Annotated in this window: 94 protein-coding genes and 2 pseudogenes (2 of these 96 cut by a window edge); 43 read left to right on the top strand and 53 right to left on the bottom strand. The window is 69.2% G+C overall.

Annotated elements, in window-relative coordinates:
- A protein-coding gene (locus tag AC16DP_RS14110) for a hypothetical protein (protein WP_483956721.1) crosses the window boundary here: on the bottom strand, positions 1–3581 show its 5' portion. 61 nt of this gene lie to the left of the window's left edge; only the first 3581 of its 3642 coding nucleotides appear in the window; it begins with the start codon at positions 3579–3581; its stop codon lies beyond the left edge, outside the window.
- Between the two features lie 268 nt (positions 3582–3849).
- On the opposite strand from AC16DP_RS14110, the gene AC16DP_RS14105 reads away from it, so the two are divergent.
- Positions 3850–4947: a hypothetical protein gene (locus tag AC16DP_RS14105; protein WP_329733719.1), complete on the top strand. Its 1098-nt coding sequence runs from the start codon at positions 3850–3852 to the stop codon at positions 4945–4947.
- A 9-nt stretch (positions 4948–4956) separates the two neighbouring features.
- Here AC16DP_RS14105 and AC16DP_RS14100 read toward each other — a convergent pair whose 3' ends face one another.
- From AC16DP_RS14100 to AC16DP_RS14075, 6 genes are all read right to left on the bottom strand, one after another.
- A complete protein-coding gene (locus AC16DP_RS14100; RefSeq protein ID WP_329733718.1) occupies positions 4957–5412 on the bottom strand; it encodes a YaiI/YqxD family protein in 456 nt (151 codons plus the stop codon).
- Positions 5413–5871: a group II truncated hemoglobin gene (locus AC16DP_RS14095; RefSeq protein WP_329733717.1), complete on the bottom strand. Its 459-nt coding sequence runs from the start codon at positions 5869–5871 to the stop codon at positions 5413–5415.
- Between the two features lie 63 nt (positions 5872–5934).
- A complete protein-coding gene (locus tag AC16DP_RS14090) occupies positions 5935–6822 on the bottom strand; it encodes a 5'-3' exonuclease (protein WP_329733716.1) in 888 nt (295 codons plus the stop codon).
- Between the two features lie 26 nt (positions 6823–6848).
- Positions 6849–7592, bottom strand: coding sequence for a SitI6 family double-CXXCG motif immunity protein (sitI6, locus tag AC16DP_RS14085; protein WP_329733715.1), 744 nt, complete (start codon positions 7590–7592; stop codon positions 6849–6851).
- Positions 7593–7599: 7 nt separating this feature from the next.
- On the bottom strand, positions 7600–8322 hold the full coding sequence (sitA6, locus tag AC16DP_RS14080; RefSeq protein WP_329733714.1) for a SitA6 family polymorphic toxin lipoprotein: 723 nt from the start codon (positions 8320–8322) through the stop codon (positions 7600–7602).
- 36 nt (positions 8323–8358) lie between these two features.
- The gene (locus AC16DP_RS14075; protein WP_329733713.1) at positions 8359–8826 is read right to left on the bottom strand and encodes a macro domain-containing protein; all 468 of its coding nucleotides are present in this window, start codon (positions 8824–8826) and stop codon (positions 8359–8361) included.
- 110 nt (positions 8827–8936) lie between these two features.
- On the opposite strand from AC16DP_RS14075, the gene AC16DP_RS14070 reads away from it, so the two are divergent.
- Positions 8937–9521: a GNAT family N-acetyltransferase gene (locus AC16DP_RS14070; protein ID WP_329733712.1), complete on the top strand. Its 585-nt coding sequence runs from the start codon at positions 8937–8939 to the stop codon at positions 9519–9521.
- On the opposite strand, the gene AC16DP_RS14065 is transcribed toward AC16DP_RS14070, so the two are convergent.
- The 8 genes from AC16DP_RS14065 to bioA all read right to left on the bottom strand — a co-directional run bounded on the left by AC16DP_RS14065 (position 9484) and on the right by bioA (position 20353).
- Complete coding sequence (locus AC16DP_RS14065) at positions 9484–13077, bottom strand: PAS domain S-box protein (protein WP_329733711.1); 3594 nt, start codon at positions 13075–13077, stop codon at positions 9484–9486. The two genes, AC16DP_RS14070 and AC16DP_RS14065, sit on opposite strands and share 38 nt — an antisense overlap.
- 159 nt (positions 13078–13236) lie before the next feature.
- Positions 13237–13986 (bottom strand): DUF1338 domain-containing protein, encoded by a 750-nt coding sequence (locus AC16DP_RS14060; protein WP_329733710.1) that lies wholly within the window; start codon positions 13984–13986, stop codon positions 13237–13239.
- A 46-nt stretch (positions 13987–14032) separates the two neighbouring features.
- Positions 14033–14842, bottom strand: coding sequence for an HNH endonuclease family protein (locus tag AC16DP_RS14055; protein ID WP_329733709.1), 810 nt, complete (start codon positions 14840–14842; stop codon positions 14033–14035).
- 8 nt (positions 14843–14850) lie between these two features.
- Positions 14851–16152 (bottom strand): AAA family ATPase, encoded by a 1302-nt coding sequence (locus tag AC16DP_RS14050; protein WP_329733708.1) that lies wholly within the window; start codon positions 16150–16152, stop codon positions 14851–14853.
- A 156-nt stretch (positions 16153–16308) separates the two neighbouring features.
- A complete protein-coding gene (locus tag AC16DP_RS14045; protein WP_329733707.1) occupies positions 16309–17052 on the bottom strand; it encodes a carboxylesterase family protein in 744 nt (247 codons plus the stop codon).
- A gap of 437 nt (positions 17053–17489) precedes the next feature.
- Positions 17490–17738, bottom strand: a complete 249-nt coding sequence (locus AC16DP_RS14040; RefSeq protein WP_329733706.1) for a GlsB/YeaQ/YmgE family stress response membrane protein — start codon at positions 17736–17738, stop codon at positions 17490–17492.
- Positions 17739–17816: 78 nt separating this feature from the next.
- A complete protein-coding gene (locus AC16DP_RS14035; protein WP_329733705.1) occupies positions 17817–18956 on the bottom strand; it encodes an NIF family HAD-type phosphatase in 1140 nt (379 codons plus the stop codon).
- A 59-nt stretch (positions 18957–19015) separates the two neighbouring features.
- Complete coding sequence (bioA, locus tag AC16DP_RS14030) at positions 19016–20353, bottom strand: adenosylmethionine--8-amino-7-oxononanoate transaminase (RefSeq protein ID WP_329733704.1); 1338 nt, start codon at positions 20351–20353, stop codon at positions 19016–19018.
- A gap of 122 nt (positions 20354–20475) precedes the next feature.
- Here bioA and AC16DP_RS14025 point away from each other — a divergent pair, with 122 nt between their 5' ends.
- Entirely contained in the window at positions 20476–20946 is a 471-nt protein-coding gene (locus AC16DP_RS14025; protein WP_329733703.1) for a c-type cytochrome, read from the top strand.
- On the top strand, positions 20943–21314 hold the full coding sequence (locus tag AC16DP_RS14020; protein WP_329733702.1) for a DUF3565 domain-containing protein: 372 nt from the start codon (positions 20943–20945) through the stop codon (positions 21312–21314). The genes AC16DP_RS14025 and AC16DP_RS14020 overlap by 4 nt, the downstream gene beginning before the upstream one ends.
- 74 nt (positions 21315–21388) lie before the next feature.
- Here the strand turns inward: AC16DP_RS14020 and AC16DP_RS14015 are convergent, their stop codons facing one another.
- Both AC16DP_RS14015 and AC16DP_RS14010 read right to left on the bottom strand, forming a co-directional pair.
- Entirely contained in the window at positions 21389–22654 is a 1266-nt protein-coding gene (locus AC16DP_RS14015; RefSeq protein ID WP_329733701.1) for a M20/M25/M40 family metallo-hydrolase, read from the bottom strand.
- A gap of 189 nt (positions 22655–22843) precedes the next feature.
- A complete protein-coding gene (locus tag AC16DP_RS14010) occupies positions 22844–28255 on the bottom strand; it encodes a trifunctional serine/threonine-protein kinase/ATP-binding protein/sensor histidine kinase (protein ID WP_329733700.1) in 5412 nt (1803 codons plus the stop codon).
- Between the two features lie 121 nt (positions 28256–28376).
- Here AC16DP_RS14010 and AC16DP_RS14005 point away from each other — a divergent pair, with 121 nt between their 5' ends.
- Positions 28377–29543: a GNAT family N-acetyltransferase gene (locus tag AC16DP_RS14005; protein ID WP_329733699.1), complete on the top strand. Its 1167-nt coding sequence runs from the start codon at positions 28377–28379 to the stop codon at positions 29541–29543.
- 53 nt (positions 29544–29596) lie between these two features.
- Here the strand turns inward: AC16DP_RS14005 and AC16DP_RS14000 are convergent, their stop codons facing one another.
- Both AC16DP_RS14000 and AC16DP_RS13995 read right to left on the bottom strand, forming a co-directional pair.
- Entirely contained in the window at positions 29597–30133 is a 537-nt protein-coding gene (locus AC16DP_RS14000) for a hypothetical protein (protein ID WP_329733698.1), read from the bottom strand.
- Between the two features lie 38 nt (positions 30134–30171).
- Positions 30172–31155, bottom strand: a complete 984-nt coding sequence (locus AC16DP_RS13995) for a hypothetical protein (protein WP_329733697.1) — start codon at positions 31153–31155, stop codon at positions 30172–30174.
- Positions 31156–31421: 266 nt separating this feature from the next.
- Here AC16DP_RS13995 and AC16DP_RS13990 point away from each other — a divergent pair, with 266 nt between their 5' ends.
- Positions 31422–32108: a suppressor of fused domain protein gene (locus AC16DP_RS13990; RefSeq protein WP_329733696.1), complete on the top strand. Its 687-nt coding sequence runs from the start codon at positions 31422–31424 to the stop codon at positions 32106–32108.
- Between the two features lie 81 nt (positions 32109–32189).
- Here the strand turns inward: AC16DP_RS13990 and AC16DP_RS13985 are convergent, their stop codons facing one another.
- Both AC16DP_RS13985 and AC16DP_RS13980 read right to left on the bottom strand, forming a co-directional pair.
- A complete protein-coding gene (locus tag AC16DP_RS13985) occupies positions 32190–33113 on the bottom strand; it encodes a WD40/YVTN/BNR-like repeat-containing protein (protein WP_329733695.1) in 924 nt (307 codons plus the stop codon).
- 50 nt (positions 33114–33163) lie between these two features.
- Positions 33164–33907, bottom strand: coding sequence for a hypothetical protein (locus AC16DP_RS13980; protein ID WP_329733694.1), 744 nt, complete (start codon positions 33905–33907; stop codon positions 33164–33166).
- Between the two features lie 220 nt (positions 33908–34127).
- On the opposite strand from AC16DP_RS13980, the gene AC16DP_RS13975 reads away from it, so the two are divergent.
- Positions 34128–34595, top strand: a complete 468-nt coding sequence (locus AC16DP_RS13975) for a ferritin-like domain-containing protein (protein ID WP_329733693.1) — start codon at positions 34128–34130, stop codon at positions 34593–34595.
- A gap of 154 nt (positions 34596–34749) precedes the next feature.
- A complete protein-coding gene (amrS, locus tag AC16DP_RS13970; RefSeq protein WP_329733692.1) occupies positions 34750–35823 on the top strand; it encodes an AmmeMemoRadiSam system radical SAM enzyme in 1074 nt (357 codons plus the stop codon).
- Positions 35824–35922: 99 nt separating this feature from the next.
- On the opposite strand, the gene AC16DP_RS13965 is transcribed toward amrS, so the two are convergent.
- Entirely contained in the window at positions 35923–37206 is a 1284-nt protein-coding gene (locus tag AC16DP_RS13965; RefSeq protein ID WP_329733691.1) for a sugar-binding protein, read from the bottom strand.
- Between the two features lie 8 nt (positions 37207–37214).
- Positions 37215–41264, bottom strand: coding sequence for a glycoside hydrolase family 19 protein (locus AC16DP_RS13960; RefSeq protein WP_329733690.1), 4050 nt, complete (start codon positions 41262–41264; stop codon positions 37215–37217).
- Positions 41265–41482: 218 nt separating this feature from the next.
- Between AC16DP_RS13960 and AC16DP_RS13955 the strand changes: the two genes are divergently transcribed.
- Positions 41483–41878 (top strand): hypothetical protein, encoded by a 396-nt coding sequence (locus AC16DP_RS13955; RefSeq protein WP_329733689.1) that lies wholly within the window; start codon positions 41483–41485, stop codon positions 41876–41878.
- Between the two features lie 19 nt (positions 41879–41897).
- Here the strand turns inward: AC16DP_RS13955 and AC16DP_RS13950 are convergent, their stop codons facing one another.
- Positions 41898–42035 (bottom strand): hypothetical protein, encoded by a 138-nt coding sequence (locus tag AC16DP_RS13950; RefSeq protein ID WP_329733688.1) that lies wholly within the window; start codon positions 42033–42035, stop codon positions 41898–41900.
- Positions 42036–42594: 559 nt separating this feature from the next.
- A pseudogene (locus AC16DP_RS13945) lies at positions 42595–42699 on the bottom strand (hypothetical protein); the annotation flags it as partial.
- A 20-nt stretch (positions 42700–42719) separates the two neighbouring features.
- On the opposite strand from AC16DP_RS13945, the gene AC16DP_RS13940 reads away from it, so the two are divergent.
- Entirely contained in the window at positions 42720–42878 is a 159-nt protein-coding gene (locus AC16DP_RS13940; RefSeq protein WP_329733687.1) for a hypothetical protein, read from the top strand.
- A gap of 24 nt (positions 42879–42902) precedes the next feature.
- Here AC16DP_RS13940 and AC16DP_RS13935 read toward each other — a convergent pair whose 3' ends face one another.
- Positions 42903–43916, bottom strand: coding sequence for a hypothetical protein (locus AC16DP_RS13935; protein WP_329733686.1), 1014 nt, complete (start codon positions 43914–43916; stop codon positions 42903–42905).
- A gap of 69 nt (positions 43917–43985) precedes the next feature.
- On the opposite strand from AC16DP_RS13935, the gene AC16DP_RS13930 reads away from it, so the two are divergent.
- From AC16DP_RS13930 to ligD, 3 genes are all read left to right on the top strand, one after another.
- Positions 43986–45023, top strand: coding sequence for a ferritin-like domain-containing protein (locus AC16DP_RS13930; protein WP_329733685.1), 1038 nt, complete (start codon positions 43986–43988; stop codon positions 45021–45023).
- Positions 45023–46816, top strand: a complete 1794-nt coding sequence (locus AC16DP_RS13925) for a hypothetical protein (RefSeq protein ID WP_329733684.1) — start codon at positions 45023–45025, stop codon at positions 46814–46816. The genes AC16DP_RS13930 and AC16DP_RS13925 overlap by 1 nt, the downstream gene beginning before the upstream one ends.
- A 205-nt stretch (positions 46817–47021) precedes the next feature.
- A complete protein-coding gene (gene ligD, locus AC16DP_RS13920; RefSeq protein WP_329733683.1) occupies positions 47022–48086 on the top strand; it encodes a non-homologous end-joining DNA ligase in 1065 nt (354 codons plus the stop codon).
- A 17-nt stretch (positions 48087–48103) separates the two neighbouring features.
- Here the strand turns inward: ligD and AC16DP_RS13915 are convergent, their stop codons facing one another.
- From AC16DP_RS13915 to AC16DP_RS13890, 6 genes and pseudogenes are all read right to left on the bottom strand, one after another.
- Positions 48104–49195 (bottom strand): ATP-dependent DNA ligase, encoded by a 1092-nt coding sequence (locus tag AC16DP_RS13915; RefSeq protein ID WP_329733682.1) that lies wholly within the window; start codon positions 49193–49195, stop codon positions 48104–48106.
- A gap of 195 nt (positions 49196–49390) precedes the next feature.
- The gene (locus tag AC16DP_RS13910; RefSeq protein WP_329733681.1) at positions 49391–50053 is read right to left on the bottom strand and encodes a hypothetical protein; all 663 of its coding nucleotides are present in this window, start codon (positions 50051–50053) and stop codon (positions 49391–49393) included.
- A gap of 8 nt (positions 50054–50061) precedes the next feature.
- Positions 50062–50997, bottom strand: coding sequence for a carbohydrate kinase family protein (locus AC16DP_RS13905; RefSeq protein WP_329733680.1), 936 nt, complete (start codon positions 50995–50997; stop codon positions 50062–50064).
- Positions 50985–51286, bottom strand: a pseudogene (locus AC16DP_RS13900) (hypothetical protein); the annotation flags it as partial. The gene AC16DP_RS13905 and the pseudogene AC16DP_RS13900, both read right to left, overlap by 13 nt.
- 123 nt (positions 51287–51409) lie before the next feature.
- Positions 51410–51904: a PaaI family thioesterase gene (locus tag AC16DP_RS13895; RefSeq protein ID WP_329733679.1), complete on the bottom strand. Its 495-nt coding sequence runs from the start codon at positions 51902–51904 to the stop codon at positions 51410–51412.
- Between the two features lie 9 nt (positions 51905–51913).
- On the bottom strand, positions 51914–52453 hold the full coding sequence (locus tag AC16DP_RS13890; protein WP_329733678.1) for a GNAT family N-acetyltransferase: 540 nt from the start codon (positions 52451–52453) through the stop codon (positions 51914–51916).
- Between the two features lie 101 nt (positions 52454–52554).
- On the opposite strand from AC16DP_RS13890, the gene AC16DP_RS13885 reads away from it, so the two are divergent.
- The gene (locus AC16DP_RS13885) at positions 52555–53184 is read left to right on the top strand and encodes a histidine phosphatase family protein (protein WP_329733677.1); all 630 of its coding nucleotides are present in this window, start codon (positions 52555–52557) and stop codon (positions 53182–53184) included.
- Between the two features lie 68 nt (positions 53185–53252).
- On the opposite strand, the gene AC16DP_RS13880 is transcribed toward AC16DP_RS13885, so the two are convergent.
- The 3 genes from AC16DP_RS13880 to AC16DP_RS13870 all read right to left on the bottom strand — a co-directional run bounded on the left by AC16DP_RS13880 (position 53253) and on the right by AC16DP_RS13870 (position 56329).
- Positions 53253–53396, bottom strand: a complete 144-nt coding sequence (locus AC16DP_RS13880; protein ID WP_329733676.1) for a hypothetical protein — start codon at positions 53394–53396, stop codon at positions 53253–53255.
- A 473-nt stretch (positions 53397–53869) separates the two neighbouring features.
- Positions 53870–55234 (bottom strand): hypothetical protein, encoded by a 1365-nt coding sequence (locus AC16DP_RS13875; protein ID WP_329733675.1) that lies wholly within the window; start codon positions 55232–55234, stop codon positions 53870–53872.
- A 63-nt stretch (positions 55235–55297) separates the two neighbouring features.
- Positions 55298–56329 carry an alpha/beta fold hydrolase gene (locus tag AC16DP_RS13870; protein WP_329733674.1) on the bottom strand — a complete coding sequence of 344 codons (1032 nt, stop codon included), beginning with the start codon at positions 56327–56329 and terminating at the stop codon, positions 55298–55300.
- 179 nt (positions 56330–56508) lie between these two features.
- Here AC16DP_RS13870 and AC16DP_RS13865 point away from each other — a divergent pair, with 179 nt between their 5' ends.
- The 3 genes from AC16DP_RS13865 to AC16DP_RS13855 are packed head-to-tail and all read left to right on the top strand — an operon-like array spanning position 56509 to position 64201.
- Entirely contained in the window at positions 56509–60201 is a 3693-nt protein-coding gene (locus tag AC16DP_RS13865) for a hypothetical protein (protein ID WP_329733673.1), read from the top strand.
- Complete coding sequence (locus AC16DP_RS13860; RefSeq protein ID WP_329733672.1) at positions 60198–60737, top strand: DUF1318 domain-containing protein; 540 nt, start codon at positions 60198–60200, stop codon at positions 60735–60737. The genes AC16DP_RS13865 and AC16DP_RS13860 overlap by 4 nt, the downstream gene beginning before the upstream one ends.
- The gene (locus AC16DP_RS13855; protein ID WP_329733671.1) at positions 60731–64201 is read left to right on the top strand and encodes a hypothetical protein; all 3471 of its coding nucleotides are present in this window, start codon (positions 60731–60733) and stop codon (positions 64199–64201) included. Before AC16DP_RS13860 ends, AC16DP_RS13855 begins: the two co-directional genes overlap by 7 nt.
- Before the next feature lie 51 nt (positions 64202–64252).
- On the opposite strand, the gene AC16DP_RS13850 is transcribed toward AC16DP_RS13855, so the two are convergent.
- Together AC16DP_RS13850 and AC16DP_RS13845 are read right to left on the bottom strand one after the other, a co-directional pair.
- Complete coding sequence (locus AC16DP_RS13850; protein ID WP_329733670.1) at positions 64253–66754, bottom strand: jacalin-like lectin; 2502 nt, start codon at positions 66752–66754, stop codon at positions 64253–64255.
- 18 nt (positions 66755–66772) lie between these two features.
- Complete coding sequence (locus AC16DP_RS13845) at positions 66773–68233, bottom strand: hypothetical protein (RefSeq protein ID WP_329733669.1); 1461 nt, start codon at positions 68231–68233, stop codon at positions 66773–66775.
- Between the two features lie 274 nt (positions 68234–68507).
- On the opposite strand from AC16DP_RS13845, the gene AC16DP_RS13840 reads away from it, so the two are divergent.
- The 8 genes from AC16DP_RS13840 to AC16DP_RS13805 all read left to right on the top strand — a co-directional run bounded on the left by AC16DP_RS13840 (position 68508) and on the right by AC16DP_RS13805 (position 76096).
- Positions 68508–69578 (top strand): beta-ketoacyl synthase N-terminal-like domain-containing protein, encoded by a 1071-nt coding sequence (locus AC16DP_RS13840; RefSeq protein ID WP_329733668.1) that lies wholly within the window; start codon positions 68508–68510, stop codon positions 69576–69578.
- Positions 69579–69595: 17 nt separating this feature from the next.
- Complete coding sequence (locus AC16DP_RS13835; RefSeq protein WP_329733667.1) at positions 69596–70294, top strand: AHH domain-containing protein; 699 nt, start codon at positions 69596–69598, stop codon at positions 70292–70294.
- A gap of 34 nt (positions 70295–70328) precedes the next feature.
- Positions 70329–70913, top strand: coding sequence for an imm11 family protein (locus AC16DP_RS13830; protein WP_329733666.1), 585 nt, complete (start codon positions 70329–70331; stop codon positions 70911–70913).
- 38 nt (positions 70914–70951) lie between these two features.
- On the top strand, positions 70952–71734 hold the full coding sequence (locus AC16DP_RS13825) for an Imm49 family immunity protein (RefSeq protein WP_329733665.1): 783 nt from the start codon (positions 70952–70954) through the stop codon (positions 71732–71734).
- Positions 71735–71758: 24 nt separating this feature from the next.
- Positions 71759–72805 (top strand): DUF2169 family type VI secretion system accessory protein, encoded by a 1047-nt coding sequence (locus AC16DP_RS13820; RefSeq protein WP_329733664.1) that lies wholly within the window; start codon positions 71759–71761, stop codon positions 72803–72805.
- Between the two features lie 56 nt (positions 72806–72861).
- Positions 72862–73338, top strand: coding sequence for a DUF4150 domain-containing protein (locus AC16DP_RS13815; RefSeq protein WP_329733663.1), 477 nt, complete (start codon positions 72862–72864; stop codon positions 73336–73338).
- A complete protein-coding gene (locus tag AC16DP_RS13810) occupies positions 73339–74625 on the top strand; it encodes a TIGR02270 family protein (RefSeq protein ID WP_329733662.1) in 1287 nt (428 codons plus the stop codon). It begins immediately after the preceding gene.
- A gap of 130 nt (positions 74626–74755) precedes the next feature.
- Positions 74756–76096, top strand: a complete 1341-nt coding sequence (locus tag AC16DP_RS13805) for a S41 family peptidase (RefSeq protein ID WP_329733661.1) — start codon at positions 74756–74758, stop codon at positions 76094–76096.
- Positions 76097–76197: 101 nt separating this feature from the next.
- Here AC16DP_RS13805 and AC16DP_RS13800 read toward each other — a convergent pair whose 3' ends face one another.
- Complete coding sequence (locus AC16DP_RS13800) at positions 76198–76647, bottom strand: NUDIX domain-containing protein (RefSeq protein ID WP_329733660.1); 450 nt, start codon at positions 76645–76647, stop codon at positions 76198–76200.
- A 145-nt stretch (positions 76648–76792) separates the two neighbouring features.
- Between AC16DP_RS13800 and AC16DP_RS13795 the strand changes: the two genes are divergently transcribed.
- The 5 genes from AC16DP_RS13795 (at position 76793) to AC16DP_RS13775 (ending at position 80474) form a co-directional block, all read left to right on the top strand.
- Positions 76793–77365 carry a hypothetical protein gene (locus tag AC16DP_RS13795; protein WP_329733659.1) on the top strand — a complete coding sequence of 191 codons (573 nt, stop codon included), beginning with the start codon at positions 76793–76795 and terminating at the stop codon, positions 77363–77365.
- Positions 77346–77798, top strand: coding sequence for a hypothetical protein (locus AC16DP_RS13790; RefSeq protein ID WP_329733658.1), 453 nt, complete (start codon positions 77346–77348; stop codon positions 77796–77798). The genes AC16DP_RS13795 and AC16DP_RS13790 overlap by 20 nt, the downstream gene beginning before the upstream one ends.
- Positions 77799–77845: 47 nt before the next feature.
- On the top strand, positions 77846–78484 hold the full coding sequence (locus AC16DP_RS13785) for a response regulator transcription factor (RefSeq protein WP_329733760.1): 639 nt from the start codon (positions 77846–77848) through the stop codon (positions 78482–78484).
- A 185-nt stretch (positions 78485–78669) separates the two neighbouring features.
- Complete coding sequence (locus tag AC16DP_RS13780; protein WP_329733657.1) at positions 78670–79566, top strand: S1C family serine protease; 897 nt, start codon at positions 78670–78672, stop codon at positions 79564–79566.
- A complete protein-coding gene (locus tag AC16DP_RS13775) occupies positions 79563–80474 on the top strand; it encodes a S1C family serine protease (protein WP_329733656.1) in 912 nt (303 codons plus the stop codon). The genes AC16DP_RS13780 and AC16DP_RS13775 overlap by 4 nt, the downstream gene beginning before the upstream one ends.
- A gap of 18 nt (positions 80475–80492) precedes the next feature.
- On the opposite strand, the gene AC16DP_RS13770 is transcribed toward AC16DP_RS13775, so the two are convergent.
- The gene (locus AC16DP_RS13770; RefSeq protein WP_329733655.1) at positions 80493–82133 is read right to left on the bottom strand and encodes a sensor histidine kinase; all 1641 of its coding nucleotides are present in this window, start codon (positions 82131–82133) and stop codon (positions 80493–80495) included.
- 563 nt (positions 82134–82696) lie between these two features.
- Positions 82697–83377 (bottom strand): Crp/Fnr family transcriptional regulator, encoded by a 681-nt coding sequence (locus AC16DP_RS13765; RefSeq protein WP_329733654.1) that lies wholly within the window; start codon positions 83375–83377, stop codon positions 82697–82699.
- Between the two features lie 320 nt (positions 83378–83697).
- On the opposite strand from AC16DP_RS13765, the gene AC16DP_RS13760 reads away from it, so the two are divergent.
- The 7 genes from AC16DP_RS13760 to AC16DP_RS13730 all read left to right on the top strand — a co-directional run bounded on the left by AC16DP_RS13760 (position 83698) and on the right by AC16DP_RS13730 (position 94689).
- On the top strand, positions 83698–84141 hold the full coding sequence (locus AC16DP_RS13760) for a hypothetical protein (RefSeq protein ID WP_329733653.1): 444 nt from the start codon (positions 83698–83700) through the stop codon (positions 84139–84141).
- Positions 84142–84277: 136 nt separating this feature from the next.
- A complete protein-coding gene (locus tag AC16DP_RS13755) occupies positions 84278–85528 on the top strand; it encodes a hypothetical protein (protein WP_329733652.1) in 1251 nt (416 codons plus the stop codon).
- On the top strand, positions 85525–87480 hold the full coding sequence (locus tag AC16DP_RS13750; RefSeq protein ID WP_329733651.1) for a serine/threonine protein kinase: 1956 nt from the start codon (positions 85525–85527) through the stop codon (positions 87478–87480). Before AC16DP_RS13755 ends, AC16DP_RS13750 begins: the two co-directional genes overlap by 4 nt.
- Positions 87481–87502: 22 nt before the next feature.
- Positions 87503–89035: an Hsp70 family protein gene (locus tag AC16DP_RS13745; RefSeq protein WP_329733650.1), complete on the top strand. Its 1533-nt coding sequence runs from the start codon at positions 87503–87505 to the stop codon at positions 89033–89035.
- 13 nt (positions 89036–89048) lie between these two features.
- Positions 89049–89801: a DnaJ domain-containing protein gene (locus AC16DP_RS13740; RefSeq protein ID WP_329733649.1), complete on the top strand. Its 753-nt coding sequence runs from the start codon at positions 89049–89051 to the stop codon at positions 89799–89801.
- 453 nt (positions 89802–90254) lie between these two features.
- Positions 90255–93374 carry a TonB-dependent receptor gene (locus AC16DP_RS13735; protein WP_329733648.1) on the top strand — a complete coding sequence of 1040 codons (3120 nt, stop codon included), beginning with the start codon at positions 90255–90257 and terminating at the stop codon, positions 93372–93374.
- An 82-nt stretch (positions 93375–93456) separates the two neighbouring features.
- Positions 93457–94689, top strand: coding sequence for a phospholipase D-like domain-containing protein (locus tag AC16DP_RS13730; RefSeq protein WP_329733647.1), 1233 nt, complete (start codon positions 93457–93459; stop codon positions 94687–94689).
- Here the strand turns inward: AC16DP_RS13730 and AC16DP_RS13725 are convergent, their stop codons facing one another.
- The gene (locus tag AC16DP_RS13725; RefSeq protein ID WP_329733646.1) at positions 94690–95223 is read right to left on the bottom strand and encodes a hypothetical protein; all 534 of its coding nucleotides are present in this window, start codon (positions 95221–95223) and stop codon (positions 94690–94692) included.
- A gap of 45 nt (positions 95224–95268) precedes the next feature.
- A complete protein-coding gene (locus AC16DP_RS13720) occupies positions 95269–95925 on the bottom strand; it encodes a 2-hydroxychromene-2-carboxylate isomerase (protein ID WP_329733645.1) in 657 nt (218 codons plus the stop codon).
- A gap of 364 nt (positions 95926–96289) precedes the next feature.
- Here AC16DP_RS13720 and AC16DP_RS13715 point away from each other — a divergent pair, with 364 nt between their 5' ends.
- The 3 genes from AC16DP_RS13715 to AC16DP_RS13705 all read left to right on the top strand — a co-directional run bounded on the left by AC16DP_RS13715 (position 96290) and on the right by AC16DP_RS13705 (position 101308).
- On the top strand, positions 96290–97786 hold the full coding sequence (locus AC16DP_RS13715; RefSeq protein ID WP_329733644.1) for a peroxidase family protein: 1497 nt from the start codon (positions 96290–96292) through the stop codon (positions 97784–97786).
- Positions 97787–97876: 90 nt separating this feature from the next.
- Positions 97877–100225 carry a hypothetical protein gene (locus tag AC16DP_RS13710; protein ID WP_329733643.1) on the top strand — a complete coding sequence of 783 codons (2349 nt, stop codon included), beginning with the start codon at positions 97877–97879 and terminating at the stop codon, positions 100223–100225.
- Between the two features lie 18 nt (positions 100226–100243).
- Complete coding sequence (locus AC16DP_RS13705; protein WP_329733642.1) at positions 100244–101308, top strand: NAD(P)/FAD-dependent oxidoreductase; 1065 nt, start codon at positions 100244–100246, stop codon at positions 101306–101308.
- 30 nt (positions 101309–101338) lie between these two features.
- Here AC16DP_RS13705 and AC16DP_RS13700 read toward each other — a convergent pair whose 3' ends face one another.
- Positions 101339–101881 (bottom strand): hypothetical protein, encoded by a 543-nt coding sequence (locus tag AC16DP_RS13700; protein ID WP_329733641.1) that lies wholly within the window; start codon positions 101879–101881, stop codon positions 101339–101341.
- Positions 101882–102137: 256 nt separating this feature from the next.
- Complete coding sequence (locus tag AC16DP_RS13695) at positions 102138–103493, bottom strand: sigma-54-dependent transcriptional regulator (protein ID WP_329733640.1); 1356 nt, start codon at positions 103491–103493, stop codon at positions 102138–102140.
- Positions 103494–103714: 221 nt separating this feature from the next.
- Between AC16DP_RS13695 and adh the strand changes: the two genes are divergently transcribed.
- A complete protein-coding gene (gene adh / locus AC16DP_RS13690; RefSeq protein WP_329733639.1) occupies positions 103715–105241 on the top strand; it encodes an aldehyde dehydrogenase in 1527 nt (508 codons plus the stop codon).
- A gap of 23 nt (positions 105242–105264) precedes the next feature.
- Positions 105265–105657, top strand: coding sequence for a DUF779 domain-containing protein (locus AC16DP_RS13685; RefSeq protein WP_329733638.1), 393 nt, complete (start codon positions 105265–105267; stop codon positions 105655–105657).
- Positions 105658–105663: 6 nt separating this feature from the next.
- Here AC16DP_RS13685 and AC16DP_RS13680 read toward each other — a convergent pair whose 3' ends face one another.
- The 9 genes from AC16DP_RS13680 to AC16DP_RS13640 form a co-directional block, all read right to left on the bottom strand.
- On the bottom strand, positions 105664–106932 hold the full coding sequence (locus tag AC16DP_RS13680) for a two-component system sensor histidine kinase NtrB (protein ID WP_329733637.1): 1269 nt from the start codon (positions 106930–106932) through the stop codon (positions 105664–105666).
- Positions 106932–108272, bottom strand: coding sequence for a tetratricopeptide repeat protein (locus AC16DP_RS13675; RefSeq protein WP_329733636.1), 1341 nt, complete (start codon positions 108270–108272; stop codon positions 106932–106934). The genes AC16DP_RS13680 and AC16DP_RS13675 overlap by 1 nt, the downstream gene beginning before the upstream one ends.
- Positions 108269–108901, bottom strand: a complete 633-nt coding sequence (locus tag AC16DP_RS13670) for a hypothetical protein (protein ID WP_329733635.1) — start codon at positions 108899–108901, stop codon at positions 108269–108271. Before AC16DP_RS13670 ends, AC16DP_RS13675 begins: the two co-directional genes overlap by 4 nt.
- A gap of 13 nt (positions 108902–108914) precedes the next feature.
- A complete protein-coding gene (locus AC16DP_RS13665; protein ID WP_329733634.1) occupies positions 108915–109382 on the bottom strand; it encodes a hypothetical protein in 468 nt (155 codons plus the stop codon).
- A 157-nt stretch (positions 109383–109539) separates the two neighbouring features.
- A complete protein-coding gene (locus tag AC16DP_RS13660) occupies positions 109540–109953 on the bottom strand; it encodes a hypothetical protein (protein ID WP_329733633.1) in 414 nt (137 codons plus the stop codon).
- A gap of 124 nt (positions 109954–110077) precedes the next feature.
- Positions 110078–111073: a ketol-acid reductoisomerase gene (gene ilvC, locus AC16DP_RS13655; RefSeq protein WP_329733632.1), complete on the bottom strand. Its 996-nt coding sequence runs from the start codon at positions 111071–111073 to the stop codon at positions 110078–110080.
- Positions 111074–111088: 15 nt separating this feature from the next.
- Positions 111089–111559: an aromatic-ring-hydroxylating dioxygenase subunit beta gene (locus AC16DP_RS13650; protein ID WP_329733631.1), complete on the bottom strand. Its 471-nt coding sequence runs from the start codon at positions 111557–111559 to the stop codon at positions 111089–111091.
- A gap of 5 nt (positions 111560–111564) precedes the next feature.
- Positions 111565–112821 carry an aromatic ring-hydroxylating oxygenase subunit alpha gene (locus AC16DP_RS13645; protein WP_329733630.1) on the bottom strand — a complete coding sequence of 419 codons (1257 nt, stop codon included), beginning with the start codon at positions 112819–112821 and terminating at the stop codon, positions 111565–111567.
- Positions 112822–112831: 10 nt separating this feature from the next.
- Positions 112832–112984: a hypothetical protein gene (locus AC16DP_RS13640; RefSeq protein ID WP_329733629.1), complete on the bottom strand. Its 153-nt coding sequence runs from the start codon at positions 112982–112984 to the stop codon at positions 112832–112834.
- A gap of 1586 nt (positions 112985–114570) precedes the next feature.
- Here AC16DP_RS13640 and AC16DP_RS13635 point away from each other — a divergent pair.
- Positions 114571–115343, top strand: the 5' portion of a protein-coding gene (locus tag AC16DP_RS13635; protein WP_329733628.1) for a Uma2 family endonuclease. 22 nt of this gene lie beyond the right edge of the window; the window shows 773 of its 795 coding nt (coding positions 1–773); the start codon lies at positions 114571–114573; the stop codon falls past the right edge of the window.

Genomic DNA, 115343 nt, shown 5'->3' with positions numbered 1-115343 from the left:
CAGGCCAGCGGAGCAATCCGCGCGTAGAGCACGAAGAGCGACTCCCCATCCGTGTGCTCTCCGCAGACGCGGCTCGCCTCGCTCAGCAGCATCCCCGGTGACATCACCCGGCCGGACTTGCGCAACGCGGGCCGCAGCTCCTCCGGCACCGCCGCCAGGATGCCCTCCTTGTTCAGCCGCTCGTCGTTCGCGCCCGCGCACTGCTCCAGGTGCCGCAGCAGCTCGGCCTTCAGCCGCGCGTCATGGCCGAAGACGTACGAGCACATCTGGAACAGCTCCGAGCCCGCCTCCGTCATCAGGTCCGACTGCTCCCGCGCGAAGCCCGGCTCGCCCGCCGCGCGCCACAGGCAGTCCCACCGCTCCTGTGCGGCGTATTGCGCGTACAGCGCCCGCGCCGTGAGGTAGCTCTGCATCGAGTCGTGGAAGAAGCGCACGTGCGTGGGCACCGGCCCCGGCCTCGCGTCCGCCGCCACCAGCAGCCCCGCGTCCAGCAGCATCCGCAACTTCGCCTCGTCCGGACTGTCGCGGAAGACGATGAGCCGGCTGCGATGCTGCCAGTAGCTGCCCAGGCACAGCGCCTCCGCGAAGCCCAGCAACTCCGAGGTCTCCGCGTCGTCCGGCGCCTTCTTCAACAGCCCCGCGAACACCGCCCGGTAGAGGTTGATGACGCTGTCCACCCCTCCCGCGCCAAAGCGCAGCGCCAGGCGCACGAGAATGGGCACGTACGAGCCGTCCGCCGCGCGTCCCCGGCAGATGCGCAGGAGGGACTCGGAGAGCGGCACCGGCTTGCCATCCGGACCCGGGTACGCCGCCTGGAAGCGCTCCAGCCCCGCCGCGTCCAGCCGCTTCGGCTCCACCGCCATCCACCGCAGCGCGTGCGCCATCGCCGTCCGGTACGCCTCGTTGGGCCTCGCCGACAGCAGCACCGGCGCGTGCAGCCCCATCTCCCGCTCCAGGTAGCGGCGCAGCGCCTCCGGCTCCAGCTTCGACTCGGTGAGGCCGTCCAGCACCAGGAAGAAGTCCCCCGACTCCAGCAGCACGTCCCGCAGTGCCTCCGGCAGCCCCAGGTCCTGCAGCGCCTCCTTCGCGGCCGTCTCCAGGTCCTCCGCCGCCGGGTCGATGAACACCGGCAGCGGCGAGGACGGCTGCTTCTCGAAGTGCTCCAGCGACAGCCGCACCACCCGCCGCAGCAGCGCGCTCTTGCCCCGGCCTCCCGCGCACTGGATGAGCAGGTGCGCGCGCCCGCGCGTGAGCAGCCCGCACAGCTCCTCGGCCGTGCGCTCCGAGGACGAGGGCGCGACTCCGGGGCCGGCGTACTCGGTGACGTGCGAGGAGAGCTCCACGAAGACCTCGCCATTGGCCTGGGCGGAGGCCACGTCCACCCGGCGGCGGACCTGCCGCACGTGCGTGGCGAAGAAGCGGCGCCGGAAGGAGGGCGAGCGCAGCAGCGGCGCGGCGGCCCAGGAGAACGGGTGCGTGAAGACGAGCCGGCGGAACACGGCCGGAGACAGCAGCCCCAGGCCCGCGCACAGCACCAGCTCGGCGCACGCCACGGCGAGCACCGTGGGCAGGTGGATGCGCAGCCCGTCCAGCAGCCCCAGCAGCTCGCCACCGCCCGCCCCCACCCCGGTGACGACATAGCCGGCGAGCGGCAGCCACTGACGGCTCACCGCCGAGGGACGCAGCAGCAACATGGGCAGCAACAACAGCAACGTCACCGCGAGGCACGCCAGCGCGGTGCGCACCCAGACGCGGTCGAACAGCGGCATGCCGAAGGGCACGTGCTCGAAGGTGGCGGTGAGCCGGGTGCCATTCTCCACCTCGTGCGCCACCACGGCGCGGTAGAGCTGCTCCGCGCTCCCCGGCGGCTCCGTCCACTGGAAGAGCACACCGGACGGCTCCGCGAGCCGCCGCACGCCCTGCCCCACCAGCGCGCCCTTGCCGTCCTCCGCGCGCAGCTCGAGCCGCAGCGTGCGCCCCGCTCCCGCCGCCTGCGCGAGCCCGGGCCAGTCGAGCTCCAGCGACTCCAGCGGCGCGCCCGCATCCAGCCGGCCCTCCACCCGCACCTCGCCCTTCGCGTCGCGCTCGAGCCAGGCCCCGCCCGCGAAGCCCACCCGCACACGCCCCACCTCCGAGGCCGGTCCGTACAGCAAACCCCTCGGGATGCCCGTCACCCACGCGCGGCCGGTGCCCCGGATCGGGAACACGTCGTTCAGCCCCGCGCCCTCGAGCACCTGCGTGGCCTGCAGCCCGCCCGGCCCGAGCGTGAGCCGGTGCAGCCGCGTGCCCCCATCCGACAGCGCCCACCCACCATGCGTGTCCAACGCCATCAAGCGGGGCTCGTGGAGGCCCGTCACCGACTGGTCTCCCGAGGTGAGGGTCCGTCCCTTCACCGACAGCAGGCGGATCCCCCCGTCCTCCGTCACCACCCAGGCGCGCTCCGCCGACACGGGGTAGAGTTCGGCCCGGCCCAGCCCCTCCGCGTCCGCGCTGCGCGCCACCTCGCCTCCGCCCTCCCCCAGGAGGTAGACGCGGCGCTCGTCCACCACCCAGAGGTGCCCCTCCGGCGAGCGCTCCACGTCGGGCATTCCCTCCAACGTCACGCCGGAGCCCACCGTCTTCCCATCGAGCCCCACGAGCTTCAACTCGGAAGCCGGGCTCGGCCCGGCACCGGGGCCCGGGGACAGCAACGCCCAGACGAAGTTGGCGTCGTGGTGGGCGAAGAGCCGCCGGACGTCGCCGAGCAGGGGCGTCGCGGTGGTCTTCACGCCCTCCCGGCTGACGAGGAGGAACTGGGCTCCACTCCTGCCGGGCAGCTCCGCGAGCACCCAGGCGCGCTGGGGCTGCCGGGTGGGGAGCAGGGTCCACACGTTCTGCACGGGCAGGGGCCGCGAGAGGGATTGGGCGCCCGCGCGCGGGTCCACGTGCAGCAGGCTCTGGTCCAGCACCAGCCAGCCCTGGCGGCCCTCGGCCACGGGCAGCACCTTGCGCGAGGTGATCCATCCCGGCACCGGGCTGCCGAGGCGCACCTGCGTCACCTCGCCCGCGTCATCGACGACCTGCATCTGCTGCAGATTGAAATTGGAGACCACCCAGAGCCGCTCGCGTTCCTCGGACGGCACGAGCGACATGTCCGGCACGGACACCTCGGGCACCGCGAGGCGCCGCTGGTGGTCCACCAGCAGGAGCACGGTGCTCGACTTGTAAGCCGAGGCCACCTGCACGACGACCCACGCCCGCTCCGGGTTGGCCGTGGGCATCACATTCACGACCCAGAAGTCCTTGTCCTCGAAGCCCTCGATGGCGGACTGGTGGCCCTCCGCGTCCACCAGCCAGAACCCGGCCCGGTTCGGCGACCAGACCCAGGCGTGGTGGCCATGCCCGCACGGCACCAGCTGGCTGCCGTGGGCGAGCGGTTGCAGCCAGTGGCCCTCCACCTTCGCCTCGAGGGGAGGCGGTGGAGCCTCGCTCCGGGCACAGCCCGCCACGCCGCCGAGCCACAGGAGCACGGCGCTCGCGAGAAGCAGTCCCGGGGAGACCGGGCTCCGAGGGAAGGACGGGGCACGGAAGGAAGTCGTCATGAAGAGGAGCCGGTGAGAGGGACCGGAGACGGCGCGGAGTGCGGGCATTGTGGCACAAGTGCCCCGCGTCCGAGGCGTGCCTGCCCTCAAGGACCCCTGCCGGCCCTCCCCCTTTGGAAACCCCCGCGGCCAACAGACCCGGGCTCCGGGTGCATGACACCCGACACCGCACCGCCCCACGGGACGAGACAGCGCCAGGGATTGAACGATGCACCCCGGGGCCGCGCGACCCATCTTTCCCTCCACGTCAAGTCCAGGAGACCTGTGTATGCGGCTCGTCGTATCCCTGATGTGTCTTGGCCTGCTGACCGCGAATGGCGTCGCGCGGGCGCAGTCCACCACGACCACGACCACCACCCAACCGGCCTCGCCCGCGACGCCGCCTCCGGCCGCCGCCCAGCCCGCCACGCAGCCCCCTCCGCCTCCGCCGCCCGCGGTGCAGCCGGCACCGCCGCCCCCTCCGCCTCCGCCCGAGGCCCAGGGCCCCTCGGAGACCGCCTCCGAGCGCGCGCAGCGCTACAGCCGCTTCTCCTCCGGCTCCGGCGGCCTGCTGCTCGTCTTCACCGAGCTGCTCGGCGGCGCGGTGACGGGCGGCATCCTCGGCAACACCTTCGAGTCGGAGAACGGGGCCTACGTGGGCACGGTGATTGGAGGCCTGGTGCTGGGCACCGCCGCGGCCGTGTACCAGTACTACGTCCCGGTGGAGCGCAACGAGTCGCTGCTCGCCGCGGGAGGCGCCGCGCTGGGCTTCCTCGCCGGCTTCGGCTACGGCACCGAGCAGGGGCTCAGCGGGCGGGACCGCGCCGTCGCGACGCTGCTCACCACGCAGGCCGGCATCATCGGCGTGCTGGCGGCCACGTCGCTGCCCGGTGACGTGAGCGAGGGCGATGCGTCGCTCGTGGGGATGAGCGCCCTCTACGCCTTCGTGCTCACGGGGCTGGTGCAGTCCACGGTGCTGCTCTCGGAGCCGGGGGACCAGGACCCGAACCTCGCGCCGACGCTGGTGGCGCCGCTGCTCGGCATGGGCGTGGGTGGCCTGCTGGCGGTGCCCTTCGAGCTGTCGGCGTCGCGCGTCTTCAAGCTCACGGTGCTGCCGATGGGCGTGGGCGCGGTGCTGTTGCTGGCGGGCACGGCGCTCGCGGATGGCCCGGCCGTTCCGCTGTCGGCCATCGGCGGCATCGCGGCCACCTTCGTCATCACGGCGCTGGTCACCGCCGAGGAGCCGACGCCCTATCCCCCCACGTCGCCGGGGCTGCGGAGCCAGTCCTCCGAGACCTTCCGGGCCGTCCCGGTGCCGGTGCTGATGCGCACGGGCCGGCGCAACGAGTCGCTCACGGCGGGCCCGGGCCTGATGATGCGCTTCTAGCGGGCGCGGCTACCGGGCCTTGAGCAGCCGGGTGAGCTCCCGGTCCAACGTGGCGGCGAACTGCTGGCGGTCCTGGGCGGAGAAGCCGCTCGGGCCGCCGGTCATCACGCCGCTGTCGCGCAGCTCCTGCATGAAGTTCCGCACGGAGAGGCGCTCGGAGATGTTCTCCTCGCTGAAGAGCTCGCCCCGGGGATCCATCACCACCACGCCCTTGGGGACGAGCAGCGCGGCGAGGGGAATGTCCTGGGTGACGGCGAGGTCTCCGGCCTCGGAGGAGGAGGCGATGTAGCCATCCGCCACGTCGAGCCCCGCGCCCACCTGCACGGAGGAGACGAGCTCCGAGCGAGGCAGGGTGAGGCGCTTGTTGGCCACGAAGACGGTGGGGACATGCAGGCGCTGCGAGGCGCGCAGGAGGATGTCCCGTACCGGCCCCGGACACGCGTCGGCGTCGACCCAGATCTTCACTCAGCCCTCGGTGTTGCGCAGGAAGTCGGCCACTTCGGCGAAGCGGTTGTCGAGGAAGCGGCGCACGTTGCCCTTCACGCCGCGGGCATCCATCGCGCGCTGCATGCAGCGCAGCCAGGCGTCGCGCTGGGCGATGTCCACGGGGACATGGCCGTGGCGCATGCGCAGACGCGGGTGGCCGTGCTTCTCCATGTAGTGCTGGGGCCCGCCCAGCCAGCCGATGAGGAAGAGGCCGAAGCGCTCGCGCATGCCGCGCGACACCTTGCCGTGCTCATCCAGCTCGTGCAGGCGGGCGAGCGCCGGCTCGTTCGCATCCATGGCGTCGTAGAAGGCCTCGGCCAGGGCCTGCACCCCGGCCTCGCCCCCCAGACGGTGGAAGGGCATGTCCTCCATGGAGGGGACCCAGTTGTCGTCGTTGCCAGGAATGTTCAGCCCGATGGGCTTGAGCTCGGTGGACATGGCGGTATTCAACCCCGAGCCCATGTGCGCCATTTCTGGGCGGCATGCAACCCCCGAGGCGCCTCACCCCGCATCGGCGGCCCAGCGCTTGGGGCGGCTCTTCAACGTGGTGAGCCCGAGGGAGTCGCACAGGGAGAGGAAGCGCGCCCGGGGGACGCCGGCCCAGGCGAGGTCCTCGAGGGACTTGGAGATGGGCGCATCCGTCACCAGGGTGGCGAGCTTGCGGTACAGCAGCGCGTCCTCGCGGTGCTCGCGCAAGGTGGCGGCGAGCTTGTCCGCGCCGCGGGGGCGCACGGACCAGGCGCTCGCGTCGGCGGGAATGGCCTCCAGGTGGCCGTAGGCGTTGAGGAGAGCGGACGCACCCTTCTCTCCGAAGCCGGGCAGGCCGGGGATGCCATCGGCGTCATCGCCCACGAGCGCCAGCAGGTCCGGCACACTCGCCGGGGCGACGCCGAGCTTCGCCCGCACCGCATCCTCGTCCAATTCCTTCTGCTGCTTGCGGTCCACCTGGACCACCTTCTGGCCGCGCACGCACTGGCCGAGGTCCTTGTCGGGGGTGAGCAGGCGCACCTGCTCCACCTGTCCGGCCCAGCGCGCGGAGGCGGTGGCGAGCGCATCATCCGCCTCGAAGTCCTTCATGGACCAGACGGTGAGCCCGAGGGCGCGCATGGCCTCCTCGGCGAGGTCGAACTGGGCATGGAGCTCGGGGGGAACGCCGTCGTCGGACTTGTAGCCGGCGAAGAGCGCGTTGCGGAACGAGCGGATGGGGTTGTCGAAGGCCAGGGCCACGTGCGTCACGGACTCGCTGGCGTCGTGCAGCAACGCGAGCATCGAGGAGACGAGCCCCACGGTGGCCTTCACATCGCGGCCATCGGGAGCGGTGGCTCCGGGGCGAGGCGAGAAGTGGGCACGGTAGAGCTCATAGGTACCGTCGACGAGGTGCAGACGCATGGGGGCTGTCTACCTCAATCCCCGCCTCAGCGCAGGGGCAGCTCGCGGATGGACACCTCCTCGAAGCCGAGGCGGTGGATGGCCTCCACGAGGCGCTCGCTGGCCACGATGACGGTGGTGAAGTTGGCCAGCCGGAACAAGTCCAGATGCTTGGGCAGGGAGGCGCGGTCTAGAAGGGGCTTGTTCGGGAGGCTGAAACCATACCGGCCACACTTCCTACACGGAACGGCTTTTCCCTGTGGAATGCAGTCCCGGTGCAACAGACCGTGGGCCTCGATTTGAAGCTCCAGCAGCTCCGGCGCCTGACGTTGCCGGAAGCGCAGCTGCGTGCGGCAGTCCTCGAGCCCTTGGATACCTTCGGCGCGCAGCTGCCCCAACGCCTCACGGCGGATGAGCAGGTCGTCGAGAATCATGAAGAGTTGCGCGAAGGTGCCTCTGGCCGAGCCGACGAGCGGACCGAACTTCGAACCAGGACTCAGCAGTCCGCCAGCCGGAATCAGGGGCCGCACCAGCTCACGCAGTCGTTCGAACTCCTCGAAGTCCTCCTCCAAATAGGGTTCTTCGAGCTTCCTGGCCTCTGGCACCCCTGACAGGTCCACGCACGGATAGGCAAAACCCGCACTCCAGATGGCTCCGCATGCGGGGCAGTGGACGCCAGGCAATCCCCACTTACGCGACGCAGTGTACTCGCCTGTGTAAGGCCAATCCTTGGGGTCCGAGGGCTCGGAGCAACGAAATCTCTCTGGAGCCTCCACTCGGTAGAATCGCATCCTCGCCTCAGTAGCCGATGGGGGGCGGCAGTGGAACCGAACCGTAGTACGGCCGGAGGGGTGCATAGAGGCCGAAGCGCACGCACAACTCCCAGGCGTACTTCCAGATTTCCTCCTGCGTGGCCTTATTATTCATCATCTTGAACTGCCGCCATGCGGCATTCCATGGGCCTCCACTCGGGCCCCGGTGGATGCGCGCGTGCAAATCCTTCTCGATGAGCATCGTCCATTGATGGATGTCGATGCCCTTCTCCTTGAACCACGCCTTGAACTCCTGAGGGAAGATGTGGTGCTTCTCGTGCGGCCGGTTGAACCTCTCGTTGGCCTCCGCGATGAGCTGCTTCTGGCTCGGCAGCAGGTTGCGCAGGGGGTGGTTCTTCCAGGGGATGACGAAGACGGGCTCTCGCTCCCCCGGGTACCTCAGCGGCCAGCCCCGGTAGCGCATGGGCGTGACGGGTGAGGGCAGGTTGATGCCCACCGTCGTGCTCCCGGTACGAGCCAGCACCACGCGCCCGGGCTCCGCCCCCTCCTCCGCCTCCGGACCTCCACTCGAGGCCACCCCATCCACCGCCACGTCCTCGCAGCGGAAGAAGCCACACACCTCCTCGTCGCACAGGAGCGCGAGGCACGTGTCCGCCTCCTCCAGCGCCTCCTCACCTCGCGAGGACGGGCCCGAGGCCGCGCATCCGGCCAGCAACACCCCGAGCAACAACACCCACCGGCGCATCATGTGCTCTCCCCGCGAAAGTGCTCCACCCCAGCCGCCTCAGCGCCGCCGGTAGCGGACCACGGTGACGTCAACCTCCACGTCACGTGCCTCCAGCGTGGAACGCATCACTCCAAGAGCCCGGTCCTCATCGAAGCCGCCGCTGCCGGCGCCGATGATCGGAAACGCCACCGAGCCGAAGCCGTGCTCCCGCGCCCGGGCGAGCGCGTTCGTCACCGAGTCCCGAATCGCCCGCTCCGACGAGCGCCAGAGCATGTTGATGCCCGCCACGTGGATGATGCCCCGGTGGGGCAGCCGGCCCGCCGAGGTGACCACCGCCGTGCCGAGCGGCATCGGCCCCACCCGGGCCAGCTCGCGGAACGGCTCCAGCCCTCCCCGCTTCTTGATGGCCCCCGACACCCCCTGCGGCAGCAGCAGCCACCACGGGATGATGTTCCGGTTCCAGGCGTTCACGATGGCATCGACCCGCTGCTCCAGCAGGTCTCCCTCGACGATGCGTGGCGTCATATGGCGGCTCCACCCTCCACCAGTCAACGTGAGCGGCCCGCCCCTGTCGAGCCTCCCCTTCACGGCGCCCGCGCGAGCCCCCGGACGCGCTACCCTCCCCTCCGCCCCTCATGCCCTCGGACACCCCCCCCGTCCTCCTCACCACCGAGCGTCTCCACCTGGCCCTGCTCCCGCCGGATGGGGCCGCGCGGGTGCTCGCCTACCACGAGGCCAACCGCGGCCACCTCGGCCCCGTCTCCCCCGCGCGCCCCGACAACTTCTTCACCGTCACCTGGTGGCGCTCGCGCCTGGCCCAGGACGCCGAGGACTGGCGCCGCGGTCTCGCCCTGCGGCTCTTCATGCTGTCGCGCGAGCTCCCGCTCTCCTCCGCTCCCGTACTCGGCAGCGTGTCCCTCACCGACATCCGCCGCGGGCCCCTCCAGTCCTGTGAGATGGGCTTCGGGCTCGACCACCGTACCCAGGGCCAGGGGCTCATGAGCGAGGCCGTGCACGCCGTGTGCGACTACGCCTTCGGCATCATGGGCCTGCACCGCATCCACGCCAACCACCTCCCGGACAACCACCGCAGCGCCGCCGTGCTGCGCCGCGTGGGCTTCTCCGTCGAGGGCCTCGCGCGCGAGCTCGTCCTCATCGACGGCCGCTGGCGCGACCACGTCCTCACCGCGCTGCTGGCGCCTCGTCCACCGGCAAGGTGAAGGAGAAGGTGCTGCCCCTCCCCGGCTCGCTCTCCACCAGGATGTAGCCGCCGTGGGCCTCGACGATGCCCTTGGCGATGGTCAACCCCAGCCCCGCCCCCTCCCGCGTCCCCTTCGGCTGCCAGTAGCGCTCGAAGAGGTGCGGCAGGTGCTCCGGGGCAATCCCCTTGCCGGTGTCGCTCACGAAGAAGCGCACGAACCGGCCCTCGTGCCGGGCCCGCACGCAGATGCGTCCGTCCTCGGGCGTGTAGCGCAACGCATTGCCGATGAGGTTGGAGAACACCTGCAGCACCCGGCCCCGGTCCGCCAGCACCCCCGGCAGCTCCGCCTCCAGCTCCCGCTCCAGCCGCAACCGCTTCGCCTCCGCCAGCGGCCGGTGCAGCTCGATGGCGTCCTCCACCAACGGGCCCACGTCCTGGGGCTGGCGCTCCACCGTCAGCCGCCCGGATTCGATCTTCGCCACCTCCAGCAAGTCCTGGATGAGGTGGACGGCCTGGTCCGCCGAGCGCCGCATGAGCTCCGCCTGCTTGCGCCACGACGTCCCCTGCTCGCCCTGGGGCAGGTGCTTGAGCAGGTACGTCGCCCCCAGGGAGATGACGTTGAGGGGATTGCGCAGGTCGTGCGAGACGACGGCGAGCACCTCGTCGCGCGCGTGCGTGGCCAGTTGCGAGTCCTTGTAGAGCCGGGCGTTGTCCAGGGTGAGGGCGGCGCGGGAGGCCAGGCCCTCGGCGAGCGAGAGGTCCGCCGGGCCATAGCGCCGGCCCGACTCCGCGGTGGAGGCGAAGGTGATGGCGCCCAGCGTCCGTCCGCGCGCCACCAGCGGGACGATCATCAGCGAGCGCGGCGCCAGGGTCCGGTGCGTGGTGAAGTGCTCCTCGTCCTCGGCGGAGGCGCGCAGCCAGGCGTCCGTCACCTCGGGGACGAGCTCCGGCTCGCCGGTGCGCAACACGCTCTGCATGCCCACCAGCGCCTGGTTCCCGGAGCGCATGCGCCCGAGCGCGAGCAGCAGCGGCTCCCGGCTGGGCTCCCGGTGGGCGACGGCCAGGCGGTGCACCTCGCCGTCCTCCCGGATGCACACCACGCAGTAGTCGGCCAGGCGCGGCACCACCAGCCGGGCGAGGCTGCGCAGCGTGGCCTCGTACTCCAACGCGGCCACCAGCACCCGGCTGCTCTCGGAGAGGAACTGCTGGGACTCCTCGGCATGCTTCCGGTCCGAGATGTCGCGGATGATGGTGGAGAACATCTCCAGCTTCCCATCCCCCTCGAAGTGGGCGAGCAGCACCTGGGACACGGGAAACTCCCGTCCGTCCGGCGAGCGCATCACCGTCTCCCCCATCCACACGCCCTCGCGCAGCGCGGTGGGCACGCTCTCGGCCAGCAGGCGCCGCGCGGCCGGGGCCGGGTGGGCCGAGGCGAGGCTCCAGGCATGGGCCTCCTGCTCCTCCGCCAGTCCCACCATGCGCCGGCCCGCGCGGTTGAGGTAGAGGCCCCGGCCCTGGGGATCCGTGCTGCCCACGAAGTCCGGCGTGGCCTCGATGATGGAGCTGAGCCTGCGGCGCGCCTCCTCCGCGCGCTTGCGGGCCGTCACCTCGCGCAGGTACACGGAGACGCCCTCGCCCGAGGGGCTGACGTGGCACTCGAACCACGCCCCGAGCGAGGTGAAGTACATCTCGCACTCCGAGGCGCCCCGTCCCTCCAGCACCTGGCGCACGCCCCGGGCGAGCCCGTCCCGCGCGTCCTCCGGCAGCATCTCGTCCAGGAGCTGGCCCAGCAGCTGCGCCCGCGGGCGTTGCATCACCTCGGCCGCGCGGCGGTTGACGAAGATGAAGCGCCGCTCCCGGTCCAGGGCGAAGAAGGCGTCGGTGATGCTCTCCAGGATGGCCTCGATGCGCGCGTGGGCCGCCTCGGCCTCGGTGCGGGCCGCCTCCTCGCGGGCGAGCCGCAGGGCCGTGCGCTCCGCCTGCTTGCGCTCCGACACCTCGCGCGTCACCGCCACCCAGTGACTCAGCACGCCTTCCTGGTCGCTCACGGGCACCAGGGTGCTCTCCGTCCAGAGGGTGGAGCCATCCTGGCGGTAGAGGAGCAGCTCCTCGCGGAAGGGCTCCATGCGGCTGAGGGCCGCGCGCATGCGCTCGATGGCCCCCCGGTCCGTCTCCGGCCCCACCAGGAGCAGGGACTCCGACTCGAGCAGCTCCTCCCGGCTGTAGCCCGTCATCCGGCAGAAGGCATCGTTGGCGTAGAGGATGCGCCGGGTGCGCCGCCCCTCCTCCAGCTCGGGCTCCAGGATGACCACGCCGTCGTAGGCGTTCACCACGATGGACTCGAAGAGCCGCAGCCGCGCCTCGGTGCGCTTGCGGTCGGTGATGTCGCGGAAGTAGACGGCGAGCCCCTCCTCGGAGGGGTAGACGTGCATCTCCACCCAGGTGTCGCGCGGAGGGTCGTGCTCCTCGAAGTGGACGGCCCGTTGCTCGGTGAAGGCCTGGCGGAAGCCCTGCTCGGAGCGCGAGCCGCTGAAGAACGGGAACACCTCCTGGGGAGTCCTCCCGAGCATCTGCTCGCGCGAGCGGTGGGACAGCTCCTCGGCGCGGCGGTTGACGTAGGAGTAGCGCCAGGCCCGGTCCAGGGCGACGAAGGCATCGGAGATGCTCTCCAGCATGCCGTGCACGCGCCGCTCCACCGCCTCCGCCTGGATGCGCGCCGTCTGCTCGCGCAGCAGCTCCCGCTCGCGCTCGCGGGCGCGCAGCCGCTCGGTGATGTCCGTGAAGGTGATGACCGCCCCGATGATGCGCTCGCCATCGCGGACGGGGCTGCTGCGGTACTCCACCGGGAAGCTGGTGCCATCGCGCCGCCAGAACACCTCGTCCGTCACGTGGAACGTCCGGCCCTCCCGGAAGGCGGCGTAGGTGCGGCACTCGGACTCGGGCAGGGGCGTGCCGTCCGGGCGCCTGGCGTGCATGAGCGGATGCTGGGGCTTGCCGATGAGCTCTTCCGGCGTCCACCCCAACATGCGCGCCGCGGCCGGGTTGACGAAGGTGGTGCGGCCCTCGGTGTCCAGGCCGTACACGCCCTCGTCCACGGAGGAGAGGATGAGCTCGCCCAGGTGGCGCAGCAGCTCCAGCTCGCGCCGCGGCTCGGCGGGGCCGAGCGCACAGGCGAACCCGGCCAGCGTCCCATCCGCGTCATGCAGCGCGGTGAGCACCTGCGAGGCCCGGAAGCGGGAGCCGTCGCGCCGCACGAGCCAGCCCTCGAGCTCCCCCCGTCCCTCCTGCCCGGCCTGGCGCAGGACCCTCGCCACGCGCTCCCGCTCCTCGGGCAGGGAGAGCACGGAGAACGGCTCTCCGAGGAGGTCTGCCTTCGCATGCCCGGTGAGCCGCTCCGCCCCGGGGGTCCAGAGGCTGATGCGGCCCTTCACATCCAGGCCCGCGAGCGCACAGACCTCCGCCTGCTCCAACAGCCGCAGGGCGAGTGCACTGCGCGTCCAGGGCGCCTCCTCCCTGCGGGGCTCGTCCCTCGGGTCCTCCGGCTCACCAGGAGCGCTGTGGATGGTGGAGGACAAACGGAGCGGCCTCCTTTCGAACCCGCACGGGGCTCAAGGGTGTGGATCTGCTCACGTCTGCCCGGAATGCAAGAAGGGCCCGGCCGGACGGCCACTGTCTGGCGAGGCGGAACGGAAGGCCTGGGGATGGAGGGACCTGCGCCCCGCGGCGGAGAAGTTCTAGGAGCGCTTCGTCATGTCGAAGAGGGCGCGGGCCTGGGGGCCGAGGAAGCCATCGAAGCCCTGCGAGCGCTGGGCGATCTCGAAGTAGGCATAGGGCCAGGTGCGCGTGCGCCCGTCGGCGAGCCGGATGGAGACGGGGGCGGCGCTGGTGGCCGTCTGGCGCAGGGCGGTGCCGGGCGCGCCCTCGATGTCGGCCTTCATGGGGACGCCGGCCTCGCGCATGCGGCGCTGCCACACCTCCACGTCATCCACGGAGCCGGTGAAGTGGTTCACCTTGCGGCCGAAGGCGAGCAGCCACGCGCCGTACTGGGACTCCTTCTCCAGGGTGAGGAGCGCGGACTCATCGGGCGGGGGCGGAGCGGAGAACCAGCCGGCGAGCGCCTCGATGGAGTCGGGGGCGGGAGGATCCACCGGGAGCGCGGCGAGGAGCCGCTGGGCCTCGGGAGAGAGCCGGTCGGCGAGGAGCTCGGAGATGAAGACGCGGGGGAGCCCCTCCGGATGGGACATGTAGATGGCGGAGAGGTGGGTATCGGGGAAGGAGTACTCGCCGGCGGGCTTCCAGCCGAAGCGCTCGAAGACGCGGGAGAAGAGGGCGATGCCCCCGCCGGGCCGGGCGAGGGAGCGCAGCGCGATGTGGTCATTGCGGAAGCCGCCGCCGGAGAGTTGGGCGAAGGTGCGCGCGTAGGGCACCTCCGCGGCGTAGCGCTCCCACAGCAGGTCCAGGAGTCGGGTGGCGTCAGAGCTCATGGCGCCCAGTCATAGCCGGAAGGCGGGAGCCTGCACAGGCGTGGCGCTACCAGTGAAGCGCCTCGGGTGCCTTGCGGAAGAGGAGCCGCAGCACGGGAAGCTCCCGGTGTTGCCTCTGCATCTCCTTCCACACCGTCCGGTGCGGTGCTCTCTGGACGGCCTTCCTACGCAGCTCGAGCTGGGCCGTGGGGGCTCTCCGCTCTCGCAGAGAGACGTATCGTGTCAGCATGTCCTGGTAGCCAACAAAGGCGGTCTCACGCGCTTTGCGGAGGTATTCGCGCTTGTTGAGTTGCAGGATGCGCAGCGTGTAATCCGCCCGTTCGTAGTTCCGCGTGCCCCGCTTCGCGCTCGGCTCGAAGTAGAAGGTGTCCCGGAGTTCGAGCACCAGAAACGCCATCGGATCTTCCGAGCGAGGATCGATGAGTGCCGGGAAGCCCTTCAACGGCGGTCTGGGGGGAGCCCCTCGGGGTCTGCTGACCTCCACCGGCTTGCGCGCCCGGGGAGGGAATACAGCGAACCGTTCGCTCTTGGGCCCGTTACAGCGGCCGCAGGCATAGAGATAGTTGCGCCAGGCGAACACCTGCTCCGGGTAGAGGTGCTTGGGCCAGATGTGGTCGATCTCGTCCGCAACCGAGTCCTCACAGTACCCACACCGCTGCTCTCCCGAGCACATCTCCGCCAGCGTTCGCCGCACTTCGGCGAAGGTCCTGTTCCTCGCGGTGTTGTGCTGCTCGAAAGCACGTCTCGCGGCATCAACCCGGGTGGCATGATTCGAATGCGCATCCACCTCGGCCTGCCACCGTTCGAGTTGGTGCAGCGCGGTGGCGGACAGCGCGATGTCGGGCAGCCGAAGCACGCCGGGCCTCACTGGTCCGAATCATGGACCGCCATGGACGCAGTCGGAAGACTCGCACGGAGCGCAGTCTGCTCCCGGCGCTCGGCAGCGCTCAGTCCCTGGCGCATTTCCTTCAGATTCAGCTTCGCCAGCCGCTGAAGCCGTTGCTTGGATTGTTCCGAGCGCGCGACGTCCTCTCCGAACAGTCCCGTGCCGTAGGCATCGAGCACGTTGCCGAAGATGAGCCGCTCAAGCTCCACGCCGGTCACCTGCCGGGCATCCTCATCCGTTCCGGGTCTAGGGAGCCGCCACACCGAGCCCACCTCCGCAGCCTGACACACCAGGGGGCTGTGGGTCGTGACGATGAACTGCATCTTCGGGAAGTGCTCGCGGAACCAGAGCCCCACCTTCCGCTGCCACGTCGGGTGCAGGTGCGCATCCACCTCATCGATGAGCACCACGCCCGGCACGTTCACCTTCGTGGGGTCCTTCGGATGGAAGACGTGTTTCGGCCCGTAAGTGGCAGCGAGTTGGCGGATGAGTTCGAAGGTCATACTCAGGATGGAGCGATAGCCATCGCTCAGGTCTTGCACCGGAACGGGATAATCGTTTCCATCCAAGAAGATTACTTCTCGAGAGGAGATCTTAAACAAACGTGCGCGATGCGGCAGAAAACCCGGCTGGTTGATGAATTTCACCAACGGTTTGAGCAACGCCCCTTCAGGGTCTTTTTCTAGCCTCTTGAATCGTAATTGCTGCAACCACCGGAGGCCCTCCGTAAGCGCCACGCTCTCATCGAAAACAGAGATGTGCCTAGCAAGCTGCGGGTTGGCCAGAAATAGCTTTTCGTAATCTTCATCGCCGCCGGTAAAACGCCGGAATGGGCCGTACGAGGCACAGAACCAGCCCGACCTACCGCTCCAGACGTGCTTACTTGGGTCAATCCTGTACTCTGGCCCGTCAAAAATCAATGGCATAGGCCGAATCCGGCCGCTAAAAGCCGAGGTCAGAGCAAGAGTGATCTTCAACTTATGTGCATGCTTTTCGGAAACCCTACCTTCGAATTTGTCGAGCTTCGAGTCTGGAATCAGCGTTAGATCAATTACCCCCGGTGACTTGCGCTCCCTGGGCCAACGCCCCCAATCCTGACGGAGCGCATCGACATCATCAGGTCCCACCAAAGCCAGGGCGATAGAGCGCAACACCGAGGACTTTCCGGAACCGTTGTCACCTAGAATGACGTGCCAGCCCGGAGCTCGCTGCAGAGGGATCTGCCAGTCCAGTTTCTGGATGGCGCGGATGTTCTCGATGCGGAATCGCGTCAGGTACATGGCTCGGGTACCACCGTAACCGTATCCGCGTGCCGGGCCAACGACTCCGACTCAACGGTGGTCGCACAACGCATTTTACCTAGTGGAGAGGTGGGACGAGACACCAGCACTCGCCGCTGCCGTTCCCACCCCATCCCCCCCCCCCGCGTGCGCGTCCTACTTCCCGCGCTTCTGCTTGAGCAGCCAGGTGCTCACGGCCTCGTCCATGTACACGGTGTCGAAGATGTCGTGGCCCAGGCCGGACAGCTCGGTGTAGCGCACCGAGTCGTTGCCCGAGGCCTTCAGCTGCTCCACGAGGGAGCGGCTCTCGGAGGCGGGCACCACCGCGTCCGCGTCTCCGTGCCACATCCACAGGGGCAGCCCCTTGAGCTTGCCCACCATCTCGCGATCCGGGTAGCGCCCGGCCACGGCCACCACCGCCGCGAAACGCTCCGGGTAGCGCCCGGCCAGTTGCACCACGCCCCGCGCTCCCATCGACTGGCCCGCCAGGTACACCCGCGTGCGGTCTCCCCCGTACTCCTGGATGGAGCGCTCCAGCGCCTCGAGCGCGAAGTCCGCCACGTCCCCACTCCAGTCCTTGTCGGGCGGACACTGCGGCAGCACCAGCACGGCCGGGTAGCGCTCCGGGTGCACCCGCGCCGCCTCCGCCAGGCTCTGCGTCCTCGGCAGCTGCCCATCCGTCCCCCGCGAGCCCGCTCCGTGCAGCGCCAGAATCACCGGCCACTTCGGCCCACTGCGGTAACCCGGTGGCAGGTACACCGAGTACACGTACGTCTCTCCTCGCACGGTGAGCGTCTTCGCCACGAACGTGCCGGAAGACCCGGCTGCAGTGGCAGCCCCACCCGCCTCGGGTGTCCCCGTCAGCAACCACGCCACCAGCACCATCGTCACCGTACCCATGAGCCTCCTCGCATACCCGCACAGGTCCTGTCTCGGGTCTTGGGAAAGCCTCGACGGTACCCCTCCGCCAGAGGAGACGGGACGCACTGCGCGCGAACTGGCGTCCAAGGGTTGCGTTTCCATCACCTCGCGCTTGCATCTGACCGCACAGGTGGGAAACTGCTGGCTGCGCGCGTCCTCGGGGTTTGACCTTGGAGGGGTTCCGCACTCCGAGGACGCGCGCAGTCGTTCGCAGCCTCGCTTCCCGCGGCGTGCCTTGGAGGGGTTCCCCCGCGGGCGGGCTGTCACGGGCGCACTTACAGGAAAAATGAGTCAGAACGCCAGTCCCTGGCGCGCGACGTCATGAGTGCCGCATCCGGTCACTCATCACTTCCGCTCATGGCTCTAGGCTGGCCTCATTAGCCTACACCATGGCGGGTTGTGTGCCTACCTCTTTCTCAGCCCAGCTTCCGCCCCAACCACAGCAGCACGATGGCGCCGATGATGGAGCCGATGAAACCGCTGGGCTGCATCAGGCGCCAGCTGTGCCCCGAGACGATGGAGCCAAGGAAGCCGCCCATGAACGAGCCGGCGATGCCCAGCAGGGTGGTCGCGATGAAGCCCATCGGCTGGCGGCCGGGCATGACGGCGCGGGCGATCAGCCCCGCCACCAGACCCATGATGATCAACAAAAACAGACCGAACATGCTGTCCTCGTTTGCTCTGGAATGAGACCCCAGTCTGCATGAAGTACGCCCCGGGGCGAACTCCATTGCAACGGACGCTCAGTAACGGGGGTCCACCACCTGGGGATGGCGGCGGACGTACTCGATGGCCCGCGCCCGATCGAAGCCGCCGCTGTCCACGAGGAACCGCACGGTGACCTGTCCGAGCGACGTGTAGGGCAGATAGGCCTCGGCGAACGGAACGCCCCGCGCGTCCATGTCCCGGACCGAGTCCTCGAGCTCCTGGACGACGGTGGGCAGGGCCTGCTCGAAGGCGCGGCGCAGCGCCGGGTCGCTGGTGGTGCAGAAGGACTCGGCCTCGAACTTCTTGAAGACGCGGGCGTTGCGCATCTGGAAGAGGCGCGTCGGGTTGTCGTCCACGATGATGACCCGGCGCAGCGACTCGTCGAAGACGCGAAGGTCCTTGGACGGCTCGCGCACGGGGTTGCCCTTCTTCGGATCGCTCACGCCCTCGGACTTCTCCTGCAGGACGAGGTAGCTGTTGGTGAGGATGCCGGCGATGGCGGGGTGCTCGGTGAGCGGGACGCCCCCGAGCTTCCAGTTCGCGAGGAGCTCGAGGGTGGGCGCGTCCACGTTGGCGGAGAAGAGGACGATGGCTCCGCCGAGCGCCTGGATGCGCTCGAAGGCCTGCTGCCAGCCGGGGACGAGCTTCACGTAGCGGACGCCGTCCTTCTTCGGGACCGCGAGATCATGACAGGCCTCGCCCACCTGGGCCGGGTAGTACTGGCTGAGGAGCGTCTCATCGAGGTCGAAGACGACGATGAAGCGGGCCTTGGCGAGCGCCTCGGGCTGGAGGCGGCTCTCGAGCTCACCGCGGCGGACGCGCTCGAGGGCGGTGTTGAAGGCGTCCACGGGCGCGGGGGCGGGCTGGGAGCGGATGAGGTCGCGGTAGTGGTTCTGCAGCTCGACGGCCTGCACCCGGGCGAGTTGGAAGCGCTCCATCAGACGGCTGATGTTGAAGAAGCGGCGCTCCTCCTCGTTCGGGCCGGCGTACTTGTCCACCCAGTCGGGCAGCGCCGGGATGGTGAGCGCATCGAGCTCGGCGCCCGAGGAGAGGCCCGTCGTGGACGTGGCGGTGGCGGTGGCGGTGGGCGGAGCCTCGGTCCGCTGGACGGAAGAGCCCGCCGCGCAACCGAGGAACGGCGTGGTGAGCAGCAGGAACAGCGCGAAACGGGACATGGGGTCTCCGGAGTCGAAGGTCTCCGACGGGTCCGACCATCGGACCAGTTGGGAAGGGTTCAGGCCCGGCCGGCCGCCACCTCGCGGAGGCTGGCCTCCACCCCGGCGAGCAGCTCGTCCAGGGCGGCGTCCGGGATGTTGAGCGCGGGGGCCACGTACACCGTGTCTCCCAGGGGGCGCAGGTACAGCCCGCGGCGCCGGGCGGCCTCGTACACGCGCCAGCCTCCCCGCGCCAGGTAGCCGCCCCCGCCGATGTCCACCGCCCCCACCATGCCGATGGCCCTCGGCTGCGTCACCCCGGGAATCGTCGCCGCCATCCGCTCGAAGGCGGCCTTCACCTTCGGCGCCTTGCGCGTCACCTGCCCCAGCACGTCCTCGTCCCGGTACACCGCGAGCACCTCGCGCGCCACCGCCGCGCCCAGCGGGTTGCCGCAGTACGAGTGCCCGTAATACAGCGCCCGCTCGCGCCCTCCGCCGAAGCCCGCGAATACCCGCTCGGTGGCCAGCGTCGCCGCGAAGGGCATCAGCCCTCCGGACAGCGCCTTCGCCATGCACAGCAGGTCCGGCACCACGCCCGCCAGGTCGCACGCGAAGCGCGCCCCCGTGCGCCCCAGGCCGGTGAAGACCTCGTCGGCGATGAGGAAGGTGTCCACCGCCCGCGTGGCCTCGCGCACCGCCCGGAGGAACTCGGGCGCGTACACCTGCATGCCCGCCGCGCCTTGAATGACGGGCTCAAGGATGACGGCGGCGATCTCGTCCGGGTGCTCGCGCAGCGTGGCCTCCACCCGGGCGAAGGCGCGTTCCCAGCCCTCGGGCTCCGCGGGGGACGGCACGTGCACCACGTCGAAGAGCAGCGGCCCGAAGATGTCGCGGAACAGCTGCACCCCGCCCACGCTCGTCGAGCCCATCGTCTCGCCGTGGAAGGCGCCCGAGAGCGTGATGAAGCGCGTGCGCCGGGGCCGGCCGTTCTGCGCCCAGTGCTGCGCCGCCATCTTGATGGCCACCTCCACCGCCGTGCTCCCGTTGTCCGAGTAGAAGACGCGCGAGAGCCGCTCCCCGGCCGGCAGGTCCGTGCGTCCGGCCCCCGGCGCCAGCGCGACCAGTTCCTGTGCCAGCCGTGCCGCGGGCTCGTGCGTCACGCCCGCGAGCGAGGTGTGCGGGAAGGTGCCGGCCTGCTCGGTGAGCGCGCGCACCAGCCTCGGGTGCCGGTGGCCCAGCGTGGACACCCACCACGAGCCGTTGGCGTCCAGGTAACGTGTGCCGTCCGCGTCATGGAGGTACGGGCCCTCGGCGCGCACCACCACCAACGGGTCCGTGCTCGCGATGTACTCGTCCATCGCGGTGTAGGGGTGCCACACGTACCGCTTGTCCAACGCGACGATGTCCGCGCGCTCCATGCTGGTTGCTCCTCCCGATGCGCGGCCCTCCCTATCACGCACTGTCCGGAGACAGGAGCTTCGGCGAGCCAGGACCCACCCGGCCATGGCGCTCCCGGTCATGGGACGGTAGAGAGGCCCTCATGGGAACGACCTCGAACCGCAAGCACACCTCCGGCCCGCTGGCGCGCACCGCGTCCCTGTCGATGGCCCTCCTCGCCCTCTCCGCCTGCTCCGAGCGGCAGGAGAAGCCCCCCTCGAGCCCTGGCGCGGCCACCGTCTTCAAGGACTCCCCCGCTCCGGCCTCTCCCTCGCCGCAGGCCCCCACGCCCACGGCCCAGCAGCAGGAGGGCAGCGAGCCGCCCGCCGCCGACGCGCGGTCCCCGGAGCAGCTCTTCTCCTCCCTCGGCTGCACGGCCTGCCATGGACCGGGCCGGGCCTACTCCGCCGTCCTCGCCAGGTCGCGCGACAAGGCGCCGGAAGTGGTCGCCATGTGGATCCTCGACCCCCAGAAGGTCAAGCCCGGAACGCTGATGCCCAGCTTCACCGGCCGCATCTCCACGGCCGAGGCGCTCGTGCTCGCCCAGTGGATCAAGGCCGGCAACCCCCCATGAAGCAGCCCATCACCGGCTTCCACCTCGATGAGGAGAACCACCAGGTCGCCGACCTGGCGTGTGGCCACCGGCAGCACATGCGCCATGACCCACCGTGGATGGAACGCCCGTGGATCCTCACGGAAGAGGGCCGGCGCAGCCGTCTGGGCATCGAGCTCGAGTGCAAGCGCTGCGACGAGGCCGCCCACGCGGTGGCCCAGGCCGTGCGTGAAGCCCTGATGTTGGCGGCCCGGGAGGCCTACGAGGAAGGCGGCCTGAGCGGCCTGTGCGCCGAGGGCCGATGGGATCTGGCGCTGGATGCGATGCGCGCGGCGGACCTCACGCCCGTCATCCAGCGCGCGCTCGGCCCGGAGCCCAAGAAGGGCTGAAACGGCACACCCCGGGCCGCGGCTCCTCGCGAGGCCACGGCACCGGGGTGGTGTTCACCACGGCTTCACCGGAACTACCGGCTGGCCTCGGCGTCCTCGGCCTGCAGGGCGATGGACGTGGTGCCCTTGGCCAGCTCGGCCATGTAGGCGGCGGCGAGCTTGGTGAACTTCACCGAGTTGGTCGCCGTGCCGGCCGTCTGCGCGAGCGTGTCGCTCGTGGTGTGGATGTACGGGTTGTCCTGGCCCATGAGCGCCTCGAAGGGGATGGAGGCCGGGTAGCCCTGGTTGTACCAGGAGGCGTGGTCCGAGCAGCCGTAGCCGCACGTGGTGCTCGTCGCGGTCACGCCCGGCAGGTACCTGGTGATGAGGTTGCGGATGAAGGTGTTCTGCGAGGCGTTGGTGTAATCGGACACCATGACGATGTCGTAGCTGGAGCCCCGGTAGTTGATCATGTCCAGCTGCAGCACGCCCACCACGTTGACACCGGTGCTCTTGTAGTTGGAGGCGATCGCCCCCGAGCCCCGCAGGCCGATCTCCTCGGCGGCGTAGGCCATGAACTTCACCGTGCGCGCCGGCCGGTAGCCCTTGGCCACGGCCACGCGGATGACCTCGGTGAGCGCGGCCACGCCCGAGGCGTCATCGTCCGCGCCCGGCGCCGCATAGGACGAGCCGCTGCCGTTGATGGAGTCCAGGTGCGCGCCGAGCACCACCACCTCGCTCGGCAGCGAGGTGCCCTGGATGGTGAGGATGACGGAGGGCTGCGGCGAGGTGGTGGTCGGGTGCACGAAGTTGGCCACCGTGATGTCCGAGCGCCCGCTGGCCAGCGTCGTCCACCGGCTCTTGAGCCACGTGGCCGCGTCGATGCCCGACTGCAGGTTGTAGCGGCGCGTCGTCCAGTTCGTCGACAGCGAGGTGATGGTGCTGCGGATGTTGCTCTCCGCCACCGCCGACATCAGCGAGTTGACCGCCGTGCCGTTGTCGATGGTGTAGCTGATCAGCGCCGCCACGGACTGCGCCGCGAGGCCCTGCTCCACCGCCGCCAGCGCCTGCTCCTCGGTGTCATGGGTGATGAAGCCCGCGCACCGGTTGAGCTTGTCGTGCATCACCTTGGACAGCTTCTCCAGCTGCGACTCGCGCACGCGCAGCACCGCCACCCCGTCCTTCTCGCGCGCCACCGCTCCGAACTCCGGCTCCTGCCCCTTGAACGACGTCCGCGCCGACTCCAGCGCGTCCGTACCAATGGAGATCCACACCTCCTTCTCCTTCGCGGGGGCCTCCGCGAACGCGGGCGTGGCACACACCAACATCAAGGCAACCGCACCGAACTTCGTCGTCCTCATGTGTTGCTCCTCGGCAAGGGGTGCTTCGTCTGAATGGTTTCCGCGGGACGGTTCTCTCCCGGCTCCCGGGAAGCCCGGCTTATCCATTCATCAGGGGGCTGGGTCCAATCCCTACATCTCGCGAAAAAACCCACGATGTAGGATTTTGAACGATTCCAGCGCCCCCGTGAGCACCCCGTCCGGAGAGGCTCAGGCGGTCTCGCGGAGCTGCGCGACCGAGGAGGGGCCGGCCACCGGCAGCTCCAGGGTGAAGCTCGAGCCCCGCCCGGGCCCCTCGCTGGCGGCGACCAGGGCGCCCCCCATCTCCCGGGCGGTGTTGGCGGCCCAGTGCAGCCCGTAGCCCAGGCTCCCCGGGCGCGTGGTGAAGCCGAACTGGAAGACGCGCTGCAGGTCCTCCGCGGCGATTCCCACGCCGTTGTCGCGCACCACCAGTTGGAAGCGCCCCGGCGCACAGGGGCGCGCCTCGATGCGCAGGCACTTGTCCTCCCGCCCCACGTCCTGCAGCGCCTGCTTCGCGTTGCTGATGAGGTTGACCAGGATGTGCAGCGCCTTGTGCCGCTCGAGCGAGACGACGGGCAGCCGCGCCAGGTCCCGCTCGACACGCACCTGGTGCCGGGTGAGCGAGGACTGCTGCATGCGGAGCGCGTCCTCGATGAGCGCCGGCACGTCCACCGGCTCCACGAGCCGCGGGCCATGGGCGTACGCCTGCTGCACGTGGATGGTCGCTCCAATCTGCTCGAGGTTGGCCTTCATGGACCGCAGGTCCTCGAGCATGAGGTCCCCGTCCCGCCGCAACCGGTCCCCCAGCTTGTCGAGGTACTCGGGGAGCAGCCGCACCCGGGGGTCCGGCTCGGGCGTGGCGGAGCGTTGCTCGCGCTCCAGCAACAACCGGGCGCTCTTCTTCAACTGGTCCACGGGCAGGTGGGCCACGTCGTGGGTGAGGCTCTCGGTGGTCACCACCAGCGAGTTGAGCGCGTTGCCGATGTTGTGCAGCACCCCGCTGGCGATCTCCGCCATGCCCGCGCGGTGGGCCATGTCCACGAGCTGCTTGTGGGCCGACTCCAGCTCGCTCGTGCGCTCGCGGACGCGCTGCTCCAGGCTGCCGTAGAGCGCCGCGTTCTCCAGCGAGAGCGCGAGCTGCGAGGCCAGCAGCGTGAGGATCTGCAGGTGCCGGGAGGTGAAGACGCCCGGGGCCAGGTTGTTCTCCAGGTAGACGACGAGCAGCAGCCGGCCCTGGTGGAAGAGGGGCATCGACAGGGCGGAGCGGGGCGACTGGCGGTGGACGTAGGGGTCGTCGCGCAGGAAGTCGTCGCGCGACAGGTCCTGCACCAGCATGGGCTGCTGCGCCCGGATGGAGAGGCGCACGAGCGAGGCCGGTACGTGGTCGGCGCCCGCGGGCGTGCCCGATGCGTAGCGGTGGGTCTCCTTCGTGAGGGCGGTGTGCTCCATCACCATGGAGAGGTGCTGCCGCTCCTCCCGGAGGAGCACGCAGCGCTGGGCCCCGGCGTTCTCGCAGAGGATGACCACCACGCGCTCCAGGAGCCGGTCCAGGTTCATCTCCGAGAAGAACACCCGCGAGGCCGCCAGGACGCTCTGGAGATCCAACAGGGCCAGATCGGTCCGTGTCTCACCCGAGGCGTGCGGCTCGTGGCTCCCGGGGGGATGGGCGGGCAGGCCCTGCTCGGCGTAGCGGGCGGTGAGGTGGCGCAGCAGGGCGTGCGCTCCCCAGCGCGAGCAGGCTTCATACGCATCGTGCAGGTGCGGCCTCGCGCGGTGCCCCAGGCCCCACTCGAGGAAGAACCGGGCGGCCAGCTCGTGGGCGAGCGCCTCGTCGTTGGGTTGGTCGTGCTCCCGGGCGAGCGCGATGGCCCGGTCGTAGTGCTCCAGGGCCTCGGCGCGGGCGCCGCGCACCCGGCAGCGCTCGGCCTCCACCAGGTGGTACGGGTGGAGGAAGTTCATGGGCGCCGAGCGGGCCCAGCGCTCCATGCGCCGCTGGTTGGCGGCGACCCGCTCCAGCGCCGGGCTCCGCGCCGCCTCGTCCAGCTCGGGCAGCAGGGCGAGCCGCGCCAGGGAGTCGAAGAAGAAGTAGCGCGGAACGAGGAGCTGGGCCGCCACCGCCGGCAGGAAGGGCTCGGCCGCGTCGGCGCTCTCCACCGCCAGCCGGTACCGCCCGAAGAGGTAGGCCAGCATCAGCTTGTTCACGTACGCGATGCAGGTGGCCGTGCCGTCGCCGTCCGCCAGGTAGCGCGGGAGCAGCTCGTCCTCGTTCCACGCGCGCCCCACCAGGTGCCAGGGCGTCTCCCCCTCGCCCGAGAGGTTCAACGCCGCCTGCTGGTACACCGCGTACTGCCGGAGCGTCACGGCGCGGTGGTGGTGCACGAGGACCTCGCGGTACTCGTCCATCTCCCCGGTGAGGGGGCCGAGCGGCCGCCCCAGCAGGAACGAGTGGTGGCAGTAGAAGTCCGCCGCCCACCCCATGAACTCGAGGTCCCCCGTCTCCAGCCCGCTGGCGTGCGCGTCCAGCAGGGGCTTCAGCGTCTCCCGCACGTGGCGCTTCCAGGGGATCGTCATCGCGTTGACCACGTAGAGCGTCTTCGCGCGGGGCTCCCGGGCGTCGAAGCGCTCCAGGATTTTCAGCGCCAGCTGGCCGGCCTGGTAGCCCGCGTCGAGCTCGTCGAACACCCCGCAGAGGATGAGCCCGAACATCGCGAAGGTGGAGGCCGCGATGGGCGCGACGCCATGGCGCATGGTCAGCACCACCGTGCGGAAGACGAGCAGCGGCAACAGCTCGGGCCTCGTCTGGTACGCGGGGGGCGCCAGCAGGGTCATGAGCCGCACCGCCGCGAGCAATCCGGCATCCGTCATCTGGGGCAGGGAGAGGAAGCGCTCCGGCGGGCCCTCCCCCACCGCGGCACGGACCTCCTCGAGCGCCCGCTGAACGTCCTCGGACCGGGGCGCCGCCGGGAACTCCACCCCCAGCTGCTTCAGCACGTGCAGCCCGCTCTCGAGCGCGTAGGCGAGCCGCTCCTGGGCCACCGCCGTCTGGATGCGGATTTCGTACACGCGTACGCGGTCCAGCACCGATTGCGCGTGGGACAGCACGGCGTCCACCAGCTCGTCCTGACGGGAGAAGCGCTTGCTGAGCCACGCCGCGCTCGCCGCCTCCTCGTGAAGGGCGAGCGTCAGCGCGTAGTCCGTCCGCCAGCTCTCCGGCGCCAGGAGCGACAGGCCCGCCTCCAGGTACTCCCGGGCCACGTCATACGCGGTGGACGCCAGGGCCCGCCTGCCGGCCCGCAGGTTCAGCCCCGCGAGCTCGCGGCGCTCCGTCCCCTCCACCAGGAGCGTCCGGGCGAGGTTGAGGTGGTTGACGATGTCGAAGAGCTGCTCCTCCCGCTCCTGCGCGGAGGCCGTCTCGAGCAGGCGCCGGCCGATCTCCAGGTGGGTCCGCCGCCGCTCCGCCTCCGGGATGAGCGAGTACGCCGCCTGCTGCACCCGATCGTGCAGGAAGCGGTAGCGCGCCGAGCGGGGCTCCACGCCCGCCTGCTCCAGGCCCAGGGGCTCCTGGTAGAACTTGTAGACCTCCGACGTGGGGAGGATGAAGCCCTCCAGCAGCGCGTGCCACAGCGCCACGGCCGTCTCCGGCTCGGACTGCCCATGCACCCGGGAGAGCGTCGCCAGGTCGAAGCGGCTGCCGATGCACGCGGCGAGCTCGAGCACCTCGCGCGTCTCCTCCGGCAGGAGCTGGAGCTGCCCGGCGAGCAACTCCACCACGTCCGCGGACACGGACAGCGCGCGCACCTGGGCGAGGTCGCACTGCCACATGTGCGCCGTGGCGTCGTAGCTCACCAGGCCCTGCTGGAAGAGGAGCTTGAGGTACTGGGCGGTGAAGAAGGGGTTGCCCAGGGTCTTCTGGTAGAGGAGCTCCGTCAGGGGCCGGGCCCGCTCCAGCGAGCACGAGAGCGTCTCCGCCACCAGCTCGTTCACCGCCCCCTCCGTCAGCGGCGCCAGCATCATCGGGTGCACCGGCACGCCCGCCTGGAGGATCTCCTCCAACGTGCGCTGGAGGGGGTGGGCCGCCGTCACCTCGTTGTCCCGGTAGGCGCCAATCACCAGCAGCCGCGCGGAGCCTGGCTCGGTGGCCAGCAGGTGCAACATCTTCAGCGAGGCCGGGTCCGCCCACTGCAGGTCATCGAGGAACACCACGAGCGGGTGCTCCTCCGTCGCGAACACGCGGACGAGCCGCAGGAAGAGCCGGTGGAAGCGCTGCTGCGCGGCGGCGGGCGCCAGCTCCTCCACCTCGGCCTGCGGGCCGAGGATGCACTCCAGCTCCGGCAGCACGTCCACCATCACCCGCCCCTCTCCGTCCAGGGCCTCCAGCAGCCGCTGCTTCCACGCCTCGAGCCGCTCGCCGCTCTCCGACTGGAGCTGCCGCGCCAGGCTGGAGAGCGCCTGCACCAGGGCCGAGTACGGAATGCTCCGCCCGAGCTGGTCGAACTTGCCCAAGACGAAGAAGCCCCGGGAGCGGACGACGGGCTTGTGGAGCTCGTGTACCACCGCCGTCTTGCCGATGCCCGAGGCACCCGCCACCAGCAGCAACTCCATGTGCCCCTGGCACACCCGGTCGAACGCCTGGAGCAGCGTGCGCACCTCCTCGCGCCGGCCGTAGAGCTTCTCCGGGAGGAGGAACCGGTCGGAGACGTCGCGCCGCGCCAGCTCGAAGGCCGGGACGCTCCCGTGCTCGCGCAGGGCGTCGAGGCAGGTGCGCAGATCATGCCGGAGCCCGTAGGCGCTCGCGTAGCGCTCCTCGGCCGCCTTGGCCATGAGCTTGAGCACGATGCGCTCGAGCATCTCCGGGATGGCGGGGTTGAGCTCGCGCGGCGGCAGCGGGGGACGCGCCAGGTGGCAGTGGGCGAGCTCCAGCGGGTGGGTGGCCTGGAAGGGAAGCTGGCCGGTGAGCAGCTCGTAGAGCGTCACGCCGAGCGAGTAGAAGTCGGTGCGGTAGTCGATGCCCCGGTTCATCCGCCCGGTCTGCTCGGGAGACATATAGGCCGGCGTCCCCTCGATGAGCTCCGGGCTCTCGAGCGTCTGGGACTCCCGGGGCAGCCGCGAGGCGATGCTGAAGTCCGTCAGCTGGACATCGCGCGTCTCGGGGTGGATGAGGATGTTGTGCGGCTTGAGGTCCTTGTGGATGACGCGGTGCTGGTAGAGCCCCTCGAGCGTCTCGGCCAGGGAGATGCCGATCTCCAGCACCTGCCGCACGGTGAGCGGATGGGTCTCCCGGTAGTCCTCCAGCGAGACGTACCCCGCATCCGCCATGATGATGGCGAAGCCGTTGTGGCAGCGCTCGAGCGCCAGGGGCGAGACGACGCCCCGGAGCTGGAGACCGCGCGTGATGGTGTACTGGTTGCGGAACTGGAGCAGCTCGGAGAACGAGGGCCGCTCGGCGCGCAGCAGCTTGAGGATGACGGGGGCCTCGTCTCGCAGACGGCGTGCCCGGTAGAGCAGGGACCTCGCGCTCGCGTGGAGCAGCGCGCCCACCTGGTAGCCGGGAATGGAGGGGACGAGAGCCGGGGGTGCCGCGCCATCGGAGGACTGCTTCATGGACGAATTGTCCATTGATTCCCCAGGTTGCGGCCATCCGATTCCACACTCCGTCCGCTACCCTGCCCTTCAGGTAAGGTTGCGCGGCGAGCGCGCCGTGCCCGCGTTAGAAGGAGTCCTCGTGGCCGCCGACCTCCGCCTCCGAATCCTCGAGTCCATCACCGATGTCCCCGCCGCCGCCTGGGACGCTCTCGCCGGGCCCGATGCGCCTCCGTTCATCCGCCATGCGTGGCTGTCCGCCATGGAGGAGAGTGGCAGCGCCCGGCTGGAGACGGGCTGGGAGCCCCAGCACCTGACGCTCTGGCGAGGGAAACGGCTGGTCGCCGCCTCGCCCGCCTACCGCAAGCACCACAGCATGGGCGAGTACATCTACGACTTCTCCTGGGCCGGCGCCGCCGAGCGGCTCGGCATCGAGTACTACCCCAAGCTCGTCGTCGGCGCCCCGCTCTCGCCGGCCACCAGCCCGCGCTTCCTCATCGCCGCCGGGGAGGAGGTGGGCCCACTGCGGCTCGCGCTCATCCAGGCCGCCATCGAGAGCGCTCGCGAGGGAGGCTGCTCCTCCGTGCATTTCCTCTACCCCCGTGAGGACGAGGCGGAGCTGCTCGAGGAGCAGGGGCTGGCGCGGCGGATTACCCTGCAATTCCACTGGAAGAACCCGGGCTACCGCAGCTACGACGACTACCTGGCGCGGTTCGACTCCAAGCGCCGCTCGCAGCTCAAGCGCGAGCGCGGGGCCGCGGCCAACCAGGGCATCCTCATCCGCACGGTGCGAGGCCAGGAGCTGGGGCTCGAGCACGCCCGGCGCGCCTATGGCTTCTACGAGGCCACGTGCGAGAGCCGGGGGCCGTGGGGCCAGGTGCAGCTCAACGAGGACTTCTTCGTACGCGCCTTCCGCTCGCTGCCGGAGATGGTGGAGCTGGTGCAGGCCGAGCACCAGGGGAAGGTGATCGCCGGGGCGTTCAACCTCGTCACGGCCGAGCGGCTGTATGGGCGGTACTGGGGGTGCCACGAGGAGCACCCGTTCCTGCACTTCCACGTGTGCCTGTACCACTCGGTGGACGAGTGCATCCAGGCGGGGCGCAAGGTGTTCGAGCCCGGGGCGGGTGGAGAGCACAAGATTGCGAGGGGCTTCGAGCCCACGGCGGTGCACAGCGCGCACCTGCTCTTCGACGAGACACTGGACAGGGCGGTGCGCGACTTCCTGCGGCGCGAGCACGCGCACCTGAAGCCCGCCGTCGAGCAGGCCGAGCAGCTCGCCGGTCTCAAGCCCTGGCCCATGACGGGTTGATATTTCCCCTCTCCCGAGGGGAGAGGGGATGGTGCGGAGAGAGGGAATGGTGCTCAGTAACGCACGTCCAGGCTCGGCAGCAGCAGCTTGGCCTCCCCCTGCGTCTGGAGCGACTGCTTCAAATCCAGGTGCACCACCGCGCGGCCGTGCTCGGACAGGTACGCCAGCGGCGCCTCGAAGCGCAGCGGCGCCACCCGCGTGTCGATGACTCCGCCCTCCGACGACGCCTCGTAACCACCGAAGTCGTCGAACGTCACCTCCACCTTCACCCGCTCCACGCCCTCGGGCACGAGGAAGAGGCCCACCAGGTGCGCCTGCTCCGGGTGCGTGAGCTCCATCGGGAAGCGGGACTTGAGGCGCACCGGCAGCGCTTCCCCCTCCACCGTGGTGACGGAGATGCGGCGCACCTGCACCAGCGCCGAGTCATACCCCGGATTGTTCACCCCCTTGAGGCGCAGCTCGAAGCGCTGGCCCTGCGCGTCCGCGGGAAAGTCCGGGCCCGGGCCCGTCGTCTCCGTCCGGGACGCGCCACCGCAGCCCCCGAGCCCGAGCGCCACCGCGCCCACCACCGACAGCATGAGCTTCTTCATGGTGAATGTTCTCCTGGAAGGTGTGTGAAGGCAGGGGCCTACCGGCGGCCCGGCTCCAGCGGATCCACGGCGATACGGGCCGCGTGAGCCGGCGTGGCCCGCCCCGCGTCGAAGCCCCCGGGCAGCGGCTTGCCGAGCCCCGCGTCATTGTGGCGGCCCAGCTCCCGCACCAGCCGCTCCAGCCCCGTCTCCCCCGAGGTGCCCCCCAGGGTGCGCAGCGCCGCGTCCAGCGCCCGGCCCCGCTTCTCACTGGCCCCGAAGAGCCGCTCGTTGCAGGTGGCCACCAGCGCCTCGCGCGCCAGCTCGAAGCGCAGGGCGTCCGTCTCGGTGCGCACCCCGCCATGGCGGTCCAGGCCGGGGCTCGCCCACAGCAGGCCCAGCGCCTGCTCCAGCGACTCCACCCGCGCCACGCCCAGCTCCAGGCCGCCCCCCGCGAGACACTGCTGCAGCGCCTGCTCGTGCACCTTGAAGAAGCCCGCGTTGCGCGAGGGCCCCGGCGCCACCGGGCTCGGCGTCTCCACGCAGCCGGGGTCGTCCGGCGGACACGTCAGCTCGCAGTCCACGAAGGGCTCGCAGCAGGTGACGCGCGCGGCGCACTGCGTCTCGCCCAGGGCCCACTTCACCCGGAGCGCGCTGTCGAAGCTGTCATCCACCCGCCCGTCACTGGCCGCCAGCGCCTGGCAGGCCTCGGGCGTGTCCAGCTTCAGCTCGAAGGTGGCGTCGCGCGACTCCCCCACCCCCACCCCCATCGGCGTGGGGAACGGCGTGCCGAAGCCGTAGCGCGCCAGCAGCGGGTCCTCCACGAGGTCCGCCACCGACTCCCCCGTGGGGTGGACGTTCCTCAGCTTGTAGTGGAAGCGCAGCGTGGCCGGAAACTTCGTCACCCGGGGGGCCTCGCCCGGGGTGCCCTGCCCCTCTCCCTTCACCTGGACGCGCTTGTCACAGGTGAACTCGTGAGCACTCGCCGCCCCCGCCCCCGCCAGCACCACGGCCATGGCCGCGGCCTTCCATCCCCTCTGCATGTCGCTCCTCCAGGTGTGGACCCGAGCGCCCTGGCTGCTCGTCCCTCCGTTCCCCTTCACGACCCATACCGGGCGCCCCGGTGCCCACTTCGTCCACCAACGGTCGCCTCATGGGTACAGCGTGCAACAGGGGTGCCTGCCTGCCTGCCCGGGGTTGGGAAGCGGTGCGCCATGGAGTGGGAAGGAGGTTGCCCACCCAGGGAGCGGACATTCCACGTGCAGGAAAAGTGAATCGCGAGGGAACAACCCGTTAGAGTCCCCTGGCTATGAAAGCGCCTGAGACGGATGAGGCCTTCTGCCAGTGGTATGAGGACTGCTGGGCGGATCGTGACGAGGTGGAGTACCCGAAGCTCTTCGGGACCATCAGCGAAGAGGTCTACACGCTGGAGCAGACTGGTGCGTTGGAGGCCTGGCTCGAGAGCGAGCTGGCCGAGGTGAAGGAGCTGGACCCGAACTGGGGAGGCATGGGCGTGCGCGTGGCGCCGCCGAGTCCCGAGTACCCCTACTGGACGTACGTGACGAGTGGCCTGTCCAACCCCATCACGCTGGCCCCGGGAGAGGAAGTCGACCCCAACTCCCCCAGCGGTGTCGGGTACGAGATGGTCATCCACACGACGGAGGAGGCGAAGTGGCCGGTGCTCCGGCTGCTGGACATGATGGCCTACAACCTGGTGTGCATGCGGGCATTCGCGGTGGGGCACCGCTACCCGGTGGAGGGCACGCTCACGGGCGGTGAGACGCAGCTCAACGGCTTCGTCTTCGTGATCGACCCCTCGCGCCCCACGCACTTCCAGCTCGAGTCGGGCAAGGTGCAGCTGCTCACCCTGGTGGGCGTGACGAAGAACGAGATGGCCTTCTCGCGCTCCAACGGCATGGACCGGCTGATGGCGAAGCTGGTGGCCGCGGGCACCGGCTACATCACCGACCCGGCCCGGGAGCAGGTGCCGCTCTAGTCCCCACGCATCCCCACCTCCAGCCCCCTCTCCTTCCGGGGAGAGGGGCGGGACGGAGGGTCTCCCGGTCCGGAGACCCTCTCACCCCACGCGGCCGTAGACGCCACCGCGGATGTCCACGCCAACGCCCCACTCGCGGCCGGCGATGTCCACCTGGGGCCCGAGCGGCAGCGAGTAGCTCGCCCACGTGAGGCCCCCGTCCTCGCTCACGTGGAGCGCCGGGTCCGCGCCCTTCGAGGGGTCCACCCCGCGGGTGAGCAGGCGCAGCACGCCGTCCGCGGCCACGAGCCGCAGCGGCTCACGGCCCTGGGGCAGCGGCTCCAGCCAACGCACCCCGGAGCCCTGGCGCTCGCCCACGCGGGCCTGTCCGTCCACCACCGCGGCCACGAAGGCCCCGTCCACGTCCACCACGCGGGCCGCGCCCACGTTCAGCTGGCTCCACGTGGCGCCACCGTCCGTGCTGACGGAGAGCGTCCGGCCCAGCAGCGCCACGCCGCCCTCGACACGCCGCAGCCGCTCGGTGTGCGGGTTGCGCTCGCCCTCGAGCTCCAGCTCCATCCACGAGGCGCCGCCGTCCGTGGTGCGCCCCAGGAAGAAGGCGCCCAGCACCCAGATCTCCTGCTCGCTGATGGCCAGCACCTGGCCGAGGCTCGGCGCGCCCACCAGCCCGCGGCCCTGCCACTGCTGGCCGCCGTCCGTGGACACCAGCAGGTGGTAGTCCGAGCCCGAGCCCGAGGGCTTGAGCGAGCCGCCAATGGCGACGGCCAGCGCCCCGTGGCAGTCCATGGCTTGAATCCAGCCGGGACCCTCCCAGACCTTCGTCACGGCCCCGGCGGCGGCGCGATGAATCGAGGCGCGGCGGGCCTTCATCCGCTCCAGCAGGCCGATACCGGGCGGCTCCGCCACGGCGCCGATGAGGCCGAAGCCCTCACGGCTCGCGGCCACCGCTCCGGCCTTCAGTCCCTCGGACAGCTCTCCCAGCCTCTCCCAGTCTTTCTCCGGCACGCGTCAACCTCGGCAGCTCGAATCCGGGCGCGAAGATGCCAGCCCTCGCGTTACCAGGGAAGTTTGGGCAGCTTGATGAGGTCGGTGAACGTGCTCTTGACGTCCTTCCACGCCTCCTTGGCGGACTCCCTGGCCACGTCCACCACGTCCCCGGGCCGCATCTTGCCCAGCGCGACGAAGATCTGCCGGACGCCGTCCTGGGTGAACAGGTCCTTGAGGTCCGGCGTGGTGCCGATCTTCAGCAGATCCTGCGCGGGCAGGTTGTAGAGGCCGGACTGCACGTAGGCGTCGGGGTGCGAGTCGTAGGCGAACTTCTTGAAGGCCTCGGGGTCGCGCTCGAGCTGGGCGAAGCCGACGGGGTCCTCCATGCGCCTGGTCTCGATGGCCTCCTGGAGGGCCTTGAGGCAGCGGTCGCGCCACTCGAGCCCCTGGGGGGTGAGGTCCTTGGGCCCGAGGCTGGAGAAGCGGTCGCAGTACTTCTGGCCGTACTCCAGGTAGTAGTCGGGCGGCTTCATGCCGGGGTTGCGGCGGACGAAGTCGTCGTAGCGCTTGCGGTAGTAGTCCCGGGTGCCGGTGGGAATCTCGGCGGGCAGGTTGCGGGCGGCGTTGGTGCGGCCGGGGGTGACCGCCCGGGCCGTGGCGCGGGTGGTGCTCTCGAAGGCATCGCTGGAACGCGCCGGGGCGGCGGACGAGGCGGTGGCGGGCGAGCGGACGGTGTTCCTCTGCGCGACCGTGGGCTCCGTCTGGGCGGCCTGGGTCCGGGAGGGGGAGCTCCCCGGGCGTTGAATCCTCATGATTTGGGATTATCGCGAGTTCCGTCCGGAAGTTTCCACCCGCGTGCGACTCATACTCCGGGTGCGCACCGGATCACGGAGGGCCAGGGTTGCCCGCTCGCCGGGCGGCCGCGCGTCCGGGAAGTAGGGGATTGTCCCCCAGGGCCGCTTGAGGCGCCCCCACCGCCGCCCCAGTTTTGCGCGGCGCGGGAGCTCCCGCGTCTCACAGGAGGAGGACGGCATGGCGGCGATGGACTTGAACAAGATGCTCGAGCGGCTCAATGACCTGATCGCGCTCGACTACGACGCGGTGGGGGCGTACGAGGCGGCGATCAACCGCATCGACGTGGAGTCGCTGCGCATGAGCCTGCGGGGGTTCCAGGCGGACCATGAGCGCCACATCCAGGACCTGTCGAGGGTGGTGACGCAGCTGGGCGGCACGCCGAGGACGAAGCCGGATGCCAAGGGGTTCATCCTCAAGGGATTCACGGCGGTGACGTCGATGATGGGCAACGAGGCGGCGCTCCAGGCGATGCGGGGCAACGAGCTGCTGACCAACCGGACGTACCGCGCGGCGCTGGAGATGGAGTGGAGCGGCGAGACGCGCGCCATCATCGAGCGCAACTACTCGGACGAGCAGCGGCACCTGGCCTTCATCGAGAGCGCGCTGCGCAACCGCATCTGGGAGCAGGCGCCGGTGCAGCCGTAGGACAGGCGGAGCACCCGGGCGGCCAGGGTGGAAACCTGGCCGCCCGGCAACCAGGCCCCGGAGCCGGGGCGGTGGCCGGGACGGCTGCATGCTCCCTCCCGTGTTTCCTCATCTGTGGGTGGGCGGGAAGGACCCGCCCCACGGGGAGGGAGACATGCAAGAGAGCGAATATCCCGCGCGCTGGTGGCATGCGTTGGAGGACGGGCGCATCCAGTGCAACCTGTGCCCGCGCGACTGCAAGCTGCACGAGGGCCAGCGGGGCATGTGTTTCGTGCGTCAGCGCACGGGCGACCGGATGGTGCTGACGACGTATGGGCGCTCGTCGGGGTTCTGCGTGGACCCCATCGAGAAGAAGCCACTGGCGCACTTCCACCCGGGCAGCAGCGTGCTGTCGTTCGGGACGGCGGGGTGCAACCTGGCGTGCCGCTTCTGCCAGAACTGGGACATCTCCAAGTCCCGGCAGATGGACCGGCTCACCGACGAGGCGAGCCCCGAGGGGATTGCCCGGGCGGCGGAGCAGTACGGCTGCCGGAGCGTGGCCTTCACGTACAACGATCCGGTCATCTTCTCCGAGTACGCCATGGACGTGGCGGACGCGTGCCATGCGCGAGGCATCAAGACGGTGGCGGTGACGGCGGGGTACATGCATGCCGAGCCGCGCCGCGAGTTCTACGCGAAGATGGACGCGGCGAACGTGGACCTGAAGGCCTTCACGGAGGACTTCTACTTCCAGCTCACGGCGGCGCACCTGAAGCCGGTGCTGGAGACGCTCGAGTATCTGCGGCACGAGACGAAGACATGGCTGGAGATCACCACGCTGCTGATTCCGGGAAAGAACGACTCGGACGCGGAAGTGGGGGCGATGAGCGAGTGGCTGCTGAAGCACCTGGGCCCGGACGTGCCGTTGTTCTTCACGGCGTTCCACCCGGACTACAAGCTGCGGGACATCCCGGAGACGCCACCGGAGACGTTGAGGCGGGCGAGGGAGATCGCCCGCAGGGCGGGGCTGCGGTACGTGTACACGGGGAACACGCACGACCCGGCGGGCGAGACGACGCTGTGCCCGGACTGCGGCGGGGAGCTCATCGTGAGGGACTGGCACGACATCCTCACGTACCGGCTGACGGAAGAGGGGAAGTGCCCGGACTGCGGAGCGGGGATTCCGGGCCACTTCGACGCGAAGCCAGGAGACTTCGGCCGTCGCCGGCGCCCCGTCGCGGTGATGTAGCGCCTCCCTCCAGTGAGAGCAGAGCCGAAGCCACAAGAGGCGTGCCTGCCTCCTCCGGCGCTGCTCCGGCTTGCGCGGGCGCCCAGGCGGGAACCCGGCTCAACGAGAGGCGGTGTTTCCGCCGTCCACCGTGTCTGGAGTCGTGGACTTCATCAGATGGAGCAGCCCCATCTCGAAGGGCGCCCCGCGGTGCTTGAGGCTCGACGTGGCAATCATCGACTCCTGCCGGGGTGCCGCCGGGTCATCCGCATCCGAGGCGACGACCGTCAGGTTGACGAGTCCCTTGCGCAACTCGCGCACATAGAACTCGTCCGCGTAGCTGGCCGACGCGCCGATGAGGTCGAGCGGAAAACGGGCTTCGATCGTGTAACCGGTCGCGGTCTTGCGGTAGGCGGCCGTCACTTCCGGCAGGTCGCCCTCATCGGGGAACCAGCGCAGCACCTGCACCTTGTGGGTTCCGCGGATTGGCACCAGACCCAGTTGAATGGTCTTGGCCGGCTCGGGCTCCATCCGAGGTGCGAACGCCTCGTCCCATGGTGGGCCCGCGCGATCGAACCAGAGCTCCACATGGTCATGGCGGACACCGTTCTTCCCCGGAGCCGCGAGCACGACGACGTCATCGGTGAGTTCGATCAACAGGTACAGGAAGCCTTCGTCCCACAGCGCACGCAAGGAATAGGAGAGATCTTCGTTCGTCTCGAGAGTGCTCCGCTCGAAGATGATGTGGTCTGCTCGCCCCACGGGCAGCCGCGGTGCCCGCTGCCAGGCCGCATCCCGCCCATTCCCGTCGAGCTTGATCGCGCCCTTCCGGGGCAGCGCGTAGACATTGAGGAACTCCGCCCAGCGTGATTCTGAATCATCGTCGTGAGAGACCGTGCGCGTCGAGCGACCGACACCGCGCTCGTAGCGCGTGAGGACCTTTGCGGTCATGCCGGTGTTGCGGTCGAGGACGCTCTTGCTCTCACTCGCCAGCCGGAACCGAGACCCTGCCCGCTCGAAGCGGTACGCGTAGGTCCACATCGAATTGCTGCCGGCACTCTCACTGACCTCGAAGGCCTCTGGAGGATGGTCGTCCACCATCATCTCGAGCTGGATCGGTAGCATCCCACCACAGCAATGGAGAATGGGAACATCGAGGGCGGGAGGCGCGCCGGCCGGAGCACTGCTGAGCACCACGACGGCCCGCCGCGGCTCCTCGTCACCCCGGCGGGTGACGCAGGCGAGATCCTGTACCCCGTCCCCATCGAGATCACGCTCCCCGAGGTCCACACATTCGACGATCTCGTCCTTGAGCGTAGCATTCGATCCACCGCCGCCTGGCGCCGCGGTGGATGACCAGCCGGCCAGGAGCGCCGGCAGCAGATGTTTGAGCACGCATCGCATGGTCGGCCTCAGTCCATCAGGACACGCTTGGCGTTGTGGAACAGTTCCTGCCGCTCGCTCAGACCGTTTTCGCCGCCATTGACCACGCGGGTCACCTTTTTGACGCAAACATCGTCGGCGCTGGTTGCGACCGTGTTCAGATCCCTGACGTCATTGTAGCGCCAGAACCATCCCGCGACGTCGCACACGAGCCGTGGCTCGGTGGCCACTCGCGAGGGGTTCGCCGTCAGATCCTCGCCTATGAAGGCGCCGTATTTCGAGTAGTTGAATCGCCCCGTCAATTGCATCAACCCGCGTCCCTTGAACTTCTTCCCATCCTCGGGCCGGATATTGCCCAGATCGAAGCGTGCCTCGTATCTCTCGCCGGATGCCACCTCCTCCGAATAGAAGAAGGCTCCGCTCTCGTGTCCGATCTGGGCCAGGAAATGCGCCTGGAGGAGGGGCGTATTGATTTCGTAGCGCTCCATCGTCACATTGAGCCAGCCGATGTGCCTGGCGATATCGGTATTCCTCGCCCTCGGGATGATCCGTTTGAGTTGCTCCGCGGTGATCCCGCGCATCCGCTTCCACTGGGCGAGCACATTGATGGGATGCCAGTGCCACACCCTGGCCGGAGCAGGCGCCGCTCGGTCCCCCGCGAAGGCCGCACTCCAGAACTCGAGCTTCTTGATGTAGTCCAGTGTCGCCCGGTAGTTGGCCTCATCCAAATGCCAGGGTCCTGCCTTCAACCGGCTGAATTTCCGCTCCCAGTCGCCCCCGGAGTCCCACTCGCTGGGGTGTTGGCAGATGAGCTTGCGAAGCTTTCCTTTGACCTTCTCGTCGGTGAGCGCCTTCTGGATGGCCCGTGGTGTCGGAAGGCCGCTCCTGGCCGTTGCATCCCTCGCGGCTCCGCGCTCGTCTTTCTCGAGGAGGTTGATCAATGTCGGCACATCACACAGGCCGTCGTTGCTGAAGTGGGCCTCGGCGCCCTCTTCCTGGAGTTTCTGCCAGCCCTCCCAATCGTACGCGGAGGTCGCTGTGACACCCGAGTAGACGAACCTTCGGTCGGCAATATCGATGTGGAGGTTGATCCAGCCGCGCTTGCCGGGACCGTACTCGACCTCATGCCAACCCTCTCCGTTCTGGGTGCGGACCGGAGGCTCGGTCGTTGCCTCGAACTCGATGGGGGCGGTGTTCACGCCCGCGTTGACGGTGAAAGCGCTGTCGGGATCATCCGTGAGCACTTCCGTCAGGGTCTTGTTGAGTGAACCACCCCGGAAGTCCGCGGTTGCGTACCAACCATGGCAGCGCTCCGAGTCCTCGGTGACGACGATACGAATCTTCGCGAAGACTCCAACCTGCTTCTCGACGAACACGGCGTCACCACGCCTGGCGGTGATCTTCAACTCATCGGGGCGGTCCGCGGGTTTGTCTTGAAGGACCCATTGACGGTCCGAGGCAAGGGTGCACCTGCCAGCGCGCACTTCGCCCAACTCCGCCTGGGGCCACCAGCCGCTCTTGCCTCGATGGGAGATCTGCAGGTACGGGGTCCCGGCAATCGTGGCCGCCTGGAGCACGGTCACCTCGGCACCTGCCGCCGCGGCGAGCTCTATCTGTCGGGGTTCCGCGCGGAGCAGGCTCGACAGGTCGTCTGCGAGCCGGAAATGCCTGGGCGCGGGGTTGACGTATTTCCGCAGCTCGCGGGACCGCTTCCAACCCACGATGTCAGTCTCATGGCGCTGGACCTTCTTGTACTCGCGTTTCGCCACGCTGGCATTACCGAGGTACTCGAGCGCGGCCCCAACCGCCGCATCGATGCGCAGTCCCTCCTTCTCCGTGTCCGCGTCCGTGTTCGGCCTCTGGGCCACGAGCTTCTCGAGCGCGCGGGTGAGCACGAAGCGGTTCCTCAGGACCGGACCCAACTCGGCCTTGCGCGCCCAGGCCGTGGCTTCCACCGCGGAGGCATTGCGGAAGGTCACCTGAATCCACGTCTCATTCGACGTGGTCTCCTCGCCAGCATCCTCAAGCTCCGAGCCGGCGGGCACGGTGCGGCCCCTTTGCATCTCCTCGCGCGTGGTGGGCACGACGGGAAGGAAGGGGACGGGCGAGGCAGGCTTGTAGACGTGTTTCAGGGGATCGAGGCTTCCCAGCAACGCCTTCGGTGTCCACCCGCTCTCCGAGTTCAGGCGGACCTTGCGGAAGACCTCGGGTACCTGCTGCTCGGCATCGTGCCGGACGCATCGTCCGATGGAAAGCTCGACGGCATCGGTTGGGGCTGGGGGAGAAATCCAATCAGAGGGTTTGCGAGAAACCGCAGAAGGTACCGCGGCGGCCGGGCAGTACGCCTGCGCGTAGAAGTCGCCGAGCTCATGCTCTCGTGCCCATCCGTCCACGGGCGTGGTCCTCGTGCCCACCAGCTTCTGGTAGCGGACGTGCTTGTACGTCTCATCGACCTTTTTCGTGTCCAGGGGTTCGAGGTAATCGCCACGACTCGCTCGCGACTGCACGGTCGTCACCTCTGGCTCCTTGCACCAGCAGGAAGGGAGGCTCTCGAGAAGCGGATCGACGGGGTCGAGCACGGTGTAGCCCTCACCGAAGTACTCCCCGAGTTCGCTGATGCGTTTCCACCCGACGACCTCATATCGGAAGTACTGGGCGTGCCCCGACCCCTGATTCTGCCGGACCAACTCCAGCGAGTCCTTCACTCGGAGGTCCACGACAACCTTGGGAGGCAGGGCGCCAGGGGTGGCCTGGCGGAGCTTGAAGACGGTACCGGGCGGGAGCCGGAACTTCGTTCCGAACCAGTGCTCGTTGTGGGGGTTCTTTGCGAACTCGGGATCCGTGGTGAAGAGTTCGAAGTGGACGAGGTTGCTCGTCGAGGGAGCAGGAGGCGCGGGCGCTTCTTCGAACTCACGCAGGAAGGTGCCGGCATAACCGAGCGGAGTGCCGCGCTCGATCTCGATAGGCCTCGCCGGTACCACCACATCGTCGAACTTCTCGGGCTCGATGATGGCCCAGTCGAGTTCCATCGTCGTGTCGTCCACGAAGATGAAGCCGCCGGCCTCCAGCTCGTAGAACTTCCTGTCGGGCCGCTTGACGGCGAGCGGATCCTTGAAGCGGACGAGCTCTCCCTTGGGGAGGATTCGGAGGACGGGGGCATCATTGTCCCCCCGCTCCCGGACGGCGAGCCCCAACTTCGCTCTGTCCGCGGGCGCGTCATCGCCCCCGGTGAGCCGGAGGTTCGCCGCCAGGGCCGAGTCCTTCAGGTCCGCGTAGCCCTGGATGGAGCCGTAGGCGACCCTGAAGAGCGCATCCTTCCGGGCATGACGGCTCCACGAGGCATGAGAAGGGCTCTCCCGAGAGGCTTGAAACATCGCATTGGCTGGGATGTCTCCCAACTTCTGGCTGGAGTCGTCGGCACGCCAGACCGGAATGAGCGCGGTGGCAATCCATTGCGTGGTTGCCCGCTCTTCGCGCGAGTTGCTCCGATCGATCTTCGCCCAGCCCTCGAGGCCGTTCCAGCGCACCTTCACGAAGCCTCTGTATTCCCGAGTGGTCGACCAGTGTCCCGCCGGTGCGGCCCCCGGAACCGGAACGACCAGCGCGCCCCGAGGGATGACACCCACGATGGTCGCCGCCGATGCGTCGCTCCGGACGTTGACGCCACGGCCGTCTCGATCCGTCTTGATCTTCTTCGGGTGTCTTTCGGCGAGAAAACGCGGAGGAATCAGGGCCGGATTGTTGCGATAGGCGGCCCAGGGAAGTACGTGCATCAGCAGCGAGTAGAAGGTCGCCTTGTGGCCCAGTGGCGTCTGCACCTCGTGGCGCAGGAGAACGAAGCCGCTGGAGTACTCCATCTTGGCCTCTTCGACCTCTGCCACGAGTGGATCCTTGTTGATGCGGTAGGCAACGAGGACGCCGTCCCGTATGGCGATGAGTGGCTTGTCGGTGCGAAGGTGCACGCCTCCATGCCAGAAGCCGTTGGTACCGACTGGGAAGAAGCCATCAGGCCCCGTCTCGTTACCACTGAAGAGCGGGTCCTCTGACGCCACTCCTTCAATAGGAAAGTTCACGTCCACGGCTGTCCCCCCTCTTTACTCTCGGCGACTCGAGACGGCGTACCTGCCACGCGGGTGAAGAGGTCCAGGACCCTTCAACCGTCGTAGGCAGTCAGCATATCCCGGGAAACGGCTTTCCGTCATTGCAGTTGCTTCGAGTGCGCCCTTGACCGCAGGGGCCGAGTGAGCTTGCCCCGGCGACATGGCTCTCCCGCAGTTTGTGTGAATCCTGGGCGCATGTGGATGGTGGCACGAATGAGATTTGTGCGCTTGCTGGCGCCCCTCGCTCGCCCTGGCTGTCCGTCCGGGTCCTCTATTCCAACATCCTCCTGGCCCAGCACCTCGGGGAGATGGCCTACGAGGACCTCTGCTACATGCCGAACGGTGGCAGAGCCCTGCCCACCTGGGAGCGGCTGTTCGCACCCCTGGTGTTCGGTGCATGCGGCGCGCTGAAGACGGCGCCGCTCGAGTTCCCCCCGAGCCTGGAGGAGACCTCTCTGCGCCGGCACATCGCCGAGTGGCTCGAGGAGCTCGCCTCCACCGTCGCCCTGCTTCGCATCCCCCTCGTGGGCTGCACCGCCACCTTCGCCTCGCTCCCCAGCATCGCGCTGCTGGGGGCCATCAAGAAGGCCTGACCCTCCTGGGCGGCGCCAATTACGAGGGAGAGATGGCCGAGGGGCTGCGAGTCTTCTCGGGGAAGAGCGAGCAGAGCTTCGTCGGCTTCTTGAAGCAGTTCCGCAGTGGCACCCGGCCTCCTCCTCCCATCATCGCCGGCAGGCCCTGCGAGGCCATGGACGAGCTTCCCCCGCCGGACCATCCGGCCCGCCCCGAAAGCCTGGGGCGGGCCGCCGCATGGACAGAACGAGCGGTGTTACCCGCACCAGCTGCCGTCGCCGTACTTGTTGCAGTAGTCGATGCAGATGGAAGGACCGCCGGGGGTGTAGCATTCGCTGCCGTCGCAACAAATCATGCTGAAGTCTTGAGCGTGCTTCGTACCATCGGACCCGCCGCACTTCGTCACACACTCGTCGGCGGAACCGGTGCACGCGGTGCCGTCGGCGCACACGATGTGCACCTCTCCGGTTCTATCGGTCGCGGAGCCTCCACAACCTGCCAGCATCCCCACTGCAATCAACCCTGCGATGATTGCGCTGCGCATACTGTGATGTGTCTCCTGGGTGGGCACTGCGCGGGCCACGTTAAGCGAGGCAGTCAGCCCCAGGTGGAAGGAAATGGACCTGCCGAAGGTGACGAGTGTCCGTATCGTGGTTTCCCCATACGCTGCCTGGCCAGACGTTGATCCGCCCAGGGCGCGGGTGTCGCGAGCTTCAGCGGCGACAGCGCGCGCGGCTCAGTTCACGCTCACCGCGAACCAGGCAGCGGCCACGCCGCTGACCTCGGGACTGCCCGTGCCATAGAGGTCCGACGCGGCACTGAGGGTGGCCACCCGCGCCCCCGCGTAGCTCCGGCCAGCAGGTGCGCATCGGCTCCCGGACGGAGGACGTGGACAACACGGGCTGGGGCACTCCGGCCAACTCGGGCCTGTGGGTCAGCCCCGATTTCGTCATCCACGTCTTCGACGGCAACGGCAACCTGGTGGAGGGCAGGGTCTCCCTCAACCAGTACGGCTGCTGAGGCCCCTGGGGCCGCTGCGCCCCCTCACTGCTTCCGCCACCTTCCGATATCCCCCCACGTCGGCGCCGCCTTGGCCGGCGCCTCCCTGGGCGGCGCCGTCATGAGCGCGCCCTCGGCGGCCTGCGGGCCCGGCGTGCTCGGCGGGTCGAAGAGCTGGCAGAGCGGGAGGGTGGCCGGGTCGAGCCCGCTGACCTGCGCCCACGTCTTCGCCGGCTCCGGCTGCACGGGCGCGAAGTTCGTGTAGTTCTGGCTCACGATGGGTGCGTTGGCCGGAGGCATCGGATAGCCGGAGAAGTAGAACGACTGCGGCTGCACCACGCCGTTCACCGGCGCGAACGCGTAGCCGAAGAGGATGGCGGGGTCCTGCGTGCGATCGGGGCTGGCGCCGGTCTGGATGGGACGGCCGTTGGCCGCGGAGACCCAGAACGAATAGCCCTGCCCGCCGGTGCCAAGCTGTGCGCTGTCGCCCTGGCTGTACGGCAGATGCTTGACGAAGTCGCGGCGCGGCGGGTGGTTCCACTTCGAGAACAGACACACCGGCGGCATCCCCTTGGGCCGGTCCTCGGGGTACGTCACGAAGAACGCCGCGTTGCCGAGGGAGATGAACGAGCAGGTGAACTGGTTGTCGATCGGGAAGATGGGCAGGCAGCGCTTCTCGTAGTGCTCCATCATCGCGCCATCGCCCGAGGGACCGCGCCACGTCGAGTCGTAATAGGTCGCCCCGTACGACACCTCGTAGTCGGTGCCCTCCTGCAGCGGCGCGGGCGGGCGGCCGTCGTACGGCGGCAGGTGCGTCTGGTAGTTCTGGAAGACGCGGTACATCGTCCAGTTCGAGGTCCAGTACGGCGGGTAGATCGGATCCGCGGGCTCGCCCGGGCCGCGCACGTAGCGGCAATCGGGCGACGCGCACGGGCTGTCATCCTGGTTGTTGTGGACGCCATACGTCTCGTACACGGCGCCGTCGTTCACGTTCGCCTTGTGATGGCTGCATGCGGCGAGGGGCAGGATCAGGAGGATGGAGGTTGCGCTGGATCTCATTCGGGAGAGGCACCCTTTCCGGAAGGAATGAGTTCCATCATAGCGGGAGATCGGTCTAGGTTGAGCCGCATGATACGCCTGCAATTGAAATCAATCGCTTCCGTCGAAGATGCCTGGTCGATGTTGCAGACGGCCATCGGCGTCGAGTTCGGGACGCTGCCGCCCTATCTCTACGCGATGTTCTCGATCCGGCGGGGCGAGAACGACGCCGCCTTCGGACGGATCAAGTCGATCCTGATGCAGGAGATGGTTCACATGTGCCTGGCGTGCAACATCCTGAACGCGCTGGGCGGCCAGCCCAGGCTGACCCCGCCGGTCTATCCCGGACCGCTGCCGGGCGACATCGGCCCGCCCGGCGGGCAGCCGCTGATCATCAACCTCCTCCCCTTCTCGCAGAAGGCGATGTGGCAGGGGATGCAGATCGAGCAGCCGGAATCGCCGCCGGACTTCCCCATCCAGACGCTGATGCTCCGCGCCACGCAAGCCGCGCCCCAGACCGTCACGATCGGTCAGTTCTACGACGCGCTCGACGCGTTCCTCGCGACACTCCCGCCCGAGTCATGGATACCGGGCCGCAATCAGATCGACGACTCGCAGTTCTTCTCCGGGCAGCTCTTCCCCATCAACTCGTATGACGACGCGCATCGCGCGATCCAGGACATCGTCTCCGAGGGAGAGGGAGCGAAGGACGACCCGCTCGATTTCCAGAACGAGCTCGCGCACTACTACCGCTTCGGCGAGGTCTACCACGACAAGGTCCTGACGAAGTCGGCGGAGCCGCCGGGATACACCTGGGGCCCGAGGCCGCTCGGTGTCGACTGGTCCGCCGTCTATCCGGCGATCGAGAATCCCGGCACGCATGACTTCTCGAACGATCCGCCCGCCGCGCGGGCGGCGCAGGCCGCGTGCAACGAGGCGTATTCGCGCATGGTCGACGAGCTGCAACTCGCCGTCACCGGCGAGCAGGGCCGCCTCGGCAACGCGGTCCGCGCGATGTTCGATCTGCGCATGGCCGCGTACGCCGCCCTCACCACTCCGCTCGCCGACCCGGCGTACGTCGCCGGCCCGAGCTTCCTGTACACGCCGACCTCTGGAGGAACGTACTGATGAGCGTCCTCGAAACGCCGCGCATTCTCTTCAGTGGTGAGATCGACTGGGATCCGATCGTCACCAACAACTACGATGACTTCTACAACGAGCTCGACAGCGAGACGATCTTCCCGACGGTCGCGGAGCGGGTGAAGGCGTTCCGCCAGGAGGCGATCGCCGCGGTGCGGCCGCCGAAGATCAACTGGAATCCGCACGGCACCCACCGCTCGAACTTCTACAACACGGAGATCAGCGGCGCGGACCTCGGCGGCGGCGTCGTGAACACCGATGCGTTCGTCGGCTCGCCCGCGAACTTCCGCGGCATGCTCGTGGATCTCGAGCCGTACGGCGCGTTCACGTCGCAGCTCTTCTTCGATGCGCTCAGCTTCGGCATCGAGGGAGGCTGCCGCATCGTCGCACCGCGCAGCAGCCGCTTCTCCGCGCGCTACATCAACTTCAGCCGCTATCTCGGCAAGGACAAGTTCCGCGCTGGCGTCGCCTCGGTCGTCTGGCAGTCGTCCTTCGCGAAGGAGACGCTGACGATCGATGCGTTCAATTCGGACGTGCTCCAGAAGCTGCGGGAGGCCTTGAAAGCCGACGACGTCGCGGGCCTGACCGTGCAGTGGAACACCTATCGCACGATCTACTTCAATGACCCGAGCTACACGCAGGACAACCTGAAGCCGCCGGAGCAGCTGATCGCGGACTTGAACGGCGGCGGATTCCAGCCGAATCCGGCGCGCAGCAGGGTCGTCGGGGTGATTGGCCTCTGGCGCCGCAACGAGCCGGCGAACGAGCCGGGCGACCGCACGCTGCTCGTCTCGGGCAACAACTCCGTCAGCACGGCGCACGCGCGCGTCACCGGCAGCTCGCTCACGCTCGATCTGTCGAACAGCATCAGCGAGACCGGTACTGATCTGCAGAAGCAGGACCTCGGCGCTCTGAACGTCGTGGCGGTTCCGTCGAGCGGCAACCCCGTCACGCTCGGCACGCTCACCTATCCGCAGTACGACAAGCAGGCGTACCTCGCGACGTCGGGCATCGTGACGATTCCGCTCACCGCGGATGGCGCGAAGCTCGCCACGGAGGGCGCGCTGCAACTGCGGGACTCGCAAGGCAATGTGCTGCTCGAGGAGACCGACCTGCGCGCGGTGCCGCTCGTGCAGAACCTCTACCTCGACGAGGGGCAGACCGGCATGGCGGTGTTCCAGGTCTACAATCGCGGCGTGCCGGCCGGCGAGGGCATCAGCGTCACGATCGCCGTCATGTCCGCGGATGGAAGCACGATCCTCACGTCCTTCGCGCTCACGACGGCGGCTGACGGCACGGTGAGCTTCCCGGTGCCCGGCCTTCAGGGCAGCATCACCGCGTACGTGGCGATTCCGGGGCCCAACCCGCAGCTGCCGGCGGACGGTATCAATCCCCCCGTCAACACCTATATGTACGTGCGCGTGCTCGCGGCCGACAGCACCCTCGCGGCGCTACCGCCCACGTGGGACAACGTCTATCGCCACGTGCTCTCGAACTGGAAGGCGATGGCGCCGTGCATGGACAACTGGCTCGATCTCGAGAGCGAGCAGCAGGTCCGCGCGTACGGCTCACTGATTCGCAAGCTGACGAGCCCCTCGGCGTTCGAGAACTTCCGCTACATGCCCGTCACGAGAGATCTCACGGCCGGTGCGCGCACGCTGCTCTACAACTTCCTCGGCGAGGTGCCGGAACAGAGCCGCGCCGCCGCGCTGGCCCCAGACACCGCCAAGGCACCGGAGGGGGTCAACTTCGCGAAGCTGAGCCGGAATCATCGGAGCTAGCGCGACGCGGAGGCACGGAGCAGCCAGCCTCCCATAGGTGAAACGGAGTTGGCCTCGTTACCAGCATTCTTGGCAAAGTCGCCAAGCTCTTTGGCGAAATCACCAAGAAGATGGGTATCGGCAGGACTCGCCCGGCTACCGAGCAGCCGGGCGCTCCCCTCCTCCCTCCGGTCACCCGTCTCATGTCTGGACTTACCTTGTGGACATGTCCGACGCGTTCACCCACCTGGAGGTCGCGGGCCATCCCGTGCGCATCAGCCGGCCGGACAAGGTGTTCTTCTCCGCGCGCGGCGAGACGAAGCTCGACCTCATCGAGTACTACCTGGCCGTCGGTGAGGGCCTGCTTCGCGGCGTGCGCGAGCGCCCGTGTGCCCTCAAGCGCTACCCGGACGGCGCCGAGGGCGCGTTCTTCTTCCAGAAGCGGGTTCCGGCCGGCGCGCCCGAGTGGCTCCAGACCACCGAGGTGACCTTCCCCAGCGGCCGGCGCGCGGACGAGCTCTGCCCGGTGGACCTGGCGCACGTCGTCTGGGCGGTGAACCTCGGCTGTCTGGACTTCAACCCGCATCCGGTCCGCCGGAGCGACCTCTCGCATCCGGACGAGCTCCGCATCGACCTCGACCCGCAGCCGGGCGTGCGCTTCTCCTCCGTGCGCGAGGTGGCCCTGTGCGTGCGCGAGGTGCTCGAGGAGTACGGGCTCGTCGGCTACCCGAAGACGTCCGGCTCGCGGGGCATGCACGTCTATGTCCGGCTCGCCCCGCGCTGGGACTTCCCCCAGGTCCGCCACGCCGCGCTCGCGCTCGCGCGGGAGGTGGAGCGGCGCATGCCGCGCAAGGCCACGAGCGCCTGGTGGAAGAAGGAGCGCGGCCGGCGGGTGTTCGTGGACTTCAACCAGAATGCGAAGGACAGGACCATCGCGTCTGTCTATTCCGTGCGGGCCAACGCCGAGGCACGCGTGTCCTGCCCGCTGCGCTGGGATGAGGTCGCGGACGTGGAGCCCGAGGCGCTCACGCTCGCCACGGTGCCCCGGCGCTACAAGAAGCTCGGCGACGTCTGGGAAGAGATGGATGCGCGGCCCTTCGCGCTCGACAGCCTTCTCGAGCTCTTCGAGCGGCAGAAGGCCGAGGGGCTCGGGGAGGCCCCCTTCCCTCCCCACTTCGAGAAGCAGAAGGACGAGCCGCTCCGGGCGCCGCCCCGAGAGGGCACTCTGCGCGCGAAACCGGCGCTCGCGGCCCGTGCGAAGCGGCAGCCGCGCCGCGGCGGAAGCCGCTGAGGCCGGGAGCGGCGCCTTCAATGGGCCGGGGCGGCCTCGGACTCGGAGGCGAAGACCTCGGCGAGCTCGGCCGGCACCGAGCGCTCCAGTTGCGCGTAGGTGCACGAGCGCGGCGTCCGGTCCGGGCGCCACCTCCGGAAGTGCGTGGCGTGGCGGAAGCGCATGCCCTGCAGGTGGTCATACGCCACCTCGACGACGAGCTCCGGGCGCACGGGCTCCCAGCTCAGGTCGCGCTGCCCGCTCCAGCGGCTCTGGGCCCCCGGCATCCGCACCGCGGCGTCCTCCACCTCGGCCCACTCGCGCCAGGGGTGCGTCTCCATCGCCCGCTTCCGGTACGGCTCGAGCTTCTTCGCGAGCTCCCCCCGCTGCTTCGCGGAGAAGCTCGTGGCGACGCCCGCGTGCTGCAGCGTGCCGTGCTCATCGTAGAGGCCGAGCACCAACGAGCCGACCCCCTTCCCGTCCTTGTGCCAGCGAAAGCCACCGACGACACAGTCCGCGGTGCGCTCGTGCTTCACCTTGTACATCTCGCGCTTGCCCTCGAGGTACGGCAGGCCGAGCGGCTTGACGACGACCCCATCGAGCCCGGCGCCCTCGAAGCGGCTGAACCAGGCCTCGGCCACCTCGCGGCTGCGCGTGGCGGGCGTGAGGTGGATGGGCGCACGGACCCCCGCGAGCGCCTTCTGGAGCAACGTCCTGCGCTCCTGGAAGGGCAGCGTCCGCAAGTCCCGCTTGTCGAGCGCGAGCAGGTCGAACGCCACGAACGAGGCGGGCGTCTCCACCGAGAGCTTCCGGATGCGGGAAGCCGCCGGGTGGATGCGCTGCAACAGCGCGTCGAAGTCGAGCCCGCCGTCCTCGCCCACGATGACGATCTCACCGTCGACGACGCAGCGGCGCGGCAGATGCGTGCGGCTCGACTCGACGAGCTCGGGGAAGTAGCGCGTCATCGGCCGCTCGTTGCGGCTGCCGAGGATGACCTCGTCCCCGTCGCGGTAGACGATGGCGCGGAAGCCGTCCCATTTGGGCTCGTAGAGCACCTCGCCTTCCTCCGGGAGCTCCCGCTCCAGCTTCGCGAGCATGGGTGACACCGGAGGCATGACGGGCAGTTTCATGAAGGGAAGCTGGGCCCGGCCAGGACGGTGATCAACCCGGAGCACGGGCGGCCCGGCCGCTGATGCCTGCTCGCTCAGCGGCCGGGTCATCCGGCGGGAGGGGCTCCGGCCTCTGGAGCGGGAGCCGGCGCCGCCTGCCGCCCAGGACGACGAGGAGGGCAGCGCCCAGCACGGCTTTTCGGGGGGGCGTCGCGCTCAGGCCGCCGAGGTGACGGACAGCACCGGGGCCTCGGCGGGCGCCGCCGTCTCCGTCTCGGCGGGCTTGCTGGCCAGGGGCTCGAGGCTCGTGCCCTGGGGCCCCACCTTCTCCACCGCCAGGGCGTAGCTGTCGTCGCCGTCGGACGTCAGCGTCACCCGGGCGTTGGGGCCCTTGAACTCGACGGTGGCCGTGGTGATGCCATTGACGATGGCGTAGCACTGCCACTGCTGCGCGGTGCTGACGCTGGTCTGGTTGTGCTCATCCACCACGGTGACGACCGCCACGGGCGTTCCCGTCTGCTTGATGGTCATCTGCACCGGCGCGCGCCAGGTGTTCTCACACACGATGGCCGAGACCTGCGTCCCCGGATACGCGACGAGCCGGAAGTCGTAGAAGCCGTTCTCCGCGACGACCTGGGCCACCAGCACCTGGGAGGAGCCGCTGAAGGAGACCTCGTTGGAGGTGAGCGTCATGTCCTCCATCTGCGTCACCGCGACGGCGGTGTAGCCACTGCCCTGGGTGGGGATGGACGCCTCTCCGCCAGCGTGCACTCCGACACGGACGGCCATGTGTTGATGCTGGACGCCTTGCAGCAGCCGGAACTCGGCGGACGCGGCGGAGCTCGCGGGGACCTGGTTGACGAGGGTGATGCGGGTCATGGGACACCTCAGTCGAGTGCGTAGCCGAACTGCTCGCGGAACTTCGCGGCGAATTCGTCGTAGGTGAACTTCTGGTTCTGCGTGCCGGGGTGCTCGACCTTGAGCGCGCCCATCAGCGACGCCATGCGGCCGCAGGTCGGCAGATCGAGGCCGCGCATCAGTCCGAGGATGAGCCCGGCCCGGTAGGCGTCGCCGCAGCCGGTCGGGTCCACCACCTCGCGTTCGCGTGCCGGTGGAATCTCGTGGCATTCGCTCCGCGTGAGGATCCGCGAGCCGCGCGGGCCCCGCGTGATGATGTAGGCACGGACCTTGGAGGCGATGGCCGCCTCGTCCCAGCCGGTGCGCTCCTGCAGCAGGTTGGACTCGTAGTCGTTGACGACGACGTAGTCGGCCAGCTCGATGAAGTGGCGGAACTCGTCGCCGTTGAACAGCGGCATCATCTGGCCGGGATCGAAGATGAAGGGGATGCCGCAGTCGTGGAACTCCCGGGCGTTCTGCAGCATGCCCTCGTAGCAGTCCGGCGCGACGATGCCGAAGGTGACGCCCTTCACGTCGCGCACGTGGTTGTCGTGGCTGCGGCTCATCGCGCCCGGATGGAAGGCCGTGAGCTGGTTGTTGTCGAGGTCCGTGGTGATGAACGCCTGCGGCGTGAACATGTCCTCGATGACGCGGACCTGATCCAGGCGGATGCCGCACTTCTCGAAATGCGCGCGGTAGGGCTCGAAGTCCTGGCCCACCGTCGCCATCGGCACCGGATCGCCGCCGATGAGCTTGAGGTTGTAGGCGATGTTGCCGGCACAGCCGCCGAACTCGCGGCGCATCCGCGGGACCAGGAAGGACACGCTCAGGATGTGCACCTTGTCCGGCAGGATGTGGTTCTTGAACTGGTCCTGAAACACCATGATGGTGTCGTAAGCCAGCGAGCCGCAGATCAGCGCAGACATGGAGACAACCCCCAGGCAGCCACGCCGGGCGCGGTGCGGCGCGGCACGGTCCCCAGGATAGCGGCTGGCCCTCGCCGTGGCCAGCCGCCCCCCCCCCACGAGCCAGAGAGCGCGAGGTGCCGGTGCAGGCCGAAGCCGTGCCCCTCCTTCCGGGTGGTGAAGCTGTACTGGCAGATGCGCGTGAGCAGCTCCGGGGCCTGGCGTACCTGGTGTTGCTGATGAGATTGACGAGGATCATCAGCACCTTGTGCTTGTCCGTCATCACGGGAGGCAGGGCTGCACCTTGACGATGTCGCCGATGTGTTGCGCCCGCGCTCGTCCTCGGAGACGAAGCGCTGGAGGTCCGTCTGGTGCGCCTCGAGCAGGTTGGCCCCCCTGCTCACGTGGCGGATTCGGCTGCGGAGGCCCGCACTCAGGGCTGGCGGCCGTGCGCCGCCGCCGTCAGCTGAGAGGTATCGACACGGACGAAGATGGAATCACCCACCGCCGTCAGCACGTCGCCAGCGTAGACCTCGCAGAGGACCCGGCTCTTGCGGCCGACCTCGCCCTCGACACGCGCACGAAGGGTCAGCTTCACGCCCATGGGCGTGGGCTTGAGGAACTTCACACCGAGATTGCCGGTGACGCATTCGATGCGCGGCAGACTGCCCGGTGCGCGGCCCTCGGCGCGGTAGTGGTAGGCCATCGCGGTCCAGTTCGAGTGGCAGTCCACCAGCATGGCGATCAGCCCGCCATACACCAGCTGGGGCCAACCCGTGTACTTGCCCTCGGGCAGGTGCTCGGTGATGACGTGGATGCCGTCATCGTGCCAGTAGCTCTGGATGTGCAGTCCGTCCGGATTGACGCAACCACAGCCGTAGCAGATGCCCTCGGGCGCGGCGATCTCCTGCAAAGATGCGTTTTCCATCGTGGTGACTCACCTGTCCCCGGGGAGCCGCTCGAGCATCATGCTCGGCTCGCCCTTGTACGTGCTGCGTGCGAACTCGCGGAACCCGCACCTGTGCGCGACCTTGACCGAGGCCTCGTTCCTCGGGTCGATGAGGCACACCACGCGCTCCGGACCGAACCGTTCCTCCGCCCACCGCAGCCCCGCGCGCACGGCCTCCGTGGCGAACCCCTTTCCCTGCGCCCACGGAGCCAGCACCCAGCCCGCTTCCCTGGCTCCGCCGAGCGAGGGCGTGATGTCCCGCCGGAAGTCCGCGAGGCCCACCTCGCCGACGAACCGGCCCGTGCTCTTCTCGCGCACCACCCAGTACCCGAACCCCAGCAGTTGCCAGTGGCCCGCGTTGCGCAACAGGCGGAACCACGTCTCCTCGGAGGTGGACGGCTTGCCGGTGATGTACCGGACGACCTGGGGGTCCGACCACAGCGCGTGGGAATCCTCGAAGTCCTCGAGTCGCGAGCAGCGCATGGTGAGGCGCTCGGTGTCGATGTCGGGGCTGACGATGGTGGGCACGGGCGCCCCTCCTGTGCGGTTCCCGGCACCGTGCCATCCCGGCGGGCACCGGGTCCAACGTTTCCTCCACTGCGGGCCCGCACTCGGACAATCTGTCCCCCATGAAGACCGAATTCATCCTGCTCCGCCACGGTGAGACGGAGTGGAACTCCCTGGGGCGGCTGCAGGGACACCTGGACAGTGCACTGAGCGCGAAGGGCCTGCGCCAGGCGGACGCACTCGCCGTGCGCCTCGCGTCCGAGTCCTTCCAGGCGCTCTACAGCAGTGACCTGGGACGGGCGCTGGAGACGGCGCGCCGCATCGCCGCGCGCACGGGCCATTCCGTGCTCCAGGACACGCGCCTGCGCGAGCGGGGCCTGGGCATCCTGGAAGGACTCACGCGGGACGAGGCGGGCCAACGCCATCCCGAGATGTTCGCGGAGTACGCGGCGGGCGGGCCGGACTTCGTCGTGCCCAAGGGGGAGAGCGCCTCCCAGCGGCTCCGCCATGCGGTCGAGTGCCTGGAGGAGCTCGGAGCCCGCCACGCGGGAGCGCGCGTCGTGGTGGTCACCCACGGTGGCGTCCTCAGCAGCCTGTTCCGGCACTGCCTGGGGATTCCACACGGCACGCCGCGCGCCTTCTCCGTGCTCAACGCCAGCTGGAGCCAGTTCGACTACCACCCGGGCACCTTCCGCCTGGTGACCTGGGGAGACGTGAACCACCTGAGGGACGACAGCCGCGACGACACGTGAGCTGAAGCACTCGACATCACGAACCCCTCCCCCGTCCGTCACGGAGGAGGGGCCCTTCGAAGCGGCCGTCAGTAGAAGAAGCAAGGCCACAGGGACGGCATGGGCCGCCCATCCGCGTACGTCTGGCCCGAGCCGTAGCCCGGCATGTTCTGGAACCACCACACCAGGAACTCGCCGCCGCAGTCCGGCGCCACGCTCAGGTAGCGGGACACGCTCAGGTAGCGGGATCAGGAGTGCACGTTGCCGCACACGCCGTCATACGGGTTCACGCCGTAGGTGAGGCCCTGGTGCACCGCCTGGGCGCTCGAGTCCGTGGGGAAGCTCAGGCAGGGCGGGCTGGAGCAGCTCAGGCCGTACCAGTCCCGGATGGGCAGTGTGACCGAGCGTCTTCAACAACGTCCAATGGGTGCCATCCGTGCTGCCCTCCAGGACGCTCTGGGCGGAGGTTCCGTGAAAGGCACGGATGAGGGGGCACGGGCAACTGCGCCCCCTTGAAGGTCGCCCTGCCCTGACTCTTTCATCGGTCCAATCCCATCCCAGTCGTGCGGGAGCTCCCGAGGAAACGTCATGGAATCATCCCGTTCAACCCCATCGGTTCTTGCCGGACCCGATGGGGACCTGGAGAGCGCGGACGTCGAGGGCCTCCGCGCAACGAGCACGGAGTCCCTCGTGGACCGCGGGGTGCTCAGCAGCCCTCGCTGGTGAAGACGAACGAGCCCGGCGAGGAGATGAGGCCCGGCACGCCGAGCTGGAAGCGGAACGTCGTGGACGTGCCCGCCGCGACCGTCCGCAGCTCGATGCCGTGCCGCATGGTCTGCACGATGGCGTCCGGCGTGGTGGTGTTCTGGGTGGCATACACGATGATGTCCTCCACCGGCGACCAGACGCCCGAGGTGTTCACGAAGCGCAGCGGGCCGTTCCAGTACACGCTCGGCACGGAGCTCATCGCGTTGTACACGCTGTAGGTGGGCTTCTGGGTGGCGCCCACCCCGGCGTAGCTGACGAACTCGGCCCGCACCCGCATGCAGGTGGAGCCACTGTTCGTCACGGTGAAGGACTCGTCGTAGAAGTTGCCGTAGTTGCCGAAGTTCACCGGCGCCGAGTCGGCGTAGTAGAAGCTCGCGCCGTACGCCTGCGCCGCGCTGGCCACCACGTAGCCGCGCACGTAGCCGGGCCCGGGCAGCGAGAAGGACTGGCTGCCCGCGACCTTGTCACCCGAGAACACGCCGGCGCCACGGCCATAGCCCGTCCCGTTGTACCAGCCCTCCCAGGCCACATTGCCCTTGGCCCAGGTGGACGGCACCGTCGTGCTCGCCGTCGCGGTCGGCTGGGAGAGGGTGTGGACGTAGAAGCAGCCACTGTAGCCCGTGGCGATGCGCAGGTTGAGCCGGCCGTCGATATAGCCGGCGCTGCCGCCCGCCACGTCGATCTGGTTGTACTGGTTGGCCGTGACCGACACGGTGCGCCGCGACAGGTTGGGGTTGAAGAAGTAGTCCTCGGTCACCTTGTTGGACACGAAGTTCGGATCCCTCGTCACCCAGGCGCCCAGGGCCAGGTCTCCCACCACCTCGATGACGGTGTTCTGCGTCGGCGTGACCCCCAGGCTCACGTAGCCGCTGCCAACGCCGCCGCCCATGATGTGGGCGATGTACACCCCGATGTCCTTGACCGCGCCCGCGGGGCAGGTCGAGTCCAGCGTCTTGCTGCCCACCAGCGTCGCCGCCGGCGCGTTCGTGGTGTACGGGTAGTTGCTCGTGTCACCGCGCTTGATGCCCGGGGTGTACTGGGTGCTGAACAGCACGCCGTAGGAGGTGATGGTCTCCGGGTTGTTGCTGGAGAGGAGAACCTTGCCGCTCTGGGCGGTGTCCTGCGCGAGCGGCTGGAGCTGCGACAGGGTGGGCAGCCCTCCCGTCCCCACGGGCACCAGCGCGCCCTCCTGCGCCGCCAGCGCCTCCTGGCCGGCCACCGGCTCCTCCGCTCCACAGCCCGCCGCGACCAGCGACAGCGCTCCCAGCACCGCGACACCCTTCAGGTACGACGGCTTCTTCATGGCATTGAACATGGTTTTCCCAGACGCACGCGGAATCACCAGGATTCCGGTCTGGACGGGTATCTAGTGGAGCACCGTCATTTCAGCGTCATCGGGTCCGCCAAGTTCATGTGACGGAAATGGATGGGAGGAGTCCCTCGCGAAACGGACCACCTCGGCGATGAAGCGCTTCGGTTGATCCACATGAATCTGGTGGGCCGCGGAGAGCAGCACGTGCTCGGCATGGGGCACGAGCGAGAGCACGCGCCGCACGTCCGCGTCGTCCATGGCGCCGACGAGCCCCAGCGTGGGATGCCGGAAGGAGTGGGCCTGGAGCAGCAGCAGGGGGCACTTCACCCGCTTCAGCGCCTCCTCGTGGCTGAAGCCCTCGCCCGGGCTGCCATCCAGGAAGGCGCGGGTGAACTCCGGGTCATACTCCGAGAGCCCCTTCACGAAGAGCCGGACCTGCAGCGGCAGGAAGGGCAGCTCCACCGGCCCCGTGGGACGCAGCAGGCGATACCCGCGGATGAGCGCCCCCACGAGCACGGCCAGGGGCCTCGGGAACTTCATGAGGCGGCCGTCGCCCTGGACGGGAATCTCCAGACGCGAGAAGAAGCCCGCGAGGTCCTTTCCTTCCGGGCGCGCGAGCGTCTCCACGCAGACCTCGAAGAACGTGTAGACCCACGTGTCATCGCGCAGGCGTGGCCACTCGCAGCTGAAGAGCGGAGGGTCTTCGGGGATGATGCCGCGCACCAGGTCCGGTGCGTACGCCGCGAGCCACACCGCGATGATGCCACCGGACGAGTTGCCCGAGACGATCGCGGGCGCACGGATGACCTCCCGCAGCAGCGCGGAGAAGTCCCGGCCCATGTTGTGGAAGGTGTACCGGCCCGGCGTCCAGCCGGAACGGCCATGGCCCCGCACGTCCACGGCGAAGACGTGGAAGCGGCGGGACAGTTCCGGCAACACGCGCTGGTAGCTCTGCCAGGGCATCGACTGGCCGGGGATGAGCAGCAGCGGGGGACCCGAGGCCGGGCCCTCTGCGTAATTGAGCTTCACCTCTCCGGTGTCGAACGTGCGCTCGGTGAACCCGGCTCCGCGGAGGGCTCGCTCCATGGGTGTTCCTCCCAGACTCCATTGTACAGGAGCCAAGAGCGTGTGCCCCGAGAGGGCCGAGAACCAGCAGGGAGCAAAGTCCCCACCACCATCGGGCGAGCCAACCGGGTACCGGCGATTGAAACCCGATTTCGCCACGTGGTAGGACGCCGGTGACCGCTCGCGACCCACCGAACATCATGGAATCCCCCGGAGCCGGAGCTGGACGGCCTCGCCAGCGGTTGGCTCGAATCATCGCAGGCGTGCTCCTGGTTCTCGTCGCGACGCTCGCGCTGGTGCTGGTCACGGCGGTGGCCGCTCTGCACAACCTCGACCGCCCCTGGTTGAAACAGCGCATCGTCTCCCGGGTGGAAGCAGCCACGGGCCTGCAGCTGGACTACCAAGCGGCCCGGGTCGCCGTGCTCTCGGGTCTGCGGCTGGAAGGGCTGGTGGTGCGGACCCCATCGCCGTTCCAAGGCGTCTCGCCCGAGCTGCTGCGCGCCGGCACGCTGGAGGCGCAATGGTCGCCCGGCTCGCTGCTCAGCGGGACCGTCCTGGTCGAGCGGGTGGCGGTGCGGGACGTGGCCTTCGTCCTGGTGGCCGACGATGCGGGGCCTACGTCCCTCACGGGCCTGACGGGGCCGGAATCCCCCACGCCGCCGCCCGTTGAAGCGCCACTCGGAGCCTCTCAGCAGGCCGCGGCCCTCCTGGCCTCCGCGCCTCCCGTCGGGAAGGTCGAAGTCTCGGGCGTGTCATTGAGCTACGTCCGTGTCCGGAACGGAGAAGTGATCGATCGCTGGTCCTTGCGTGGGCTCGCGGCCGAGCTCGAAGCGAAGCATCAGGACGATGGATGGAAGCTCTTCGCGACAACAGGCCAGACCGGCAAGCCGCTTCCCCTGGAGTTGAGCCGTGAAGGCTCCGCCATTCCATCGGCCCTGGCACAACTGGAACTGACCCTCTCGGCGGAAGTGGGGGCATCAGCCGCTCGTGCGCGGGTGGACCTCGATGTCGCGCGGCAGACCTTCGATCCTCGCTTCACGGTCCGTGCACTGCTGCACGGCACCGCCTCCGCGAAGTTCGATGCCGAGAAGCGGCACATCGCCCTCGAGCTGGACCGCACCCAGCTGACCGACAGCGCCGAAGTGCAAGCACAGCTGGTGCTTCCGGATGCGGCGGAGGTTCCACCCACCGTGACGCGAGCCCTGGCGGATCTCGATCTCGGACGGCTGCTGCAACAGGTCCCCGCCGATCTGCGTCCGTTCGCCCTCGAGCGCGGCAAGGTGCATCTGGATGCCCAGGAGCTCACCCTCAGCGCCATGCCACAGCTGGGGGCGCAGGGCAGACTCGAGCTGGGGGGCGACGTCGCGGCGCTCCAGCTCGCTCGAGACGGGCTCCAGGTGACACTCGACGGTGGACGCGTCTCCCTCGTGGCGACCCCAGATTCCCAGAAGGGGCTGGACGCTCGGCTCGCCTTCGCGCTCCAGGGACTCGAGGTCGGGGGGTCCACCCCGCTTCATGTTCCGAAGGCCTCCGGCGAACTGAAGGGTCACCAGCTGCGGCCAGACCCCTCCTCGCCCATCCAGGTCGCGGGGGATGCGGCCCTGTCCGGCATGGTGGAGGCATTGGACGTCCGTGCCTCCGGGCTGCGTGCGACCGCTGAACGTCTGGGATTCCATCTCCATGCGCCCCTGACGGGAGAGCCGCCCTTCGCACTGAAAGCGGACCTGCCCGTGCGCTCACTCCAGGTGGTCACGGCGGATGGACGCGAGGTGCTGAAGGGTCCCGTGCACGTGAAGCTCGACGTGTCGGAGGCGTTCCCCCGGTTGGACGAGCCGCGGCTGAGCCGGGCCCGCGCCCATCTGGAGCTCGACGTCGGCACGATGCACGCGTCGATGGATGCCACCAAGGGGACCGACGTTGTGGCGTACACCGTGGCCCTCCAGGCCCCGGACCTCGCCGCCGCCCGGCCCTTCATCCCCGAGTCGGTCGCCGCGCGCTTTCCCTGGAAGCAGCTGGCCGTGAATCTGGCCTCCACGGGCAGGCTGGCGGCGCTCTTCTCCTCCGCGCCACGGTTGGAGCACCGCACGGAACTGCGCCTGCAGCGGCCGGGCTGGGACGACGTGTCGGCCAGCAACCTCGCCGCCGTGCTGAGCTCGCGAGGAGATGCCTGGCGGCACAAGGGCGAGCTGGAGCTCCAAATCGAAGGGCTGCGCGTCGGCGAGAACGATGCGGGTCCTCAACACCAGACCCTGACGCTGGACCTCGATCGCCGCAAGCCGTCGCTCCGGCTGGGACTCACCAGCCAGGCGGGGTTGAAGCTCGCACTCGATGCCGCACTGGCGTTCGACCGCAAGGCCCGCGCGCTTCGCTGTGATGTCACGGGCGGCCTTCCGCCGCTCGGTGCGCTGACACCGCTGCTGGCCAGGGCCGGAGTGCCCGCGGAACTGGAGCCCTCCCGGCTCGAGCTGAACGTGGAGCTGCATGGCACGCTGCTCGGTGTGCTCACGGACATCGCCGCCGACGGCACCCCGAGCCTGGCCCCCGACCCCCTGCGTACCGCCAGCTTCGAGGGAACAGCCGTGGTGGACGCGCGCGGCATCCGCTGGAGAGAGGATGCCCGCTCCATCAACCTCCCCGCGCTGCATTGGCGGGTCGAGTCGCGCGCCGAGGGGCCACGGCGAACCGTCCACAGCAACCTGACGGTGGAAAAGCTCAACGTCGGCATGAGCGATCGCCGGCTGTCGTTCGCCCATGTGTCCAGCGACACCACCGCCACCTTCACCGGGAAGTGGGAAGCGGACGAGCTCGGACTGAAACAACGCTTGAAGGTCGGTGCCCTCGAGCAGAAGCCGGCGCTGCCCTATCCGGTCCAGGACCTGGAATGGTCGTTCTCCGCTCGCCGTGAGCCCAATGGCCTCATCCACATCCCCGACCTGCACCTGACCAACGCGGGGACGAGTACCCGCCTGAAAGCCGAAGGCCGGCTCGAGCTCGGTGACGACCGGCGCCGGCTGGCGGTCCAGGGGAAACTGGAGCAGGACCTGTCCAAGCTCGCGCGGCCCGGACTCCTCGAGGGCAGTGGCAAGGCCACACTCGATTTCCAGGTGGCTTCGCCCAACCTGGTGGTCTTCCGAAGCCTCTCCAACGTGCTCTTCCAGAACGTGAACCTGCGGCTGCCCCAATCGGGAGTCACCATCGAAGCGCTCGATGGCAACGTGCCGTTCACCGAGAACGTGGAGCTCACCGAGGGCCAGGTGAAGCTGCTGGGCGACATCGACGTGAACCCGTATTCGATGCTTCGTTTCGCCGACCAGCACCCCCTGCTCTCGCGCAGTGGCTTCGTGTCGGTGGGCAGCATCACCACGCCACGCATCTCCATCGCGCCCCTGGCTGGAAACCTGTTCGTCAACCAGAACGTCTTCTCCATGAGTCAGCTGGAGATGGGCGTCCGCGGTGGGCGTATCACCGGACAGTGCGTGTTGAACTGGCAGGGACAACACTCCACCCTGGAAGCACGCGTGCGGGCGACCGGCGTGCGCTCGTCCCGGGGCGAGCCCTTCGATGGCAATGCCGCCGTGGTCATCTCCGGCAAGGATCGCAGCGTCAACGGACGCGCGGAGATCCTCCGCATTGGCAACCGCCACCTGCTGGACCTGCTGGACCTCGAGGATCCGCGCCACACGGATCCCGCCACCAACCGGGTCCGCTACGCGTTGAGCGTGGGCTACCCGGAGAACGTGCGGGTGAGCTTCAACCAGGGCTTCGGCAGGCTGCGCATCACCATGGGCGGCCTGGCCCGGTTCCTCAGCATCGACGAGATCCGGGGCATCGCCATGGGCCCCATCGTCGACCGTGTCATCGACTCCTTGTCCCCTCCGGAGGCCACGCCATGAATCGCCGCGGGTTGCTGCTGCTCGCCGCCCTCGCCCTTCCCGGGTGCATCCGCGCTCCTGAGATCGTCATGGTCGATCGCGCGACGGCACTCGAGGAACAGGCCTCGGGCTCGTTCAAGGACGTGGAACGGCGTCTCGCTCGCGCGGGCATGAGCCCGACACCGGTGCCGTTCACGCCCAACCAACTGGAGGACCTGGGCATCCAACCCACGCCGTTGATCGAGAACCTGGGCAGGACGCAGGCGGACCGGGTCGACGAGTTGCTGCGGCGCCACTGCGTGGGAGAAGGGCGGGACGGGCTGCTGGTGGTCACCCGGCGCCAATGCCAGGCCGGACGCATGTCGGCCGATGACGTCGCGCTGGTGGAACGGGTGAACCGGGCCCGGCAGAACCTGTGGCAGTGGATGCGGACGGTCCGCCCCGACGTGCCCGAGGAGTCGGTGCGCCGGAGCTGGCAGCAGATGCACGCGAAGGGGGTCATCTGCGGCGGCTGGGTCGAAGCCGACGACGGCACCTGGGGAGAGAAGAAGTGCTGACGCTCCGTGGCCGGTGCTTCCTGGTCCTGGCCGTCCTCATGGTGGGCAGCGCCTGGGCGCAGGACGATGAGAACGACGGCGGCCTGCGCACGCTCTCGCGGCTCACCGTGGGCATGGGAGATCAATTCCTGGGGCAGTTGGCGCCCGATGGAAACACGCTGATCTTCGTGTCCAACCGTAACATCGCGACCGAGATCTACATTCAGGACATGGACCAGGGCCGCGAGCGCCGCCTCTTCGACGAAGGCGCGGACGTGACCTGGCCGCGGATCAGCCCCGACGGCAAACACCTGCTCTACATCTCGTTCCGGAACCAGGCCAGCGGCCAGCTGTGTGTGCGGAAGCTGCCGGGTGGGGAAGACCGCCGGTGCCTCGAGGAGGAGACCAGCGCGCTGCAGGCGGAGTGGATGGATGCCTCGCACATCGCGCTGGTGAGCCGGGCCACCATCCAGGGGGACCTGAGATTGTCGCGGGTCACGGTGAAACGCGAGTTGAGCGCGAGTCCCCTGCTCGAGCGCAACCTGACCAGTCCCACCCTCTCCCCCGATGGGCGCTGGCTGGTGTACGTCCCGGTCGAGCGCTCCGTGCAGCAGGTGGGCCCCGGCTTCGCCGCGCGCGCCTCGCTCCATCTGGAGGCACTCCGGTTGGATCGCCCGGGCGCAACCCCCATCCCGATGGCGCTGGATCTTCCGGGGCAGACCGGACAGCCGGTGTTCGCGCTCGATGGGCGCTCCCTGTACGTGGTGCAGTTCTTCACCGACTCCAATGCGGACGGGGTGATCGACGCCAGCGACAAGGGCGTGCTGTTCCGGGTGCCTTTCGCCGCCGAGCGCGAGGATGCGCCCGAGCTGGCCGCCGCCTCCAGTCCGGACCAGCTCACCAGTGCGTCCTGGAGCTGCGAGTACCCGGCACCCGCGGCCGCGACCCTCATCGCGACCTGCTCGCGCGATCAATCACTGGATGTGTATCAGCTGCCGCTGGATGGCCAGGTTCCCAGCAGCTGGGACGTTCCTCGTCTCAGCGGGGAATTGAAGATGGTTGGCAGGCGCGCGGATCAACTCCTGCTCTACCGCCAACGCCTGCTGCGCGAAACCCGGCCCAAACTCCGCCGTCTGCTGATGATGCGCCTGAGTCAGCTCCACTTGGCGTACGAGGACTTCGATGCGGCGGAGTTCTACGCCCGCCACATGCGGTCGGTGGACGATCCCGCCACCGCGGGACTGGCGGAGCCGCTGCGGCTCCTCATCGAGCACCGGCGCGCCATGAAGGAGCGCGAGTACGGCCGCAGGGTGGGCGAGCCCGCTGACGCCGAACGGCAACGCATGGCCGCGTTGGATCCCTCCACCGCCCCCAGCCCGCCCTCCGCCGTCTTTCAACACGTGGTGCGCAGCGAGCTGGCACAGACCGCCGGAGACTTCACGCGGGCGCGTCAGGAGCTAGAGGCCGCCCAGGTGACCGACACCACGCCGCGCGCGGTGCTGGAGGCCTGGTACGAGCAAGCGGACGCGCTGTACCGCGCGCTTGATGATCGCGAGGCCCTCGTCGACGCCGGCCGCCGGCTGTCCATGAACAAGGTGTTTCCTGAAGATGACCAGCTCGACTTCGCTCGCGCCGCCGTCCGCGCCCTGTACCGGGGACGCCCGTACGACGAGGCGGATGCCGCCATGGCCCAGGCACTCGCCTCGGCCCCCGCCGGCTCGGCCTATGCGTTCGCCCTGGAGCTGGGCCGGCACGTCAACGCGTTGCACGAAGAGCGTCCCCCCCGGCCCGTCCGGGACGCGCTGATCGCGTTCTACCGGCAGCAGGAGAATCCCCTTCGCCGGCGAGCCCTGGTGCAGGACGCCGTCGAGCGCGCGGCGGGGCTCGGCGCCGACGGCGTGCTGGAGGCGTTGGCGACGGTCTACGTCGATGACGCCCGGCCCGGCACCGAGGAACGCCGCCAGGCCGAACGGTTGTTCCGCCGCGCGATGCTGGGCCGGGCCTACCGCCGGTTGGCGAGGGAGCGGCTGGACGAGGCCCGTGCCGACTTCGACCTCGTGACGCAACGCACGGGCTACCTGGAGAGTGCCGTCGAGTCCATGAGCCTGCGTCTACGGGCCGGCGTCAGCCCCGAGGTGGTGGAGAAGGAAGTCACCACCACCTCTCCGAAGATGGCCGGGCCGCTCGCGCACTTCGTGAAGGCCTACCTCATGGCGCGCCAGCTGCCCAAGCTGGAGGATGACCGCGCCCACGCTCAAATGGTGGCGGCGGCCGTGAAGGAGCTGCGCGCCTCGTGGCAGGAGCTCAAGAACCAGCGCGTGGCGCATGCCCTCTCGGGAGCCATTCATCACGAGGACTTCCTCCGGGGCCACGCGCCCGCGGCCGCCGAGCGCGCCAACCGGCACTATCTGATTGCCCTGGACCTGGTGCGCAACAACGTCCGCTACCGGGCGAGGCTCCTCGGCGCGTTGGGGCTGTTGCACACCCAGGTGGGCAACTTCCACATCGCCCTGGGCTACCTCGAGCAACGGGACAAGTTGCCCTATGTGGACAACGCGTCGGGGCTGGCGGTGTCCCTGGCCCGGGCCCGGGCGCTCCTGCACGTCGGCCGCGAGGAAGAGTCAGCGCAGGCGGCGGACAAGGCCCTGGCCATGGTGGACACCACACCGAAGCTGGACAGGTTCGCCACCCTGGCACTGGATCGCGCGGCGCTCTACAACCTCGCGGCGGGCCGGTTCGAGCGGGCGTTGGCGCTCTACGATCGTGAACTGCCCACCGTGGAAGCGGGCCCCAGCGACGCGGAGGGGCTGCGCAACCGGCTGGTGGTGCGGCTGTCCCGCTGCGCCGCGGCGTTGGGCGCGGGTCAGCCCCAGCGGGCGTTGGAGGACCTGGAGAAGGTGGATCGCGACCTGGCCACCCCGGCCGTGCAGACCACGCTGAGACAGGCCCACGCCACGCCCGAGCACGTCCAGCGCTCCTATCGCATCATCGCCGCGGGACTGCGCGCCAATGCGGAGACGCGGCTCGGGAACCTGGACGCCGCCGCCCACGCACTCGAACAGCGGCGCGCGCTGTTCCTGGAACAGTTCGCCGAGTCGGATCGCGACGAGGACATCCGCGCGGTGACGCTGGCGGAGATGCGGCTGGCCGAGAACGCCGTGGATCGCCGGGACACGGCGCGGGCGGCCCGCTGGTTGGGCAAGGCGCTCGAGCACGCCGACACCCTGGTCAAGCGCACCCACGCACCGGTCGATGCCGGCCAGCTCGACGTGCTCTGGTTCGCGGCGCAGTTGCACTCGGATGGGAACACGCGGGTGCCTTTCGACGTGCCCAAGCGTCTGGGCCAGGCGCAACGCACCCTCATCGACCAGCAGGATCCTTCCTGGCGCGCCTATCTCGCGTGGTTCGAGATCTACCTGGCGCTCAACGCACACCCACCAGCAGCGGAGGTGCGGGACGCCCTGCTGCTGCCCTCGCAGCCCTGATCGACTGCCCGGGCGCGGCCCCCGTGGAGAGGCCGCGCCGGGCATCGGGTGCTACAGCAACTGCACGTTGCCGCCGATGGAGGCGATGAACGTGCTCCCATCCGAGTGCGTCACCGTCGTCCCGAAGAACGACCGGATCGCACTACCGGCGGGCGCGGCGAGCGTGTAGGGCTGCGGGTTGTACACGTTGGCCATGGTCCCGAAGGGGCCGTAGCTCTTGCCGCGCGCGGTATGGAAGGTGATCTGCGCGACCTGCTCCATGCCGAAGTACGTGCCCGTGTAACCGGTGAGCGACACGATCGCATCGTCGGTGAGGTCGATCGTGGCGGGGTTGCCACCCGGTCCCCCCTCGAAGGGCGCGGTATTGGAGCCGTAGCTGGCCTGAATGGCGTCGATGATGTCGCCGGAGCGCACCAGGAGGCTCGTCATGGGCCCCCAGCCACTGACCGCGGACTGGTTGTCCCAGCTCGCGCCCGGTCCTCCCACGGGACCGATGGGCCCATAGGGCATGCCCGAATTGAACCAGTTCAGGATGAGGTTGCACCGGATGGTCGACAGGTCACGACTCACCGGCATGTGCAGCGGCTGGGTGATGTCCAGGCCGAGGACCCGCTGGATCTTCTCGCGGTTCACCACCACCCCTTCATAGGTCCACAACTGGAAGCGGCCCATGATCGGATAGAGCATGCCGTATTGCCGCAGCATGTCGCCGATGCCATTGACCCACGTGGGCGTGCCCGAGATCGGATTCTGCTGGTAGATCTGGGCACTGACGAGATCGTTGGGATCCTGGTTGTAGTCCGCGACGGCCGGGCTGAAGGTGTAGGTGGTGAAGTAGACCTGCCCGTCGACGAAGCCGCGTGGATTGCCGGGATCCGTGCCAGTGATGGTGAGGGTGGCCTTGCCGCCGGTGATCGGCACGAGGCTCGAGGAGAGCACCAGCTTCCCGGGAGGCGTCGAGATGTTCCCCGCGTTGATGCCATTGGTGCCCGACGTGCCCAGGGTCTCGAGGGTGTACGTGGCCGCCTCGCTCGGGCTGAGGGTGTTGAGGCTGACCTTCCACTGCTCCGTGCCCTCGACCCGGCCGAACTTGCGCACGTAGATGTCGACGGTGTTGGTCTCTCCGAGCGGGAAGCTGGGGGTGGTCTGCAGGCCCGGGTTCATGCGGAAGATGAACTGGTTGGCCCGCATGCTCAGGCCCTCGGAGTTCTCCTCCAGCAGGCTCTGGGTCACGGGACTGCCGTTGACGGTCGTCGTGCTCCGAAGGGCGATCGGGAGGTTCGCGAGGCTCTTGGGATCGACGGAGCCGAACTGGGTGACGACCAGCATCCCGGACTGCTTGTCGATGAAATCGGGGTTGGAGTAGTCAATCGAGGGAACGAAGGTCGTGTACGTCTTGTTGTCGCCGGTGCCGGTGTAATAGGCGAGCGACAACGTCCCGAGCTTCTCCGCCCACAGCGGGCGCCCCGGCAGCCGGACCGGTAGCGAGTTGGCGAGGTCGAGGGTCAACGAGGGCGTGGAGCCATCGAGGTCGAGTTGGGCCTGGGCCCACCACGCGGGGGACTTCGAGCCCACGGGCGGCGCCAGGGTGCGCGCTGGCACGGCATAGGAGGGCTCGTCATCCAGGCAAGGCCCGACGGAGCCGACGATCTTCCCGTAGTTGAAGTCGTAGAGCGGCTGCTCGGGCAGGGGTTTGCCGGTGCTGTAGTCGATCCACGGAGCGTAGGGCTGCTTGGTCACCTCCAGGATCACCGGACCGTACTGCTGCGCCGTGCTCTGACCCAGGAGCTGCTCGAGCAGGGAGTTGACGTAGACCTGCGTGGGGATGAAGCCCCGCCCCGGAGCCACGGGCTTGCCATTGCTGTCGACGTTCATCACGTAGTCCTGGAGGCTCACGAGCTTGTCCAGGACCGCCTGGGGGACGCCTTGCGCCAGCATCGCCTGGAAGGTGGCGGTGGTGAAGGCGTAGAGCTGCGGGGCGTTGTTGTGGGCGCTGACCACCATGCGGATGGACAGCCGGTTGGGTGACCGGGCCTGAAGCGCCTTGAGGACCGCCGAGTTACCGACGTTCCATTTCAGATGGGTGAGCGTGGATTGATAGACGGCGGAGCCGCTCGCCGAGTTGCGGGGGGTATTGGGGCCCTGCGAGTTGCCCCAGATGCCATTGAAGGCGACGGGCGAGAACACGCCCTGGACCCAGGCGCCACTGAAGTCGCCGAGCATGACGGTCATGCCCCAGATCTCACTGCCGTTCTGCTGCATGGGATCCAGGTCCACCAGCTTGGGCGGAGAGCTGGTGTACAGGGCCGTGACCGTGCTCCCCAGGAGGGAGTCGGTGGTGACGCCGGGGGCCTCGACGGTGGTCACCTTGCATTGGATCAGATCGAAGATGCTGTCGCCCTTGGGCTCCCAGTAGAGCTCGATGTTCTCGGGCTTGAGCGAGTTCTCGTTGTAGTTCGCCGGGTTGTAGTTGTTGGGCGTGTTGTTGATGGTGGCCGGCGAAGCCTGGAACGTGCCCGCGAAGTTGATGCGAGGCTGGTCAAGGTAGCTCATATCGGTCTGCTCCAGGGGCTAGGGGTTGGAGAGGTAGGGATTGCAGGTGGTGGGCAGGGAGCCGTTCTCGCACCCCCCCGGCATCTGGACGTTGTCGAAGAGGTGGCTCAACCCCACGGGCGGCAGGTTCTGGCTGTTGGTGGGGCCCTGCATGTTGTGGCAGCTCATGCAGTTGTAGGGGTTGCTCACCGCCGCGACACCATTCTGCACGAAGGTCTCCATGGAGGTATTGGCGGCGGAGAGCGCGCCCTGCTGCGCTTGCAGGTAGGGAGGGAGGGTGCCGCCCACGGTCCACACGTTCCCCACGAGCTCGTAGTTGGCCCAGACCTTGTTGATGAGGGTGGGGTTGGCCTGGATGAGCGACTGGACGCTGCTGTTGATGGCGTTGATGGCCTCGGAGCTCTGGGCGAGCATCGCGCGGGTCTTGTCCTGGCAGGCGAACTGGTTGGGATTGGCCTTGCAGTCGTTGCCGTCGGGGAAGGTCCCCGTGGCCGAGTCCCCCTCCGGGTGCATGCGGCAGACCTGGGCGGGTTTGCCGGGCTGATAGGTGTTGGTGGTGCAGTTGGTGCAGTTCGGGTTGAAGAAGTTCCACGAACCACCGAGGGGAGGCGCGGCCGAGGTGTTGCTGCAATCGGGCGCGTTGTTGCGGTGCTCGAACGTGGCCCAGATCATCGCCGGGAAGTTCGGGGTCTTGGCCACGATGTGCATCCCGACCAGGCCCAGGTTGACCTGACGGCAGGGCCCGCCCTTGTACTGGATGATGCCAGGAACCACGTAGAAGAGGTCCGGGTTGAAGCCCGAGCCATCGAGCACCATCCAGCTCGTCTTGAGCTCGACGGCGGTGTTGGGCAGGGCCAGGTTCGGATACTTGCTGATCAGGTCGATGCCCTTGTTCCCCGGCTTGAGGGGACCCGCGCAGTTGGCCATGTAGAGCTGGCAGGACGTGAGCATGTTGTAGATGCTCTGGTTGACGGACATGCCGTAGTAGACGAACTCGCCCTTGAGATCGATCAGCGGCTGATCCGCGCCGGCCTGCTTGGTGATGTCGGAGTAGACGCGGGGCGGCTTGCTGGGGGTGGTGCCAGCGATGGAGGCGGCCTTCTGGATGGAGCTGCAGGAGTTGGGCGGCTCCTGGCCCCAGGGCGTGGGCGTGCCGTCCTTGATGAAGATGCCGTAGGAGGGCATCCACGTCTCGAATTGCAACCGGGTGGGATCGCCACTGGCCGGTTGGACGAGCGCGAGCATGGACTGCCACATGAACTGCTGGAAGTTGCAGATGCTCTGGTTCCCGGGCACTTCGCCAGGCAGGGTGGAGCTCGTGAGCCAGGAGGGATCGGCCGGACAGGAGCTGGCCGCGGAGTCACCTACCGACGTCGGGGGAAGTGGCTGCACCGGCTCGACGAGGGTCTTCGCGGGACAAGCCATGAGGCCCATGGCGCCGATCGCCACGGGGAGCAACATGAAGGGTCTGTGAGACACGGGTTTCTCCTCAACGGTCTCGCCAGAAGATGAGTCTGGCGTTCCCATGGGAGCCTACTCCGGCCCACACTCGGAGTAACAAATCCGCTCGTCTCTTTTTTTCCGGGCCAGCGCGCGCGATGCGGACCTGCTGGAAGGAGATGGAGATTCCGCACCTGCCAGGTTTTGAGGGGCAAGCCCACTTTTCCCAAGGGCATGCCACTGCCAGGCAGAACCTACTTGCTACCTCTTCCTCTCAGGCTATAGCGTTCCAGTCTTGAACTTAGGGGGGCAGATGAGTCAGGCCGTCGCTATTACCGGGCTGGGCATGCGCACCTCGATCGGGGACGATGCCGTTGGCTCGTGTGCGGCCCTCCGTGCCGGTCTGACCTGCGCCCAGGAACTCCCACAGTTCACCGTGCTCAATGAGGATGGGACACCAGAGCACCCTACAGGGCACCCCATACTGCAGGCGCAGGGCTTCCAGGGACAGGCGAAGCTGCTCGCCCTGGGCCTCCCGGCGCTCGACGAACTGCTCTTGCGAAATAAGCTGCGCACGGAGCCCTTGAACCGGCTCGGCCTTTTTCTCGGACTGCCGCCGGTCCGCGCACCACAGGCACTGATCGGCTCTGAATCACGAGGGCCAATCCTGGCCCGACAACTCGCGCGACTAGCGGGACTGCCCATCCGAGAGCAACTGCTACAAGAATTCCGGTACGGCCATGCCGGGCTGGCGCTCGCACTCGAGCAGGCATCCCGAGAGCTCCTCTCCGGGCAACTGGACTTCTGCATCGTCGGAGGCATCGACAGCCTACTGGATGCGAGTACCCTCCAGGCCCTCCACAACAAGCGCAGGCTCAAGAGCGAGGATGCACCCGACGGTCTTCAGCCAGGAGAGGCCGCCGCCTTCATCCTGCTGGAGAGGCTGAGGTCCGCGTCACAGCGCGGAGCCTCCGTGCAAGCAATCCTAGGAGGAGTCACGGTCGCACGAGAAGAGGAGGACGAGTCCCGGAGAGTGCCGGGCGTAGCGCTCGGGCGCGCGATCGCGGCATTGCTGAACTCTTCGTGGAAGCCCGCGAGCTACTGGCTCATCTCGGACATCAATGGCGAGCCGGGCCGGGCCCTGGAGTATGCGCAGTGCATGGTCCGCCTGCCCACAGAGCACCAGGGCCTGAAGCAGGCCCCCCTTTGGTATCCAGCAGCGAGCCTGGGGGACACGGGCGCGGCCAGTGCCATCATTGGCATGTGTGCTACGGTGCGGGCCTTCGCCCGAGACTACGCGCCTGCGGAGGCGAGCCTCGTGCTGTCTTCTTCGGATGGAGTGGAGCGGAGCGCCATCCGGGTAGAGCGGTTCATTCCACGCTGACGCAGCGGAGTCGGGCCATGTCGACCTACCACTTCAACAGCCGCACTCTGGGCAGCAAGATTCACACGGAGGCCACTGGTACGTGTGCCAAGGGCCCTTGTGATTACCGCGCTAACGCTCCGGGAGCCGCTGGAGCAACGGCCCACGCCTTCTCCCCCTGGGAAGCCCACCACATCATCTGCCTCAAGAGCATCAAGGCATTCGGCGACCAGATCAAATATCCACAGTTCCAGAGTTGCATCCTCGAGATCGAAGCCACGTACCGACGCACGGACTGGTGCATCAACCAAGGCCCCAACCTCATCCCGCTCCCACTCAAGAAGACCTACAATCCGCTGAGCCCCAATAAACCCAACCCGCAGCAGCCCCCGGCAAGCCTCAACCTGAACCTTCCGTGCCATAACATGCACCACAACGCAAAACTCGGATACCAGGACGAGGTCACAGGAGCCCTCAAGCGACACGTTTGGGACCGCATCAAGGATGCCGTCGACAATGCGACTCAAGGCCAGGCCCACTACTCGGAGGCCGCTGTGCTCGCTGCATTCCAGACACTGGAAAAGCGCTTCAACGCCATCATCGTCTCTCGGGGCCGCCGAAGAGGAGGGGTGTCTGTGACGTGGGGCATGCAGGGCACCACAAGCAATGGCTGGTGGTTGCCATTCTCGATGGCCAGCGATGTTGTCGCGCTCGCACGCCCTCGTCTATGGCTCTAATCATTCCGTGCCTTCATGAGGACATTCCTCTACAATGACCACCTCGAATTACGTTTGCTGGCAGAACGTGCCTGTTGGGAACTCCTGCATGTTGTCGGGAGTGGAAAACCTGGGCCGAGAGTACGAGTTGCTCAAGGGAATCCCGCGTGCGGGTACGTTCCCCGATAACGTGCTCTTCCGGATGAGTGACGAGCATCCCAAGGACATCGGGCTGATCGATTCGCTATCGAATGGAGACACCCTCATCATCGCCTCACGGCGCTTGAGGGACTTCCTGGCGCAGCGGCAACTCCCGCTCATGGAGTATCACCGCGTCACCATACTCAACCATAAGGGACGGGTCGCCAGCGCGGACTACCATGTGGTGCATCCCATCCATCCGCAGGACTGCCTGGACATCACGGCAAGCGGTTGCACCTATAGCCCCATCATCCCCACGGAAATCGACTTGGTGGACAAACTAACCATCGATGAGTCCCGGGTCCAGCCCGGAGTGCGGATGTTCCGCATCAAGAACTTCGGCGGCCCGGTGCTGGTGCATCGGGACCTGGCCGAGGAGTTGTTGGGCGCGGGCTTCCAAGGCATCGCGTTCATCGAGTTGGAGCAGTACGGCTGGTAGGTAGCGGAGTCGCCAGGAGAGAAAGGACATTTCAAGACATGGAACGACTGCGCGACACCTCCGTCTACGAAGATGAACTGGCTTCCTCGCTCCGAAACCTGGCGGACGCAAAGCTACCGATTGAGCTAGCGGGGGAGTTCTGCGAGGAAACCACCTCGCTCCGGCGGGTGCTCGCCATCTGCCGCCTGCTGCGCGAGGCGGATGTGGACGGTTTTCACCACGAACTGCTCCGGAGCGCCCTATCACGGCGCTACTACCTGACTCGCTGCCAGCGGGAGAGCTACGCGGACTACTTCACCGTGGCTAGCCGCACCGAGCCGTTCTTCGACGCGCTCGCCGCCGGAAGCCTGGCGCTGGCACGAGAACTGGCACGGCTCGCCGTCCCTGGACCCCGCGAGGGCGAAGAGTATCCTGAGGATTATCACTACGCGAACCTGCTGAACCGCTATCTCCTACTTGATGGCCAGGACAAGACAGGCGAGCTTGAGCGACTGTTGATCACGCTGGAAGCTCACCAGTCTGGTGCTCGCGTGGACCTGTGTCAGAGCCTCCTCGCGCATGACGGTCGCGCTTTCGAAGCCGCCTTCCAAGCGTTGTTGGAGGAACGTGCGAACGAGGTGGCTCGCTGGGAAGCCCGCGTCATGGACACCGCAAGCGCCATCACCAATGCCTACGTCTTCATTGAGGGTCTGGCCTGGATGCGGTTGGCGGAGCACACTCGATCGCCCCTACTCTCCTTGGAGGAGTGCCGCTTCTGCCCCGCGCTGGCACGCATGCCCATGGAACGTCCCTTCCCGGATGACGGATACCCACGCGGTTGAGGCTCGCTCGCGAGGAGGCGGAAGATGGCCCAGCCCAGACTGGAAAACCGGACACCTTTCGCCGCAGAGGCGCTCTTCCTGACAGATGAACACGGGCGACCCGTCGTGACGCTGGTAGCCAAGGCAACGTATGTCTTGAGTCCGCGTGGATTGACGCTGGCCGAAGAGCAGACGCCCTTGCAACTCGGTGGCGAGTTGTGGGGCGAGGACAGCGCGAACTCCAGCTACCGCTACGAACCTGAATGTGCCTCATTCAAGCCCACCACGGACGTGGTGCTGGTGGGCCATGCCCACCCTCCGAATACCCAGTCGCGCGAGTTCCTCGTCCACTTCCGGGTGGGACCTCTGCGCAAGGAGGTGCGCGTAGTGGGGGACCGCACCTGGTACAAGAGCCTGGGGTCGATCGCAATGACGCCGCCGCGCCCTGTGGAGCGGCTCCCGCTGTGCTATGAGCGCGCCTTTGGCGGCTGGGATCGCAGCCACCCCGATCCTTCGCGACATACGTTCGAACCCCGTAACCCTGTAGGCCGAGGCTTCAGGGGGCCGGAGGGCCGCTTCGAGGAAGGAATCCTGCTCCCCAATCTGGAGGATCCTGAGTACGTGATCACCTCCTTCCGGCAGACGCCACCACCCACTGGCTTCGGCTTCCTTTCTCCACACTGGATTCCCCGCGCGCGCTTTGCTGGAACGTATGACGCGGCCTGGGAGCGCGAACGCAAGCCCCTTCTTCCAAAGGATTACGACCCGCGATTCATGAACGCAGCGTCGCCTGGATTGATGGCTGCACGCTACTTGCGTGGAAACGAGCCCGTCGTGGTGGAGAACGCCTCCCCTGATGGCCGACTCGGCTTTCCACTGCCCGGCGTGCCACCTCCTCTCTACAGGGTGGCGCTGAAGGGACGCTCCAGAGAGCAGGGCGTGCTGAACCTGGACACCGTCATCGTCGATACGGACGCAGCACGCGTGTACCTGTACTGGCGAGCACGAGTATCCCTACGCAGCGGCCCATTGGATGTCTTTCACATGGAGCTGAAACCTGAAAGCGGTGCACCCGTCCGACTGGGAGGGTAGCTGGTGCCAGGGTTCGATTCACGTCCCCACCCGCGTGGGGCCCATTGGGAGGTAGTATGGGTACCACTGTTGGAGTAAACAAGCTCTCAGTCGTGCACAAGGAGACGAACGGCGTCACCATCGCCATGCCCGATGTCTGCAAGACGCCAAGCCCTGGTGGCCCCATCCCCATTCCCTATCCCAACATCGCCCGCTCCGCGGACACGTCAAAGGGGACGAAGGATGTTTCCGTTGATGGCAACCCCGTCTGCGTAAAAGATTCCCATTTCAGCACCAGCACTGGAGACGAGGCTGGCACAGCGGGCGGTGGTGTGGCCTCTGGCAAGACGAAGGGCAAGGCGGAGTTCGTCAACTTCTCCTTCGACGTGAAGTTCGAGGGGAAGAACGTTGCGCGCGCCTTGGACCTGATGCTCCACAACGACAAAAACACCCCTCCTGCTCCGCTGATACAACCTCCGGTCATCGCCATGGCCAACGAGACCGAGGTGGATCCCATCCTCTGCACTGTTTGCAAGAAGAAGATGGAGGAGTAGGTGCGTTGGGATCTCCTAGAGCAACACCTGTCCGAAGCCGCCTTTCTCTGGACACAGTGGGAGCGCGTCCTGCACGCGCCGCACTACACCCTGGAGGATGTAGAGGGTCTTGAGGAGCGTCTGCGAGCCCACTTGGATGGGCTTGTGCTGGGCGGTTCCGCCGTGGCGGACCGGCTCCTCTGGCCCGCCGTGGAGGAAGCCGACCCCGGGCTTGCACAGGTGGCTGCGCTCTGCCTGCTGCACGAGGAACTGGATCCCCGCCTTGACTGCTTAGAGCGCTGGCTTCCGGAAGAACAAGAGTCCATTCCCGAGCCACTCAGGAGGGTGCTGGAGGTTGTTGAACGACAAGGACTCCTGGAGAGGCTGCGCTTGCGACTGGATGCGCGCCCTCTCCGTGTCAGGGCGGAGTTGGTCCGTCTGCTTGGACTCCGGCGCATGCGAATAGGAGATGTACTGGAGGGAATACTCGCCAGCGGCGATGTGGTCGCCCAAGTGGCCGCGCTCCAGGCAATCGAATCGGCACCGGACCTTGCCTTCGTGGCACACGTCCACAAGGCGATAGGCTCGCCTTCAGCGAAGGTACGTGATGCCGCAATCACCGCAGGGCTCGTACTCGGAATTCATTCAGCCTGGGACCAGTGTCTGCGTCAGGTCCGCGCGCACACGCCAGAGGGTGCACGGTGCCGGCTCCTCCTCGCGCTGGGGGGAAGCGCGGACTCCACGCTGCTCCTTCGGGATGCAATAGAGAGGCCCGAACTGCGCGGAGATGCCCTTTGGGCTGCGGGGTTTTCCGGCAGACCGGCGCTCGCCGATGCCTGCGTGCCGCTACTCAGGGACGAAGCACACGCGGCACTCGCGGGGGAGGCCTTCTGCGCCATCACCGGACTGGTGCTCGAAGGCCGATTCTGTGCTGAGCCCCTTCCGGAGCCCGAGGAACCACTTCCACTCCAAGAGGACTTGGCCATGGACATCGAGCTGAAACCAGAGAGCATGCTCCCACGGCCCGCAGCGGACGTGGTGGAAGCATGGTGGGCCAGCGCCCGGAAGAACTTCGATTTCCAGGCGCGCTACGTGCGAGGCCAGCGCCTCACCCCCACGAGCCTGCTGGACGAATTGGAGCAGGGCCCTATGCGCAGGCGTCCCGTCCATGCCCTTGAGTTAGCCGTCCGTAGCCAGGGAGAGCTAAGAGTCCAAGTGATGGGCTTTACTCGAGTGCAACGTCGGCAGCTCCAGGCGGCCCGTCAGAGCCGGTTCACGACCTCAAAGCTCTTGGGTGCACTGGGTTGAGCCGCGCGTGTGCATCACTGCCCCGCTCGCCGGCTCATTCATGTCGAGGAGGGGCATACTCGGCCCCGAGATCCGACCCGAAGGGACTCCGATGACGACGCAAGGCGGCAAGACTGGAAGTGGGCGCGGGATGAGCGTACGGCAGGTGATGGGCACGGTATTGTCCGCGGCGCTCCTGCTGCTCCCGGGCGCCTCGCGGGCCCAGGGCCCCGACGCGGGCGAGCCGGTGGACGCGGCGGCACGCGCGAAGATCGTGAACAGTGTCTCGGCGGCGCTGAACGAGCACTATGTCTTCCCGGAGGTGGCCAGGAAGATGGAGGCGAGCCTCCGCCAGAAGCTGAAGGCAGGCGCCTATGACAAGCTCACCCGCTCGGCCGAGCTCGCCGCGGCGATGACGCGGGACCTGCGCGAGGTGAGCAAGGACAAGCACCTGCACATCCACTACGCGCCCGCGATGCCCCCGGGGATGGACCCCCACGCGCCCAAGGACCCGGCCGCACTCGAGCGGATGCGCCGTGAGCTGGCGTCCGTGAACTTCCGTTTCGAGAAGGTGGAGCGGCTCGCGGGGAACGTGGGCTACCTGGATCTGCGTGGCTTCATCGACGCGGAGCTGGCGGGAGAGACCGCCATCTCCGCCATGAACTTCCTGGCCCACTCGGATGCGGTGATCATCGACCTGCGCAAGAACGGCGGCGGTGAGCCGTCGATGATCCAACTGCTCACCAGCTACTTCTTCGAGAAGCCCACGCAGCTCAGCGGCTTCTACGTGCGCAAGGGGAACACCACGCAGCAGTTCTGGACCTCGGCCCACGTGGCCGGCAAGCGGATGACCGATGTGCCCCTGTACGTCCTCACCAGCCAGCGCACGTTCTCGGCGGCCGAGGCGTTCGCCTATGATTTGAAGAGCCTCGGGCGGGCCACCGTCGTCGGGGAGACGACCGGTGGAGGCGCCCATCCGGTCGAGCCCCACTTCCTCGCCGACGTGCATCTGCTGGCGTTCATCCCCTTCGGCCGCGCGGTGAATCCCATCACCGGCACCAACTGGGAAGGCACCGGCGTGACGCCGGACATCCAGGTCCCGGCGGACCAGGCGCTCGCGGCGGCCCACCGTGACGCGCTGAAGAAGCTCCAGGACAACGCGCAGGACGCGGAGCGCAAGCAGCGGTTCGCGTGGGCCCTGCAGAGGGTGGAGGCGCTCGCCACGCCGGTGTCGCTGAGCGCCGAGGTGCTGAAGAGCTTCACGGGCAACTACGGGCAACTGACGCTGAGCTACGAGAACGGCTCGCTCTGGTACAGCTGGCCGGGGCACAAGCTGCGCGCCATGCCGATGACCGCGGACACCTTCATGCTCGACGATGGCCTGGACATCCTCCGCTTCCGCATGGAGAAGGATGCCTCGGGCAAGGTGACCGGCATGACCGAGCTGTACGACGATGGCCGCATCGAGAAGTCCGCGCGCAGCGGGAGCTGAGCGGCGGCGTCAGAGGCCCGGGATGCGCCGCTGCATGCGCAGCAGGCAATCTCGGGGGACAGCGTCTGGGGCCCCGGGTCTTTGATGGACATGGGTTGTGCTCACGTGTCCTGGGTCGATTCGAACCGCTCGAGGGCCCACACCTGGAACTCGTGCCGGAGCCGCTTCTTGGCTTCGGCCATGGGAAGCCACTCGAGCGAGTGGTCCACCTCGTGAGCCTCCTGCGTCTTGGGCCCCAGGCGCGCGACGAAGAACTGACCCACCTTGTTCAGGAACAGCTCCTCATGACGGGCCACGAGGAACTGCGCGGACCATCCGAGCTCTCGCACCACCTGCACCTCATGCCCCGTCTCCTCGCGCACCTCGCGAGCCAATGCGGTGAGGGCATCTTCGTTGGGATCGATTCCGCCGCCGGGGAGGAAATAGCCCTGGGGAACGCGAATCAACGCCACTTCACCCCGCCCGTTGACGATGACGGCATAGGCGCCGGGCCGGTCGATGTAGACCCCGCCTGGGACTCGCTTGCCGAACTGGGGGATGGGCATTTTCATGAGGCCGGGCACACCCGTTCCATACACGCTCCACCCCGCCCCTGACAGCCACAACGCCGAGATTCCGTCCGCCATGCGTCCAGCACTCGGAGGCGGGCACGGGCGGCCACGACGGCGGCGGAGGCTCACGGTAACGTTGCCACGCATGCGCCTTCTTGTCCGAGTCCTGCTGCTCGCCGTGGGGTGTTCGGTGATGGTGGCCACCTCGCTCGCCCGGCCCTATCCCCCCTCCTACATCACCCATCCCGTCCAGCTGTCCGGCGGAGGCGGCGAGCTGCTCGAGCTCTTCATCCGGAGCGACTCGGGGAAGCGCTTCGCCTCCCATACATATGTGCGGACCTGGTCGCGCTCGGGCCGGGTCGTGGGCATCCTCTCGCCCACCGCACCACCGCCCGAGGCGCTCGCCACGCTCTCCCCCAGTGCCTCGTATGGGGTGGGCGAGCAGCTGGAAGGGCTCGGCACGGTGCTCTTCGTGCTCTACGCACCGCAGGAGCTGCTCTTCGACGACAAGGAGCGGGCCCAGCCCTCATGGATGCCCGAGCCTGGCACGGGCTTCCTCACGCTGTACGCGCCGGATGGGCCGGTGGACGTGGAGCTCGGCTTCGGCCTGGGCACCATGCAGTACCGGTGTGACTGCCACGTCGAGGCCGATGTCCGCAGTCTGCACCGCTGGCCCGATCGTCCCCCGGAAGGCATGGATGGCGGCAACGGCCACTGAGACGCCGGGTCCCCGGCCCGCGCTCTTCACCCGTGTGCCGCCGGTGGCCGCCATGGTGCTGGTGGCACTCAACGACCACGTGCTCAAGGGCGCGGGGCTGTTGCCCGGCTGGCTCACCGGAAAGCTGTCCGACTTCGCGGGCCTCTACTTCGCGCCGCTGCTCGTCGCGGAGCTGTGGATGCTCGCGAGGCCAAGCCCGATGGCCCGCGTCGCAGTGCGCCGGGTGGCGTGGGCCGCGCTGGGCTTTGGCCTCCTCTTCACCACCATCAAGACGTTCCCCCCAGCCGACAGGCTTTATGAAGCAGTGCTCACCGCCCTGCTGCGGCGTCCAGCGGGCAACACCGTGGACCCGACGGACCTCCTCGCCCTCGTGATGCCAGGCGTGGCTGTGTGGGATGTCCGACGCCTGATGCGACGCAGCAGGCCCGCGTAGCAGGCTCTCCGAGCGAAGCGCGCGGGTGCCCGTTAGGCATGGGCACTGTGCTGGACTCCGATGCCTCACCCGTTCGTCTCGCCCTGGTCGCCGAGGACCCGCTCGCCCGGGGTGCGCTCTCCCGCGCCCTCTCCGAGCAAGCGGGAGACATCGCCGTCATCGCCTCGGGCACCCTGACGGAGCTGGAGTCCTCGCGCGCCGGGGACGCTCCCGATGTCGTGCTGTGGGACGTGGGCCTGCACCCCGCCGACGCCGGTGGACGCATGGAGGCCCCCGAGCTCGGTGCTCCCGTGCTCGCGCTCGTCCCGGATGAGTCCGCCGGAGAAGGTGCGCTCTCCGCGGGCGCCCGGGGGTTGCTCTTCCGGGACGTGGCTCCCGCTCCGTTGATGGCCGCGCTCCGGGCCGTGGCCCGGGGGCTCTCCGTGTTCGACCCGGCGCTGTCCTCGCTGCGAGCCACTCCACGGACCGGTGCCACGGCTTCGACCCCCGAGGGATTGACGCCCCGGGAGCGAGAGGTGCTCGCGTTGCTCGCCGAGGGGTTGTCCAACAAGGCCATCGCCGAGCGGCTCGACATCAGCGAGCACACCGCCAAGTTCCATGTGAACGCGGTGCTCGCCAAGCTCGGTGTGCAGCGGCGGACAGAGGCGGTGGTACGGGCCGCGCGCATGGGACTCGTGACGCTCTGACACAGGGGGGGAACCCGCGGCCTCGATACCCTCACCCCGTCCCTCTCCCGAAGGGAGAGGGGAAATGGGGGAACCCTGGTCCAACGGGTGAGGGACCTGTCCATTCGGGTAGGTCGCGAGCTGTCCCTCTCGCCGATGTGCAGCGCGGGCGCGCCTTTTAGTTTTTACAGCGAAAGGAATCGCTCATGTCCGCCGACCTCGCCTCCCTGTCCCAATCCCTCTCCTCCATCGTCGAGCGCTTCGCTCCCAGTATCGTCCGCGTCGAGGCCCGCCGCCGCCACGGTGCCACCGGCATCGTCTGGAGCGCCGAGGGCCACATCGTCACCACCCACCACGCCATCGAGCACGAGGGCTCCATCTCCGTGGGCCTCGCCGATGGCCGCACCGTCTCCGCCGAGCTCATCGGCCGGGACCCCTCCACCGATGTCGCCCTCCTCAAGGCGGACCTCCCCGGCCTCACGCCCCTGGCGCCCGCGCCGCTCGACGGCCTCAAGGTGGGCCACCTCGTGCTCGCCCTCGGCCGTCCCGGACGCACCGCGCGCGCCACGCTCGGCATCGTCAGCGCCCTGGGCGACTCCTGGCGCACCTTCGCGGGAGGCCGCATCGACCGCTATCTCGAGACCGACGCGGACCTGCCTCCCGGTTTCTCCGGCGGAGCGCTCGTGGATGTGCAGGGCCGCTTCCTGGGCCTGCTCACGGCGGCCCTGTCGCGCACCGCCGCCGTCGTCATCCCCGGGGAGACGCTCGGCCGCGTCACCCAGGCCCTCCAGCAGCACGGAGGCATCCGCCGGGGCTACCTCGGCGTGGGCGCCCACCCCGTCCGGCTGCCCAAGCACCTCTCCGAGCGCGTGGGCAGCGAGGCCGGGCTCATCTTCCTCTCCGTCGAGCCCGGAGGCCCCGCGGACCAGGCGGGGCTGGTGATGGGCGACGTGCTGGTGAGCCTCGGGGGCCAGCCGCTGCAGAGCATCGAGGAGCTGCTCGGCTACCTCGGCGACGAGAAGGTGGGCACGCAGGTGCAGGCGAAGGTGCTGCGTGCCGGTGAAGTGCGTGAAGTGTCCCTCACCATCGGGAGGCGGTCTTGATTCTCCAGCAATTCTCCGACGAGCTCGAGTCGCTCGTCTCCAAGGCGGCCCCCGCGGTGGTGGCCGTGCAGCACCCGCGGGGTCACGGCACGGGCCTCTTCCTCACCCCGGACGGCTACGTCCTCACCAACCGGCACGTGGTGCGCAGCCGGGGCAAGCTCGTGCTCGAGCTGCACGACGGAAGCGAGGTGCGCGCCGAGTTGGTGGGTGGAGACCCACCCACGGACCTGGCGGTGGTGCGCGCCGAGGGAGGCGCGAAGTTCCCCACGCTGCCGCTGGCGGACCCCCATGACGTGCGCGTGGGTCAGCTGGTGATGGCCATCGGCAACCCCTTCCGCCTGGAGCAGTCGGTGTCGCTGGGCGTGGTGAGCGCCATCAACCGCACCCTGCCGCTGCCCGACGGAGTCATTCTCGAGGGCCTGCTGCAGACGGACGCGGCCATCAACCCGGGCAACTCGGGCGGGCCGCTGCTCAACATGCGCGGGCAGGTGGTGGGCCTCAACACGCTGGTGCTGCCCTACGCCCAGGGCATCGGCTTCGCGGTGAGCGCCACCACCGCGGCCTGGGTGGCCAGCCTGCTCATCCAGCGCGGCAAGGTGGAGCGGCGCTTCCTCGGCATCGCGGCCACCGCCATCAACCTCCCGCCCCAGAGCGCCCAGGAAGCGGGCCAGCCGCGCGCCGTGCGCGTCATGAAGGTGGGCGAGGGCTCGCCCGCGGATGACGCGGGACTCGAGGCGGAGGACCTGCTGCTGGGCATCGACGAGCGGCCCGTCACCAGCGTGGACGACGTCCAGCGCCTGCTGGCGCTCGCCCCCGAGCCCGAGGTGCGCCTGGAGGTGCTGCGCAAGGGCCGGCGCCGCACCCTGCGGGCCCGCACCACCCCGCGCGAGCACAGCAAGGCGGCTTGAGCCACGGGGCACCCCCGCTCACGCGCGAGCCTCGCCCCCATACACCGGCAGGCTCACGCGGAAGGTGGTGCCCTGGCCCGGCTCGCTCTCGACGGAGATGTCCCCGCCGTGCGCGGAGATGATGCTCTTGCACACCGACAGCCCCAGCCCGCTGCCCTCGCCCGTGGGCTTGGTGGTGAAGAACGGCTCGAAGATGCGCTCCAGCTTATCCTTCGGGATGCCACTGCCCGTGTCGCGCACCTCCACGGTGACGCGGTGGGTGTTGTCCACCCGGGCGGAGAGCTTGATTTCATTGCGCTCCACCGCGCCCGGGGCAATCGCGTGCGCCGCGTTGATGAGCAGGTTGAGGAACACCTGGCACAGGCGCGCGCTGTTGCCGTGCACCGGCGGCACGTTCTCCACCGCCTGCACCAGGCGGGCACGGTCGCGAATCTCGTGCGCCGCCATCTTCGCCGCGCTGCGCACCACCTTCACCAGGTCCACCGGCCCCATCTCCCGGTCATCCGGGCGGGACAGCATCCGGAGATCCCTGACGATGAGGCGCACCCGCTCGGCGCCCTCGCGTGCATCCGCGAGCGCCTCCAGCAACTCCCGCCGCTCCACCGGCGTGGGCGCCGCCTCCATCTCCGTCACCACCTGCTGCGCGTAGTTGAGGTTGCTGAGCACGAAGGCCAGCGGGTTGTTCAGCTCATGGCCCACGCCCGCCGCCAGCTGGCCCACCGTGGCGAGCCGGTCCGCGAAGAGCAGCTGCGACTGGGCGGCCTGCAACTGCTGGAGGCTGTCGGTCAGCCGCGCATTGGCCTGCTCCAGCTCGGCGGTGCGCTGCCGCACGGTCTGCTCCAGCAGGGCGTTGTAGCGCTCGCGCTCCCGCGCCGCGGCCCGCAGCTGGGCGGCCATGCGGTTGATGGCCCGCGCCATCAAATCGTACTCGTCACGCTCGCCCTTCACCGGCAGCTCGGTGTCCAGGTCTCCCTCGCCCATGCGCTGCGCGCGCTCCAGCAGCGTCCCCAACGCGCGGCGCATGTTCAGGTAGATGACGGACGCCATCGACAGCACGAGCACCAGGGCCAGCACCGGCACGGCCACGCCCACCATCTGGCCAAGCCCCAGCTCCCGCCGGCCCTTGCGCTTGTGGAACTCCAGGTCCGCGCTCGCCGTGGCCCACGCCCGCTCCAGGTGCGGCGTCACGTTCTCCCGGAAGGCCCGGAGCGCGTCATGCAGCAGCAGGGCCTCCGCCACCCCCTCCGGAGCCCGTCTCACCCGCTCCTCGGAGCTCCGCAGCCACCGGTGGAACGCCCGCTGCAACTGCTCGATGTCCTCCAGCTCCTTCACCGCGGGGCCGCCCACATGCTCTTCCCGCACCAGCTCCCGCAGGTGGGAGATGGCCGAGTCGAAGCGCCGCTCCTGCGCCTCGAGCACGGCCTGGGTGTCCCCTCCCTCCTCACTCGTCTGGAGCAGCGCGTTCAGGTACCCGAAGGCGTCGTCCGTCACCCGGCCGTACACCTCCATCTGCGCCTGGATGGCCAACATCTGCCCCAGGCCTTCCTTGCCCCGGTGGCCCAGCAGGAAGAGGCCGCCTCCCGCCAGCGCCACACACCCCACCGACAGCGCCGCGAAGAGCAGCACCCGGCTGCGCAATGTCATCTCGATTGGCTTCATCCAGGAACTCGGGACCAACTGTCTAGCACTGGAATCTCACCGAGGCCCGTTCACGGCCCGAGCCCCCGAGGGGGTAGAAGGTTCCCCGCACCTGGGGTATCCCTGCCACCTCCCGGAGGAGCGCCCGGAAGCACCGTGAGCAGCCGCTCCCGCCCTCCCCCCGCACAAACCGGCCCCGCAGGCTGTGAACGGCTTCACACCCCCGCAGTGAGTCGATTCACAGCCCTGGCTCCCCCCGGGCGGTATGAATGCTCTCGGGAACAGGGACTCGATGCCCCGTTTCGCCGAACGCCGCGCCCGAGGTGCGAGCGGAGTGACGTCTGTGCGAGGCCGCCGAAGGCCGCCATGTCCTGAGGGGGGGATGGCCGCCGTTACCTCGCTGGGGGGACTCCGCCCCGCTCCGCCTCGGGAAGAGCGCGAGAGGGCATCGTGCATGTCCCGAGGGAGGGGGTGCCGCGCTGGGGGGCGCGGTCTCCGCCCATGTTTTCCGGGAGTCGAGTCCGCGCCGGGGGGCGCGGGCTCCTCCCACCCGTAGTCCTTCAGTCCAAACGGTCCAAGGTCCTTCAGTCCACGTCGCGGCGCAGGCGCTCGGGGTCCACGATGGTGATCTGCCCGCCCTCGTACGTGAGCAGCCCCTCGCGGGTGTAGAAGCGCAGCCACTTGTTGGCGCTCTCGCGCGTCACGCCGCACAGGTTGGCCAGCTCCGCCTGCGTCAGCTTGGGGATGACGATGCCGCCCTCGGAGGCCGGCTGGCCCTGCGTCCGGGCCAGGTCCAACAGCACCCGCGCCAGCCGCGCCCGCGCATCCAGGAAGGCCGAGTCGTGCACCAGCTGGGTGACGCGCCGCACCATCCGGCTGAGCACCGCCAGCAGCCCCATGGCCACCTGCGGGCGCTCGCTCAGGAAGCGCCGGAAGTCCTCCTGGTGCAGGCTCAACAGGTGCGTCTCGTCGCGCGCCACCGCGTCCGTCGAGCGCGGCTCCCCGTCCAGCAGCGCCAGCTCTCCGAAGGCGTCTCCCCGGCCCAGCAGCGCCAGGATGACCTCCTTGCCCTCCGCGGAGCTCAGGCGGATGGCCACCTCGCCCCGGCGCACCATGAAGAGGGCCGTGCCCACGTCGCCCTGGTGGAAGATGACCTCGCCCTTGCTGTAGCGCCGCTGCTGCAGCAGCCCCGACAGATGCGTCAGATCCTCCTGCGCGAGGTGCTCGAACATGGGAATCTGAGCCAGCAGCAACTCGTAAGCCATGGGGACCCTCGGACTCCGGACGGGTGAAGCGGGCGAACACCGGAAGTCTCCACCTCCTCGGGCCCGGGTCCAAACGTTATCGGCTTCACCCCCGGTGCGAATGCTCCCCCGCCTACACACCCTTCAGGTCGCGCCCCCGGCACCAGACCTCCGTTGACCCGCGAGTTCTCTTGCGGAATGATGCGGCGATGGTGTAACGCCGAGTCCAGCACGCGTGGATGCCCCTGTCGTGTTGCTCGGAGCTCGACGAGCCCATGACCGCAGAGGCTCCCTCTTCCACTCCAGCCGCGCGCCCCCTGTGCCCACGTTGTGGGGCGGGGGTGCCCCTCGCGGGCCCCGGCACCCAGGTCATCCGCTGTACGGGATGCGGTGCGGCCCTCCAGGTGAGCGTGCGTCCGGCGGAGCCCGCGGTCCCCGCCCCCGCGCCCCAGGCCAGTGAGGGGGGCCCCCGTCCCCGCCGCCGGCCCATGGTGGAGATCTCCGGCCCCCGGCGCGCCGAGGTCCAGCCCGCGGTCAACTTCACCGTGGAGCTGTCGCAGTCGGAGATCGACACGGAGCCGCTGGAGGCGGACGCGGCCCGGCCGGCTCCCGCCCAGGCGCAGGCGGCCCCCACGCCTCCCCTCCCCGAGACGCCCTGGTTCGCCGAGGACATCGAGCGGCTGCCGGAGGCGAACGTGGACCTTGGGAAGCTCGCGCTGGAGTCCTTCGAGCCCTTCCCCTCGCTGCCCCAGCGAGCGCCCCCGTCCCATTTGCAGGGGAAATGAGAGCAATCCAGCAGGCTGGTGCTCTGACGGCCGAGCCCACCAACCCCCATGAAGCCCGGCCGGGGGTGGTGGGGTATCATGAGCCCGCGCGTGGTTCGATGACGGCACGCCTCGAGGAGGGAGTGGAGGAAGCGCGATGAGGAACGCAACCAGCACGGAGCCATCGGCGGACTCCTCGGCGGACCTCCAGCTGGTGAGGCAGGGCTGCGTCGAACTGGGGCGCCAGGCCGAGGGCATCGCCGAGCTGGTGCTCCCCCTGCTGCGCCAGGCCACCCAGGAGCTCGCCCGGTTGGAGGCCCAGCGCGACGAGCTGCGCCGGGCCGGCGTGCGCGAGGCCCAGCAGAGCGTGCTGCCCCGGCTGCTCGAGCGCATCGACGAGCAGGCCCAGGGCGTCAAGCGCCTGGAGCGCGCCAGCCGCGGCCTCCGGGAACTCATGACGTCCGTGGGCGGCCTGAGCGAGCAGTTCCAGAGCGCGCTGGCGCGCCGCGAGGAGGAGCAGCAGGAGCAGGAGGCCATCACCCGCGAGGAGAAGCGGATGTGGCTGCAGGAGCTCAACAGCCTGCGCGAGCAGGTGCGCGGCCAGGGCGGCCCCACGGCGGACGCCCCCGCGCAACAGGAGGAGCTGCAGCGGCTGCGCGCCGAGAACGAGGCGATGCCCCGGCTGCGCGCCGAGCGGGACCGGCTCGCCCACCGCGTGGCCGAGCTCGAGAAGAACCTCACCACCCGCGACCAGACGCTCACGGCCAAGGAGCAGACCATCGAGGACCTGCGCAGGATGATCGTCCTGCTCACCGGGGACTCGGCCTCCGCCTCCGCCCCGTCCTCGCCCACCTCGCCCAAGCCCGTGCCGGCGCCCGCCAGCGTGGTCAACCTCTCCGCCAGGGTGCCGCCTCCGCCGGCCATGGCCCCGGTGCCGCCCCGGCCCAAGCCGGCCGACGCATCCAGGGCCGACGCGCCCAGGGCCGACACGATGTTCGGCGACAGCACCATGCAGCTGGCCCACAGCATGCTGGAGACGCTGGGCGAGGATGTCGTGGCCCCGCCGCGCTCCCCGCCTCCGGTGGCCAGCCAGCCCCTGGCCCCCGAGCGCCGCGTGCCGAGCATGGAGATCATGCTCGAGCCGCTCGACGAGCTGGAGTCCCCGCGTCCGTCGCTGCCGCCCCCCGTGCCGATGGTGCCGCCCGTGCCGGCCCTGTCGCCCACGGCGGCCAAGGCCGCGGCCCTCATGCCCAAGGCGAGCGCCCGCGTCATGCCCTCGGGCCCCGCGCTGACGCCCGCCCCCATCCCCGGTGCCGCGCCCCGGCTCGCCCCCGCGCGCCCCGGCACGCTCGTCATCAGCGAGGACATGTTCGACGAGATGCTCATCGAGGACTCCGCCAAGAAATGAGCACGCCGTCCGGGAACCTCGCGCTGCCGGCCCGCTTCGGCCGGTACGTGCTGCTCAACCACCTGGGCCGCGGTGGCATGGCGGACATCTACCGCGGCGTGGCGCTCGGCGCCGGCGGCTTCGCCAAGCAGGTGGTCGTCAAGCGCGTGCTCCCGGAGGCCACCCAGCAGGAGTCCGCCGTGCAGATGTTCATCGAGGAGGCGCGGCTGTCCGCGCTCCTCCAGCACATGAACATCGCCCAGATTTTCGACTTCGGAGAGCAGCGCGGCGAGTACTTCATCGCCATGGAGTTCATCCATGGCCGGGACCTGTATGATCTGATGAAGCGGGTGTCGGCCCGGGGACAGGGCATCCCCGTGCACCTGGCCTGCTACATCGCCATGGAGGTGCTCAAGGGCCTGGACTACGCGCACCGCGCGCGCTCGGCCGCGGGCGAGCCGCTCCACCTGGTGCACCGCGACGTCAACCCCACCAACATCATCATCTCCTTCGAGGGAGAGGTGAAGCTGCTGGACTTCGGCGTGGCGCTGGTGGGCAGCTCCGGCGGCGACATCGCCACCAACGTGCGCGGCAAGCCGGGCTACATCCCGCCCGAGCAGCTCGCCCGCAAGAAGCCGGATGGGCGCGGTGACATCTTCGCCCTCGGCATCACCCTCTACGAGATGCTGTCGCGGCGCCATGCCTTCAAGCCCGGCGCGGTGATGGACGTGCTCAAGCAGACGGTGGCCCTCAAGGCCCGGCCCCTGCGCCTGCAGGACGCGGCCCCCTTCCTGCCCGAGCCGCTGTGCGCCGTCGTCAACCGGAGCATCCTCGCCAACCCGGACGAGCGCTACCAGACGGCCGCCGACGTGCTCGACGCCCTGGACGAGTTCCTGCTGTCCGCCGGCCTGCGCGTGTCCCAGCGCGACCTGGCCGCGTTGATGGCCAGCTACTACGAGCCGGAGGTGCGCGCGCCTCCCGTGCAGCCCCCCATCCCCCCGGCCCTGCTGGCCGAGCCGGCCCCCCCGCAGCCCGCGGCCCCCACCTACTCGGTGCGCGAGCCGGGCGGCGGCCTCTCCCTCACGAAGCTGGGCGAGGACGACGTGCGGCTCCTGTTCGCCTCCGGGAAGCTGTCGCCCCAGGCCCAGGTGTCCCAGTCCGGCGGGCCCTTCCTTCCGCCCTCCGCCTTCCCCGGCCTGAGCGCCACGGCGGCCGCGGCCCAGGAGCGCCTCGAGGCCCGGCTCGCCCGGGCGAAGCCGCCCCGCTACGCCGGCAACGTGGGCCGCGTGGCCCCCCTGCGCGTCCTGGCCCGGTTGATGCTCGCCAAGGCCACCGGCCGGCTCCACTTCGAGCAGAACCGCGCCCACAAGGAGCTCTTCCTCAAGGCCGGGCAGATCATCGCCGTGCGCTCCAGCCTCGCCACGGACCGCTTCGGCCCCTTCCTGCTCCAGACGGGCAAGCTGTCCGTGGAGCAGTGGCAGCGCGCCGTGGAGAACACGCGCCCCTTCTCCGGACGCCTGCTGGACGCGCTGCTCGCCGCCCGCGTGCTCTCCCCCTCCGAGCTGGCCGAGTGGACGCGCGAGCACCGGCGCACCGTCGCCCTCAGCCTGCTCGGCTGGACGGGCGGCCGCTACGCCTTCTTCGAGGGCGAGGCCCCCATCACCGACGGCACCGAGGAGCGCCTGGGCGGACTCGCGCTCCTCAACGAGGGCCTGCGCGCCCACTACCCGCTGGAGCGGCTGGTGCGCGAGCAGGAGTCCCTCCGGCACAAGCCCCTCCACCGCAACCCGGACCCTCCCGTCACCCCCGGCGACCTGGCGCTCTCGGCCACCGAGCTGCGCGCCTCCTCACTGCTCAACAAGCCGGGAAATACCCTCACCGCCGCCCTTGCGGAACTCAAGCGTCCGGAGGATGAAGTAGCCTTGCGCCGTGTGGCGCTGCTCTTCACGGAGGTAGGGCTCCTGGCGGCTTGAGGCGCGCGGGGGGGCCGGTGGTATGGGACTCGTTCTCGGAATCGATCTGGGCACGACCAATAGCTGCATGGCCGTGGTGGACTCCGCCACCGGTCACGCCCGCGTCCTGCCCAATCGCGAGGGCGAGCGCACCACCCCCTCCGTCGTCGGCTTCGATGTCTCCGGCAAGGTGACGGTGGGCAGCGCCGCCCGCCGCCAGGCCGTGCTCCACCCCCGCGACACCGTCTTCGGCGTGAAGCGCCTCATCGGCCGGCGCTTCTCGGACCCCGCCGTGCAGCAGCTGCGCCGGCTCCTGCCCTATGAGTTGGTGGCCGACCCCTCCGGCAACGCCGCGGTGCGCGTCCACGGCCAGGTGATGACCCCGTCCGAGGTGTCCACCCACGTGCTGCGCTACCTCAAGGAGAGCGCCGAGGCCCAGCTGGGCCAGAGCGTGGACGGCGCCGTCATCACCGTGCCCGCCTACTTCGACGAGGTGCAACGCCAGGAGACGAAGGCCGCCGGCCAGCGCGCCGGCCTCACCGTGCACCGGCTCCTCAACGAGCCCACCGCGGCCATGCTCGCCTGCCGCTTCGACGAGTCCCGCCCGGAGAACATCGCCGTCTTCGACCTCGGCGGCGGCACCTTCGACATCTCCCTGCTGCACGTGGAGGACGAGGTGGTGCAGGTGCTCGCCACCAGCGGCGACAACTTCCTGGGCGGCGACAACGTCGACGAGCTCGTGGTGGACGCGCTGCGCCGCATCTTCCTCAAGCAGACCGGCGTGGACCTGGCCCACAGCCCCGAGGCCCTCTGGCGCCTCAAGGACGCCGCCGAGTCCACCAAGCGCGCCCTCTCCGAGCTGGAGCAGACGGTCATCGACCTGCCCTTCCTCGGCACCGCCCCCGAGGGGCCCCTCCACCTGTCCATCCCCTCCTTCTCGCGCACCCTCCTGGAGAACCTCGCCTCCCGCGAGCTGGACCGGCTGCGCGCCCCCTGTGAGCAGGCCCTCCAGGACGCCGGCTTGAGGCTGGAGGACATCCACCGCGTCGTCCTGGTGGGCGGCATGACGCGCATGCCCGCGGTGCGCGCCCGCGCGGAGAGACTGCTGGGCCGCCCCGGCGAGCGCTCCGTCAACCCCGACGAGGCCGTGGCCCTCGGCGCCGCGCTCGAGGCGGACATCGTCGCCGGCACCTCGCCCGAGCTGCCCCGCGTGCTGCTGCTGGACGTGCTCTCGCGCAGCCTCGGCATCCGCACCGAGGGCGGCCGCTTCAGCGTCCTCATCCCCCGCAACACCACCATCCCCGCTCGCGAGACGAAGGTCTTCGCCACCACGCTCGACCACCAGACGCACGTGGACCTCGAGGTGTACCAGGGCGAGGCCCCCACCGTGGACGGCAACCGCTACCTCGGCGAGCTGCAACTGGCCGGGCTGCCCGCCGCGCCCGCCGGCACCGTGCGCGTGGAGGTGGACTTCAACATCGACGCGGATGGCCTCCTCCAGGTCACCGCCCGCGAGCCCGCCACCGGCCGCAAGGCCGCGGTGACGCTGCGCCCCCCCACCGCCTCCTCGCCCTGAGGAGGGTGCCGCCATGTCCCAGGACCCCTCTCACGACAGGAACCCTTCCGAGAAAAACCCTTTCGAGGTGCTCGGCCTGCAAGGCACGGAGGACCTGGCCGCCATCCGCAAGGCCTTCCTGCGCATCGCCGCGCAGTCGCACCCGGACCGGCTCCGCATGAAGTCGCCCGAGGAGAAGGCCCAGGCGCTGGAGCTCTTCCTCGGCGCCAAGAAGGCCTTCGAGGTGCTCTCCCAGCCGGACAAGCGGCGCGAGTGGAGCGAGCGCATGGCCCGCACGAAGCCGCGCACCCCGGCCGCCCCGGTGACGCCGCCCCCCGAGGCCCCGAGCGCCCCGGCCCCGCTCCGCCCCGCCTTCACGCCCGCCCACGGCGTGCCCACCGCCCCGCGCCCCGCCTTCACGCCCGCGCATGGCGTGCCCGTCGCCCCGGCGGCCCCGGGTGCTCCCGCCGGCTCCCGGCCCTCCTCCGGCGTGCAGCCCGCGGCGGTGGCGCTCCAGCTCTACAAGCTGGGCATGCTCGCCCTCGAGGGCGTCGACTACGCCAAGGCGCTGGACCTGTTCTCCAAGGCCGCCAGACTGTCCCCCACGCCCCGCAACCAGGCCATGGAGCTGGTGTGCCGCGGCCACCAGTACCTCAGCACCCGCTTCTTCGACCGGGCTCGCGAGAGCTTCGAGCGCGCCCTCCAGCTCCTGCCCGAGTGCCGTGAAGCGCGCGTGGGCCTGGAGCTGCTCGACAAGCAGTCCGGCCGCTACCTCAAGGGACGGTAGCGCCCTCCCCGGCTCCCTCCGCCGCAGCTGACGCATCACGTCGCGCGGGCAGGTGGGAGGTCAGTACTTTCCAGTATTCCGGTGGCACCACCGGGCGGAGGCTCCCCCTACCACCTGGGTCATCTTTGTGAACTCAAGGTGAAAATAGGGGCCCCGGTTGGAAAGGTCCCTCGAATGTTGATAGACGGCCGCCCGGCAGTGTCCGCCGTTCGCCAGGCAACGATCGTCGTGTCGCGAGCCCAACCCCTCACTCTCTCCCCCAGCGAGGCCCTCGTGCAGGAGCAAAAGCAGACGTGGGTGCCTCCGAGTGGTTGGATTCCTTACGCTGCCCCCATGCAGGTCTCGCGAGGTTCCATGAATCCTGTACGTCCATCCCACCTCAGACTGATAGTCCTCTTCCTCACGACCATGCTGGCGTCCGGGGCGCTGGCGCAGGGAGTCACAGGCTCCGCGGTGACCGGCACCGTGACCACCCAGGACAACGAGGCGCTCCCGGGCGCCGTGGTCCAGCTGCGCAACGACGCCACCGGCACCACCTTCACCGCGGTGAGCGGCTCGTCGGGTAACTACCTGCTCGACAACATCCCCCCCGGTGGCCCGTACACCCTCACGGCCAACATGGAGGGCTTCTACCCGGCGACCCGCAAGGGCATGCAGCTGGTGCTGGGCCAGCGCTTCAACATCGACCTGAAGCTGCGCCAGTTCGAGGAGTTCCAGGAGGAGATGGTCGTCACGGCCCAGCAGGTCGACGAGCTCCAGGACCAGGGCCGCACCGGCCCCTCGATGACCATGGAGGCCGCGCAGATGACCCAGCTGCCGCTCCAGGGCCGCAACTTCACCGACCTCATCGCGACCACGCCGCAGGTGAGCGGCACCGCGATGGCCGGCCAGAACAACCGCTTCAACAACATCCAGGTGGACGGCGCGGCCTACAATGACATCTTCGGTCTGTCGGGCTCCGGCACGCCGGGTGGCCAGGCCGGCGCCAAGCCCATCTCCATCGAGGCCATCCAGACCTTCGTGGTGCAGGTGTCCCCGTTCGACGTGCGCTACGGCAACTTCGCCGGCGGCATGGTGAACGCCGTCACCAAGAGCGGCACCAACGACTTCCACGGCTCGCTCTTCGGCTACACGCAGAACAAGAGCCTGGCCGGCAACCAGTCCGACCCCACCTTCCTCGGCTACAACATCTGGCAGTTCGGCGGCAGCCTCGGCGGTCCCATCATCAAGGACAAGGTCCACTTCTTCATCGCCACCGACCTGCAGGAGCGCAACTCGGCGTTCGGCAACCAGTTCCAGATCGGCGGTGCGAACGCGGAGGACGACCTGGCCCGCGCCGGCTTCACCCAGGCCGAGGCCGAGCGCTTCAGCAGCATCCTCGCCGACAAGTACGGCGTCCCCAACGCGGGCACCGCCCTGGCCACGCAGCTGCGCAACCCGGACCGCAACGTCTTCGCGAAGATCAGCACGGGCGTCATCCCCAACAGCTACCTGGAGCTGTCGTACAACTTCGTGGGCGCCCTGCAGGACTCGCTGACGCGCTCGCCCACCTCGCCGTCCATCCCCAACCGCCTGCGTGACGGCTACCAGCTGTCCAACAGCGGCTACGCCCAGACGACCAACACCCATACCGCCCGGGCGAAGCTGACCTCGACCTTCCTCGGCGGCAAGCTGTCCAACGAGTTCCTCGCCGGCTTCTCCATCCTGCGCGACGCGCGCGATCCCGCCCTGGACATCCCGCTCATCCTGGTCAAGGCCGGCAAGCTCGGCGCGGCCGACTCGTGGCTGGCCGCGGGCGCCGAGCGCTTCTCCCAGCTCAACCAGCTGGACCAGGACATCTTCCAGATCCAGGACAGCCTCACCCTGGCGCTGGGTGACCACCAGCTCACCGCCGGCACCAGCACCGAGTTCTTCCGGCTGCGCAATGCCTTCCTCCAGGCGGCCACCGGCGTGTGGACCTTCGAGAGCCTGGATGCCTTCGAGGCCGGCACCCCGAGCGCCTTCCAGCGCCGCTTCGGCGTCAGCCCCCTGCAGGAGCCGGGCACCGCCGCCTTCACCGTGGCGCAGCCGGGCTTCTACCTGCAGGACACCTGGACGCCGTTCAAGAACCTGACGCTCACCCCCGGCATCCGGCTCGACGTGCCGTTCCTGTCGCGCGCCAACACCAACGAGCGGCTGGTGAACAACGAGGCGCTCCCCATCGACACGGGCAAGGTGCCGACCGGCAACATCCTCTGGTCGCCCCGCCTCGGTGTGAACTGGGACGTGGAGGGCAACGCCAACACCATCGTCCGCGGTGGTCTCGGCATCTTCTCGGGCCGGCCGCCCTACGTGTGGGTGTCCAACGCGTACAGCATCAACGGCCTCTCCCAGGTGGAGCTGACGTGCACGGGGGCGTCGGGCGTTCCGGCGTTCACCGCCGACCCCAATGCCCAGCCCTTCGACTGCGCGGGCGGGACCACGCCGCCCACGGCTCCCACCAACCAGGGTGAGATCGACTACTTCGACCCCAACACCCGGTACCCGCAGAACTTCCGCGTGGCGGTTGGCGCGGACCGCCGCCTGCCCTGGGGCCTCATCGCCACCGCCGACCTGCTCTACACGCAGGACGTCAACGGCTGGTACACCACCGACGAGAACCTGGAGAACCAGGGCCAGAGCGGCGAGGGCCGCTCCCTGTACGGCCGCTTCGCCGCGACGGGCTTCCGGGCCAACCCCGCCCGCCGTGATCCAGCCAACCTCGTGCAGGCCATCCGCGTGTTCAACAAGAACGGCGGGCGCGTCTACAACGCAACCCTGCAGCTGCAGAAGAACATCCAGGACATGCTGGATGTGAGCGTGGCCTACAGCTACACGGACTCGAAGGATCTCATCTCGATGACGAGCGCCCAGGCGCTCTCCAACTTCCAGTTCGCCCCGGTGGACGGAAGCCTGGAGAACCGCAACCTCCGGCCGTCGGCGTTCGACCGCACCCACCGCTTCACCCTCACCGCCACCGGCCAGCTGCCCCTCGGCTTCAACGCGGGCATCATCTACACGGGCCAGTCCGGTCTGCCCTACAGCTGGACCGTCAACGGTGACGTGAACGCGGACGGCATCAACGGCAACGACCTGGCGTTCATCCCGGCGGACCCGAGCCAGATCTCCCTCCAGGGCGACGCCGCCACGCAGGCCGCGCAGTACGAGGCCCTGAGCAAGTTCATCGACGGCCAGCAGTGCCTGAGGGAGTCCAAGGGCCGCATCATCGAGCGCGGCGCGTGCCGCAACCCGTGGCAGAACTTCTTCAACGTCCGGCTCGGCTGGAACTCGCCGGAGTTCGTGAAGGGCCAGCGGCTGGAGGTGCAGGCGGACATCTTCAACGTGCTGAACCTGCTCAACCCGAAGTGGGGCCTCTTCGAGCAGGAGGCGCAGTTCGAGAACCACGCCTCGGCGTTCCTGCGCGCGGTGGGTTACGACGCGGCGAACAACCGCCCCGTCTACACCTTCACCGAGCCCACCGCGGTGCGGACCACGGTGTACAGCCCCACCCTGTCGCGCTGGCGCATCCAGCTCGGCGCGCGGTACGTGTTCTAACCAGCGCCTGAGCACGGTGTGAACCCGGGGCCCTCCGCGAGCAATCGCGGGGGGCCCTTGGTTTTTGTATAGGGTGCCCGCCATGCCCCTGCGACTGAACGCCCTGCTGCTGTCCCTCGTGCTGTCCCTCGCGTGTGCCGCGCCCGCCACGGGCGTGCGTGCCGCCGCCTCCGCGCTTCCCGGACTGGAGCTGGTGGAGAGCAGCCCGGTGGAGACGACGCTGGACCACGCGGACATCCCAGACGCCTGGCAGGTGTGGCCGGAGATGGTGAACGGGGCCACGCGGACGCTGGACGTGGCGCAGTTCTACCTGAGCAACGCGCCGGGCAGCCGGCTGGAGCCGGTGATTCAGGCCATCGAGGCGGCGGCGGACCGGGGCGTGAAGGTGCGGGTGCTCGCGGAGGAGAAGTTCTACGCGCAGTACCCGGAGACGCTGGAGCGGCTGGCGAAGCGGCCGGGCGTCGAGGTGCGCCGGCTGGACACGGCGAAGGTGTTCGGAGGCGGCGTGCTGCACGCGAAGTACTTCGTGGTGGACGGGCGCGAGGCGTACCTGGGCAGTCAGAACTTCGACTGGCGCTCGCTGGAGCACATCCAGGAGCTCGGGCTGCGCATCCGCGTGCCCGAGGTGGTGCGCTCCCTGGCGGACATCTTCGAGCAGGACTGGGCGCTGGCCGTGGGAGCCCCGGCGCCCGCGACGAAGGCGGTGGGGGGCCCGTTCCCGGCGAGCTACGCGGGGAGCACGGTGCGCGTGACGCCCGCGCACAGCCCCGAGGGCCACCTGCCGGACCCGGCCACGTGGGACCTGCCGAAGCTGGTGAAGCTCATCGACGGGGCGAAGCGCTCGGTGCGGGTGCAGCTGCTCACGTACCGGGCGAAGAGCCGTGACGGCGGTGCCTTCCCCGAGCTGGAGGATGCCTTGAAGCGGGCGGCGGCGCGCGAGGTGAAGGTGGAGCTGCTGCTGGCGGACTGGGGCAAGCGCAAGGGCACCATCGAGGGCCTGCAGGCGCTGCACGCTCCGCCGGGGCTGACGGTGAAGCTGGTCACCCTTCCGCAGTGGTCCGGCGGCTTCATCCCCTTCGCGCGGGTGGTGCACGCCAAGTACATGGTGGTGGACGGGGAGCGGGCCTGGGTGGGCACGAGCAACTGGGAGCGCGACTACTTCACGCAGAGCCGCAACGTGGGCGTCATCGTGGAGGGCGAGGCGTTCGCGGCCCGGCTCGAGCGCTTCTTCCAGGACACGTGGACGAGCCCCTACGCGGCCGAGGTGGACCCGAAGGCGACCTACACGGCGCCGAACATCAGCGGCACGCCTTGATCACCCTCCACCCGAGAGCCCGGCGAGCCGCGTCTCCGCCCGCTCGACCTGCTCGCCGTCACCGCCCGAGTCCAGGTACGCGGCCTTGTGCGCCAGGAAGCCCGTGAGCGCCTCACGCAGTGCCTCCGGGCGCTCCAGCTCCTCGGCGCACTCGGCGCGCCGGTAGTAGATCTCCGCCCGCAGCACCTCGTCCTGCTCGCCGAGGAGCCCCTGCGCGAGCCGCGCATCGGCCTCCTCGAACCGCCCCAGCCCGAACAGACACTCCCCGTGCAGGTAGTGGAGCTGCGACACCGGGATGCCCAGGTGGTCCACCCCCAGCTCCTCGGCGCGGCGCAGGTCGGCGAGTGCCTCCTCGTATGCCTCCTGCTCGAAGAGGCGCAGCATGCCGCGCCGGTACCAGGCCAGCGAGAACTCCGGCTCGAGCGAGATGACCCGGCCGAGCAGTGCCTCGGCCCCCAGGGCATCACCCGCCTCCTCCCGCTCCTCGGCGGAGCGGAGCAGCTCTTCAATGGGGACGTTGCGCGATGACTGCATGAAGACAAGGTAGGGAGCCCGGCCGCCCGGCGCCACCTCCGCCCCTCAGATGCGGGACGCCGCGACGGGCAGGTTCTTCAGCCGCTCCAGCTCCTCGCGGGACAGCGGATCCTCTCCGCGCAGGAATCGCTCCAGATGGCTCAAGGAGTCGACGCCGAAGAACAGCTCCCCATCCGCCACGATGGTGGGGACGCCGAAGCCGTCCAACGCGAGCAGCTCCTCCGTGTTGCGGCGCACCTGGTCCTTCACGGCGGGCGTCTGCGCGGCCGCGAGCAGCGCCTGTGCATCGAGCCCCACGGAGGCCACCACCTCGCCCACGCGCTCGGGCTGCACCAGCCCGCCGCCTCCGGCCCACACCGCGTTGTAGAGCGCGGAGACCAGCCGGCGCCGGGCCTCCCCGTCCCGCACCGCCGCCGTCACCCGGAGCGCGAGCAGCGGGTTGAACGGATGCGCCGCGGGCATGACGAAGGGCACCCCGAGCTCGTGGGCGATCCGCCGCGTGTGCTTGTAGATGTAGAACCGCTTCTGCTTCACCTCCGCGGGCCCCGTCGTCCCGAGCGTGTTGAGCACGCCCGCGAAGAGCACGGGCAGCAGCTCCACCGTGCGGCCATGACGCTCGGCCAGCGCCGGGAGCTGCGTCCACGCGAGATACGAGTACGGCGACACGTAGTCGAAGAAGAAGCGGAGCGGTGCGCGGTTCATGCCCCCGACTCTACGCCGCTCCCGCCGTCCCATCGCGAACATCGCCCATACACAGCATCCATCCAACAAACACTCCGAGCGCTGGGACCCGTCCTGGGGAACCGAGGACCCCGACGACAGGCCTCGTTCAACGGGCGCGCCCTCGCCGCGCATCCCGGCTCCGCGACACGCGAGTTCGCCCGCTCCCCCTTCCCTCCCTCCAGTCCGAGCCTCCCGCGTGCTTCCGGACAGGTGCCCTTCAGGGCATTGCGGCGCGTGCTCCGAACTGGAATCCATGCACGCGCAGGGGGGACAGAACGGGCCGCCGCTCACAAACGCGCCGGGCCCTGTCTGTCTGAACGCATCACCACGTGGAGGAAGCACAATGCCAGCCATTCATGGTTTCTTGCTACGCAATGGGGAGGGGACCCCGCTGGGGCAGTTCGTCCCGACGGGCAAGTTCGGAAGGCTCTTTCCGGCACTCCAGCCGCTGACGCCTCCCGTGGAGGCCCTGGAGGAGCTCGGCCGCGCCATGAAGGACCCCAACCCCGCCGACCCCAAGGGCGACAACGAGGATGTCCCCGCGGGCTTCACCTACCTCGGCCAGTTCATCGACCACGACATCACCCTCGACACCACCCCCATCCAGGAGGTGCTCGTCGACCCCCTCGCCCTCCACAACTTCCGCACCCCCGCGCTCGACCTCGACTGCCTCTATGGCAGGGGCCCCGGCGACCAGCCGTTCCTCTACCAGCTCCCTCCCAACGATGCCCTCTTCGTCCTCGGCCACACCCACACCACGCCCGGCCGCGGCGACCCCAAGGTGAAGCCGGCGCTCGAGTTCGACCTGCCGCGTGGCCCCCAGGGGCTCGCCGTCATCGGCGACCCGCGCAACGACGAGAACCTCATCGTCGCCCAGCTGCACCTGGCCTTCATGCGCTTCCACAACAAGGTCGTCGACGGGCTCCAGAAGGGCACCATCGCACCGCCCTCGCCCCTCCGGCGCAGCGTGTTCGAGGAGGCCCGCCAGCTCGTCATCTGGCACTACCAGTGGATCGTCCTCAACGACTTCCTGCGCCGGGTGGTGGACGAGAAGGTGCTCGACGACGTGCTGGAGAATGGCCGCTCGTTCTACGTCCCCGAGGGCGATGCCTTCATCCCCGTCGAGTTCTCCGCCGCCGCCTACCGCCTGGGCCACAGCATGGTGCGCGAGGCCTATGACTACAACGAGGTCTTCACCTTCAAGGACGGCCCCCGCAAGGCCACGCCCGCCACGCTCAAGCTGCTCTTCCTCTTCTCCGGGCGCTCGGGCACCAACGTGCCCATCCCCAGCGATTGGATCATCGACTGGCGGCGCTTCTTCCAGTTCGCCGGTGACGGCGTGACGGCCGGCCTCAGCCGCAAGCTCGACCCGTTCCTCTCACCCACGCTGTCCGAGATTCCCGACCACGGCGTCCTGCCCGGCGTGAATCTGCCCATCGCCAACCTCAAGCGCGGGCGCAGCCTCGGCCTGCCCTCCGGACAGAACGTGGCCCGGCGCATGCGCATCAAGCCCCTGTCCCCCGAGGACATCGCCAAGGGTCCCGACGGGCAGGTGGCCGCCAGGCACAACCTGCACCTGGAGACGCCGCTCTGGTACTACATCCTCAAGGAGGCCGAGCAGCGCGGCAACAGCAAGCGTCTGGGCCCCGTGGGCAGCCGCATCCTGTCCGAGGTCTTCGTGGGCCTGCTCGAGTGCGATGCCAGCTCGTTCCTCGCCAGCAACCCGGCGTGGCGGCCCACGCTGCCCTCCACCAAGGCGGGCAACTTCACCATGACGGACATGCTCCGGTTCGTGGGCGAGCTGTCGCCCATCAACGACCAGAAGAACCTGTTGCCGTGACGTGAGCCCTTCTCGTGAAGAAGGGATGGGCCCCGGCCGGTCCCACCACCGGCCGGGTGTGTCTCGAAGCACCTGAAGGGAACTCCCGATATGGCGTTGATCGATGGTGTGAAGTCACTCTGTGACCGGCTGGCGGGGCACGGCTGGGCGGACCGGCTGAGTCCCTTCGGGTTGGACATCACGGCGGCCACGCCCGCGGCACTGGCCACGCAGCTCGCCCGCGCCGTGCAGCGGCCTGCCGGCGCAGAGCTGCGGGGCTTCGAGGACTTCTCCTTCCGCACCGCCGCTGGCATCAAGCCCGCCTCGCCCGGCAAGAGCCTGCTCTACCACGCGCTGGCCAGCCCCTATGTGCATCCGGGGCCCGGCAACGCGCCCGCGGCTTCTCCCGACGCGTATCCCACGCTCGAGGAGCTCGACACGCTCGAGAACTACATCTACAGCCTCGCGCGGAGGCGGCTGGCGGACTTCCCCGGCGCCACACTCGCCGTGTTCGCCTACCAGTACCGGCCCGGCGAGCGCAGCCCGCACGGACTGCACGCGGACATGGCCTACTCCCGCACGGGCGTGGCGCGCGTCGGCACCCGCCCGCTCCGCTATGACGCCGCACGGCGCTCCTTCTGGGTGGAGCCCGAGGACGGCGGTGACGGGCTCGCCGTGCTCCCCGCCCGCTATGGCGCCTTCCTGTGCGTGTCCAGCCGGCCGGGAGCGCAGCGCGTGGTGCTCGACCCGGTGCAGGGCGACAACCTGCGCAACTTCCTCTTCCCCGTGCACAAGCTCTTCCCCGGGGACGAGTGCCTCGTGGGCGAGACGCTCACCGCGGCGGAGTTCGTCTTCGACGAGTACCACCGCAACGAGAAGCTGCGCCGCGTCCACACGAATGGCCGCATCCCCGCGCTGCCGCAGTTCGACCTCGACCGCGCCCCCTTCGTCCGCCAGACGGGGGATGACGACGCGCTGGTGGGCCGGCAACGGGTGGGCGCCAGCCTGCTCATCGTCCCCTTGCACCATTCGACGCTCGTGCGCACGGTGACGCAGACGGTGGCCGGACGCGACGAGCTGGTGCGCTTCCGCGTTCCCCGGAAGCAGCGCATCTCCTTCGGCCAGGCCTCGCGCGAGACACGCTTCTGGACGAGCTTCGACGCCATCTCCGGAGGCCCCGAGGGCCGCCGCGCCCCCGAGTACGTCAACATCCGCCACCGCGTGCGGCAGGGAGCCGGCGGCACCTTCGAGCTCGAGGACCTGAACGGCCCGCTCGCCAACGGGCGCTTCCTCACGGAGGCCGAGTTCCTCGCGCTGGTGGACCGCGGCGGTTACGAGGCCGCCCACTTCATGGACGACACGTGCGATGGGTGCGTGACCGTGCGGGTGAGCGGGCTGAGCCGCTCGCTCGGCACGGCGCTCCCCGCGTACTCGCTCGTGACGGCGCCGGACTTCTTCCCGCTCGCGGACCAGTTCGAGATCGCCGCCTGGGTCGAGACCCTCCCGGACCCGCACTTCCGGCAGGGAGGGCCCAAGCCCCTGAGCCGCGGGCGGGACAGCGTCAACCCGACCCTCCAGCGTCCGAGCCAGCCGGACACCCCGGCCTTCCGCCGGAGCGACAGGACGATGACGGCCGTGGTGGGCGCCGGAGCCGTGGGCAGCGCGCAGGCGGGCGAGCGGGAGACGGTGCTCGTCACCTTTCTGCCGGATGGGGCCTCTGGCGTCTTCGCCCCGGGCTGGGATGTGGCACTCGGCAACGATGACGTGGGGAGCTTCACCGCGGCCTTCGGACTGGGGAGTCCCTTCCCCGAGGACGCCAAGCTGTGCGCCGCCCTGAACTCCTTCTGGCCCGCCGTGGCGCCCGATGCCTCGCGCACGTTCAACGAGGCCCCCATGGGCAAGCCGCTGCTCGACTCGGAGCTGGGCTACCACCCGCAGCACCCGCGCGTCCTCGCCGGAGAGGTCACCTCGGCACCCGGTTGGGACGGAGAGCACGGGCCCTTCCTCGTCCAGGAAGGCGGCCAGTGGTTCATGAACTTCGCCAACCGCTTCCGCTCCGACTACGTCTCCAACGCGCTCCAGGGACGGCTGCGGCTCGGCCCGCTCGCGCGCGTGACGGCCTCGGAGCTCATCGCGCGCATGGAGGCCCTGCGCTTCTGCATCCAGCGCGTGGTGCCTCCCGCCGGAGACACCGTCCCCACCTCCACCCTCGTGCTGGCCACGGTGGAGAAGGTCGCGGACTGGGACGTGGGGCCGCCCAAGGACACCGCGCTGAATGGCCCCGGCTACCACTTCGTCTTCGTCGAGACGTCGGGACAGGAGGAGGCCCTTCCCAACACGCCTCGCCGCCGGGTGCAGGTGCTGCGGCGCTTCACCTGCCACGTCTCGCTCACCGCCGTCCGCTTCCAGGTGGATGACGGGCCCTTCACGCTCATCGCCCGCCCCGCCGGGGTCGTCTGAGCCTCCGGAGCGCCTGACATGGCCGGGACCTCGGATGTCGTCATCGTGGGCGCGGGCCCGGCGGGTTGCGCGGCGGCCATTGGCTGCGCATCGGCCGGGTTGAGCGTCCGCATCATCGAGGCCTCCCGTTTCCCGAGGGACCTCCCGGGTGAGACGCTGCACCCGGGCGTGGAAGCACTCCTGGAGCGGCTGGGCGTGGCCGAGGAGGTCCGCGCCGCGGGCTTCCTCCGCCATGACGGCATCTGGACGCACTCGCCCGCGGGGCGCGTGTTCACTCCGTATGGGGCCGGTTCGGACGGGCCATGGCGTGGCTTCCAGGCGTGGCGCGCCGAATTCGATGCGCTCCTGCTGCGGCGCGCGGTGGCCCTGGGCGTCGAGGTCTCGCAGCCCTGCCAGGCCCTCCAGCCGCTCGTCGAGCGGGGACGCGTGGTGGGTGTGGAGACGGCAGATGGAATCGAGCACGGACGCTTCGTGGTCGACGCGAGTGGACGTGGGCGCTGGTTCACCCGGAAGCAGGGGCTCGCCAGGAGCGTGGACTCGCCCCTCCTGCTCGCACGGTATGGCTATGTGCGGGGCCACTTCGCGGAGTGGGACGAGCACCCTTCCCTGCGCTGGGAGCCGGAGGGCTGGGAGTGGATCGCCCGCGTCCGTCCGGGGCTCTACGCGTGGACCCGGCTGTCACTCCAGGGAGACCCCCGGACGCGGCCAGATGTACCGCTGGCCTTGAACCCGGGCAGTGCCACCGGTGCGCCACGCGGCGCCGATGTCACCTGGAGCCGTGTCGAGGCTCCGGCGGGCGCGGGCTACTTCATCGCCGGAGACGCTGCGGCGGTGGTGGACCCCGCCTCCTCGCAGGGGGTGCTGCGCGCGCTGATGCAAGGCATGATGGCCGCCCACCTCATCACCGCCTGCGTGAACGGGACGGTCCCCGAGACCGAAGCGGCCCGCTACTACCAGGGCTGGGTGCGCGACATGTACCAGCGGACCGCCTCCGCGCTCCGCGAGCAGTACGCGTCCATTCCGGGAGCACGGGTCTGGGGCGCGAGCTCGAGCAACTGGTCCGACAGTCGGACCAGTTGGTGACGCGCGCGCCCGGGAGGCTGTCCGTGGACTTCAGCCGCCCACGGGGCCCAGGTCCGTCGGCTGGCCTCGGACCCACTGCACGCCCCGCTGCGCCCGGTAGTCCGTGAAGAGGGATGCGACGATGGTGCTGGCTCCCACGAGGACGTTCACCCAGGTGGCCAATCGGCTACGGCGCGTACCGCCGAAGAGGAAGGGCGCGGCGATGACGCCGAAGCTCCAGAGGTAGTCGATGGCCTCGTGCACCTCGATGGGGATGAGCTTGAAGAGGCTCAACCGGTAGTCGGTGAGCAGCGACACGCCCAGGCCCGAGCAGCCCAGCACCAGGCCCGCGGTCCGGAACGCCCCCGGACTAGACAGCAACCCCACGCCAGTCACCGTCAGCGCGCCCTGGTAGTCCAACACCGAGTGCAGGTTCTGCGGGATGAGCCGGCGCAGGGGCAGCTTGCCCAGCAAAGGCATCGCGGGAATTCCGGCCGCCGCGCTCTTGTCGAGCAGGCCCTTGCGATCACTCACCGAGACGGGGACGTGGACCAGTTCTCGCGGATGCTTCGGTTCGTGCGGCGTGGTCTCCATGCGGGCTCCTTGGGGAGGAATGGCCTTCCAACGGTAGGCACCCGCGTGGACCCCCACCCGCCCGGACGCCCGCCCGCCTGGAATCCAACCGTTCATGCGCGCTTCGACGCGGGTACGGGACCCACGGACAGGGGTTCAACCTGGGACCCGGGCACCCTCACCCCGTCCCTCTCCCGGGGGGAGAGGGGATATTGGACCCTCGGGCTCAGGGGGGAGTGACTGATTGGATTTGTGATGGATTGGGAGGTGATGGGGCTCAATCGGCTTCCGTGTCCGTCACCTTTTCTCCCAGGCTCTGGAGCCGTGAATAGAGACGCCGGCGCGTGATGCCCAACAGCTTCGCCGCCGCTGTCTTGTTGCCCCCCGCCCTCTCCAACGCCGCGTACAGCAGCTCCCGCTCGAAGGCGTCCAGGTTGAAGCCCTCTCCCAGGACGTCCGCCGCTCGCACGCCCTTTCCTCCTCCTCGTGACAGCGACGGGCCTCCCGCTCCCAGGTGCTCCGCCTGGATGTCTCCCTCCCCCGACAAGATGAGCGCGCGCTCCATCGCGTTCTCCAGCTCGCGCACGTTGCCCGGCCACGTGTACCCCTGCAGCCGCGCCTCCGCGTCCTTCGACAGCTTCGACGCCGGCAATCCCTTCCTCGCCAGCACCGCCTGCGCCAACGGCACCAGGTCCTCCTTGCGCTCGCGCAACGGCGGCACCTCGATGCTGAAGACGTTCAGCCGGTAGTAGAAGTCCTCCCGGAACCGCCCCTCCCGCACCGCCCCCGCCAGGTCCCGGTTCGTCGCCGCGATCACTCGCACGTCCACCTTGCGCGCCTGCGTGCTCCCCAGCGGCACGAACTCCCGCTCCTGCAGGAAGCGCAACAACTTCACCTGCGTGGCCGGCGTCACCTCGCCAATCTCGTCCAGGAACAGCGTCCCCCCGTCCGCCGCCGCCAGGTGCCCTACCTTCCGCTCCGTCGCTCCCGTGAACGCCCCCTTCTCGTGCCCGAACAGCTCCCCCTCCAGCAGCGTTTCCGGCAACGCCGCGCAGTGCACCTCCACCCACGGCCCCGCCGCGCGCTTGCTCGAGTAGTGGATGAGCCTCGCCAGCTGGCTCTTCCCCGTCCCGCTCTCCCCCAGCAACACCACGCTCGCGTCGCTGGCCGCCACCTGCTTCGCCGACGCCACCACCTGCTTCATCCGCGGGCTCTCCGCCACCAGCTCCGGCGTCAGCCGCCGCACCAGCCGCTCGCTCCGCGTCTCCGCCGCGCGCTGCTCCGCCAGCCGCCTCACCCGCAGCCGCACCTCGTCCAGCGCGAAGGGCTTGGTGAGGTAGTCCGCCGCCCCTCCCTTCATCGCCGCCACCGCGTTCTCCGCGGTGCCGTACGCCGTCATCATCACCACCGCCGGTGGCGTGGGCAGCCCCTGCGCCGCCTTCAACACCTCCAGCCCTCCCACCTCCGGCATCATCAAATCCGTCAGCACCACGTCGAAGCCCCGCCGCGCCAGCTCCACCAGCGCCGCCCGGCCCCCCGCCACCCGCGCCACCTCGTGCCCGTCCAGCTCCAACGCCTCCGCCACCAGCTTCCCCAGCTTCACCTCGTCATCCACCACCAACACCTGCGCCATGCTTCACCTCACTCGTCCGAGGACTCCCTCCCCCGAGCGCTGATCACCCTCCACCTCCGGGGTGTGACCGGGTGCCCGAGTGCCCCCTGCCCCGCTCGGTTGATCATTTTCCAACGTTCCCGTGTTCCTTTCCGGCGATGACGCGGAGCGGCACCTGTCTATCCTCGGTGCCCTCTCCCCTGCCGTTGCCAGTTCAACCCACGAATCACGCCGAGGTTCGAATGTCGACCGTGTACGAAGCGCCGGGACAGAAGGGCAGCAAGGTCCAGTACCTCCCCCGTTATGGAAACTACATTGGAGGGGAGTTCGTCCCGCCCGTGAAGGGGCAGTACTTCGAGAACATCACCCCCGTCACCGGCAAGCCCTTCTGTGAGGTCCCCCGCTCCACCGCCGAGGACATCGAGAAGGCGCTCGACGCCGCCCACAAGGCCAAGGCCGCCTGGGGCCGCACCTCCCCCACCGCCCGCGCCGACATCCTCCACAAGATCGCCGACCGGATGCAGGCCCACCTGGAGATGCTCGCCGTCTCCGAGACGTGGGACAACGGCAAGCCCGTCCGCGAGACGCTCGCCGCGGATCTCCCGCTCGCCATCGACCACTTCCGCTACTTCGCCGGCTGCCTGCGCGCCCAGGAGGGCAGCCTCGCCGAGCTCGATGAGCACACCGTCGCCTACCACTTCCACGAGCCGCTCGGCGTCGTGGCCCAAATCATCCCCTGGAACTTCCCGCTGCTCATGGCCGCGTGGAAGCTCGCGCCCGCGCTCGCCGCCGGCAACTGCGTGGTCCTCAAGCCCGCCGAGCAGACCCCCGTCACCATCCTCAAGTTCGCCGAGATCATTGGCGACCTGCTGCCTCCCGGCGTGCTCAACATCGTCAACGGCTTCGGCATCGAGGCCGGCAAGCCCCTGGCCAGCAACAAGCGCGTGGCCAAGGTGGCCTTCACCGGAGAGACGACCACCGGCCGCCTCATCATGCAGTACGCCTCCGAGAACCTCATCCCCGTGACGCTGGAGCTGGGCGGCAAGTCGCCCAACATCTTCTTCGCGGACGTGTTCTCGCAGAACGACGACTTCGCCCAGAAGGCCCTCGAGGGCTTCGCCATGTTCGCCCTCAACCAGGGCGAGGTCTGCACCTGCCCCTCGCGCGCCCTCGTCCAGGAGCGCTTCTACGAGGAGTTCATGCAGAAGGCCATCGAGCGCACCAGGCGCATCGTCCAGGGCAACCCGCTCGACACCGCGACCATGATTGGCGCGCAGGCCTCCAACGACCAGTTGGAGAAGATCCTCTCGTACATCGACATCGGCAAGAAGGAGGGCGCCAAGGTGCTCACCGGTGGCGGCCGCGCCAACCTGTCCGGGGCGCTCGCCGAGGGCTACTACGTGGAGCCCACCATCTTCGAGGGCCACAACAAGATGCGCATCTTCCAGGAGGAGATCTTCGGCCCGGTGGTGTCGGTGGCGAAGTTCAAGGACATGGAGGACGCGCTGGCGGTGGCCAATGACACGCTGTACGGCCTGGGCGCGGGCGTGTGGTCGCGCGACACGAACACCGCCTACCGCATGGGCCGCGCCATCCAGGCCGGCCGCGTGTGGGTCAACTGCTACCACCTGTACCCGGCGCACGCGGCCTTCGGCGGCTACAAGCAGTCGGGCATCGGCCGCGAGACGCACAAGATGATGCTCTCGCACTACCAGCAGACGAAGAACATGCTGGTGAGCTACGACCCGAAGCCCATGGGCTTCTTCTAGGCCCGAGCACAGGAGCCGCCGAGATGAGCATCGAGCGCGTGACCGTCACCCCCGAAGCCGAGGCCCTGCTGCGCAAGCTGCAAGGCATTCACGGCCCCCTGATGTTCCATCAGTCGGGAGGGTGCTGCGACGGCAGCGCGCCCATGTGCTTCCCGAGGGGCGAGTTCGAGGTGGGCCAGGAGGACGTCTTCCTCGGCACCATCGTGGACACGCCCTTCTACATCGGCGGCTCGCAGTACGAGTACTGGCAGCACACCCACCTCACGGTGGACGTGGTGAAGGGACGTGGGAGCGGCTTCTCCGTGGAGGCGCCCGAGGGCGTACGCTTCCTCATCCGCTCGCGCGTCTTCACCGATGAGGAGTACCACGCCCTCCAGCAGGCCGGCCCCGCGCCTCGCGGACCCCAGCACGGCTGAGGCCCGTCAGCGGGCCTGAGGCGCCGCGGGCAGCCGTACCTCGAAGGTGCTGCCCTGGCGCTGCTCGGGCACCAGCGACACCGAGCCCCCGTGCCGCTCCACCAACCGGCGGCACAGCGCCAGGCCCAGCCCCGTTCCGTTCGCCTTCCCCGTGACGAACAGGTCGAAGAGCCGCTCCCGGACTTCCTTCGGCACTCCCGGTCCGTCGTCCTCCACTCGCACCCGCACCGCGCTCCCGTCCGGCTCCGCCGCCAGCCGCACCTCGCCCTCGCCCTGCGCCTGCGCCGCGTTCTGCAGCAGGTTGGCGAACACCTGTCTCAGCCGCCCCGCGTCTCCCTCCACCGGCGGCAGCTCCGCGAAGCTCCGGCGCACCTTCACCCCCGGGAACGCCGCCTCCGTCGCCCTCGCCGCCTCCTCCAGTACCTCGGACAGCACCACCCGCCGCGCCGCCAACGGCCGGTCCGCGCTCAGGTCCAACAGGTCCTCCGTCAGCCGCCGCAGCCGCTCCACCTCGCCCAGCACGTCCTCCAGCGACTCCTTGTCCCGCTCGGACAGCTTCGCCCCGCTGCGCTCGCGCATCAGTTCCACCGTGCCGCGAATCACTCCCAGCGGGTTGCGGATTTCATGCGCCGCCATCGCCGCCATCTTCGTCAGCGCCTCGCCTCGCGCCGCCTTCGCCGCCGCCTCGCGCCGCGCCCGCTCGTCCCTCAGCCACCGCGCCGCCACCAGCGCCAACGCCAACGCGCCCACCGCCGACAGCGCCACCCCTCCCCACAGCGCGCGCCGCAGGGAGTCCCGCGCGCTGGAGAAGGCACGCCCCGCCTCCAGCACCAGCACCGACTCCACCTGCCCACCCCTCCCGCGCACCGGGAAGTAGCCCACCGTCACCTGCAGCTCGCCCATCGCGTAGCCCGGCCCCACCCGCGTCTCTCCCGCGAGCGCCGCCTCCACTCCCGCCGGGTCCGTCCGCAACAGGTCCACCCGCCTGCGCGCCGGCCCCGTGGCGTCCGCCGGCACCGCCAGCTTCCGGTCCACCACGTACACCCCGTCCAGCGCGTTGGCCTTCATCAGCGCTTCCAGCCGCTCGGCCGAGGCCGGCGCGTCCGTCAGCAGCAGCGCCGCGGACTCGCCCGCGCCCCTCAGCCGCGCATCCAGCGCCTGCTCCAGCGCCGCGCTCCCCGCGCGATAGAGGGCCAGCGTCGCCGCCAGCGCGCCCACCAGGCCGAGCGTCGCGAGCCCCAGCGGGCCCAGTGCGCGCGAGGCGAGCCGCGCCATCAGAACAACCCCCGCGACCACACCAGCGCCAGCCCACCGGTGAAGCGGCCATAGGAGAGCTCGGGGACGTTGGAGGACGCGCCTCGCCAGCCCATCGAGGCCTGCACGCTCCAGTGCCTCGACACGTCCCACTCCAGCACCGCGCTCGCGTCGAGGATGCCGTCCTCACGGCGGGCCCCCAGCGGGTTGTCGAAGTTCTGGTAGCCGCGCGGGGAGTAGCCCACCTCGCCCAGCATGCGCAGCCCGGGGCCCAATCCCAGGCTCAGTCCGGCACGCGGGCCGTGCTCGACATAGCCGAGCGCCAGGTCGTACGTCCTCAGCAGGCCGCCGCACCAGCCCGCGGACAGGGTGAGGGATTCGGTGGGGCTCCACTCCGCGTCCAGCCGCATGGTGCCGCGCCACCCGGAGTAGCCCTCGTAGGCGGTGACGAGGAAGTCCTCGCGGCGCACGGCCGCCGAGCCCTCCAGCACCACCGGGCCCACCGGCACGCGCGCGGCCCCCCGCAGCCGGTGCGCGAGCAGGTACGGCGCCCCGCCGAGCGCCAGGTAATCCAGGCCGTACTCCACCGTCCCCTGCAGCACCGGGCCCAGGTGTGCCTGGCCCAGCGCGCCCCCCGCCCCGGCCAGGTCGAAGCCGGGGAAGCGCAGGTGGCCCCGGTAGTTCCCGCTGACGCGCGCGTACGGCCCCCGCTGCCCCCAGGGACGCACGCTCAGCTCGGCGAGCGCCGTGCTCACGCCATCCCCGCTCCCGCCCTGCCGCAGCGTGCCGTCCGGCGCGAGGTCCACGTTGGAGTCGTACTCGCCCCCCAGCCGCCCCGAGAACGACACCCGCCCCTCGCGCGCGGCCCGCAGGCGCAGCTCTCCCGCGCGCCTCGCGAGTCCCTCGTCCGGGGAGGTCGCCGCCGCGTCGAAGAAGGTGCCCGCCTCGTCCGTCCGGCCCTCGCGCAGCGCCAGCACCCCGAGGAAGAAGGAGGCCGTGTCCACCAGCTCCGGCTCCGCGAGCGCCTCGTGGAAGGCCGCCGCCGCCGCCGCGTCCTCCCCCCGCTCGAAGTGCGAGAGGCCCGAGAGCAGCGACGCCGCCGCGGCCTCCGCCTGCTCCTCGGCCCAGTCTCCCCGGCAGAGCGTCTTCAGGGCCGCCCGCGCCCGGGCGTTGCGCGGATCCCTCCGCAGCACCTCGCGCCAGGCGACGAGCGCCGTCTCCGTGTCTCCCGCGGCCTGCTCGGCCTCGGCCACCTCCACGTAGGGCGCGGCGGCGGCCGGGTCCGGTGGGCTCAGCGGTGTCACCGGCCCACAGAGGCCGGGCTCGGCGAGCAGCGCGGCCACCAGCAGGCCCGGGTTCACGGACTGTCTCCACCCACCCGGGGCGCGGGCCGCTCGGACAGCGCGCCCAGCACCTCACGGGCCTCGGCGAGCCGGTACCGGTCCTCGCGCTTGCCCGCCAGCCGCACCGCCTCCTCCAGGTAGTGCGCGGCGAGCACCGGACGTCCGGTGGCACGCACCTGCGCGGCCCGGGCGTGGTACCAGTCGATGGAGCCCGGCGTGGGCGCCGAGCGGAAGAGCGCGGCGATGTCCGTGCGCAGCTTGCGCACCTGCTCGCCGATGCGCGGCCCGGACGCATCCCCCACCGCGTCCAGCAGCGTGTCCGCGCACAGGTAGAGGCGCGCCTCGTAGCAGGCCAGCGCGTGGTAGTAGTCGAGCAGCGCGTCGCGCGCGTCCGGCGCCTTCTTGCGCGCGGTGGCGAAGGCCTCCAGCGCCTCCTCGGCCCGGCCGAGCTTCACCAGCGACGCGGCGATGTACCAGTCCGCCTCGCCGTCGGTGCCCAGGCGCTGGGCCACCTTGAACTCCACCAGGGCATGGGAGAAGCGGCCCTCGCGGAAGTGCCGGGCACCCTGGAGCAGGTGGGGCGTCGCATCCGGGGGAGTGGCCTCCGTGAGCCCGAGGAGGGCGAGGCAAAGCGCGAGACGCTTCACACGGGGCTTTCTATCACGGGCCGCGGAGGAGGACTTCCGGCTCCTTCGGCCGTCCGTTCCCCGGGCTGTCGGGCTTGGGGTCCTTGTTCTTGCGCACGTGCTCGGAACGGGAGCGGCCCGCGGCATCCTGCGCCTCCGGGCCCCCGCCCGCGGCGCCCAACGCGGCGGCACGGGCGGCCTCGAGGCTCTGCCCCGGCGGAGTCCGCGCGGCCTGCTGCGAGGCCTCGCGGCGGGCCTTCTCGGCGGCCTCACCGCGCGTCCGGGCCGCCGCGTCCTGGCGAGCACCCTGCGTCGCGGTCTCCCGGGCCGACTCGGCCACCGGGGAGGCCTCCTCCGGAAGCCGGGGGAGCTGCGCCGGCAGCGTGGCCTGCGCCTCGAGCGCCTCGAGCATGGCGGCCCGGGGCTCCTGACGGCGCGACGGTTCCTCGGCGATGGCGCCCGCGGCCCACAACGAGATGGCGAGGATGAGGAGCCCGCGCATGCATGCCTCCACGACGCGCCCCGGGAGAAGGCGCACCTGGGAGCGTAGCATTCTCCGTGCCGGACGCTGGTTCCTCGGGTGGGCGCCTGTCCGCTCCCGGAGCATGCACCATCCGGGACACCCCACTGTACCAACCGGTACACCTGGGCGCCCGTCGTTACGACGCGTCGAGCCGCGACTGCCTGTCCCGCACGTCCCGCAGCAGCTCCTCCGTCTCCGGGTCGGGGTTCTTCCTCCTGCGTTGCGCCTCCTGGAGCAGCGCGAGCGCATGTCCGAGCCGGTGCGCCACGGCCTCCGTGTCTCCGCGCTGTTGGAGCAGTTCCGCCTCCGCGCTCACCAGCTTCGCCAGCGCCTTGAGCTTCTCCGGGTGCTCCAGCAGCCCCGCCACCGAGCCCGCGTCGATCGTGATGAGCATCCGGTACTCCATCCCGAAGAGCGTCAGGCTCGTCTGGTGCACCAGGTCCAGCGCCTCCTCCGTCTTCTGGGCCTTGCCCGCCTTGAGGATCGCCGCGAGCGCCGCCACCAGCCGCTCGATCATTCGCTCGATGTAGTCCTCGCGCATTCCAGCCATGGGCACTGTTCCTCTCGGGAGGCCCTCCGGTGGGAACCCGGGAGCCTCGATACCCTCACCCCGTCCCTCTCCCGGAGGGCGAGGGGATATTGACGCAGTTCTGGCCTGGTTGGGTTGGGCTCGGTCAGGGTTTGTGGAACCACGGCATCATCGCTCGCAAGCGGCGGCCTACTTCCTCGATGGGATGACGTCTGCCTTCCTCGAGCAGCCTCCGGTGATTCGGCCGGCCCGCGTCGTTCTCCTCAATCCATTCCTTCGCGAATCGACCGTCCTGGATCTCCCCGAGTATCTCCTTCAGCCTCGCTCGCACCGCCTCGTCCACCACTCGCGGGCCCCTCGTCAGGTCCCCGTACAGCGCCGTGTCGCTGATGCGCTCGCGCATCCCCGAGATGCCGTGCTCGTACATCAGGTCCACCACCAGCTTCAGCTCGTGCAACACCTGGAAGTACGCCACCTCCTCCGAGTACCCCGCTTCCACCAGCGTCTCGTAGCTCGCGTGCACCAGCGCCGTGATTCCTCCGCACAGCACCGCCTGCTCCCCGAAGAGGTCCGTCTCCGTCTCCTCCCGGAAGCTCGTCTCGAGGACTCCCGCCCGCGTCGCGCCCATTCCCTTCGCGTACGCCAGCGCCCGCTCCAGCGCCTGCCCCGTCGCGTCCTGCTTCACCGCCACCAGGCACGGCACGCCCTGCCCCTCCACGTACGTCCTGCGCACCAGGTCCCCCGGGCCGTTCGGTGCGATCATCACCACGTCCACTCCTGCCGGTGGCCGCACCAGCCCGTAATGGATGGCGAAGCCGTGGTAGTAGAGCAGCATCTTGCCCGGCGTGAGGTTCGGCTCCACCGCCCGGTGGAACAGCTCCGCCTGCGACAGGTCCGCCACCAGCAGCGCCAGCACGTCTCCGCGCCTCGCCGCCTCCACCGCGTCCACCCACCCGAAGCCGTCCGCCTCCGCGCACGCCGCCGCCGGTGTTCCCGGGCGCTCGCACACCACCACGCGCACCCCCGAGTCCCTCAGGTTCAGCGCCTGCGCCCGCCCCACGCTCCCATAGTCATACACGGACACCGTCAACCCGCTCAGCCGCCCCAGGTCCGCGTCCGCGTCGTAGAACACCCGCGCCATCCGGCTCCCCCTCGCTCAAATCGGGTACACGAGCAGCCCCGGGATCCGGAACGTCTCGTACACCACGTCCATCCGCTCGAAGCGCGGCTCCGGCCCGAGCTCCACCCGCGCCTCCACGTGCCCCACGCTCAGCAGCACCGTCTCGCCATCCTCCGTCGTCCGGTACACCGCGTAGTTCGCCCGCGCCTCCACGTGCCCCGCTTCCACCTCGCCCACCCGCACGTTCGTGTGCAGGTGCCGGCAGACGTGCGGCGTGTAGACACACGCCTTGCGGATGGCCACCACCCGGTCCTCCATCATCGCCCGGCTCGTGCACAGGATGAGGCTCACCGGCAGCCCCTTCTGGTGGTTCTCCCGAGGAATCAGCCGGTACTGCCCGCCCTCGACGAACAGCGCCGGCCAGCGCTCCAGCTCACCGTCATCCAGGGCCTCGGCGTAGCGGTAGAGCAGGTCCTCCACGGTGCAGCGGATGGTCGGGTCCCCCATGCTCGTCACACTCCCATCAACGTGCGCCACGTCTTCCAGAAGCCGCGGATGGCCGTCTCGTTGGCCAGGTCCCGCTCCGGCTCGCCGTACTGCACCTGCGTCCCCCCGAGTGCCACGAACGCCGCGTCCCCCCGCTCGCCCTGGATGCCGCGCTGGACGATTTCCAGCGCCTCCACGTCCTCCAGCGAGATGTACCCCGAGGGCCCCACCAGGTTCGCCTGGAGGATGCGCTGGTTGCGCAGCTCCACCGTGTCCTCCGCGTACCCCAGCAGCGTCCAGATGAGATCGAAGTCGTTCACGTCCCTCGGCAGCACGTGCCGCGTGGCGATGCTGTTGGAGATGCGGTGGATGACCAGGCTCGGGAAGACCGTCTGGATGGAGACCGCGATGTCGTCCTTGAAGTCCGGCAACTTGCGCATCAGCTCGGGCGCGCGCAGCTGGTAGCCCTTCTGGTACGTCGAAATGCCCTGCTGCTCGTACTCCTCGCGGTGCTCCTCCGCTCCGCCCTTGTACGAGACGAGGTGTCCGCAGCCGCTCGGCTCCGCCAGCGTCTCGCCCCGCTGCGTCGAGCGGAACAGGCCGAACGTGGCCACGAAGAGGTGCAGCAGGCCCGCGTGGTACGGGTCCTTCACGTTCTCGAAATAGAGCTTCCAGTTGGCCCGCACCCGCTGGCGCAGGTAGCCGAGCACCTGCAGCTTCCGCCCATCGAACACCCGCGTGAGCTGCGGCCAGACGACTCCGAGGTACTCGCGCAGCGGCGGCGTGTCCTCGCGGAAGCTGGCGAAGACGAGCCCGTTGAGAACCTCCACCCGCAGCCGCCGCAGGCTCAACGCCTTCATGTCCACGTCCACGCCGCGGTAGCCCCCCTGCCCCTGCACCCCATTCCTGAAGGGCACCGCGCGCAGCGTCCCGTCCGGGTCGTAGCCCCACTGGTGGTAGACGCAGTTGAAGCGTTTGTGCTGGCCGCACGCCTCGTGCAGCACCAGCGCGCCCCGGTGCGAGCAGCGGTTGATGAGCACGTGCACCTGCCCGTCCTTCGCGCGCGAGAGGATGACGGGGACGTCTCCGATGTGCGTGGTGCGGAAGCTGCCCTCCTCGGGCACCTCGGCCTCCAGCCCCACGTAGCTCCACGTGGGCCCCTGGAAGATGCGCTCCTGCTCACGCTGGAAGAGCTCCGGGTCCGTGAAGACACGGTACGGCACGTGCGCCGTGTCTCCCTCGGGCCAGGGCCAGAAGGACTCCGCGGATGGGGATGTCGTCATGGAGAGACCCTCACCCCGTCCCTCCGCCCACATCCGCGTCCACCACGTCCCGGCGCTGCTCCCCCTCCTCCTCGTGCCGGGCTTCCTTCCGCAGCTTCTCCGCGTCCTGGTCCGCCCGTGGATTCATGATGCGTTTGTCCGGTCCGCCCTGATTCTCCGCCATCGCTCGCTCCCATCGCAGAGGGACCTCGCACGCCACCGCACGAGGCCCGGTGATGAGGCAAAGGTCCGAAGCGTCCCGCCACCCGACAAGGGACCAGCACACGCCCCGCCGCTCGCCCTCCGCTCGTCCGAGAGCCAGCTCGGCGATGCGGGAATGCACGTGCCTGTTGCCGGATGGGCCCCTGTGACGCGCCTGGTAGCACCCGGACACCTCAGTAGTCCGGACGGCAGACCCACGGCTCGGATCCAGAGGAGCGGTGGCAGCGCTGGAAGGGACCGCATCCCTCGGGAACATCCGGGTCGCAGGGCTGTCGGCAACGGAAGACATGGCAGACGAGCCCCTCGGGACAGGGGGGCTCGTTCCCGCCACAGCGGGAGACACACCGCATCCAGACTTCACCCGGCCGGTGCGGGGCGTAATCCACGAGGCACCGCTGCGGCTCGGAGCAGGGTGTTCGTTGGCAGTCCTCACCGTGAACCCGAGCGCAGACCGAGCTTCGCTCTCCGGTCCGAATGCAGCGCTGCCCCTCGGGGCATGAGCGGCCCTCACACGTGGGCAGGCAAGAGGCACCGTTGGGGCCCTCGCCGCAGAAGAAGCCCTCGGGACAGCTCGCGGGTTCATCCACACGGCAGTGTCGGCCGCACCACCCCTGGCAGACGAGTCCCTGCTCGCACCCCTCGCGTGGCGTCTCTGGCAGGGCGTGACAGGCTTCGCCCTCCTTGCGCATCCCGGCCAGCGCGCACAGGCGAAGGGAGGGACCCTCGCGCCCGAGCGCCAGTGCACGGCAGGCGAACCCCTCCGGGCACTGGGAATCCGTCATGCACGTGCTGTCGGTGCAGTAGCGCTCTCCGCGCCTCGAGTTGAAGAAGCATGCGAGTGGAGACTCGCAGTCCTCGGGTTGCTGGCAGGAACGCTCATAGGACAGCAGGCTGCGGCGCTCCTCGAGAGAGAGCATCGGAATCGTCCGTGGTGCTGGAGCCCGCGGGTGCTCGCCAGACGTCGCCGTCCGAAGCAACCACCCCAGGGGGACCGCCAGCATCAGCCCGAGCAGGACGACAAGCGGCGTGCGCCACCTCATCGGCATTCCCGTGGGCAGTCGAAGTATTCCCAGTCCGCGGGATCCTCGCAGCGTTCCGCCCACTCGGCCTCGCTCATGAACCTCGACTCTACACACCAGGCCCACGGACATGGGGTCTGTCCACGCCAGGCAGGCGGAGTGTCCACGAAGCGCTTCGGCACGTTCACGAAGCAATGAGGCGATGCGGGCGGCCTCCGGGCCCGAACTCGAGCAACTGGTCCGACAATCGGACCAGTTGGAACCGCCCGCGGCCGGAAGGTGCAACCGGCCAGAACTCACCGAGACCACCCCAGCGACCTCACGCTCCTTCACCCCTGATGACCGGGCGCGAGAGCGGCACCGAGTGTCCGTGAGATGAGACGCGCCGGCCCCGAAAGGGACCGGCCGCACCGCGCTCTGCGTCACCGCTCACTCGGAGCGGGATGTCTGTGTCATCTGGCCCACCGCTTGCTCAGGGGGTTGCGTCGGGGAGATTGACCGGACAGGTCATGTGCCGCACCCTGAGGGCATGGCACGTGACGAAGAGCCGCGGGCGGACGCCTTTCCCCGGGCGCCCTCGCGGGAAGAGTGGGCGAGGATGAACGAGGCGGAGAGGGCCCGGGTGGTGGAGGAGCTGCCCGGGGAGGTGACGTGGGACGAGATGGCGATGCCCGAGGGAGACCTCCACTCCCAGGCGAAGATCGGCGCGCTGCTGGCACTCAAGGAGTACTTCTCGCGGCAACGGCGGCGGGTGTACGTGGGCTCGGAGCTACCCGTGTATTACCCCGCCGAGCGCCGCTTCGCGCCGGACCTGGTGGTGGTGCTGGACGCGGAGGCGCACCCGCGCAGCAAGTGGGTGGTGAGCCACGAGGGCAAGGGGCTGGACTGGGTGCTGGAGGTCCACGTCGGCGGAGACCGGAAGAAGGACGCCGAGTACAACGTGGAGCGCTACGCCCGGGTGGCCATCCCCGAATACTTCATCTTCGACCGGGCTCGTCAGCGGTTGTACGGGTACCGCCTGCCTTCGCCCGAGGCGAGGGAGTACGTCCCCATCGTCTCGGAGGGAGGCCGGTTCAGCTCGGAGGTGCTGGGGCTGGAGCTGCAGGTGGAGGAGGGACGGTTGCGCTTCTGGGCGGGGAGCGCGCTGCTGCTGGAGTACGAGGAGCTCATCGACCGGCTGCGGGAGACAGTGGAGGGGCTGGAACGGCGAGCGGACGAGGATGCCCGTCAACTGGCGGAAGAGACTCGGCGGCGCGAGGAGTTGGAGCGGCGCCTCACGGAGGCTCGAGCCGAACTGGAGCG

This window comes from Archangium sp. (assembly GCF_057119385.1).
The sequence above is the reverse complement of the archived record's forward strand: the minus strand, read 5'-3'. Positions and strand labels throughout refer to the sequence as shown.

Bases quoted from the DNA above. Each gene is read 5' to 3' on its own strand.
- AC16DP_RS14105 (WP_329733719.1), top strand. From the start codon at position 3,850: ATGCGGCTCGTCGTATCCCTGATGTGTCTTGGCCTGCTGACCGCGAAT.
- AC16DP_RS14095 (WP_329733717.1), bottom strand. From the start codon at position 5,871: ATGTCCACCGAGCTCAAGCCCATCGGGCTGAACATTCCTGGCAACGAC.
- AC16DP_RS14090 (WP_329733716.1), bottom strand. From the start codon at position 6,822: ATGCGTCTGCACCTCGTCGACGGTACCTATGAGCTCTACCGTGCCCAC.
- sitI6 (WP_329733715.1), bottom strand. From the start codon at position 7,592: ATGCGATTCTACCGAGTGGAGGCTCCAGAGAGATTTCGTTGCTCCGAG.
- sitA6 (WP_329733714.1), bottom strand. From the start codon at position 8,322: ATGATGCGCCGGTGGGTGTTGTTGCTCGGGGTGTTGCTGGCCGGATGC.
- AC16DP_RS14075 (WP_329733713.1), bottom strand. From the start codon at position 8,826: ATGACGCCACGCATCGTCGAGGGAGACCTGCTGGAGCAGCGGGTCGAT.
- AC16DP_RS14070 (WP_329733712.1), top strand. From the start codon at position 8,937: ATGCCCTCGGACACCCCCCCCGTCCTCCTCACCACCGAGCGTCTCCAC.
- AC16DP_RS14060 (WP_329733710.1), bottom strand. From the start codon at position 13,986: ATGAGCTCTGACGCCACCCGACTCCTGGACCTGCTGTGGGAGCGCTAC.
- AC16DP_RS14050 (WP_329733708.1), bottom strand. From the start codon at position 16,152: ATGTACCTGACGCGATTCCGCATCGAGAACATCCGCGCCATCCAGAAA.
- AC16DP_RS14045 (WP_329733707.1), bottom strand. From the start codon at position 17,052: ATGGGTACGGTGACGATGGTGCTGGTGGCGTGGTTGCTGACGGGGACA.
- AC16DP_RS14040 (WP_329733706.1), bottom strand. From the start codon at position 17,738: ATGTTCGGTCTGTTTTTGTTGATCATCATGGGTCTGGTGGCGGGGCTG.
- AC16DP_RS14035 (WP_329733705.1), bottom strand. From the start codon at position 18,956: ATGTCCCGTTTCGCGCTGTTCCTGCTGCTCACCACGCCGTTCCTCGGT.
- bioA (WP_329733704.1), bottom strand. From the start codon at position 20,353: ATGGAGCGCGCGGACATCGTCGCGTTGGACAAGCGGTACGTGTGGCAC.
- AC16DP_RS14025 (WP_329733703.1), top strand. From the start codon at position 20,476: ATGGGAACGACCTCGAACCGCAAGCACACCTCCGGCCCGCTGGCGCGC.
- AC16DP_RS14020 (WP_329733702.1), top strand. From the start codon at position 20,943: ATGAAGCAGCCCATCACCGGCTTCCACCTCGATGAGGAGAACCACCAG.
- AC16DP_RS14015 (WP_329733701.1), bottom strand. From the start codon at position 22,654: ATGAGGACGACGAAGTTCGGTGCGGTTGCCTTGATGTTGGTGTGTGCC.
- AC16DP_RS14010 (WP_329733700.1), bottom strand. From the start codon at position 28,255: ATGAAGCAGTCCTCCGATGGCGCGGCACCCCCGGCTCTCGTCCCCTCC.
- AC16DP_RS14000 (WP_329733698.1), bottom strand. From the start codon at position 30,133: ATGAAGAAGCTCATGCTGTCGGTGGTGGGCGCGGTGGCGCTCGGGCTC.
- AC16DP_RS13995 (WP_329733697.1), bottom strand. From the start codon at position 31,155: ATGCAGAGGGGATGGAAGGCCGCGGCCATGGCCGTGGTGCTGGCGGGG.
- AC16DP_RS13990 (WP_329733696.1), top strand. From the start codon at position 31,422: ATGAAAGCGCCTGAGACGGATGAGGCCTTCTGCCAGTGGTATGAGGAC.
- AC16DP_RS13980 (WP_329733694.1), bottom strand. From the start codon at position 33,907: ATGAGGATTCAACGCCCGGGGAGCTCCCCCTCCCGGACCCAGGCCGCC.
- AC16DP_RS13975 (WP_329733693.1), top strand. From the start codon at position 34,128: ATGGCGGCGATGGACTTGAACAAGATGCTCGAGCGGCTCAATGACCTG.
- amrS (WP_329733692.1), top strand. From the start codon at position 34,750: ATGCAAGAGAGCGAATATCCCGCGCGCTGGTGGCATGCGTTGGAGGAC.
- AC16DP_RS13965 (WP_329733691.1), bottom strand. From the start codon at position 37,206: ATGCGATGCGTGCTCAAACATCTGCTGCCGGCGCTCCTGGCCGGCTGG.
- AC16DP_RS13950 (WP_329733688.1), bottom strand. From the start codon at position 42,035: ATGGCCTCGCAGGGCCTGCCGGCGATGATGGGAGGAGGAGGCCGGGTG.
- AC16DP_RS13935 (WP_329733686.1), bottom strand. From the start codon at position 43,916: ATGAGATCCAGCGCAACCTCCATCCTCCTGATCCTGCCCCTCGCCGCA.
- AC16DP_RS13930 (WP_329733685.1), top strand. From the start codon at position 43,986: ATGATACGCCTGCAATTGAAATCAATCGCTTCCGTCGAAGATGCCTGG.
- AC16DP_RS13925 (WP_329733684.1), top strand. From the start codon at position 45,023: ATGAGCGTCCTCGAAACGCCGCGCATTCTCTTCAGTGGTGAGATCGAC.
- ligD (WP_329733683.1), top strand. From the start codon at position 47,022: ATGTCCGACGCGTTCACCCACCTGGAGGTCGCGGGCCATCCCGTGCGC.
- AC16DP_RS13915 (WP_329733682.1), bottom strand. From the start codon at position 49,195: ATGAAACTGCCCGTCATGCCTCCGGTGTCACCCATGCTCGCGAAGCTG.
- AC16DP_RS13910 (WP_329733681.1), bottom strand. From the start codon at position 50,053: ATGACCCGCATCACCCTCGTCAACCAGGTCCCCGCGAGCTCCGCCGCG.
- AC16DP_RS13905 (WP_329733680.1), bottom strand. From the start codon at position 50,997: ATGTCTGCGCTGATCTGCGGCTCGCTGGCTTACGACACCATCATGGTG.
- AC16DP_RS13895 (WP_329733679.1), bottom strand. From the start codon at position 51,904: ATGGAAAACGCATCTTTGCAGGAGATCGCCGCGCCCGAGGGCATCTGC.
- AC16DP_RS13885 (WP_329733677.1), top strand. From the start codon at position 52,555: ATGAAGACCGAATTCATCCTGCTCCGCCACGGTGAGACGGAGTGGAAC.
- AC16DP_RS13875 (WP_329733675.1), bottom strand. From the start codon at position 55,234: ATGAAGAAGCCGTCGTACCTGAAGGGTGTCGCGGTGCTGGGAGCGCTG.
- AC16DP_RS13870 (WP_329733674.1), bottom strand. From the start codon at position 56,329: ATGGAGCGAGCCCTCCGCGGAGCCGGGTTCACCGAGCGCACGTTCGAC.
- AC16DP_RS13865 (WP_329733673.1), top strand. From the start codon at position 56,509: ATGGAATCCCCCGGAGCCGGAGCTGGACGGCCTCGCCAGCGGTTGGCT.
- AC16DP_RS13860 (WP_329733672.1), top strand. From the start codon at position 60,198: ATGAATCGCCGCGGGTTGCTGCTGCTCGCCGCCCTCGCCCTTCCCGGG.
- AC16DP_RS13850 (WP_329733670.1), bottom strand. From the start codon at position 66,754: ATGAGCTACCTTGACCAGCCTCGCATCAACTTCGCGGGCACGTTCCAG.
- AC16DP_RS13840 (WP_329733668.1), top strand. From the start codon at position 68,508: ATGAGTCAGGCCGTCGCTATTACCGGGCTGGGCATGCGCACCTCGATC.
- AC16DP_RS13835 (WP_329733667.1), top strand. From the start codon at position 69,596: ATGTCGACCTACCACTTCAACAGCCGCACTCTGGGCAGCAAGATTCAC.
- AC16DP_RS13830 (WP_329733666.1), top strand. From the start codon at position 70,329: ATGACCACCTCGAATTACGTTTGCTGGCAGAACGTGCCTGTTGGGAAC.
- AC16DP_RS13825 (WP_329733665.1), top strand. From the start codon at position 70,952: ATGGAACGACTGCGCGACACCTCCGTCTACGAAGATGAACTGGCTTCC.
- AC16DP_RS13820 (WP_329733664.1), top strand. From the start codon at position 71,759: ATGGCCCAGCCCAGACTGGAAAACCGGACACCTTTCGCCGCAGAGGCG.
- AC16DP_RS13815 (WP_329733663.1), top strand. From the start codon at position 72,862: ATGGGTACCACTGTTGGAGTAAACAAGCTCTCAGTCGTGCACAAGGAG.
- AC16DP_RS13805 (WP_329733661.1), top strand. From the start codon at position 74,756: ATGAGCGTACGGCAGGTGATGGGCACGGTATTGTCCGCGGCGCTCCTG.
- AC16DP_RS13800 (WP_329733660.1), bottom strand. From the start codon at position 76,647: ATGAAAATGCCCATCCCCCAGTTCGGCAAGCGAGTCCCAGGCGGGGTC.
- AC16DP_RS13795 (WP_329733659.1), top strand. From the start codon at position 76,793: ATGCGCCTTCTTGTCCGAGTCCTGCTGCTCGCCGTGGGGTGTTCGGTG.
- AC16DP_RS13790 (WP_329733658.1), top strand. From the start codon at position 77,346: ATGGCGGCAACGGCCACTGAGACGCCGGGTCCCCGGCCCGCGCTCTTC.
- AC16DP_RS13780 (WP_329733657.1), top strand. From the start codon at position 78,670: ATGTCCGCCGACCTCGCCTCCCTGTCCCAATCCCTCTCCTCCATCGTC.
- AC16DP_RS13770 (WP_329733655.1), bottom strand. From the start codon at position 82,133: ATGAAGCCAATCGAGATGACATTGCGCAGCCGGGTGCTGCTCTTCGCG.
- AC16DP_RS13765 (WP_329733654.1), bottom strand. From the start codon at position 83,377: ATGGCTTACGAGTTGCTGCTGGCTCAGATTCCCATGTTCGAGCACCTC.
- AC16DP_RS13755 (WP_329733652.1), top strand. From the start codon at position 84,278: ATGAGGAACGCAACCAGCACGGAGCCATCGGCGGACTCCTCGGCGGAC.
- AC16DP_RS13750 (WP_329733651.1), top strand. From the start codon at position 85,525: ATGAGCACGCCGTCCGGGAACCTCGCGCTGCCGGCCCGCTTCGGCCGG.
- AC16DP_RS13745 (WP_329733650.1), top strand. From the start codon at position 87,503: ATGGGACTCGTTCTCGGAATCGATCTGGGCACGACCAATAGCTGCATG.
- AC16DP_RS13740 (WP_329733649.1), top strand. From the start codon at position 89,049: ATGTCCCAGGACCCCTCTCACGACAGGAACCCTTCCGAGAAAAACCCT.
- AC16DP_RS13730 (WP_329733647.1), top strand. From the start codon at position 93,457: ATGCCCCTGCGACTGAACGCCCTGCTGCTGTCCCTCGTGCTGTCCCTC.
- AC16DP_RS13725 (WP_329733646.1), bottom strand. From the start codon at position 95,223: ATGCAGTCATCGCGCAACGTCCCCATTGAAGAGCTGCTCCGCTCCGCC.
- AC16DP_RS13720 (WP_329733645.1), bottom strand. From the start codon at position 95,925: ATGAACCGCGCACCGCTCCGCTTCTTCTTCGACTACGTGTCGCCGTAC.
- AC16DP_RS13715 (WP_329733644.1), top strand. From the start codon at position 96,290: ATGCCAGCCATTCATGGTTTCTTGCTACGCAATGGGGAGGGGACCCCG.
- AC16DP_RS13710 (WP_329733643.1), top strand. From the start codon at position 97,877: ATGGCGTTGATCGATGGTGTGAAGTCACTCTGTGACCGGCTGGCGGGG.
- AC16DP_RS13705 (WP_329733642.1), top strand. From the start codon at position 100,244: ATGGCCGGGACCTCGGATGTCGTCATCGTGGGCGCGGGCCCGGCGGGT.
- AC16DP_RS13700 (WP_329733641.1), bottom strand. From the start codon at position 101,881: ATGGAGACCACGCCGCACGAACCGAAGCATCCGCGAGAACTGGTCCAC.
- AC16DP_RS13695 (WP_329733640.1), bottom strand. From the start codon at position 103,493: ATGGCGCAGGTGTTGGTGGTGGATGACGAGGTGAAGCTGGGGAAGCTG.
- adh (WP_329733639.1), top strand. From the start codon at position 103,715: ATGTCGACCGTGTACGAAGCGCCGGGACAGAAGGGCAGCAAGGTCCAG.
- AC16DP_RS13685 (WP_329733638.1), top strand. From the start codon at position 105,265: ATGAGCATCGAGCGCGTGACCGTCACCCCCGAAGCCGAGGCCCTGCTG.
- AC16DP_RS13680 (WP_329733637.1), bottom strand. From the start codon at position 106,932: ATGGCGCGGCTCGCCTCGCGCGCACTGGGCCCGCTGGGGCTCGCGACG.
- AC16DP_RS13665 (WP_329733634.1), bottom strand. From the start codon at position 109,382: ATGCGCGGGCTCCTCATCCTCGCCATCTCGTTGTGGGCCGCGGGCGCC.
- AC16DP_RS13660 (WP_329733633.1), bottom strand. From the start codon at position 109,953: ATGGCTGGAATGCGCGAGGACTACATCGAGCGAATGATCGAGCGGCTG.
- ilvC (WP_329733632.1), bottom strand. From the start codon at position 111,073: ATGGCGCGGGTGTTCTACGACGCGGACGCGGACCTGGGGCGGCTGAGC.
- AC16DP_RS13650 (WP_329733631.1), bottom strand. From the start codon at position 111,559: ATGGGGGACCCGACCATCCGCTGCACCGTGGAGGACCTGCTCTACCGC.
- AC16DP_RS13645 (WP_329733630.1), bottom strand. From the start codon at position 112,821: ATGACGACATCCCCATCCGCGGAGTCCTTCTGGCCCTGGCCCGAGGGA.
- AC16DP_RS13640 (WP_329733629.1), bottom strand. From the start codon at position 112,984: ATGGCGGAGAATCAGGGCGGACCGGACAAACGCATCATGAATCCACGG.